General features: G+C 52.9%; 87 protein-coding genes, 1 tRNA gene and 1 pseudogene. 57 read left to right on the top strand and 32 right to left on the bottom strand.

The window, feature by feature from the left end; all coding sequences use genetic code 11:
• Positions 1–66: 66 nt before the first annotated feature.
• The 5 genes from B3P58_RS18910 to B3P58_RS18895 form a co-directional block, all read right to left on the bottom strand.
• Positions 67–579 carry a recombinase family protein gene (locus B3P58_RS18910; RefSeq protein WP_286719750.1) on the bottom strand — a complete coding sequence of 171 codons (513 nt, stop codon included), beginning with the start codon at positions 577–579 and terminating at the stop codon, positions 67–69.
• A 324-nt stretch (positions 580–903) separates the two neighbouring features.
• Positions 904–2,286 (bottom strand): primase-helicase family protein, encoded by a 1,383-nt coding sequence (locus tag B3P58_RS18905; RefSeq protein ID WP_260977042.1) that lies wholly within the window; start codon positions 2,284–2,286, stop codon positions 904–906.
• Positions 2,287–2,420: 134 nt separating this feature from the next.
• The gene (locus B3P58_RS20820) at positions 2,421–2,567 is read right to left on the bottom strand and encodes a helix-turn-helix domain-containing protein (protein ID WP_414716589.1); all 147 of its coding nucleotides are present in this window, start codon (positions 2,565–2,567) and stop codon (positions 2,421–2,423) included.
• Between the two features lie 144 nt (positions 2,568–2,711).
• Entirely contained in the window at positions 2,712–3,383 is a 672-nt protein-coding gene (locus B3P58_RS18900; protein WP_260977041.1) for a hypothetical protein, read from the bottom strand.
• Positions 3,384–3,385: 2 nt separating this feature from the next.
• On the bottom strand, positions 3,386–4,357 hold the full coding sequence (locus tag B3P58_RS18895) for a tetratricopeptide repeat protein (RefSeq protein ID WP_286719747.1): 972 nt from the start codon (positions 4,355–4,357) through the stop codon (positions 3,386–3,388).
• Positions 4,358–4,470: 113 nt separating this feature from the next.
• Between B3P58_RS18895 and B3P58_RS20815 the strand changes: the two genes are divergently transcribed.
• Together B3P58_RS20815 and radC are read left to right on the top strand one after the other, a co-directional pair.
• Positions 4,471–4,731 (top strand): helix-turn-helix domain-containing protein, encoded by a 261-nt coding sequence (locus B3P58_RS20815; protein ID WP_414716588.1) that lies wholly within the window; start codon positions 4,471–4,473, stop codon positions 4,729–4,731.
• 49 nt (positions 4,732–4,780) lie between these two features.
• Entirely contained in the window at positions 4,781–5,242 is a 462-nt protein-coding gene (radC, locus tag B3P58_RS18890) for a RadC family protein (RefSeq protein ID WP_286719744.1), read from the top strand.
• Positions 5,243–6,336: 1,094 nt separating this feature from the next.
• On the opposite strand, the gene B3P58_RS18885 is transcribed toward radC, so the two are convergent.
• The 7 genes from B3P58_RS18885 to B3P58_RS18855 form a co-directional block, all read right to left on the bottom strand.
• A complete protein-coding gene (locus tag B3P58_RS18885) occupies positions 6,337–7,923 on the bottom strand; it encodes a site-specific integrase (protein ID WP_286719741.1) in 1,587 nt (528 codons plus the stop codon).
• Between the two features lie 76 nt (positions 7,924–7,999).
• Positions 8,000–8,075 (bottom strand) — tRNA-Phe (locus B3P58_RS18880).
• 82 nt (positions 8,076–8,157) lie between these two features.
• Positions 8,158–8,436, bottom strand: coding sequence for an oxidative damage protection protein (locus B3P58_RS18875; RefSeq protein WP_230331207.1), 279 nt, complete (start codon positions 8,434–8,436; stop codon positions 8,158–8,160).
• The gene (gene mutY, locus B3P58_RS18870) at positions 8,433–9,536 is read right to left on the bottom strand and encodes an A/G-specific adenine glycosylase (protein WP_286719737.1); all 1,104 of its coding nucleotides are present in this window, start codon (positions 9,534–9,536) and stop codon (positions 8,433–8,435) included. The genes B3P58_RS18875 and mutY overlap by 4 nt, the downstream gene beginning before the upstream one ends.
• A 61-nt stretch (positions 9,537–9,597) precedes the next feature.
• Complete coding sequence (locus B3P58_RS18865; RefSeq protein WP_145470710.1) at positions 9,598–12,021, bottom strand: bifunctional diguanylate cyclase/phosphodiesterase; 2,424 nt, start codon at positions 12,019–12,021, stop codon at positions 9,598–9,600.
• Positions 12,022–12,446: 425 nt separating this feature from the next.
• Positions 12,447–13,091, bottom strand: a complete 645-nt coding sequence (locus tag B3P58_RS18860) for an MlaC/ttg2D family ABC transporter substrate-binding protein (protein WP_145470712.1) — start codon at positions 13,089–13,091, stop codon at positions 12,447–12,449.
• Between the two features lie 110 nt (positions 13,092–13,201).
• On the bottom strand, positions 13,202–13,612 hold the full coding sequence (locus tag B3P58_RS18855) for an acetyl-CoA sensor PanZ family protein (protein ID WP_225692394.1): 411 nt from the start codon (positions 13,610–13,612) through the stop codon (positions 13,202–13,204).
• Positions 13,613–13,757: 145 nt separating this feature from the next.
• On the opposite strand from B3P58_RS18855, the gene hisB reads away from it, so the two are divergent.
• The 6 genes from hisB to B3P58_RS18825 all read left to right on the top strand — a co-directional run bounded on the left by hisB (position 13,758) and on the right by B3P58_RS18825 (position 19,575).
• A complete protein-coding gene (hisB, locus tag B3P58_RS18850; RefSeq protein WP_145470716.1) occupies positions 13,758–14,348 on the top strand; it encodes an imidazoleglycerol-phosphate dehydratase HisB in 591 nt (196 codons plus the stop codon).
• Positions 14,349–14,365: 17 nt separating this feature from the next.
• Entirely contained in the window at positions 14,366–15,010 is a 645-nt protein-coding gene (gene hisH, locus B3P58_RS18845) for an imidazole glycerol phosphate synthase subunit HisH (protein ID WP_286719731.1), read from the top strand.
• 28 nt (positions 15,011–15,038) lie between these two features.
• Positions 15,039–15,779: a 1-(5-phosphoribosyl)-5-[(5-phosphoribosylamino)methylideneamino]imidazole-4-carboxamide isomerase gene (hisA, locus tag B3P58_RS18840; protein ID WP_145470719.1), complete on the top strand. Its 741-nt coding sequence runs from the start codon at positions 15,039–15,041 to the stop codon at positions 15,777–15,779.
• Between the two features lies 1 nt (position 15,780).
• Positions 15,781–16,545 carry an imidazole glycerol phosphate synthase subunit HisF gene (gene hisF / locus B3P58_RS18835; protein WP_145470721.1) on the top strand — a complete coding sequence of 255 codons (765 nt, stop codon included), beginning with the start codon at positions 15,781–15,783 and terminating at the stop codon, positions 16,543–16,545.
• 108 nt (positions 16,546–16,653) lie between these two features.
• Complete coding sequence (locus B3P58_RS18830) at positions 16,654–17,067, top strand: hypothetical protein (RefSeq protein ID WP_145470723.1); 414 nt, start codon at positions 16,654–16,656, stop codon at positions 17,065–17,067.
• A 342-nt stretch (positions 17,068–17,409) separates the two neighbouring features.
• On the top strand, positions 17,410–19,575 hold the full coding sequence (locus B3P58_RS18825) for a TonB-dependent receptor plug domain-containing protein (protein ID WP_286719727.1): 2,166 nt from the start codon (positions 17,410–17,412) through the stop codon (positions 19,573–19,575).
• Positions 19,576–19,673: 98 nt separating this feature from the next.
• On the opposite strand, the gene serA is transcribed toward B3P58_RS18825, so the two are convergent.
• Positions 19,674–20,903: a phosphoglycerate dehydrogenase gene (gene serA, locus B3P58_RS18820; protein ID WP_145470727.1), complete on the bottom strand. Its 1,230-nt coding sequence runs from the start codon at positions 20,901–20,903 to the stop codon at positions 19,674–19,676.
• A 232-nt stretch (positions 20,904–21,135) separates the two neighbouring features.
• Between serA and B3P58_RS18815 the strand changes: the two genes are divergently transcribed.
• Positions 21,136–22,539, top strand: coding sequence for an FAD-binding oxidoreductase (locus B3P58_RS18815; protein ID WP_145470729.1), 1,404 nt, complete (start codon positions 21,136–21,138; stop codon positions 22,537–22,539).
• A gap of 87 nt (positions 22,540–22,626) precedes the next feature.
• Here the strand turns inward: B3P58_RS18815 and B3P58_RS18810 are convergent, their stop codons facing one another.
• Positions 22,627–25,095: a penicillin-binding protein 1A gene (locus B3P58_RS18810; RefSeq protein WP_286719722.1), complete on the bottom strand. Its 2,469-nt coding sequence runs from the start codon at positions 25,093–25,095 to the stop codon at positions 22,627–22,629.
• Between the two features lie 205 nt (positions 25,096–25,300).
• Here B3P58_RS18810 and B3P58_RS18805 point away from each other — a divergent pair, with 205 nt between their 5' ends.
• From B3P58_RS18805 to B3P58_RS18715, 19 genes are all read left to right on the top strand, one after another.
• Positions 25,301–26,398 carry a pilus assembly protein PilM gene (locus B3P58_RS18805; protein WP_342453571.1) on the top strand — a complete coding sequence of 366 codons (1,098 nt, stop codon included), beginning with the start codon at positions 25,301–25,303 and terminating at the stop codon, positions 26,396–26,398.
• On the top strand, positions 26,398–26,946 hold the full coding sequence (locus B3P58_RS18800) for a PilN domain-containing protein (RefSeq protein WP_225692398.1): 549 nt from the start codon (positions 26,398–26,400) through the stop codon (positions 26,944–26,946). Before B3P58_RS18805 ends, B3P58_RS18800 begins: the two co-directional genes overlap by 1 nt.
• A gap of 4 nt (positions 26,947–26,950) precedes the next feature.
• Positions 26,951–27,595: a type 4a pilus biogenesis protein PilO gene (locus B3P58_RS18795; protein WP_225692399.1), complete on the top strand. Its 645-nt coding sequence runs from the start codon at positions 26,951–26,953 to the stop codon at positions 27,593–27,595.
• Between the two features lies 1 nt (position 27,596).
• Positions 27,597–28,139 carry a pilus assembly protein PilP gene (locus B3P58_RS18790; RefSeq protein ID WP_225692400.1) on the top strand — a complete coding sequence of 181 codons (543 nt, stop codon included), beginning with the start codon at positions 27,597–27,599 and terminating at the stop codon, positions 28,137–28,139.
• A 55-nt stretch (positions 28,140–28,194) separates the two neighbouring features.
• Positions 28,195–30,243, top strand: a complete 2,049-nt coding sequence (gene pilQ / locus B3P58_RS18785; RefSeq protein WP_286719712.1) for a type IV pilus secretin PilQ — start codon at positions 28,195–28,197, stop codon at positions 30,241–30,243.
• Between the two features lie 3 nt (positions 30,244–30,246).
• On the top strand, positions 30,247–30,762 hold the full coding sequence (gene aroK / locus B3P58_RS18780; RefSeq protein ID WP_145470740.1) for a shikimate kinase AroK: 516 nt from the start codon (positions 30,247–30,249) through the stop codon (positions 30,760–30,762).
• Between the two features lie 5 nt (positions 30,763–30,767).
• Complete coding sequence (aroB, locus tag B3P58_RS18775) at positions 30,768–31,859, top strand: 3-dehydroquinate synthase (RefSeq protein ID WP_286719707.1); 1,092 nt, start codon at positions 30,768–30,770, stop codon at positions 31,857–31,859.
• A gap of 22 nt (positions 31,860–31,881) precedes the next feature.
• Positions 31,882–33,426, top strand: a complete 1,545-nt coding sequence (locus B3P58_RS18770) for an AAA family ATPase (RefSeq protein WP_286719705.1) — start codon at positions 31,882–31,884, stop codon at positions 33,424–33,426.
• A gap of 204 nt (positions 33,427–33,630) precedes the next feature.
• Entirely contained in the window at positions 33,631–38,082 is a 4,452-nt protein-coding gene (gene gltB, locus B3P58_RS18765) for a glutamate synthase large subunit (protein WP_225692404.1), read from the top strand.
• A gap of 30 nt (positions 38,083–38,112) precedes the next feature.
• Positions 38,113–39,531: an FAD-dependent oxidoreductase gene (locus B3P58_RS18760; protein ID WP_286719701.1), complete on the top strand. Its 1,419-nt coding sequence runs from the start codon at positions 38,113–38,115 to the stop codon at positions 39,529–39,531.
• A gap of 162 nt (positions 39,532–39,693) precedes the next feature.
• Positions 39,694–41,562, top strand: a complete 1,869-nt coding sequence (locus B3P58_RS18755; RefSeq protein ID WP_286719698.1) for a hypothetical protein — start codon at positions 39,694–39,696, stop codon at positions 41,560–41,562.
• A 155-nt stretch (positions 41,563–41,717) separates the two neighbouring features.
• Entirely contained in the window at positions 41,718–42,785 is a 1,068-nt protein-coding gene (gene hemE, locus B3P58_RS18750) for a uroporphyrinogen decarboxylase (RefSeq protein ID WP_225692406.1), read from the top strand.
• Between the two features lie 231 nt (positions 42,786–43,016).
• A complete protein-coding gene (locus B3P58_RS18745; RefSeq protein WP_286719694.1) occupies positions 43,017–45,812 on the top strand; it encodes a monovalent cation/H+ antiporter subunit A in 2,796 nt (931 codons plus the stop codon).
• Positions 45,812–46,135, top strand: a complete 324-nt coding sequence (locus B3P58_RS18740) for a Na+/H+ antiporter subunit C (RefSeq protein WP_145470755.1) — start codon at positions 45,812–45,814, stop codon at positions 46,133–46,135. Before B3P58_RS18745 ends, B3P58_RS18740 begins: the two co-directional genes overlap by 1 nt.
• A 2-nt stretch (positions 46,136–46,137) precedes the next feature.
• Positions 46,138–47,658 carry a monovalent cation/H+ antiporter subunit D gene (locus tag B3P58_RS18735; protein ID WP_286719690.1) on the top strand — a complete coding sequence of 507 codons (1,521 nt, stop codon included), beginning with the start codon at positions 46,138–46,140 and terminating at the stop codon, positions 47,656–47,658.
• Positions 47,655–48,140, top strand: a complete 486-nt coding sequence (locus tag B3P58_RS18730; RefSeq protein WP_225692409.1) for a Na+/H+ antiporter subunit E — start codon at positions 47,655–47,657, stop codon at positions 48,138–48,140. The genes B3P58_RS18735 and B3P58_RS18730 overlap by 4 nt, the downstream gene beginning before the upstream one ends.
• Positions 48,134–48,418 (top strand): K+/H+ antiporter subunit F, encoded by a 285-nt coding sequence (locus tag B3P58_RS18725; protein WP_145470761.1) that lies wholly within the window; start codon positions 48,134–48,136, stop codon positions 48,416–48,418. The genes B3P58_RS18730 and B3P58_RS18725 overlap by 7 nt, the downstream gene beginning before the upstream one ends.
• A 5-nt stretch (positions 48,419–48,423) precedes the next feature.
• Positions 48,424–48,783, top strand: coding sequence for a Na+/H+ antiporter subunit G (locus tag B3P58_RS18720; RefSeq protein ID WP_145470763.1), 360 nt, complete (start codon positions 48,424–48,426; stop codon positions 48,781–48,783).
• A gap of 93 nt (positions 48,784–48,876) precedes the next feature.
• Positions 48,877–49,812 (top strand): chemotaxis protein, encoded by a 936-nt coding sequence (locus B3P58_RS18715; RefSeq protein WP_286719684.1) that lies wholly within the window; start codon positions 48,877–48,879, stop codon positions 49,810–49,812.
• Positions 49,813–49,858: 46 nt separating this feature from the next.
• On the opposite strand, the gene radA is transcribed toward B3P58_RS18715, so the two are convergent.
• Entirely contained in the window at positions 49,859–51,229 is a 1,371-nt protein-coding gene (radA, locus tag B3P58_RS18710) for a DNA repair protein RadA (protein WP_286719682.1), read from the bottom strand.
• Between the two features lie 179 nt (positions 51,230–51,408).
• Here radA and B3P58_RS18705 point away from each other — a divergent pair, with 179 nt between their 5' ends.
• From B3P58_RS18705 to B3P58_RS18685, 5 genes are all read left to right on the top strand, one after another.
• A complete protein-coding gene (locus tag B3P58_RS18705; protein ID WP_225692412.1) occupies positions 51,409–52,680 on the top strand; it encodes a bifunctional O-acetylhomoserine aminocarboxypropyltransferase/cysteine synthase in 1,272 nt (423 codons plus the stop codon).
• A 61-nt stretch (positions 52,681–52,741) separates the two neighbouring features.
• Positions 52,742–53,395 carry a hypothetical protein gene (locus B3P58_RS18700; RefSeq protein ID WP_145470771.1) on the top strand — a complete coding sequence of 218 codons (654 nt, stop codon included), beginning with the start codon at positions 52,742–52,744 and terminating at the stop codon, positions 53,393–53,395.
• A gap of 36 nt (positions 53,396–53,431) precedes the next feature.
• Positions 53,432–54,166 (top strand): hypothetical protein, encoded by a 735-nt coding sequence (locus B3P58_RS18695; RefSeq protein WP_145470773.1) that lies wholly within the window; start codon positions 53,432–53,434, stop codon positions 54,164–54,166.
• Complete coding sequence (locus B3P58_RS18690; protein ID WP_145470775.1) at positions 54,163–54,831, top strand: hypothetical protein; 669 nt, start codon at positions 54,163–54,165, stop codon at positions 54,829–54,831. Before B3P58_RS18695 ends, B3P58_RS18690 begins: the two co-directional genes overlap by 4 nt.
• A gap of 101 nt (positions 54,832–54,932) precedes the next feature.
• On the top strand, positions 54,933–55,166 hold the full coding sequence (locus tag B3P58_RS18685) for a TIGR02647 family protein (RefSeq protein WP_145470777.1): 234 nt from the start codon (positions 54,933–54,935) through the stop codon (positions 55,164–55,166).
• 27 nt (positions 55,167–55,193) lie between these two features.
• On the opposite strand, the gene B3P58_RS18680 is transcribed toward B3P58_RS18685, so the two are convergent.
• From B3P58_RS18680 to pomA, 4 genes are all read right to left on the bottom strand, one after another.
• A complete protein-coding gene (locus tag B3P58_RS18680; protein WP_286719674.1) occupies positions 55,194–55,922 on the bottom strand; it encodes a 16S rRNA (uracil(1498)-N(3))-methyltransferase in 729 nt (242 codons plus the stop codon).
• A gap of 110 nt (positions 55,923–56,032) precedes the next feature.
• Complete coding sequence (locus tag B3P58_RS18675) at positions 56,033–56,590, bottom strand: PilZ domain-containing protein (protein WP_145470781.1); 558 nt, start codon at positions 56,588–56,590, stop codon at positions 56,033–56,035.
• A gap of 17 nt (positions 56,591–56,607) precedes the next feature.
• Entirely contained in the window at positions 56,608–57,588 is a 981-nt protein-coding gene (locus B3P58_RS18670) for a flagellar motor protein MotB (RefSeq protein ID WP_145470783.1), read from the bottom strand.
• A 5-nt stretch (positions 57,589–57,593) separates the two neighbouring features.
• Positions 57,594–58,352, bottom strand: a complete 759-nt coding sequence (pomA, locus tag B3P58_RS18665; RefSeq protein ID WP_145470785.1) for a flagellar motor protein PomA — start codon at positions 58,350–58,352, stop codon at positions 57,594–57,596.
• Between the two features lie 195 nt (positions 58,353–58,547).
• Between pomA and B3P58_RS18660 the strand changes: the two genes are divergently transcribed.
• The 5 genes from B3P58_RS18660 (at position 58,548) to B3P58_RS18640 (ending at position 64,868) form a co-directional block, all read left to right on the top strand.
• Complete coding sequence (locus B3P58_RS18660) at positions 58,548–58,790, top strand: exodeoxyribonuclease VII small subunit (protein ID WP_145470787.1); 243 nt, start codon at positions 58,548–58,550, stop codon at positions 58,788–58,790.
• Positions 58,790–59,692: a (2E,6E)-farnesyl diphosphate synthase gene (gene ispA / locus B3P58_RS18655; RefSeq protein WP_286719669.1), complete on the top strand. Its 903-nt coding sequence runs from the start codon at positions 58,790–58,792 to the stop codon at positions 59,690–59,692. Before B3P58_RS18660 ends, ispA begins: the two co-directional genes overlap by 1 nt.
• Positions 59,693–59,901: 209 nt before the next feature.
• A complete protein-coding gene (dxs, locus tag B3P58_RS18650; protein WP_286719667.1) occupies positions 59,902–61,782 on the top strand; it encodes a 1-deoxy-D-xylulose-5-phosphate synthase in 1,881 nt (626 codons plus the stop codon).
• 79 nt (positions 61,783–61,861) lie between these two features.
• Complete coding sequence (locus B3P58_RS18645; protein ID WP_286719664.1) at positions 61,862–63,538, top strand: sensor histidine kinase; 1,677 nt, start codon at positions 61,862–61,864, stop codon at positions 63,536–63,538.
• Positions 63,528–64,868 carry an HD domain-containing phosphohydrolase gene (locus B3P58_RS18640; RefSeq protein WP_145470795.1) on the top strand — a complete coding sequence of 447 codons (1,341 nt, stop codon included), beginning with the start codon at positions 63,528–63,530 and terminating at the stop codon, positions 64,866–64,868. Before B3P58_RS18645 ends, B3P58_RS18640 begins: the two co-directional genes overlap by 11 nt.
• Positions 64,869–64,883: 15 nt before the next feature.
• Here B3P58_RS18640 and ribA read toward each other — a convergent pair whose 3' ends face one another.
• Positions 64,884–65,540 carry a GTP cyclohydrolase II gene (gene ribA / locus B3P58_RS18635; protein ID WP_145470796.1) on the bottom strand — a complete coding sequence of 219 codons (657 nt, stop codon included), beginning with the start codon at positions 65,538–65,540 and terminating at the stop codon, positions 64,884–64,886.
• 247 nt (positions 65,541–65,787) lie between these two features.
• On the opposite strand from ribA, the gene B3P58_RS18630 reads away from it, so the two are divergent.
• From B3P58_RS18630 to nudC, 5 genes are all read left to right on the top strand, one after another.
• Positions 65,788–66,465, top strand: coding sequence for a zinc metallopeptidase (locus B3P58_RS18630; RefSeq protein ID WP_145470798.1), 678 nt, complete (start codon positions 65,788–65,790; stop codon positions 66,463–66,465).
• Between the two features lie 65 nt (positions 66,466–66,530).
• Positions 66,531–68,618 carry an ATP-binding protein gene (locus tag B3P58_RS18625; protein WP_286719662.1) on the top strand — a complete coding sequence of 696 codons (2,088 nt, stop codon included), beginning with the start codon at positions 66,531–66,533 and terminating at the stop codon, positions 68,616–68,618.
• On the top strand, positions 68,611–69,432 hold the full coding sequence (locus B3P58_RS18620) for a mechanosensitive ion channel family protein (RefSeq protein ID WP_286719659.1): 822 nt from the start codon (positions 68,611–68,613) through the stop codon (positions 69,430–69,432). Before B3P58_RS18625 ends, B3P58_RS18620 begins: the two co-directional genes overlap by 8 nt.
• Before the next feature lie 76 nt (positions 69,433–69,508).
• A complete protein-coding gene (locus B3P58_RS18615) occupies positions 69,509–70,276 on the top strand; it encodes a hypothetical protein (protein WP_286719656.1) in 768 nt (255 codons plus the stop codon).
• 27 nt (positions 70,277–70,303) lie between these two features.
• On the top strand, positions 70,304–71,140 hold the full coding sequence (gene nudC / locus B3P58_RS18610) for an NAD(+) diphosphatase (protein ID WP_286719653.1): 837 nt from the start codon (positions 70,304–70,306) through the stop codon (positions 71,138–71,140).
• 35 nt (positions 71,141–71,175) lie between these two features.
• Here the strand turns inward: nudC and B3P58_RS18605 are convergent, their stop codons facing one another.
• The 5 genes from B3P58_RS18605 to B3P58_RS18585 all read right to left on the bottom strand — a co-directional run bounded on the left by B3P58_RS18605 (position 71,176) and on the right by B3P58_RS18585 (position 76,299).
• Positions 71,176–71,751, bottom strand: coding sequence for a YdeI/OmpD-associated family protein (locus B3P58_RS18605; RefSeq protein WP_230331180.1), 576 nt, complete (start codon positions 71,749–71,751; stop codon positions 71,176–71,178).
• A gap of 59 nt (positions 71,752–71,810) precedes the next feature.
• Complete coding sequence (locus B3P58_RS18600) at positions 71,811–72,182, bottom strand: VOC family protein (protein WP_286719650.1); 372 nt, start codon at positions 72,180–72,182, stop codon at positions 71,811–71,813.
• 177 nt (positions 72,183–72,359) lie between these two features.
• Positions 72,360–72,872 carry a phosphatidylglycerophosphatase A family protein gene (locus B3P58_RS18595; protein WP_225692428.1) on the bottom strand — a complete coding sequence of 171 codons (513 nt, stop codon included), beginning with the start codon at positions 72,870–72,872 and terminating at the stop codon, positions 72,360–72,362.
• Between the two features lie 22 nt (positions 72,873–72,894).
• On the bottom strand, positions 72,895–73,710 hold the full coding sequence (locus tag B3P58_RS18590; protein WP_286719647.1) for a CZB domain-containing protein: 816 nt from the start codon (positions 73,708–73,710) through the stop codon (positions 72,895–72,897).
• A 378-nt stretch (positions 73,711–74,088) separates the two neighbouring features.
• On the bottom strand, positions 74,089–76,299 hold the full coding sequence (locus tag B3P58_RS18585) for a primosomal protein N' (protein ID WP_286719644.1): 2,211 nt from the start codon (positions 76,297–76,299) through the stop codon (positions 74,089–74,091).
• Positions 76,300–76,441: 142 nt separating this feature from the next.
• On the opposite strand from B3P58_RS18585, the gene rpmE reads away from it, so the two are divergent.
• On the top strand, positions 76,442–76,651 hold the full coding sequence (rpmE, locus tag B3P58_RS18580; RefSeq protein WP_145470828.1) for a 50S ribosomal protein L31: 210 nt from the start codon (positions 76,442–76,444) through the stop codon (positions 76,649–76,651).
• Between the two features lie 224 nt (positions 76,652–76,875).
• Here the strand turns inward: rpmE and B3P58_RS18575 are convergent, their stop codons facing one another.
• Positions 76,876–77,739, bottom strand: a complete 864-nt coding sequence (locus tag B3P58_RS18575) for a hypothetical protein (RefSeq protein WP_286719642.1) — start codon at positions 77,737–77,739, stop codon at positions 76,876–76,878.
• A gap of 272 nt (positions 77,740–78,011) precedes the next feature.
• On the opposite strand from B3P58_RS18575, the gene B3P58_RS18570 reads away from it, so the two are divergent.
• Positions 78,012–78,572, top strand: a complete 561-nt coding sequence (locus tag B3P58_RS18570; RefSeq protein WP_286719640.1) for a hypothetical protein — start codon at positions 78,012–78,014, stop codon at positions 78,570–78,572.
• Positions 78,573–78,658: 86 nt separating this feature from the next.
• Here B3P58_RS18570 and B3P58_RS18565 read toward each other — a convergent pair whose 3' ends face one another.
• From B3P58_RS18565 to B3P58_RS18555, 3 genes are all read right to left on the bottom strand, one after another.
• Entirely contained in the window at positions 78,659–79,306 is a 648-nt protein-coding gene (locus tag B3P58_RS18565; protein ID WP_286719638.1) for an MBL fold metallo-hydrolase, read from the bottom strand.
• A gap of 99 nt (positions 79,307–79,405) precedes the next feature.
• Positions 79,406–80,977, bottom strand: a complete 1,572-nt coding sequence (locus B3P58_RS18560) for a hypothetical protein (RefSeq protein ID WP_286719636.1) — start codon at positions 80,975–80,977, stop codon at positions 79,406–79,408.
• Positions 80,978–81,047: 70 nt separating this feature from the next.
• Complete coding sequence (locus B3P58_RS18555) at positions 81,048–81,626, bottom strand: LPP20 family lipoprotein (protein WP_225692434.1); 579 nt, start codon at positions 81,624–81,626, stop codon at positions 81,048–81,050.
• Between the two features lie 116 nt (positions 81,627–81,742).
• Here B3P58_RS18555 and B3P58_RS18550 point away from each other — a divergent pair, with 116 nt between their 5' ends.
• On the top strand, positions 81,743–82,141 hold the full coding sequence (locus tag B3P58_RS18550) for a hypothetical protein (RefSeq protein ID WP_286719611.1): 399 nt from the start codon (positions 81,743–81,745) through the stop codon (positions 82,139–82,141).
• Positions 82,142–82,244: 103 nt separating this feature from the next.
• Here B3P58_RS18550 and B3P58_RS18545 read toward each other — a convergent pair whose 3' ends face one another.
• Complete coding sequence (locus tag B3P58_RS18545; RefSeq protein ID WP_286719609.1) at positions 82,245–82,736, bottom strand: FKBP-type peptidyl-prolyl cis-trans isomerase; 492 nt, start codon at positions 82,734–82,736, stop codon at positions 82,245–82,247.
• A 158-nt stretch (positions 82,737–82,894) separates the two neighbouring features.
• On the opposite strand from B3P58_RS18545, the gene hslV reads away from it, so the two are divergent.
• Both hslV and hslU read left to right on the top strand, forming a co-directional pair.
• Positions 82,895–83,425, top strand: a complete 531-nt coding sequence (gene hslV / locus B3P58_RS18540; RefSeq protein ID WP_145470843.1) for an ATP-dependent protease subunit HslV — start codon at positions 82,895–82,897, stop codon at positions 83,423–83,425.
• Positions 83,426–83,428: 3 nt separating this feature from the next.
• Positions 83,429–84,772, top strand: coding sequence for an ATP-dependent protease ATPase subunit HslU (gene hslU / locus B3P58_RS18535; protein ID WP_145470844.1), 1,344 nt, complete (start codon positions 83,429–83,431; stop codon positions 84,770–84,772).
• A gap of 68 nt (positions 84,773–84,840) precedes the next feature.
• Here hslU and B3P58_RS18530 read toward each other — a convergent pair whose 3' ends face one another.
• Positions 84,841–86,475 (bottom strand): methyl-accepting chemotaxis protein, encoded by a 1,635-nt coding sequence (locus tag B3P58_RS18530; RefSeq protein WP_286719605.1) that lies wholly within the window; start codon positions 86,473–86,475, stop codon positions 84,841–84,843.
• 144 nt (positions 86,476–86,619) lie between these two features.
• On the opposite strand from B3P58_RS18530, the gene B3P58_RS18525 reads away from it, so the two are divergent.
• The 8 genes from B3P58_RS18525 (at position 86,620) to B3P58_RS18490 (ending at position 96,418) form a co-directional block, all read left to right on the top strand.
• Positions 86,620–86,991 carry a gamma-butyrobetaine hydroxylase-like domain-containing protein gene (locus B3P58_RS18525; RefSeq protein ID WP_225692438.1) on the top strand — a complete coding sequence of 124 codons (372 nt, stop codon included), beginning with the start codon at positions 86,620–86,622 and terminating at the stop codon, positions 86,989–86,991.
• Between the two features lie 51 nt (positions 86,992–87,042).
• Positions 87,043–89,703, top strand: a complete 2,661-nt coding sequence (gene rnr / locus B3P58_RS18520; RefSeq protein WP_286719602.1) for a ribonuclease R — start codon at positions 87,043–87,045, stop codon at positions 89,701–89,703.
• 7 nt (positions 89,704–89,710) lie between these two features.
• Positions 89,711–90,454, top strand: a complete 744-nt coding sequence (gene rlmB / locus B3P58_RS18515) for a 23S rRNA (guanosine(2251)-2'-O)-methyltransferase RlmB (protein ID WP_225692440.1) — start codon at positions 89,711–89,713, stop codon at positions 90,452–90,454.
• 75 nt (positions 90,455–90,529) lie between these two features.
• Positions 90,530–91,612, top strand: coding sequence for a mechanosensitive ion channel family protein (locus B3P58_RS18510; protein ID WP_286719599.1), 1,083 nt, complete (start codon positions 90,530–90,532; stop codon positions 91,610–91,612).
• Between the two features lie 173 nt (positions 91,613–91,785).
• Positions 91,786–92,343 (top strand): alkyl hydroperoxide reductase subunit C, encoded by a 558-nt coding sequence (gene ahpC, locus B3P58_RS18505; protein WP_145470856.1) that lies wholly within the window; start codon positions 91,786–91,788, stop codon positions 92,341–92,343.
• Positions 92,344–92,578: 235 nt separating this feature from the next.
• Positions 92,579–94,132: an alkyl hydroperoxide reductase subunit F gene (gene ahpF / locus B3P58_RS18500; RefSeq protein WP_286719597.1), complete on the top strand. Its 1,554-nt coding sequence runs from the start codon at positions 92,579–92,581 to the stop codon at positions 94,130–94,132.
• A gap of 166 nt (positions 94,133–94,298) precedes the next feature.
• Complete coding sequence (locus tag B3P58_RS18495; protein ID WP_286719596.1) at positions 94,299–94,835, top strand: DUF1697 domain-containing protein; 537 nt, start codon at positions 94,299–94,301, stop codon at positions 94,833–94,835.
• A gap of 107 nt (positions 94,836–94,942) precedes the next feature.
• A complete protein-coding gene (locus B3P58_RS18490; protein WP_286719594.1) occupies positions 94,943–96,418 on the top strand; it encodes a phage tail sheath family protein in 1,476 nt (491 codons plus the stop codon).
• Between the two features lie 88 nt (positions 96,419–96,506).
• On the opposite strand, the gene B3P58_RS18485 is transcribed toward B3P58_RS18490, so the two are convergent.
• Positions 96,507–97,049, bottom strand: a complete 543-nt coding sequence (locus B3P58_RS18485; RefSeq protein ID WP_286719592.1) for a thioesterase family protein — start codon at positions 97,047–97,049, stop codon at positions 96,507–96,509.
• Between the two features lie 158 nt (positions 97,050–97,207).
• Between B3P58_RS18485 and B3P58_RS18480 the strand changes: the two are divergent.
• Positions 97,208–97,470 (top strand): annotated as a pseudogene (locus tag B3P58_RS18480) (hypothetical protein); the annotation flags it as partial.

The raw sequence follows: 97,470 nt of genomic DNA, 5'->3' as shown, positions 1-97,470 counted from the left end.
TGAGATATTGATTCGACCCCATTATCAAAACGGGAAACTCTCTTCTTTTCAATCAGAAGGGTCAGATCAGGTCTGAACTAATTCATCTAAGGCGGCTTGGCGCTTGCTCATGCCGCCTGCAATCAGTTCCAATAGTTCAGTCTTCTTTGCCTGAGCTGTCGGCTTTCTTCCTTTATATAGTCCCTTCGCTTTGGCCTGAGCGATACCTTCAGCCTGACGTTCCAGCATCATTTCCCGCTCGAAGGTGGCGATGGCTCCGATCATGGTGAGCATCAGCTTGCCGGTTGGTGTACCGGTATCAATGCCGATATTCAGGATCTTCAGGGTGATACCCTTCGCATTCAGTTTATCGACGATCTCCAGCAGGTGACTGGTGTTGCGCGCCAGTCGATCCAGCTTAGTGACGATGAACTCGTCTCCGTCCCTCATATAGTCCAGTGCCGCGACCAGCTCAGGCCGGTCTGTCTTACTGCCGCTGACCTTCTCCTGAAATACCTTGTCGCAGGATGACAGTGCTTCGAGCTGAGCGGTGAGTGATTGTCCGGTGGTTGATACGCGGGCGTAACCGATGATTGCCATAATGGCCTCCCAATAGACTCTAGGCCCAGTGGGAGATGTCTCTCAAAAGCCTGGAATGGACTCTATTGGGAGATAATTTCAGGTCGGGAGAAGTCTCCCACTAGGGCATGGTTCAAAGAATGACGGTAGGCAGGGTGCTTACCGTTGTACTTATAACGCGGCCCTAAGAGGAAAGTGATACCCCTTGATATGGGTTTGATCCAGTGAGTGATAGGTGTTGCCCACGATCCTCAGTCATTTTTCCAAAGGCCGGATTGGCAATATCTCCGGCCCTTTTCTGTGATAGGGGTGATCGGGGTTGCGGCCTCCCTTCCTAATAGATGGTTACACCGTGTAGATCTGACTTTCTGGTAGCGCATCCTCGGGAATGGCTTCCTCACTTTCCCTCAGGATGCGGGAGTCCTCTCGTTCAATCAGGTCATATTCGCTGGGCTGTCCGTGACTAGTCAGAATCCACGCCTTCTTCCGCCGCTGGCGGCCATTAATCCTTTTTGACGCATTCTTTTCTCTGAAGCCAACATCCTCCAGTTTTCGCCGGAAGGATAGCTCCCTGTTGAGATGCAGCTTCGTCCACCGGTAATTCTCACTTTCTTCATATGAGAAGCCTTGTGTATTGATGAAGCTGTTCCAGCTATGTTCAGTAATTGTCATGCGTTGGGTGTCGGCCTGATATTTAGCAATCAGGTTCTCCAATTGGTCTGTACACATATCCAAGTAGTCACGCTTGGCTGGCGTCATTGGGCAATCAAAAGGGTTCCACGCTGAGATGTCGTACTGTTTAAGATAACAGTACACATCTGCCCATCCGTGTGGCCACCACGCGAGGAAGTCGCGGATGAATTCCTGAGTCTCCTGCTTGTCCAGTTCATGAATTACATACTCCATAACGTAGATGCGGCGGTCATCCTGCTCGATAGTGAAGGCTCGCCCCTCAGTGTTATCCGCGAACATGAAGCGTGCGTATATCTGCTGTTGATACTCTCTGACGTACTTCGGACTGATTGTGGCGAACTTCGATGCCAGAATGCTTTTCAGCTGTAGATAGACATTCAGCCCTTTTGCCTTGCTCTCATCGACGAATACCAGCAGGTTGTTCGCCACACTCTCACTGTGCTCGCTGTTGATCTGACGTAGGCTGTTGGTGCTGGTATGGCCTGCCAGCAGCCGGTTCAGGACATGCTCCACGAGCACGTTCTTGCCTATGCCGTGCTGGCTTCGAAACAGAGGGTGCACACTCGGCCTTTCCTGTGGCTTCTGGATCATGTGGGCCATCCAGCACAGCAGCCACTCTCTATCGTGATCATTCATGGTTAGGCGATTAATGAATTCCATGAATGGTTCGACTTCGATTTCCTCAACTTCTCCATATATATCAGATACGGCGTCCTCCATGCTTCGGAAGGTATTCAGGAATACGCAGCCATTTTCTTCTAAAAATTGTGGCATTCCCGGAGCGAAACGGACGCCATCGACAGTTTGTAGTTCTCGGCGGAGAGCGTCATACGCCTTCGTTTTTTCTATACCCAGTTGGTGTGCCTTCAGCAACATTGCCTCAACGGTATTCCGGGTGCCGGTTCTGGGGTTCCAGAGATACGGGGCTATGCGCTCTTCTCCGGTGTACCAGCACCAGCCGTTTGCGTGTTCTTGGTCAGCCCATTCGTTGGCTCTGGCCGTCATGGCCAGCTCGTTCAATTCGTGCAGTTCCATCAGTACATCCTTGTTGGATTAATTTTATTTCTAGTAAGCGGTTGATATATGCGGCCAACGACATTCCGTGTGCATTGGCTTCTGTGAGCAGGGACGTATATGTCCCTCCCTTCAATTTCAGGTACATGCTGTCCTCATTTAATTCTCGCGTCTCTGAGTACCGTGCCGACGGTGTTGCGATGACATCCGACCTTCTCGGCAATGTATTGGTGGGTGTATCCCTCATCTCTGAGGGCGATAATTTGAGCCTTCCTGACTCGTGTAATACGGTTGGTTTTCAATGTGTTTATTCCTTAATAGCTTCCTGTAATTATTTTAAGGTGAGCGCACAGAACTGAACTGAAAAAAACAAAAAAGAATTAAAATGAATAGGTCGATAGGGAGTATGAGCATAGCGGGCAGAGAGCGCCCGCTTAGAGGGAGGATCAGGCGGTGGCTTCAGTCGGCTTCTTCAGCCAGTGAATAAGCCAGGCTATGCCAAGGGACGCAGGGAAGAGCACAACGCCAATGGCAAACAGGCTATTGCCTTTGAACATGAGCGAGCTTCCCAAGGCTACCAGAGCCAGATAGGGCAGAACGCTGCCCCACGAGCGATACGAAGTGAAGAGAGGAGCGGTCATCATGAATACGAATATCCAATGATGCTCCAGAGCCAGCAGAGCCAATGCAACGATAGTGGCGATCAGTATCAGCTTGTTCTGCAGTGTGGCCTTCACATCTTCTCGGAACACCAGCAGTACAATGACGGTCACGATAATAGCGACCCAGCCCAGATTACTTAGGAAAGTATTGAAGAACTGCATTCCCTCTGCTTTGGCTAGGCCTTGCATCCATTGTGGGCCGGTCTTCATGGCAATCAGTCGGGAGTTCACGGCAACGGAAAGCGGCAGGGTAGCCATCGCCCATGCGATAGCGAAGGCTGGCGAGCGGCTGATGAGCCATGCCGCTCCACCAGCCATTAGGACTGGAATGAGAATGGCCAGTGATGACATCGGTAAATGTGGCAGGGTGCCGTTCGTCAGGGACAGGCCATATTTTCCCAGTGTCAGAATAACAGGCATAAGAATCAGCATTGCGGTATTGAGCTTCAGGTTCATAGTTACGTCCTTGGTAAGAGTCCTGACACGTATTCGCTAATAATCGGGCACTTGATATAGCCATCGGCGCAGTGCTTATTCATGTATTTAATGAAGTTGGTGTTGATGCTAACGAAGGTATCTCGTCTGGCTTCAGAGGGCTCATCGCCCATAGGAGGGTTGTTCTTCATTTCGTACATGAAGAACACCGCAATTTGTCTCAGGGTGCGGACATCTTTGCCTGTGCCTAGGAATCGACTGACGGGAATGTCATTGGATGCCTTGATATAGGCCATCTCATGAATCAGGCTGGATCGGAAGTCCCCCTTCTGAGCGAATTCAGCGAAACGCTTGAATTGTGGAATCTCATACTCTGTACCGGCTTGGGTTATGAATAGCTGGTCGTCTCTGAAGCTGAACTTCACCTCGTCGCTCTGTAGAAGCTGTCCCACTGCATAAAATGCGGTCAGGCGCATAGCGGAATCGCCCGTCTCATACAGGTGGAGGAAGGACGTGAATACTTCTGAAGGCGTCAGGTCATAGGGTATATCCAGCGATAGCCAGAGCAGATGGAGGCCTTCTTCTGGATTGTTCCCCTCGTTCATATAGAACAGGCCCAGCTCATTCTGAGCGAATGTATTGCCGGCATACGCTGACTTATCCAGCCACATGATGTACTCATCATGCTTATTCGCAGCCTTAGCTTGTTGAGCCATCGTGTATGTACTGCGTCTGTTGCCGTGTTCAGCACTCTTGGCTAGCCAGAGTGCAGAGTCCTCGTCGTTGGCGGTAATCAGCCCCCTAGTCTTTAAGTTGAACAGTACGTTGTAAGCAGGCAGGTAGTCCTGTTCGGTTGCCTCCCTGAGAAGCTGTTCTGCCTTCTGATACTGCTCAGAATCGACAGCAGTAAGAGCTAGGTGAACCAGAGTGTTGGGGTCTTCCTTCAGGCAGCCAGTCAGGCAGAGGCTCATTAAGAGAGCAGTTAGGTACTTCATAGCGCTTCCTTTTTACTAAGAATAGAACATTATTCACTTATAAGTGAATAATACTCACTCATGGCCTGTGGAGGAAGATGGGATAGGCCGGGAACATTGCACAACTGCACGCAATGGTCCGAACAATGACAGACAGAGAGCTACTACTCGCAATAGGAAGGAATGTCCGCAGACAACGCTTATTGTTGGATATTACTCAGGAAGAGCTATCTGCCCGCTCAGGGCTGCATCCGACATATATATCCGAGGTCGAGAGGGGGAAACGGAATCTGACAGTTGTCAGCCTGTTCAGACTGGCAGGAGCGCTGGAAACGGAGCCATCCAGAATTCTGGAATTGGTGAGTAGTTCCCCAGTCATAGCAGACGATCAATAAGGCTGATCATCGTTGTTATAAGCACTCTGGATACACATGAGGAGTGCTTATGGACTATGTAACAACCCAACCAATGACCGCCCGCGAAGTTCTGGAGGTAGCTGCTCGGCTGCTGGCAGAACGCTACAAGCGGGGTGACTCGTTCACTTCCCCTCATACAAGCCGTCGCTATTTGACAGACCGATTAGCTCACTATGAGCATGAGGTCTTCGCCGTGCTGTTCCTAGATAGTCAGCATCGCCTGATCGAGTATAGGGAGATGTTCAGAGGGACTATTGACTCTGCGGCTGTATACCCACGAGAGGTTCTGAAGGAGGCACTGAGGCTCAATGCAGCGGCTGTGATTCTGGCTCATAACCATCCTTCAGGTGTAGCTGAACCCTCGCAGGCTGACCGGGCGATTACGGATCGTCTGGTTCAGGCTCTGGGGCTGGTGGACATCCGGGTACTGGATCATCTGGTAATAGGTGATCAGTGCTCAGTGTCCTTTGCTGAACGTGGATACCTATGAGGAACTGAAATGAACATAGCAATGCGGATTGCCAGCGTTGTGCTGGTGGCACTGGCTGCTTACTTGGCTGAACGAGCGATGGAGGAGGGCAAAGATTTGTCAGACATGAATTAAAGTCTGTGTGGAGCGTCTAAATTGGGCGCTCTTCTTAGATTTATTATTGATTACAGAAAGGTCTATTATGACTTTTTTGTCTGTAAACAATGTTTAGGGGTTGAGTGAGTAGTTATACGCAGTTTATCCACAGCTTATCTACTTAACCCACTATATCTTGGGGTTGAATTCAGTAGATGACCGCATTATCTTGTGTTCAGCGCTTAAGGCTCTTGAATCTAAAGACTTTTTTATCTGTTTTAGATAAAGCAAGCCTCTCGCCAACATATTGAATGTCAGCTTTGCATGTAATATACTGCCGATTTGGTAGGGACAATAAAGCCCCTACCCCAAATGAATAGGGAGGGGCATCCTACAGGATCTATCTAGAATATACAACAAAATTGCAGCTTAATCCGCCGCAGCTGTAAAACAAGAGAGACCTAAAGGGTATTCGCACACTCACTTTAGCATCTCTTCTTGGGAGCGCAATACTGTAATTGTATCAGGATTGATACTTATTGTTTCGCTCACCCCCCAGAGTCGGCGGTTCCTTCTTATTAGGAGTTTCCTATGTCTGTACATAAGGAAGCGCCGAAAGGTTTTCGTTGGGTATTTTGCCGGTATCGCCGTGTCAAAAACTCAGACCGTTACCTCGACGCGCACGCGTATGGCCGCGAAGCATGGTGCTTTTTAGTACGGTGTAAGTGACCGGATGGGCCGTTAAGCTGTCGGCCCATCATTGATCTAATTTTAATTCTTAAAGTGAGTAATTCAATGACTTCGAAAAACAGAAAAACGGTTGACCGCTACAGAGATGCTGATAATGGTCATTTTATTAAGAAAGAAGAAGCCGACAAACGCCCTCCATCTACTTGGGTGAAGGAGCGCGTACCGAAGCCTGGGAATGGTATCGGTAGGTAAGGCTTTGTACTTGAGCCTAGAGGCGGGGATCGTCTCTAGGCTCTACCGTTGTCTGGTGCCCGTTTCAGTGAAAGCACTCAAGTATTGCTGCTTGTCACTGGTGCGTGCAGCTCGCGCCAGCTTTCCTTGATGTCAGTGATACTGAAGTCATCGTACCGGAATTTATCCATTTCAGTTTTTAGCTGTTGAATAGAGAAGCCGTCTGAATAGGTTGCGGTTTCGTTCAGGTATTTAGGCTCGTGCCCAACCATCTGTTGTAGCTTGTGAATATCCATGTCACAGCGCAGTGACTGACTGATGAAAGCGTGCCGGAATGAGTGAAATACTTTCTTATCCTCTTTGAATTGAGGGAAGCATCGCTCGCGGTAGCGCTCATTGAACCATTTAGATGCAACCTCGCCGGGTTTTTTCGTTCCCATTTTAATCTGAGGAAGAATCCGGTTAATTCCTGCTTTTTTCAAGCGCTCAACGTAGTCAAGGAACCCCAGCTCTACCAGTGCCGCATGTATAGGCAAAGTACGAATACCAGCATTAGTCTTTACTGACATATCCTCGCCGTCATCCGTGATTGTCAGCGTTGGGATGTCAGCGGTTTCGTTGATGTCTTGTGTACGGAGCTGTACCAGTTCACCAATCCGGGCGCCGGTAAATGCTGCCAGCACCATTAACCACCAATGAGACTGTGTACCTGTCCGGGTACTGCGTCTGTACTTCGGATCGCTGTAGATGGCTGAACTGAAAATGGTCTTCAGATCTGCACTGGTGAATGCTTCATAGCTGTTGGTTTCGGCTCTAAGCTGCAGCCCTGTAAATGGATTCTTAGATGCCGCATCTGTCTGAATCAGATAGTCGAACAGCGATGACAGGTTGGCCAGCTTGCCATTAATGGTCTTGGGTGAAGGCTTCTGGCTATCTGGCAGATTCAGGCTCTGTAGGTCGGCTATCGACATGCTTTTATATTGGCTTTTGGCCCTGTGCTGCTTGGGCAGTTCCTTCAGCGTATTTCGGAAGTGTTTGGCTGAGTCGTGAGTAACTTCAGATACCGTCTGAATCTCAGTGATTTCGCAGAAGTCTCGAACGGCTGCCCTGTATTCGTCCAGAGTCGCAGCCTTGACGTTAGGGTCTTTGGCTTGCTTCTCTTGCAGGAATTCTTCCAGAGCATCCCCTATCAGAATCACCTTGGCAGACGTGGCGGGAGCCGAGACGCTGGCAGTGTCGGACTCCAGTTGTAATCGTGGGTTGCGGTACTTCCGAACGTATGCACGCTTCATATCCACGTATAGCAGATCAGCCTTTGCGTCTCGCAGGGCTTCATTATCCAGTTTTCCGTCGTAGACAAGATCGCACAGGTCGGAATAGCCGCCATCGTCGCTCTGTAGCATCGAATCCAGATACGAGAGCCGCTCCCGTTCAGGTATATCTAGTGCCTCAAATTTCAGCAGCCAGTCCTCGTACAGTTCTTTAGCCAGCTTTTGAGCTTCTTTTTCTATTTGCTTTGGTTTCATTTTTTGCCGGACGCAACGATTCAGATGTATGTATATAAGGAGGGCGTGTTCTTGTGCCTGTTTTCTATCAGTTAGTTTCAGGGATAGGCGGATAAGATTACCGTGCAAGCGACGGTTGAAATAGTAGATAGAGCCACGCCGGATCAGATAGTGTGTCACAAATGTGTACCATATGTGTGACAGCCTGAAGGGTGGACATAAAAAAGCCCCGCATTAGCGAGGCTCTTAGAAAGTGTGGTGCCCAGAGGCGGAATCGAACCACCGACACGGGGATTTTCAATCCCCTGCTCTACCGACTGAGCTATCTGGGCGTCTTGTTGAACAACGTTGTGTTCGTCAAGTGGCGCGTATTAAACCCGTTGGCAGAGGGAGTGTCAACCCCTCGCAATCGGTTTATTTATCTTTATTTTCAGGAACATAGCCTTCGGCCTTGTCGAACTCGTCGCCGCTGAAGAATTTGTCCCGTTGTTCGGTCAGATATTTGCGCGCCTGCATGTCCATCATATTGAGGTGTTTCTCGTTAATCAGGCGGGTCTGGTGCACAGTCCACTCGTCCCAGGCTTTACGGGAAACATGCTGGAAGATCTCTTCGCCTTTCGGGCCGGGGAAGGGCTGGCTGCTCAGGCCTTCAAGTTCCTGTTGGTACTTTTTGCAGAAAACGGTGCGGGTCATAACAATTCCTCGGACGGTATGCCGGATTCAGCGCTGGTGCCGGCCATGCTTTGCAGCAGCATTTTTACCGGTGCTGCCAGGCCCAGCGTGCTGGGGTTGCAGGGATTGTACCAGTGTTGCTGCTGGTCGCCAGTTTCGCCTACGGCGAGATGGCTGTGCGGCAGACGGATGAGTATCGGCTGAATATGCAGGTGATAGTGGCTGAATGTGTGGCGGAAAGGCGTCAGCCACTGTTCTTCATCATCCCCGCTGTGATGATTGAGCTGTTCCTGCAGCAGCTGCCGGGCCTGCTGTATGTCCTGCGCCTCCGGAAAGCTCCATAAGCCACCCCAGATACCTTTCTGCGGGCGCTGCAGCAGCAGATATTCGCCAGCCGGGTTCTGAATCATCAGCAGCAGGCTGTGCTTTTCCGGTTTTTCTTTTTTCGGTTTGCTGTTCGGGAACTGTGTCGGCTTACCGGTTTGTAAGCCCTCACATTGTGGCTGCAGCGGGCAGATACCACAGGCGGGTTTGCTGCGTGTGCAGAGAGTGGCGCCCAGATCCATCATTGCCTGGGTGTATTCGCGTGAGCTGTGCTGCGGTGTCAGTTCTTCCGCCAGTGTCCACAGCTGATTCTGTACTTTGGTTTCGCCGGGCCAGCCTTCAATCGCGAAGAAGCGGGTCAGAACGCGTTTGACGTTGCCGTCGAGAATCGGCGCATTGATATTCATGCTGATGGAGGCGATGGCGGCAGCGGTGGAGCGGCCGATGCCCGGCAGTTCGCTTAAGGCTTCGACGCTGCGCGGAAACTCGCCGTTAAAGTCGCGCACCACGGCCTGAGCGCAGGCGTGCAGGTTGCGTCCGCGGGCGTAGTAACCGAGGCCGGTCCACAGGTGCAGAACTTCGTCCTGAGTCGCGGCGGCCAGCGCCTGCACATCGGGGAAACGCTGCATAAAGCGTTCAAAATAGGGAATCACTGTGCTGACCTGGGTTTGCTGCAGCATGATTTCGGAAACCCAGACCCGGTAAGGATTAATCTGTTGCTGCCAGGGCAGGTCTTTGCGGCCGTGTTTGTGATACCAGCCGAGCACGGCATCGGCGAAAGAAAATGAGCGCGTCATAAATACAGATGATTAAGATTTGGGCGCCAGTATAGGTATTTCAGCGTTGTGGAACGAGGGCTTATTGCAGCAGGCTGATATGGTTGCCCTGCTGACGCATGCGCTCATTTTCATTGAGGAACTGATGCAGCTGGCCAAGAGACAGTGGCCGGCTGAACAGATAGCCCTGGCCCTCATCGCAGTTGTTCTGCCGTAAAAAGTGCAGCTGCTCCTGGGTTTCAACGCCTTCAGCTACCACCGTCATACTCAGTTTATGCGCCATGGCGATTACCGCGGCGGTGATTGCCATATCGTTCTTGTCGTCCGGGATATCCATAACAAAGGAGCGGTCGACCTTCAGTACGTCAATCGGGAAGCGTTTGATATAGGCCAGAGATGAGTAGCCGGTACCGAAGTCATCGATGGCGATGGCAACACCGATTTTTTTGATTTCCTGCATGATCTGGATCGCGCTTTCTACGTCTTCCATCAGCGTGCTTTCGGTAATTTCCAGCTCCAGACAGTGGGGCGGGATCTGGCTGATTTCGATCACACTGTTAATACGGGCCAGCAGGCTCGGGTCGGTAAACTGACGGGCCGAGAGGTTAACCGCAACCTTGGCGGTATTGGGCAGTACATTGCTGCGGATCAGTGAGCTGATCTGACGGCAGCTTTGTTCCAGTACCCAGCTGCCGATTTCAATAATTTGTCCGGTTTCTTCGGCAACGGGAATAAAGCGGTCGGGAGTAATCATGCCTTTGTCCGGGTGCTGCCAGCGGATCAGGGTTTCGACACCGGTGACGCTGTAATCGAACAGGCTGATTTTAGGCTGGAATACCAGGCTGAATTGTTCGCGGTTAATGGCTTCGTTGATTTCTTTTTCCAGTGACAGGTGTTCGAGAATCGACTGGTTCATATCCTCGGAGAAAAACTGGAAGTTGTTGCGTCCAAGCTCTTTGGCGCGGTACATGGCCAGGTCGGCATTTTTCATCAGGGTGTTAACGTCAGTGGAATCGTCCGGCGTCAGGGTAATACCGATACTGACAGTGGTGACGATGTCCTGACCTTTGATGCGGATGGGCTTGGCCAGTGCCAGCAGCAGTTTTTCGGCGACCACCAATACGTCGGAGGTGTGATGAACATCGGTCAGCAGGATGGTGAATTCGTCACCGCCGATGCGCGATACGGTGTCATTTTCGCGCACGGTAGCGCTTAAGCGGTTGGAAACTTCTTTCAGCAGAATATCGCCGGCATCGTGACCCAGGGTGTCGTTGATGCGTTTGAACTGATCCATATCGAGGAACATCAGCGCCATCGAAGAGCCGGAACGCAGTACGCTTTTAACGGCTTTTTCCAGACGATTTTTAAACAGGCGGCGGTTTGCAAGGCCGGTCAGCGGGTCGTAAAAGGCGAGGTTTTCCATCTGAATCTGGGCGGCTTTCAGCTCGGAAATATCTGAAATAGCCCCTAAATAACCCAATAACTCGCCATGACGGTCGTGCAGCGCACTGGCCAGTAACTGAATCCAGGTATGGCTGTGATCGCGGCGTACCAGGCGCAATTCCAGCGCGATACTTTCCTGTTCGCAGATCAGCCGGTTCCAGGCTTGCTGGGTGGTGCTGAGATCATCCGGGTGAATACGGGCAAACCAGTCCTGCAGGCTGGGTAATTCATCGGGAATGCCATGAATATCGCGCCAGCGCTGATTCACATATTGCAAACGCTGCTTGCCATCGACCTGAAAAATACCAACGGGCGAGAGGGCGGTGAGTTTGCGGAAGCGTTCTTCGCTGGTTTTCAGCGAGGCGTTTTCGTCTTCAATAGTCAGCAGCAGACCGTTGAACAGATCGACCAGATCGCCCAGTTCATCGTTATTTTCTTTGGCTGCGCGGATGGAGTAGTCCTTGTTGAGCATAATATGGCGCAGGGTATTGCCCAGGTCTTTCATGGGCCTGGCGACGACGTCCTGCAGCTTGGTCGCCAGGAAAATTGCCAGCAAAACCGCTGCTGCGAGAATCAGCAGTGAAAAAATCAGAAACTGATTAATTCGTTGCAGCAGGTCTTTGTGGCTGATCTCTATATAGAGAGTACCTATGGGGTTGTTGTCCAGCAGAATGGGGAAAAACTGGGCGAAATTACTGTGCTGATTATTTTGCAGGCCCTGCAGGATTTCCGGGCACTGTGTTGCGCCGTCTTCCGGATGATAAGACGCTGCCAGCGCCTGGCTTTCGGCATAGATACAGCCACGCACAACACTGCTATCGGCGCGCAGGGTATTCAGATTGGTGCGCAGTAAGGCGAAGTCGCTGAAGGTCAGGGCGGCGGTAGCACGGTTGGCAATAACTTCACCCAGTACGGTCAGTTTTTTCTGGGTGTCCTGGCGGCTCAGATAGTATTCGAGAGAAATAAAGGCGAGGTTTGAAACCAGCAGGGTCAGGCCTGTGGTAATCAGAGCGATGATAACCAGCTTACGGCGCAGCGACTGTGCGCTGAGAGAGCGGATCACAGCTCACTCTCCTGCGCATGCCCGGGATAACCCTGTGTGCAAATCATCGGATGGATACGATTCTCCCGTTGAATAAAACTGCTCATGCGACCCTGCTGCACAACACTCTCCGATTCCCTGCTGCTGGCAATATGCCCCAGGCTGAATACCTGCCAACAATCCTGTTGAGTGGCCGCGACAGAGGCATCTGCATGATTCTGGCGGCCGGAGACAGACAATAAACTGCTGTGCCGGATTGCGGAAGAGATTCCTTCGCGGCGGAGGCGGGCTTTGCCGAGTATGTCCGCCTGCGTACGGCACCTTCTTCAGCTTAGGTAAGGAGTGTGAGGATTACCATTGTCTGGCGAAACGCAGGCATAAAAAAACTGGCCGCAAGGGCCAGTAATAGGGGAGGAAAAAAACAAGAAAGAGAGACTTGCTGTAACTTAGTTGGCGTCCTGTGCAGAAAGTTCCGCCAGCAGTTCATTCATGCTGATATTTTGCAGACGCTCGCTCAGTTGCTCGCGGTAGGTTTTCACCATACCCAGGCCAGCAATGACGGCATCGTAGATACGCCATTCCTGGCTGTCTTTATCGCGGTACAGGCGAAAGTCCACAGGAATCGTGTTGCCATTGTTCTGTTTCAGGGTGCCTTTAACCAGTGCTTTATCGCCGCTGTCATTAAAGCGTGCTTCATCAAATTCGAACTGTTCGCCATTAAAGGCTTTAAAGGCACCACTGTAGGTGCGGATCTGCAGCTCACGGAAGCGGTCAATAAAGGCCTGACGCTGCTCCGGGTTGGCGCGGCGCCAGTACTTGCCCAGTGCGCCCATGGCGATTTTTTCCTGATCAATAGCGGGCACGATATAGGTCTGCACCAGGCGGCGGACTTCCTCTTCGGTGCGCTGTTCCGGCTGCAGTTTGTTCAGCTCGTTAATGATGCCCAGCGTTGCTGAAGCAACTACATCGCGCGGTGCAACTTCAGCCGTAACGGCTGTCGTACCAGTCTCATTGGCTGCAACACCGGAGCAGGCAAGCAATGCGGCTAAAAAAACCGCAAAGGTTGATAATGTCTGGATGGCGATTCGCATATTGGTTATCCGTCAGGAGACTTACAGTTTGACCAGTATGGCTATCGGCGCCGGAGATGAAAAGGTGGCGGTTTATGAATTTTTTGTTGCATCCATGCAACGATGATGGGTTATTTGTCTGGATTGTATGTCCATAAGTTATCTTTCAGCGTGAATCCGCGGTGCTGCAGAGCAGCAGTAAGGTCGTCCGGGCAGGCTTCAACACGGAGTGTTTTACCTTCGCCGGTCGCCCACTGCTGAATAAAATGCAGTAACTGGTGCATCACGCCACGGCGCTGGGTGATGGTGCGTACCGCCGCCTGTTGCAGAAGTACTCCCTCGTTGCTTTCGTTTGCCAGAATCACGCCGATAATACGGTCGTTAAAACGTCCGGCCATAATCCAGCCACCACTCTGCAGGTGTTGCTCCAGTGCGGTGCGGTCAGAAAGCAGGCCGTTGGTTGCGGTTTCCTGATGAATTTTGTCGAGATCGTTCCAGTCGGCATCGGCCGGTGACTGGATATGTTCCAATTTAACGGGCACAGCATGGCTCCATAGGATGGCGGGATAGCAGGCCGGAGCGGAATATTGCCGGGAATTTGTCCCGCCGCCTTGTCCCGGCCTATTTTCTTAAGCGCTTTGCTTTATAATGCTTTCTTTTCCTTTTTGCGAGAGTTGGAGCAAGCCCATGGCCCGCAGCGCAACGGTCGAGCGTAATACGCTGGAGACCCAGATCAGCGTCACCATCAACCTGGACGGCACCGGTAAAGCCCGCTTTGATACCGGCGTACCTTTTCTGGAACATATGATGGATCAGATTGCCCGCCATGGTCTGATCGACCTCGATATCACCTGTAAAGGTGATAACCACATCGACGATCACCACAGCGTGGAAGACATCGGTATTACCCTCGGTCAGGCATTCGCCAAGGCCGTCGGTGATAAAAAAGGCATCGTCCGTTATGGCCATTCCTACGTGCCGCTGGATGAGGCGTTGTCGCGTGTGGTTGTCGACTTCTCCGGCCGTCCCGGTCTGGATATGAAGGTAGAATTCACCCGCGCCAGCATCGGCAAGCTGGATACTCAGCTGTTCTGGGAGTTCTTCCAGGGTTTTGTTAACCACGCCGGTGTGACTCTGCATATCGATAACCTGAAAGGCTTTAACGCCCACCATCAGGCCGAAACCATTTTCAAAGCCTTCGGCCGCGCACTGCGTATGGCGCTGGAGCTGGATCCACGCATGGCCGGTGTTATGCCGTCCACTAAAGGTTGCCTGTAAGCACAAGGGATAAATGAATGAGCAGTAAACTCTGTGCAGTGATCGATTACGGCATGGGCAATCTGCACTCCGCCCATGGCGCGCTGCAGACTGTGGCGCCGGATACCAAAGTGGTGGTCACCAGCGATGCCGACGTGATCCGCAAAGCCGATCACGTGGTATTGCCCGGTGTCGGTGCTATCCGTGACTGTATGGCAGAAATCCGCCGTCAGGGAATCGATCAGGTGGTTGCCGAAGTGCGTAAAAGCAAACCACTGCTGGGCATCTGTGTGGGCCTGCAGGCCATGATGGAACGCAGCGAAGAAAACGGAGGTGTCGATTGCATGGGATTATTTCCCGGCGAAGTAAAATTCTTCGGCAATGATCTGGTGGAAAACGGCGAACAACTGAAAGTCCCGCATATGGGCTGGAACCGTGTTGAGCAGGTTGCGCACCCGCTGTGGGCCGGTATCGCCGATAACAGCCGTTTCTACTTTGTGCATTCCTATTATGTGCAGGCGGCTAATGCTGCCCAGGTGAAAGGCCGTGGCCATTACGGCGTCGACTTTGCGGCAGCCATGGGCGAAGACAACGTCTTTGCGGTGCAGTTTCACCCGGAAAAAAGTCACAACGCCGGTCTGGCGTTACTGAAAAACTTCCTCGCCTGGGATGGTCAGGCCTGATTCCAAATTCAGAATGTAAGGTAAAACAATGCTGGTAATTCCTGCGATTGATTTAAAAGATGGTCAGTGTGTGCGTTTGCGTCAGGGCCGTATGGAAGATTCTACCGTCTTTGGTGATGATCCGGTTTCTATGGCCAAGCGCTGGGTCGATGCCGGCTGTCGCCGCCTGCACCTGGTGGATCTGAACGGTGCATTCGCCGGTACTCCGGTTAACGGTGAAGCGGTGACGGCAATCGCCAAAGCGTTTCCTGGCCTGCCGATTCAGATCGGTGGCGGTATCCGCACGCTGGAAACCATCGAGCATTACATTAAGGCTGGCGTCAGCTATGTGATTATCGGTACCAAGGCGGTTAAAGAACCGGAATTTGTTAAAGAAGCCTGTAAGGCATTCCCGGGCACCGTCATTGTCGGTCTGGATGCGCAGGATGGCTTTGTGGCGACGGATGGCTGGGCGGAAGTGTCTGATGTTAAAGCCGTCGATCTGGCCAAGCAGTTCAAAAACGACGGTGTAACCTCCATCGTTTATACCGATATTGCCCGTGACGGCATGATGCAGGGCGTTAACGTCGAAGCCACGCTGCAGCTGGCGGTTGAGGGTGGTATCCCGGTGATCGCCTCCGGTGGCGTCACCAATATCGAAGATATCCGTGCGCTGTCCAAAGTGGCCAGTCAGGGCATTCTGGGTGCCATTACCGGCCGTGCGATTTACGAAGGCACGCTGGACGTCGCCGAAGCTCAGACGCTGGCTGACGAGTTAACAGGAGCCTGATATGGCGCTCGCCAAACGTATTATTCCTTGTCTGGATGTTGATAAAGGACGTGTTGTTAAAGGCGTGAACTTTGTTGGTATCCGCGATGCCGGTGACCCGGTGGAAATCGCCAAGCGTTATAACGACCAGGGCGCCGACGAAATTACCTTCCTCGATATTACCGCCAGTCACGAAGGTCGTGACACCACGGTGCATATGGTAGAAGCCATCGCCGAACAGGTATTTATTCCGCTGACCGTTGGTGGTGGTATCCGCGAGCTGGACGATATCCGCCGTATGCTGAATGCTGGCGCTGATAAGGTGTCGATTAACTCTGCCGCGGTATACAACCCGGAGTTTGTTAAAGCGGCGTCAGATAAATTTGGTGCGCAGTGTATTGTCGTTGCGATTGACGCCAAGCAGGTCGGCGATAATCACTGGGAAATCTTTACCCACGGTGGCCGCAAGGCGACCGGTATTAATGCGGTAGAGTGGGCAGTAAAAATGGCGGAATTCGGTGCTGGTGAAATCCTGCTGACGTCTATGGACCGTGATGGCGTGAAATCGGGTTTCGACCTCGGTGTTACTCGTGCTATTGTTGATTCTGTTAATATACCGGTGATCGCCTCAGGTGGTGTGGGCAACCTCGACCATCTGGTGGATGGCGTGAAGATCGGACATGCCGATGCGGTGCTGGCCGCCAGTATTTTCCACTTTGGCGAATACACAGTGCAGCAAGCCAAGCAGCATATGGCTGCGGCGGGCATCGAAATGCGGCTTGATTAACGACCATCTGCAGAAACGGTGATGCTGGTTCTGCAGGTCAATGAAAAAGATTCGCTGGGAGGCGGATCTTTTTATGTTAATTAGCCTGTCAGAATTTAAGGAATGACAATGGGACTTAAGGAAAAAAAAGCAGCACGTGATTTCGAACAGGATCGTTTGGATTCATTGAAGGCTCAGATCTTCGAAGCTGCTAAGTTCGAGTTCGAAATTGAAATTAAGTGGGACACCATTACCATTGATGGTTACTCACACTTGTATGATCAAACCTGGCCTTTGATTTATTTTGAGCCAGTAATTATTGCACTTAAAGAATTGTGCGCCGATGATTTTTGCCAGGAAGCCGTCCAGGCCGATCTGAAAAAAATAGTTATTGAAAATGATGGCGATATTCATAACTCCGATAAATGTGCCTCATACAGCGATGGTGTGTTAACGATTAACCACTCGCCAATTATCAATGCAGAGAATCAGGTGCAGGATCGTGCGAAAACCATTCGGGAAGTTATCGAAAACGCACTTTAAGTAACGACGCTCTTCTTGTAATAAAAAAACAGACTGCATATTGGCGGTCTGTTTTTTTATAAGCTGCCGTAAAATATTATTCATCACGTAAAAATTGTCAGGTCTGTGATACCAGTCGGTAAGTTCAGTCGTCCTGAATCGCTGCTGCACAAGCATTCTGTATAGCTTCCGCCCTGTGTTTATGGGCTCTGGCTGATTTGTTGCGGTATTAACAGGCATGCCGTAATTGTGTACTATCTGGCCACTTATATGGGGCAGGGATGCATAATGAAATCGGGGAACAGGCGCGGGTATGCGGGCCGGATACTGCTTTGCTCATGCATGGTAATATCCGTCACCTCTGTGGCTGCAGAGATTGATGCCTTTGAATTCGAGCCCGATATCCCTCAGGTTTTAACCCCGGTTCGTCTGCAGCAACCGCTGGCTGAAGTTCCCGCCGCTGTCACCGTTATTACCGCCGAACAGATCCGTCTCTGGGGTGCGGCCGATATCCCCTCTTTATTCCGCTTTGTTCCCGGACTGTTTGTCGCCCGCGAACTGGATTCCAATCGCACCAGCGTGGTTTATCACTCGGGTGAGGTATCGCTGGCGCGGCGGCTGGAAGTGCTGGTGGATGGCCGCTCGGTTTATAAAGCCTCCTTTGCCAATGTCGACTGGGATCAGCTCGGCATTGCCCTGCAGGATATCGAACGCATCGAAATTACCCGTGGTCCGAGTGCGGCCAGTTACGGTATGAATGCCCTGCAGGGCGTTATTCACATTATTACCCGACACCCGGCTGACAGTGCGCGTCTGCGCCTGAATGGCAGCTTTGGCTCAGAGCAACGTCCGCAATTCTATGCCAGCATCAGCCAGCAGGGCGTGCAGCAACAAAGCCGCCTCAGTTTATTTGGCTGGCGGGAAGGTGAGCATGGTGGCTACCACGCCGATGCTGGCGATCAGGGTGGATTTCCGGATCTGCGTCAGGTGCGTGGGCTGAACTGGTCCGGAGCCTGGCAGGCGGATATGGATAACGAGCTGCGCTGGCAATTGGGGCGCCAGCAATTGCAGCGTGATTATCTCGCCGACAGTCATTTTCAGACCGACTCGCCACAGCAGACGGCACAGTCAGATCTGGGCTGGCTGCGCTGGCGCAGTCAGCGTTCGGCCGATCATGAGGTTCAGCTTCAGGCTTATTGGCAGGCCGATAACAGTGAAGTGGATTACCACGCCTGTGCGCCGTCCATGGCATTTGATGCACAACTGAGTGAGTTGTATCAGCAGCATCCGCAGCTGGCAGAAAAGCTCGGTTATGGCCTGATGCCGCTGCAGAATCCGGCGTTAAGCAGCAGCGAGCGCAGTGCGATTACTCAGCTTTATCAGGGGCTGGCAGCGGGTGTATTTGATGCCGTGCAATTGCAGCAGGGGCTGGGATTAACTGCGGCGGTAACGGCCGGTGAATACAGCTCGGCGCAGCAGATTGTGCAGCGTGCTGTGGCTGCCAATGCTCTGGATCAGATGTTATGCGGGCGTGGGGATCTGGATGTCTATGAGCAGCGCTTTGATATTGAACTGCAGGATACCCGGCGCTGGAGCGAGCAATTGCGTTCGGTGCAGGGGATTGGATTGCGGCGTGATCTGGTGAATTCAGCAACTTATCTGCAGGGTGAAGTCCGCAACGACCAGTGGCTGGCCTTTGTCAGTGCGGAATATCGCCCGGCACCACACTGGCTGCTGTCAGCCGGACTGATGGCACAGTATCAGAGCGAAGAGGAGGTCAGCTACCTGCCACGACTGGCGCTGAATTATCTGCCCGCCGCCGATCAGAGTATCCGCGTGCAGTATTCGCGCAGCCGCCGCACTCCGGATATTGCCGAGCGTTATCTGAATGGCCGTGCGGTACTCACGGATGTAAGCAGTAACTATCTCAATCTGGATCAGGGGGGCTTGTTTATTAATGCCAACGCCGATGGCTGGCGTGATGGTTTGCGCGATGAACGTATTCAGGCCTGGGAGTTGGGCTACTTTTTACATTTACCGCAGGCGGCATTGCAGCTGGATATCAAGCTTTTCCGCGAACAGCTGGATGATCTGATTGGCAGTAATGTGACCCTGAACAGTGCCTCGCTTGCCAATGAAGGTCAGATGACCCTGAAGGGTGTTGAGTCACAGCTGCAGTGGCAGCCTTCGGGGAATCACAGTATCTGGCTGACATTGTTGCGCCAGCAGCGTGACAGCAGCCGTGCCGGCGAGCTGCTACTGGGGGCAGAGAGCAGTGCGCGACTGGTCTGGACCCACAGTGCTGAGCAGCAGGAGCAAATGCTCGGTATTCTCTGGGATGCAAACCGGCAGAATAATGATTCGGGGCAGGGGCGCTACCGGCAGCAGCGTTTGCTGGCACGCTGGAGCTGGCGTACCTGGCTTGGGGAGTGGTCGCTCAGCAGTCAGTATGATGCCTTGCCTGAGCAGGTACTGTATGAAACCACGCCGCGCTGGCTGAATCGCCTTGGCTGGCAGATGAGCTGGTGATAGCGGTACGAAGTAACAGATAAACAGCAGGCATAAAAAACGGCAGCCAGGGCTGCCGTTTTTTATTGCCGCAATCACAGGGATTACAGCGGAACCGATCAGTACAGTACGCGGGCGCGGATAGTGCCTTCGACAGTTTTGATCTTTTCCAGAGCCAGTTCAGAAGCGTCTGCAGCAACATCAATCACCACATAACCCACTTCTTCAACAGTCTGCAGGTACTGACCTGAGATATTGATACCGTTCTCGGCGAAAATGCTGTTGATCGCATTCATCACGCCAGGAACGTTCTGGTGAATGTGCAGGATACGGTGCACGTTTTTGTTGCCTGGCAAAGCCACTTCCGGGAAGTTAACAGAAGAGGTAGTGGTACCGTTATCACTGTACTGAGCCAGCTTCTCGCCCACTTCTTTACCGATGTTTTCCTGTGCTTCAAGGGTAGAACCACCCACGTGCGGAGTCAGGATGACGTTGTCGAATTCACGCAGCGGAGTAATGAACTCTTCGCCGTTAGCGCGTGGCTCAACCGGGAATACGTCGATCGCTGCACCCAGCAGTTTCTTGCTGCGGATGGCTTCGGCCAGAGCGTCGATATCAACCACGGTACCGCGCGAGGCGTTGAGCAGGATAGAACCCTGTTTCATCTGTGCGAACTGCTCAGGACCCATCATCCACTTGGTAGCTGCGGTTTCCGGTACGTGCAGGGAAACAACATCGGCCAGATTCAGCAGTTCGTTCAGGGAACCAACCTGCTTGGCGTTACCCAGTGGCAGTTTGGTAACCACGTCGTAGAAGTACACGTCCATACCCATGCTTTCAGCCATTACAGACAGCTGAGTACCGATGGAACCGTAACCGATGATGCCCAGTTTCTTACCGCGGATTTCGTAAGAGTTATCCGCAGACTTGTTCCAGCCGCCACGGTGACACTGGGCATTACGCTCAGGAATACCGCGCATCAGCATGATGATTTCAGCCAGAGACAGTTCGGCAACGGAGCGGGTGTTGGAATAAGGTGCGTTGAAAACCGCAACACCACGCTTGGTGGCCGCTTTCAGGTCAACCTGGTTGGTACCGATACAGAAGCAGCCTACGGCGATCAGTTTTTCGGCGGCTTCGAAGATTTCGTCGGTCAGCTGAGTGCGGGAGCGGATGCCGACAAAGTGTGCGTCTTTGATGCGGGCTTTCAGCTCGTCATCCGGCAGCGAGGTCTTCAGGTACTCGATGTTGGTGTAACCGGCGGCATTCAGGGTCTCGAGAGCCGACTGGTGTACGCCTTCCAACAAGAGAAATTTGATCTTGCTTTTATCGAGGGAGGTTTGAGCCATGATGGTACCTATATGCAGTATGTAGAACCGTTGCGGTGAATCCGGCCGGTGCTTGCACGGTACAGCACAGGTAACGACAGGCGCCGGACTCACTTCCGGAGCGAAAACCACTCCGAAAAATAAGGCGCGTATGCTAGCATACCCGGCCTGTTAACGTGAGCCTCAAACTCGCTTTTCATCGCGAAGAATACTCAATTTGAGGTGAATGACATTCATCTATGCGGAATCTCCCATGACTGCCCTGACTCAAGACGCCCTGATTGAACGGTTATCGGCCATTGTTGGTGCCGATAAGGTTCGTACCGATGCAGACTCTCTGGAAACCTTCGGTAAAGACTGGACCAAAATCTACGCGCCCAAGCCAACTGCGATCGTGTTCCCGAAAACCACCGAGCAGGTGCGCGATATTGTACTGCTGGCCAATGAGCATCAGCTGGCACTGGTGCCATCCGGTGGCCGTACCGGTCTGAGTGCCGGCGCGGTGGCAGCCAATGGCGAAATCGTTGTGGCCTTCGACTATATGAATCAGATCAGCGACTTTAATGCCGTTGACCGTACCGTTAAATGCGGTGCCGGGGTGATTACCGAACAGCTGCAGAATTATGCCGAAGAGCAGGGTCTGTTTTATCCGGTGGATTTCGCTTCTGCGGGCTCCAGTCAGATTGGCGGTAATATCAGCACCAATGCCGGCGGTATTAAAGTAATCCGCTGGGGTATGACCCGTGACTGGGTGGCTGGTCTGACCGTAGTAACCGGTCAGGGCGAAATTCTGCGTCTGAATAAGGACCTGCTGAAAAACAACACCGGCTACGATATGCGTCAGCTGTTCATCGGCGGTGAAGGCACGCTCGGCTTTATTACGGAAGCCACCATGCGCCTGACCCGTACACCGAAAAACCTGACTGTACTGGTGCTGGCGATTCCTGAACTGGACGACGTGATGAAGGTGCTGAACCAGTTCCAGGGCAGCATGGATCTGACTGCATTTGAGTTCTTCTCCGATAAAGCCATGCGTAAAGTGCTGGCGCGCGGCGATGTGCCTGCGCCGTTCGACAGCAGTGCCGATTTTTATGCGCTGATCGAATTTGAAGCCGTCACCGATGCCGATATGGATCTTTCCATGAGCCTGTTCGAGCAGTGTGTGGAAAACGGCTGGGTGGTTGATGGTGTGATCAGTCAGAGTGAAACCCAGGCGGCGAATCTGTGGCGTCTGCGTGAGGATATTTCTGAAACCATTTCCGAGTGGACGCCGTACAAGAACGACATTTCCGTGGTTGTTTCCAAAGTGCCGCCGTTCCTGAACGATATCGATGAAATCGTAACCCGTGAATATCCGGATTTTGAGATCATCTGGTTCGGCCATATCGGTGATGGCAACCTGCACCTGAATATTCTTAAGCCGGATGCGCTGGCGAAAGAAGAGTTCTTCGAGCGTTGTGCCAAGGTATCCAAATGGGTATTTGAAATCGTGCAGAAATACGACGGTTCTGTTTCCGCCGAACACGGCGTGGGTATGACCAAAAAGCCGTATCTGGAATATACCCGCTCAGCGGCTGAGCTGGCTTATATGAAAGCGGTGAAAGCGGTATTCGATCCGAATAACGTGATGAATCCGGGTAAGCTGGTGGATCTGTAAGCGCCGTTTTATCGTTTGAAATAAACACAAAAAAGGCCGGTTACCCCGGCCTTTTTTATGTCTGTATTTCGTCTTCAGCAGTGTTCGTTAGAACAGCTGCTCCGGCACCAGCTCAGTTTCACCACTGCCGTTGGTCGGTGTGATTTTAACCGGCTGGCTGGGCACATCTTCTTCTCTGAAGTATTCAAAAATGGCATTGTTTTGCCCCGGTGCTGCCAGTAAGCCGGTTTCCGGATCAATGCGTACGCTGACGATTCCTTCCGGTTGCTCGAATGGATGCTCAGGCACACCGTTCAGGGCGCTGCCCATATAATCGACCCAGACCGGCAAGGCGGTGTTGGAGCCAAATGCCCAGCGGCCGAGGGTTTTCGGCTGGTCAAAGCCAATCCATACGGTGGTTACCAGATCGGGGCTGAAACCGGAGAACCAGGCATCCTTCTGATCATTGGTGGTACCGGTTTTACCGGCCAGATCATCACGGTTCAGTGCCAGCGCGCGTTTACCGGTTCCCAGGCGCACCACGTCTTTCAGCATGCTGATCATCAGGAAGTGGGTGCGCGAGTCCATGACGCGTGGTGCGGTGGGCAGCGCTTCTTCCTGCTTTTCCGGCTGCGATTCTGTTTCCGGGTTCAGCTGTTGTTGCAGTTGCTGCTCCAGCAATTCGCTGGCGGCAAGTTGTGCCTGACCAGCTTCGGTCGCCTGCTGTTTCTCACACTCACGACACACAGTTCGGGGGTTGGCACTAAACAGGACGTTGCCGCTGCTGTCTTCGATACGGCTGATCAGATAAGGATCGACGGCATAGCCGCCGTTAGCCAGTACGCAGTAACCGGTGGCCAGCTCCATCGGAGTAACGGCTGATGCCCCCAGAGCCAGCGACAGGTCGGCATTCAGCTTGCTGCGCGGGAAGCCGAAGGGCTCAATATAATTGACGGCTTTGCCTGGTCCGACCTGCTTCAGAATACGGATAGACACCAGATTCTGCGACTTATAGAGCGCTTCACGCAGACGGGTCGGGCCGTAAAACTTGCCGCTGTTATTCTGCGGGCGCCAGGTGTTTTCCAGGCTGGCGTCTTCGAATACCACCGGCGCATCATTAATAATGCTGGCGGGTGTGAAACCGTTAGCCAGCGCAGAACTGTATATGAACGGCTTGAATGCAGAGCCTGGCTGGCGCTCGGCCTGGATTGCGCGGTTGAATTTGTTGCTGCCAAAAGAGAAGCCTCCAACCAGAGCCTGTATGGCGCCATCTTTTGGACGCAAGGAAACGATGGAGCCCTCGACCTCAGGAACCTGGGCGAGCAGCAGGCCGTCGCGGCTTTCTTCTACCCAGATGCGCTGACCAATACTGAGTACATCGGATGGTTGCTTGGGCTCGGCACCAATGATGTTGACGTCAACGTAGGGTTTGGCCCAGAGCATGCCGCTGAATGGCAGCCAGCGTTCGCTGTTGTTCTGGTAGATCCAGGCGCCATCGTGTTCAACGTTGCGGACAATTGCCGGAGAAATCAGCCCCATATCATCCTGATCGCGCAGAATGTCATTCCACTGGTCGAGGGTTTGTGGCCAGTCGGTATCATGAGCCTTGTCGGCCTTGCTGAGCCAGGGTTCCAGTTCGGGATTGTCAGCCACTTCAAGGGTCATGACCGGGGCCATCGGTTTGGGCTGGCGGTAACCGTGATCGCGGTCATATTTCAGCAATCCGGTCTGCAGTGCCCGGTTGGCTGCCAGCTGGCGGCTGGCATCAACGGTTGTGTAGACGTTGTAGCCTGCAGTGTAGGCATCATCACCATAGCGCTCGACCATTTCGCGGCGCACCATCTCGGCAACGTAGGGGGCAAGAACTTCGGAGGTTGCGCCATGATAGCGGGCGGTAACCGGAGCTCGCGCAGCCTGGTCAAACTCTTCGGCACTGATCATTTCAAGGGTGCGCATACGTGCCAGTACATAGTTGCGACGATCGAGGGCGCGGCGCGGGTTGTTAACCGGGTTGGCCGCTGAGGGTGCCTGGGGCAGGCCAGCGATCATGGCCAATTGCGCCAGATTCAGCTCCTTGATGGATTTGCCGTAGTAAACCTGCGCCGCCGCTTCGATACCGTAGGCGCGCTTGCCCAGATAGATTTTATTGATGTAGAGCTCGAGGATTTCCTGTTTGCTCAAACTTTGTTCAATTTTCAGAGCCAGCAGAATCTCGGTGAATTTACGCGCAAAGGTCTTCTCCGATGACAGGTAATAGTTCTTGGCCACCTGCATAGTGATGGTACTGCCACCGGATTTTTTCTTGCCGGTGCGAATCAGCTCGAACACCGCGCGGGCAAGGCCTTTCAGGTCGATCCCGAAGTGTTCAAAGAAGCCGTCATCTTCAGAGGCGAGCAGGGCATTGATGAATTGTGGCGGTGTTTCAGCAAAGGTCAGAGGTGTACGGCGCTTCTCGCCAAACTCACTGATCAGCTTGCCGTCAGCGGAGTACACCCGCAGTGGCGTCTGCAGTTCGATGTCCTTCAGTTCTTCGGTATCCGGCAGGGTCGGAGCGAGATAAAGGTAGATTGCCATCATCAGTATGCCGGCGCCGGCAAAAATGGACATTACGAGCCAAAAAAACAATTGCAGGAGCGGGTGTGACTTAGTCATAAAAAAAGATTGTCATCGCCTCGGGAAGCCAGTGAATATGCGGGTTGCGGCATTATAAGGGTTTTTTGTTCTTTTAATAGGAATGTGCTTATAATGACTTCGACTATATAGGATCTGAGTGAGCTTGTGCGTGCAAGTTCGCGAATTTGATGGGGATTTTGTCGTGCTGGCTAACTTGTTTAATAAGAAGAACAAGGCAATTCTCGGGGTGGATATCAGTTCCACCTCGGTAAAAGTCCTTGAGTTGAGTCGCAATAACGATCGCTATCAGGTTGAAGCTTATGCCGCTGAACCCCTGCCTGCCAACGCTGTGGTTGAACAAAGCATCAGCAATGACGAGGCGGTTGGCGAAGCAATACGTCGAGCTTTGAGTCGTTCCCGTGCCGGTGCCAAGCGTGCAGCTATTGCTGTTGCCGGTTCTGCGGTAATCACTAAAACAGTGCAGATGAACGGCAAGCTGAAAGATGATGAGATGGATTTTCAGATCCGCGCTGAAGCGGATCAGTATATTCCCTATCCTCTGGAAGAAGTTGCGCTGGATTGGGAAATCCAGGGCCCGTCCGACTCTGGTAATGACATGGTGGATGTTCTGCTGGCGGCCTGCCGTTCTGAAACCGTTGAGCGCCGTAAAGACGCGGTTGAATATGCCAATCTCGAAGCTGCGGTTGTGGATGTTGAAGCTTTCTGTACCGAACGCGCCTTCTCTTTATTGGCAGGTCAGCTGGATGGTGACGAGATTGAAACCGTCGCTATTCTGGATATCGGTGCGACTATGACCACGCTCAGCGTGTTGCATGAAGGCAAATCCATTTATACCCGTGAACAGTTATTCGGTGGTAAGCAGCTGAGTGAAGATATCATGCGCCGCTATGGCCTCAGCGAAGAAGAAGCGACACGGGCTAAGCTGGAAGGTGGTTTACCGGATGACTACGAAAGTGAGGTTCTGGAGCCTTTCCGCCGTGCGGTAGTTCAGCAGGTCAGCCGTTCGCTGCAGTTTTTTTACTCGTCCAGCCAGTTTAATGATGTTGATTACATCATTCTTGCCGGTGGTACTTCTTCTATCCCTCACTTGTCCGACCAGGTTCAGGACGCGATGGGTATCGCAACTGTGATTGCCAATCCCTTTGTGAATATGACGCTGTCGCAGAAGGTTAACGCGAATCTGCTGAATGGCGACGCGCCTTCGTTGATGATTGCGTGCGGGCTGGCGATGAGGAGCTTTGATTAATGGCCAATATTAACCTGCTGCCGTGGCGTCAGGCGCTGCGGAAAGAAAAACAGAATGAATTTTACGGCGTGATTGCTCTGGTTGCTTTTGCAGCGGCTGCGATTATTTATTTTATCAACGGTCATTATGAAAGCAGTATTGCAACGCAGAATAGCCGTAATGGATTTATCCAGAATGAAATGAAAGTGCTGGATGCCAAGATTGATGAGATCCGCCAGCTGCGGGATACACGCAAAAAGTTAATCGAGCGGATGGAGCTTATTCAGGCTTTGCAGGGAAACCGGCCAATTATCGTGCGTGTGTTCGATGAAATGGCCCGCTCGGTTCCTGAAGATCTGTATTTCACATCAGTGGAAATTAAAAATACCGATGTAACGGTTAAAGGGTTAGCGAAGTCGAATAACCGGGTGTCTGCGTTAATGCGTAACTTTGATCAGTCCGACTGGTTCTCTGACCCTATCCTTATCCGGGTGCAGGCAAAGTCTGAGGGTGTGAATGAGTTTGAGGTTACTATGAAGCGTGTTCAGCCAAAAGCGGCGGAGGAGTGACAGCATGGCTGACCTGAAAAAAATAGATTTGAAGGCACTGACTGAAAAACTGAATGAGTTTCAGCTGGATGATCTGAACAATATCGATTGGGAGAATATGGGCTCATGGCCTTTTCCCGGTAAAGTTGTATTTTGTGTTCTGATTTTCTTTGCGGTGCTGACTGGCGGGTATTTTGGTCTTATAGAAAGTAATCTGGATACTCTGAGCAGTGCTGTTCAGCGGGAGGAAACGCTGAAGAAAGATTTCGAAAATAAGGCATTCCGGGTCGCTAATCTGGCTGCATATAAAGCGCAGATGGTTGAGATGGAAGAAAGCTTTGGCTCGTTGCTTAAACAGTTACCCCGGGATACTGAAGTCCCAGGTCTGATTGATGATATCAGCTCGGCGGCATTGAGTGCTGGTCTTAAACTGAATGCTATTGATCCGCAGAAGATGACTAAGACAGAGTTTTACAATGAATTGCCAATCAATATTGAAGTGGTTGGTGGTTATCACGAGATGGGAGCTTTTGTTTCTTCGGTAGCTTCTCTGCCGCGTATCGTGACCTTGCATGATTTTTCGATTGGAAAGTCAGGCAATGACGGTGCTCTGAAAATGAATATTCTGGCTAAGACTTACCAATATAGTGGTGATGAGGAGGTTAAGTAATATGAATAAATTGCTGCCGTCTCTTATCGTCGCCGGTTTGTCTGTTTTTCTGGTGTCATGTTCAGGGTCTGAAGATACCTCTGACCTGAAACGTTTTGCCGAAGATACCCTGAATAAGCCCCGTGGACGAATTGAGCCTATACCTGTGTTTAAGCCTTATGAGTTTTTCAGCTATAGTGCCGCCGGCTTACGCTCTCCTTTCGAGTTACCAGTGATTGCTGATACGGAAATTAACGTGCAGCCCGGCAGTGACATTCGTCCGGATCTTGAACGCCCCCGGGAACATCTTGAGCAATACGCTCTGGGCTCTCTTTCTATGGTGGGAACGCTTGCGCGCGACGACGGAGTGCTCTGGGCTTTAATCAAGGATGGCGATAACAGCGTTGTCCGGGTAAAAGAAGGCAACTATATGGGCCAGAATCATGGTCGTATATTGTCCATTTCTGAATACAGAATAAATCTAATTGAAATTGTACCTAATGGTCTTGGTGGCTGGATTGAGCGGCCGAGAACCTTGGCTCTGGAAGGACTGGGTGGAGAGTAATTTTATGAATACGGTGAAAGGTTTTCACGCAATGATAAAGGCGCTACCAGTCCTGATGCTGGCTTTTATGGCCTCGCTTGCTTCTGCAACGACACTTAATGATCTCCGTTTTTCATCTTTACCCGGTGATGTGACCGAGATCCGGATGGAGTTTGATGGAACACCGCCACAAGTCAGTGGCTATACCATTGAACAGCCAGCCCGTATTGCGCTGGATTTGCCAGGTGTGGTCAGTACGCTGAAAACAAAGCGCCATCAGATTGGTTCCGGTAATGCACGCAGTGCCACGCTGGTATCTACCAAAGATCGTTCCCGCCTGGTTGTTAATCTGACCCGCCTGGTGGGTTATACCACTAAGGTTGAGGGTAATACTCTGCTGTTACGGATTGGACAGACGGAAGGCGACAAGGTATTTGCTGCTGATGTTAAATCCAGTTCCCCAGCAGGCATGCTTAATAATGACCTGAAAGTTGTTAACGTTGATTTCCGTCGTGGTGAGCTGGGAGAAGGTCAGGTTCAGATTATGCTGAATGACCCTCGTGCATCTGCCAATATCCGCCGTGAAGGTAATAAAATTATCGCCGATCTTAAAGGTGTGCGCCTGCCGGAAGCTTTGAGTCGTCGTCTGGATGTCACCGATTTTGCCACGCCGGTTCGTTATGTTGACACCAAGCGTGAAGATAACTCTACCCGTATTGTGATTGAGCCTGCGGGCGATGATTTCGAATATCTGGCCTATCAGACAGATAAACTTCTTTCTATTAATGTATCTGTCGTCCCGGAAGAGCAGAGAGAAGAACGTAAGAAACAATTCCCGTTTACCGGCGAGAAATTGTCGCTTAATTTCCAGAATATTGAAGTTCGTGCCGTGTTGCAGTTGATTGCCGACTTCACCGGTTTGAACCTGGTGGCATCAGATACCGTTCAGGGTAGTATTACATTACGTCTGCAAAATGTGCCATGGGATCAGGCGCTGGATCTGGTGCTGAAAACCAAAGGCTTGGGCAAGCGCCAGATGGGGTCTGTACTGCTGATCGCACCATCCGAGGAGATCGCAGCGCGTGAAAAAATCGAACTGGAAGCGGTTAAACAGGTAGAAGAGCTGGCTCCTCTGGTTACTGAGTACATGCAGTTAAAATACGCTAAAGCCAGCGAGTTGGCGAAGCTGCTGACTTCTGAGCAGGGCTTGTTATCTGAGCGTGGTTCGGCTGTCGTTGATGAGCGTACCAACACTCTGTTGATGAAAGACACTGCTGGTAATCTGGAAAAAGTCCGCGAAGCATTGAATATGCTGGATGTGCCGGTGCGCCAGGTTCTGATTGAAGCGCGTATCGTTGTGGCGACGACCAGTGTCGGTGAGGAAATGGGTGTTAAATGGGGCGGTGCTGGTTTTAAAAATAATGGCAGCAACTGGACTACTGTTGGCGGTAGTCAGCAGACCCTGACCGAAGGTAATCAGATTTTATTTGATCGTGCGACAGGTGCAGCTGCTACCAGTGATGGTATTGATCTTACCGGTGCTAATGTTGTTAACTTCGGTGTGACCAATGCCGCAGCAACGACTTTTGCCGTCGGTTACCAGACTGCTGACTATCTGCTGGATCTGGAGCTGGCAGCGATTGAAACCGATGGCCGTGCGGAAATCGTATCACAGCCACGGGTTATTACTGCCGATGGCCAGACCGCTTCTATCGAGTCCGGTACTGAAATTCCATACCAGCAGGCCAGTTCTAGCGGTGCAACCAACGTTGCCTTTAAATCTGCAGTTTTACGTCTGGAAGTGACCCCACAGATTACTCCGGATGACCGTATTATTATGGATCTGGTGATCAATCAGGATTCTGTTGGCGAGCTGACCTCGGCAGGCCCAAGCATCAATACCAATGCGGTAGAAACTCAGGTATTGGTTGATAACGGTGAGACGGTAGTGCTGGGCGGTATTTTCCGTTCTGAAGAAATCACATCCATCAGCAAGACCCCTTTCTTTGGTGATCTGCCATTAATCGGTGCGCTGTTCCGCTATACCAACCGCCAGGATGACAAGAGCGAATTACTGGTGTTTATCACCCCGCGTCTGGTTAAGGATTCGCTCAGCAACCGTTAATCCATGAAGCGATCACAATCAGTCTTTCTTATAGGGCCAATGGGTGCTGGAAAAAGCACCATTGGCCGTTTACTTTCCGCTGAACTCAAGCTGGAATTCTTTGACTCTGATAAGGTCATTGAAGAGCGCTGTGGTGCCAATATTCCCTGGATCTTTGATATGGAAGGGGAAAGTGGATTTCGTGAGCGTGAAGAGCAGGCCATTGATGAGCTGACTCAGATGGGCTCAATTGTCCTCGCGACAGGTGGTGGGGTGGTTATGCGTGAAGCGAACCGCCGCCATCTGAGCGCACGCGGCACGGTCGTTTATCTTTGCACCTCGGTCGAGCAACAGCTTGCGCGTACGGCCAAAGATAAAAACCGTCCGTTGCTGCAGGCAGAAAACCCGGAGCGTATTCTGCGCGACCTGTTCAGTGCCCGCGACCCGTTGTATCGGGAAATTGCAGACATCATTATTGAAACCGACCAGCGCAACCCGCGCTGGGTGGTGCAGGAACTTAAAAGGCTTATAAAAGGCTGACACACATGAATACCCTGACCGTCGATCTGGGCGACCGCAGCTACCCGATTTTTATCGGAGCCGGGCTGCTCGGCGATTCTGCGTTATACACCCCTTATATTAAAGGCCGCCAGGTTCTTATCGTCACCAATGAAACCGTCGCTCCTTTATACCTGCAGCAGGTCAAAGCGGCGCTGGCGGATTATCAGGTGGATGAAGTCATCCTGCCGGATGGCGAGGCCTACAAAGATCTCAGTACACTGAACCTGATCTATGATGCCCTGCTGCAGAAGCAGCATAACCGTACGACAACTCTGCTGGCCCTTGGTGGCGGCGTTGTTGGTGATATGTGCGGTTATGCTGCCGCTTCGTATCAGCGTGGGGTGAACTTTATTCAGGTACCGACCACGCTGTTATCTCAGGTAGATTCTTCTGTCGGCGGTAAGACCGGCGTGAACCACCCGCTGGGTAAAAACATGATCGGCGCCTTTCATCAGCCGCAGTGTGTGATCGCCGATACCACTACCCTGCACACCCTGCCTGAGCGTGAGCTGTCAGCCGGTCTGGCGGAGGTGATCAAATACGGTCTTATCTGTGACTCCGCTTTTTATCAGTGGATTAAAGACAATATTCAGGCTCTGATGGCGCGTGAACCGCAGGCTCTGGCGTATGCGATTGAACGATCCTGCCAGGATAAGGCCGAAGTGGTGGCACAGGATGAAACCGAATCCGGTATCCGCGCGATTCTGAATCTGGGCCATACCTTTGGCCATGCGATCGAAGCCCATCAGGGTTATGGTCAGTGGCTGCATGGTGAGGCTGTTGGTGCCGGTATGCTGATGGCAGCTGACCTTGGCTGGCGGATGGAGCATATCAGTGCTGATGAATTGCGTGAGCTGCGCTCATTACTGCAGGCGGCGCAATTGCCTGTGGTCGGGCCGGCCAATATGTCAGTGGAAGACTATCTGTCACGTATGCAGGTGGATAAAAAAGTGCTGGACGGTCGCATTCGCCTGGTACTGCTGCAGCGTATTGGCGAGGCTTATATGACCTCGGATGTACCAAAAGACCTGTTGACGCAAACCCTGCTGGCAGGGGATAAACTCGGTACGGCTTAACTCAGACCCTGAAGGAGGCACTATGGAAACCGATTTTAATCTGGATCTGGACGCGCATCGCAACAGCAGCACTGCAGATCCGGAAAACGGATACCATTTGCCTTTGCCGCAGTTACTGTCTGGTCAGCGCAAGCATCTCGAGTTGCTTGCGCATCTGGCGTCTTACAGCGAGCTTCTGGTTGCCGTAACCGGGCCTGAAGGCAGTGGTAAGACCGTTCTGTCCCAGGCTCTGGCTGCTCAACGTGAAGAACCGGAAGAAAGCCTGTTTATTACCGCAGATCTGATGCTGGGTATGCCGGCCATCCTCAATCAGATTGCCCGCTACTGGGATATGCCGCAGCTGGCCGATGATATTGTTCATGCCCGCGAAGCCATCAAAGATATTGCTCTGCTGCGCTACAACGATGGTATCAGTCTGCTGGTGATTATTGATCAGGCCGACCAGCTTGATGCTGATACTCTTAATGAAATAGCTCACTTTGCGCTGCTGGCCCCTCAAGCAATATCTTTTGCGTTATTTGGTCAGCCGGGTTTTGAGCTGGCATTCCGCGAAAGCCCGGCGCAGGCGCCTGTGCACGTACTGCATCTTGAGCCTCTGTCACTCGACGATTCCGCCGCGCTGATTCAGCAGGTGTTCAGCCCGGGTCAGCCATTGGCGCTGAGTCAGGATGAACTGCTGTTTATCTGGCAGCAATCGGGTGGCTGGCCGCAGTCGCTGTTGCATCAGGCTGAAGATTATCTGCTGTCACCCGGAATGGCTGAAGCGGTACCGGCAGCCAAAGCAACGGCTCAGGCCAACCGTTTTCCTTTATTGCATATGCTGGCGATTGCCGGTGTGGCTGCGGCACTGATTGTTTCCTTTCTGTACCGCGATGCTGATGAGCCGGCGACGCTTGTTCCCGCCACCTTGCCGGATAACTCACTGGCGGTTACGGATACACTCACTGACAGTGAGCAATCACCTTTTATCAGTACTCCCGCGAGCGGCAATGAGAGTATTGAATCTGAAAGTATTGAAACAACAGAAATCACTCCACCTGTTGTGAAAACCGACAGTACAGCCGGAGAGCCTGATTACAATTATTCCGCAGCAGAAACCTCTGCCGGAAGTACTGAAACACAGCCTGAAACTGTGGCCTCTGTGCCGACTCAGGTGCCGACTCAGGCACCGGTTGCAGAAACAACCGCTATCGCCGCGCCGGTGGCCAGACAGCCGGTCAGCACTCCTGCTGCAGCTGAAGTGACCGCGCCTGCCGTTGTCAAACCGCAGCGCAGCCCCGATGAGCGTGCCTTGCTGGCAGCGAACAGTGGTTTTGTTGTGCAACTGTTTGGTAGCTATCAGGCGGAGAATGCCAAAGGTTTCCGCCAGCAGTGGCAATCGCAGGTTGCAGGTTCGCTGTACCAGTACCGTACCGAGCATAATAACCGTCCGTGGTTTGTCGTGGTGGCGGGTGTTTATGGCAATCGCGCCGAAGCCAAAGCTGCGGTAAATGCGCTGCCGCGGGAACTGCGTACGCAGTCTCCCTGGATTCGTGAGGTTTCTGCGGTGCAGGATGTACTGCGCTGAGAAGGCTTTTCTGACTGCTATTTAACTCCTCAGGCAGCCTTCCGTTGCTGCCTTACAACAATACGCAAAAACGCTCATATTTGTGACAGGGCCCTCAGATGTGTAGAATGAGCGTCCTTTTGTCTCGATGCTGCTTAAATTTTGAGCATTAGGCTGTTGTAAGCCCTTGATTTTTCAATTGTTTTTACTGATGAGAGCTGTTCTATGAGAACTGGTCTGTATACTCCAGGCGACTTTAAGGACAACTGTGGATTCGGTTTGTTAGCCCATCTGGAAGGGCAGCCGAGTCACAAGCTGTTAACGACAGCAATCGAATCCTTAACCTGTATGACACACCGTGGCGGTATTGCTGCGGATGGCAAAACCGGTGACGGATGCGGTCTGTTGATCCAGAAGCCGGATTCTTTCCTGCGTGCTGTATCTGCACAAGCAGGTATTGAATTACCGGCTCAGTACGCTGTTGGTATGCTGTTTATGGATCTTGACGATGCCATTTTCAGCAAGCAGAAAACCGCCGTTGAGCAAGCTCTCAGCAGTCAGGGTCTGTCTGTATTGGGCTGGCGCACCGTGCCAACCAATAATGACTGCCTGGGACCGATGGCTATCGACTGCCTGCCGCGTTTTGAGCAGGTATTTATTGCTGCCGACTCTGAGCTGGACGAAACCACGTTCGCCGTGAAGCTGTTCTACGCGCGTCGCTACGCCGAGAAAGCACTGAGCGAATACCCGGATTTCTACATCGCCAGTCTGTCAGACCGCGTGCTGTCCTATAAAGGTCTGACCATGCCGGTCGATCTGCCGAACTTCTTCCTGGATCTCGGTGACGAGCGTATGGAAACCGCTATCTGCGTATTCCATCAGCGTTTCTCTACCAACACCATGCCGCGCTGGCAGCTGGCTCAGCCGTTCCGCATGCTGGCGCACAACGGTGAGATCAACACCATTCAGGGTAACCGCAGCTGGGCCAATGCCCGTACCGGTAAGTACCAGAGCGATCTGCTGCCTAACCTGAGTGATCTTGCTCCTATTGTTAACACCACAGGTTCTGACTCTTCCTCCATGGACAACATGCTGGAATTGCTGGTTACCGGTGGTATGAACCTGTTCCGTGCCATCCGTATGATGATTCCGCCTGCCTGGCAGAACGTCGAAACTATGGATGCCGATCTGCGTTCTTTCTATGAATACAACTCCATGCATATGGAGCCGTGGGACGGCCCGGCTGGTCTGGTTATTACTGATGGCCGTTACGCCGTGTGTGGCCTTGACCGTAACGGTCTGCGTCCATCGCGCTGGGTTATCACCAAAGACAACTTCATCACCGTTGCGTCTGAAGTCGGTGTTTACGGTTACAAGCCGGAAGATGTCGTGGCCAAAGGCCGTGTCGGCCCGGGTGAAATCCTCGCGATTGATACCAAAGAAGGTAAGTTGCTTAACGCCGCAGACATCGACAATGCGCTGAAGTCTGAGTTCCCGTACAAGAAATGGCTGAAAGAAAACGCCATCCGTATGGAAAGTCAGCTGTTGCTGCAAAAAGTTGATGATGCTGAAGCGCTGTCCGGCGATCAGCTCAATACCCATCAGAAGCTGCAACTGGTTACCAACGAAGAGCGTGATCAGGTGCTGCGCCCTATGGGCGAAGAAGGTCAGGAAGCGACTGGCTCTATGGGCGATGACACGCCAATGGCCGTGCTGTCTCAGCGCGTACGCCATATGGCCGATTACTTCCGCCAGCAGTTTGCGCAGGTTACCAACCCGCCGATCGATCCGCTGCGTGAAGCTATCGTGATGTCGCTGGAAACCTGCATCGGTGCCGAGAAAAACGTGTTCGAAACCGGTGCTGATCATGCCAACCGCATCATCCTGACCTCACCGGTACTGTCACCGCTGAAATTCCATGGCCTGAAAACCACCGGTCTGGAAGCGTTTTCTCATACCACCCTGTCGCTGGCATTTGACCCGGCAGTGGGTCTGCAGCAGGCGGTGATCAACCTGGCCGATCAGGCTGAACAGGCGATGCGTAACGGTACCGTTATGATCATCCTGTCGGACCGCGATGTGAACGACAGCCAATGGGTTATTCCTGCGGTTATGGCAACCGGTGCTGTGCATCACCGTCTGGTTAAACAGGGCCTGCGCACCAACGGTAATATCATCGTTGAAACCGGTTCTGCCCGTGACGCGCATCAGTTTGCTGTGCTGTTGGGCTTCGGCGCGACCGCGGTTTATCCGTGGCTGGCTTATGACGTACTGACCGATCTGCACCGCACCAACGAATTACTGGGCGATCCGCTGAAGTCTCAGCAGAACTTCCGCAAAGCCATCCGTAAGGGCCTGCTGAAAGTGATGTCCAAAATGGGTATCTCGACCGTGGCCTCTTACCGTGGTTCGCAGCTGTTTGAAGCTGTGGGTCTGAGCAGAGAAGTTGTGGACCTGTGCTTCTGTGGTGTGACCAGCCGTATTCAGGGCGCAACCTTTGCCGATTTCGAAGAAGATCTCGAGCTGGTGCGTAAAAACGCCTGGAAGACCCGTAAGAAAATCGACCAGGGCGGTCTGATCAAATACGTGCACGGCGGTGAGTACCACGCCTATAACCCGGATGTTGTGAAAAACATTCAGGAAGCCGTACAGACCAACAGTCAGGCAGCCTATGACCGTTTCGCCGATCTGGTGAACAAGCGTCCGGTAGCGACTATCCGTGACCTGCTGAGCCTGCGTAAAGACATCACGCCAATCGATATCAGCGAAGTGGAACCGGCTGAGAAGCTGTTCCCGCGCTTTGATACTGCGGCGATGTCTCTGGGTGCGTTGTCGCCTGAAGCGCACGAAGCACTGGCTGAAGCCATGAACGAACTGGGTGGCCGTTCCAACTCCGGTGAGGGCGGTGAAGATCCGGCCCGTTACGGCACCAACAAAAACTCCAAGATCAAGCAGATTGCTTCCGGTCGTTTTGGTGTAACCCCGGCCTATCTGGCCAGCGCTGATGTGCTGCAGATTAAAGTCGCTCAGGGTGCCAAGCCGGGTGAAGGTGGTCAGCTGCCGGGTGGTAAGGTTAATGACCTGATCGCGACCCTGCGTTACTCCGTGCCTGGTGTAACCCTGATTTCGCCTCCACCGCACCACGACATCTACTCGATTGAAGATCTGGCACAGCTGATCTTTGACCTGAAGCAGGTGAATCCGAATGCTCTGGTATCGGTGAAGCTGGTATCTGAGCCGGGTGTGGGCACGATCGCAGCCGGTGTTGCCAAGGCTTACGCCGACCTGATCACCATCTCCGGTTATGACGGTGGTACAGCGGCTTCGCCGATCACCTCGATTAAATATGCCGGTTCGCCATGGGAGCTGGGTCTGTCCGAAGCTCACCAGGCGCTGCGTGCCAACGACCTGCGCGGTAAGGTCCGCGTACAGACCGACGGTGGTCTGAAGTCTGGTCTGGACGTGGTGAAAGCGGCGATTCTAGGTGCTGAATCTTTCGGTTTCGGTACGCTGCCAATGGTGGCTGTGGGTTGTAAGTACCTGCGTATCTGTCACCTGAACAACTGTGCGACCGGTGTTGCCACCCAGAACGATGGTCTGCGTGAAGAGCACTACATCGGTACCGCCGAGATGGTGAAAAACTACTTCCGCTTCCTCGCTGAAGAAGTACGCGGCTGGATGGCTCAGCTGGGTGTGCGCAGCATGGAAGAGCTGGTTGGTCGTACTGATCTGCTGGACATGCTGGAAGGTCTGACCAGCAAGCAGCGTAATCTGGATCTGATGCCGTTACTGGCTAACGACCATATTCCTGCTGATAAGCCGCATACGGTTAAGGTCGAACGCAACACTCCATACGATGAAGGCCTGTTGGCTGAGCGCATGGTGCAGGATGTTCTGCCAGCTATTGAAAATAAAGCTGGCGGTGAATTCAGTTTCCGCATCACCAACTGTGACCGCTCTATCGGTGCGCGTCTGTCCGGTGAGATTGCCAAGCGTTATGGCAACCAGGGCATGGCTGACAAGCCAGTACGCATGAATCTGACCGGGGTTGCCGGTCAGTCATTCGGCGTGTGGAACGCTGGTGGTCTGGAAATGGTGCTGGAAGGTGATGCCAACGATTACGTGGGTAAAGGTATGACCGGCGGTAAGCTGGTGATCTTCCCACCAAAAGGTTCGGCCTTTAATTCGAATGACACCTCTATCGTTGGTAACACCTGTCTGTATGGTGCAACTGGCGGTAAATTGCTGGCGGCCGGCCGTGCCGGTGAGCGTTTCGGTGTACGTAACTCCGGTGCGCATGCGGTTGTTGAAGGCGCAGGCGATCACTGCTGCGAATACATGACTGGCGGTATGGTCTGTGTGCTGGGCGCAACCGGCTATAACTTCGGTGCAGGTATGACCGGTGGTTTTGCTTATGTACTCGACCTCGATAACAGCTTTGTCGACAAGTACAACCACGAGCTGGTGGATATCCATCGTATCTCCAACGAACTGACCGAAGCACACCGCAGCCATCTGCGCGGCGTGCTGCGTGAATTCGTCGGCGAGACCGGCAGCGCCTGGGGGCAGACCATTCTGGATGACTTCGATGGCTTCATCGGTAAATTCTGGCTGGTGAAACCAAAAGCGGCCGACTTACAACAATTGCTGAATAACACCCGTGCTCGTCCTGAGTAATCGGTACAGGACGAGAGAGAGAGGTTCGAGATGGCGCAACGTCTGAACAATAATTTCCAGTTTGTCGAAGTGGGTCGTCAGGACCCGGCAAAAAAATCCATCGATCTGCGCAAAGCGCAGTTCGTGGAGATTTATGAGCCTTTCAAACAGGAACAGGTTAATGACCAGGCACACCGCTGCCTGGCGTGTGGTAACCCATACTGCGAGTGGAAGTGCCCGGTACACAACTACATTCCTAACTGGCTGAAGCTGGCCAGCGAAGGCAACATTCTGGAAGCGGTAGAGCTGAGCCATCAGACCAATACCCTGCCGGAAGTCTGTGGCCGCGTGTGTCCGCAGGACCGTCTGTGTGAAGGGGCCTGTACCCTGAACGACGGCTTTGGCGCAGTGACCATTGGTAATGTTGAGAAATACATTACCGATACAGCCTTCGCTATGGGCTGGAAGCCGGATATGTCGAAAGTGGTGCCAACCGGTAAGCGTGTGGCAATTATCGGTGCCGGCCCTGCAGGCCTTGGTGCGGCCGACGTACTGGTACGTAATGGTGTTACTCCGGTTGTGTTCGATAAGTACCCGGAAATCGGCGGTCTGCTGACCTTCGGTATTCCTGAGTTCAAACTGGAGAAGAGTGTGATGGTTAACCGTCGTAACGTCTTTGAAGGTATGGGTGTGGAATTCCGCCTGAACACTGAAGTGGGTAAAGATATCGATTTCCAGAGCATTGTTGATGAATTCGACGCCGTGTTCCTGGGAATGGGCACCTACAACTACATGAAGGGCGGCTTCCCGGGTGAAGATCTGCCGGGCGTTCATGACGCACTGGATTTCCTCATCTCCAACGTCAACCGTAACCTCGGCTTTGAGAAAGACGCCGCGGATTTTGTCAGCGTTAAAGGCAAGAAAGTTGTGGTTCTTGGTGGTGGTGATACGGCGATGGACTGTAACCGTACCTCCATCCGTCAGGGCGCAGCCAAAGTAACCTGTGCTTACCGTCGTGATGAAGACAACATGCCGGGTTCCAAGCGCGAAGTGGTTAACGCCCGTGAAGAAGGTGTGAACTTCCTGTTCAACCGTCAGCCGGTTGCCATTGTTGGCGATGGCAAAGTGGAAGGCGTAAAAGTCGTGACCACGCAGATGGGTGAGCCTGATGAAAACGGCCGTCGCCGTCCGGAAGTGGTGGAAGGTTCTGAAGAGATCCTGCCAGCAGACGCGGTACTGGTGGCTTTCGGTTTCCGTCCAAGCCCGGCGCCATGGTTTAAGGATTTCGGTATCGAACTGAACAGCTGGGATGGTGTGGTTGCACCGGAAGAGCAGGAGTTCAAGTTCCAGACCACCAATCCGAAAGTGTTTGCCGGTGGCGATATGGTGCGTGGCTCTGACCTGGTGGTTACTGCCATCTGGGAAGGCCGTAACGCTGCTGAAGGTATTCTCGACTACCTCGACGTATAAGCCATTTTCTGCCGGTATCGGGCAGAATGTGACAAACGGCATAAAACGCGGCTTACCCGGTGGGTAGCCGCGTTTTTGTTTATGGCCTCTTTAACCGCAGCAATGCTATCCTAACCGGCAATAAGAATACTGTTGGGACAATTACAAATGGAGCGCGCGCGCATGTTCAAGCCCACTGCATTAATCAGTCTTCTGCTGACCCTTCTTCTGACCGCCTGTGGTGGTGATAGTGGTGGTTCGGTGGTTGGTGGAACCAATACGGATTCCGGTAGTGATGGTACAACGGATACTGTCGATAACGGTGATGGTACAACCAGTGATGTAACGACTGGTACCAATATTACCAATCCTCGCTTAGGTAATGGAACGGGTGCAAGCTTTGCTGTCGGCGTGCTTGATATCAGTGATACAGCGCTGAGTGCTGGTGGTACAACCAATATTTCCGCAACTATTGTTGATGCTGATCGCAGTAACGCCAAGATTGTTTCTCAGCAATATGGCGTTGAATTCTCTTCAACCTGTTCTGAGGCAGATCCGGCTAAAGCTTCTTTTAGCCGCGATGAAAGTGTGACCTCCAGTGGCGAAGTTTCTGTAACTTACGAAGCAAAAGGTTGTTCAGGTACAGATATTATCTCGTTTAAGTTGTACGCCTCTACGGATGGTACTGTTGATAAAACAAAGGTACTTCATAGTGCAACCGGCACTATTACGGTACAGCCTCCGGAAGTTGGTGCTATTACTTATGTAGGAACTTCAGCACCAGCGATTTCTATTTCAACGATTGGTGATCCTGTTTTACCAAAGCTTTCTTCGGTCACCTTCCGTGTTCTTGATCGCACCAATAATCCAATTGGTGGCAAGTCGGTATCTTTTGAACTCACCAATTCAACAGGCGGCGTTAACCTGGCTCTCAGTTCCGGGATTACTGATGAGAATGGTGATGTAAAAGCCATTGTGCGTGCCGGTACAACCCACACAGTAACTTCTGTGCGTGCGGTAACTCTGGCTAACGATGGTGTCACTAACATTATCACCAGTTCGCAGCCGATTTCCGTGACAACTGGTATTGCTGACCAAGACAGCTTTGCTATTGCTGCCGATATTCTTAACCCTGGTGCCTTTAATGTATCCGGTGTTGAAGTAAATGTGACCGCTTATGCTGCGGACCAGTTCCAGAACCCGGTGCCCGACGGCACTATCATTAATTTTACGGCCGAGAGCGGCATCATCGGTTCCAGTTGCCCCACGACCAAAGGCTCCTGTTCAGTAAAATGGTCCAGTTCAGGTGTGCGTCCTGGCCAGCATGATGCGGCTTTACAGCGGGTTAATGAAATTGATCAGCAGTTGGCTACAACCGTATTAGGTATGACAACCATTCTGGCTTATACCCAGGGCGAAAGTGGTTTTACGGATAGTAATAACAACGGTTTATTCGATGCGGATGAGCCTTTTGTTACCTTCCCGGAGGCCTTCCGTGATGATAACTGGAGCAGCGTTGTTGATATGGGAACGAATGCCCGTCCGGTTGAGTTTTTCTCCGACTTCAATAACAACGGTACATACGATGCAGCCCCTACAACCTATCAGGGAGTTATGTGCACTGACGCAGCCAAAGGTGTTGGCCACTGCGGTAGTCTGATGAATGTCCGCAGCAGTTTGCGATTAATGCAGTCAGTGGCAGATTCAGTTCGCATCCGTTACTTTAATGCTACTGGACCAAATACTTTTACCGAGATTGCTGGCGGACCTGCCATTGCTGCGAGTGGAACTTTTTATGTGGTTTTGCAGGATGGGAATGGCAACATTCCTGCCAATGGTGCAGCACTGGCGGTATCCGGCGACGGTTATAAGATTTTCTCTGATGCCGGGCCGGTTCGTAATTCCGTTGGTGAACTGGATCTGACGGGTGCTCTAGGGTTACCGAGCTATGGCGCCTTCTATCGGGTCAGTTATGTGGCGGAAGCAACGCCCGTTTCGATTGAAGTGTCGGCCACAAGCGGCAATCTCACGGTCAAAAATCTGTTAAATTGATTTTTTAACTCAAAACCCGGCTCCGGCCGGGTTTTTTGTGCCTGCAATCTGCTGACAGGCACTGTTCTGCCCTTTGCTGCGCAAAGTCAAAAATCGCCTAGGCGATTTTTTGGTATGATAGCGCGCAAATTCTCTGGTGCTGATTTAGGTATTCCATGTCTGAACTGAAAAATGATCGCTTTCTTAAGGCTTTGCTCCGTCAACCGGTTGACCGCACTCCGGTGTGGATGATGCGCCAGGCCGGGCGTTACCTGCCGGAATACCGCGCCAGCCGTGCTCAGGCCGGTGACTTTATGTCGCTGTGTAAGAACCCTGAACTGGCCTGTGAAGTCACCATTCAGCCACTGGACCGCTTTCCGCTGGATGCGGCGATCCTGTTCTCTGACATCCTGACCATTCCCGATGCGATGGGACTGGGTCTGTATTTTGAGACTGGCGAAGGCCCGCGCTTCAATAAAATCATCCGCACCGAAGCCGATGTGCAGAGTCTGAACGTGGTGAATACCGCCGCCGATCTGGATTATGTGCTGAAAGCGGTTTCCACCATTCGCCGCGAACTGAATGGCCGCGTACCACTGATCGGTTTCTCCGGTAGTCCGTGGACGCTGGCGACCTATATGGTTGAAGGTGGCTCGTCGAAAGATTTCCGCCACGTGAAGGCGATGATGTATGACACGCCGGAAGTGATGCACCAGCTGCTGGATGTACTGGCAAAATCTGTGATCGATTATCTGAATGCGCAGATCAAAGCCGGTGCCCAGGCGGTGCAGATCTTTGATACCTGGGGCGGCAGTCTGAGTGATGTGGCTTACCGTGAATTCTCGCTGAAGTATATGCAGCAGATTGTGGCTGGTCTGATCCGCGAACACGATGGCCAGAAAATTCCGGTTATTCTGTTCACCAAAGGCGGTGGTCAATGGCTGGAAGCCATGGCCGATACCGGTGCCGATGCGCTGGGCCTCGACTGGACAACGGATCTGGGTAACGCCCGTGGTCGCGTGGGTAACCGGGTGGCGCTGCAGGGTAATATGGATCCGTCTGTGCTGTACGCTTCACCGAAAACCATCCGTGCCGAGGTTAAACGCATCCTCGACAGCTACGGCAATGGCTCTGGCCATGTGTTTAACCTGGGTCATGGCATTCATCAGTTTGTCGATCCGGAACATGCCAAGGCCTTTGTTGAGGCTGTGGTTGAGTTAAGTCCTGAGTACCACCAGGGCTGAGCGCGACGATTATCCCTTAGCTATCCGGGCCGGAGTTTCGTAGGGAACTCCGGCTTTTTTATAACTGTATGATTTCTTTGTATTTATTCTGGTTATCTGGTTAGGCACGGCTGACAATTCTTTGCATCGCAATGTCGCCTTTTGTGTAGCGCGGGCGCTGATCATGCTATCTTTTGGCGGTTCAGGTCATGGTGGATGACCGTCACCTTCAGGTATGAGGCTTTCATTTTTATGAATCTGCTCTGGATTCCGTTGCTGCCATTGCTGGGAACTTTGGTGCCATTACTCAGCTATCGCTTTGGTCGTACGGCGACGGCCGCGCTGACCGCATTACTGCCGGCGATATCACTGATTCTGGTGGTACAGGCTATTCCGGCGGTTTTTGCCGGTGAGGCTTTAACCTGGCAGGCCAGCTGGATTCCGCAGATTGGCCTTAATCTGGCCTTTCATCTTGATGGTCTGGCTCTGCTGTTCAGTCTGCTGATTCTGGGGATTGGTCTGCTGGTTATTCTGTATGCGCGTTATTACCTGTCTGATAACGATCATATGGGGCGCTTTTATTCGTATCTGATTCTGTTTATGACCGCCATGCTCGGCGTGGTGCTGTCGAATAACCTGCTGCAGCTGTGGTTCTTCTGGGAGCTGACCAGTATCAGCTCCTTTCTGCTGATCAGTTTCTGGTCACATAAGACCGATGCCCGTAAGGGTGCCCGTATGGCACTGACCATCACCGGTGCCGGTGGTCTGGCTTTGCTGGGCGCGTTGATTCTTATTGGTCAGACGGTGGGCAGCTACGACTTACGAACCGTGTTGGCGAGTGGTGATGTACTGCGTGAGAGTACGGTGTATCCGGTCATTATTGTGCTGTTCCTGCTGGGAGCGTTTACTAAGTCAGCACAATTTCCGTTCCATTTCTGGCTGCCGCATGCCATGGCGGCACCGACGCCGGTTTCCGCCTACCTGCACTCGGCCACTATGGTGAAAGCCGGTGTATTTTTGCTGGCGCGTTTTTATCCGGTGCTGGCGGATACTGATCTGTGGTTTGTGATTGTCAGTATGGTGGGTCTGGCTACCTTGCTGCTGGGCGCTTATACCGCTTTGTTCAAACACGATTTAAAAGGACTGCTGGCGTATTCCACCATCAGTCATCTGGGTCTGATTACGCTGCTGTTTGGTCTGGATACCGAGCTGGCGGCCATTGCCGCGGTATTCCATATTATTAACCACGCAGTATTCAAAGCGTCATTATTTATGGCGGCGGGGATTATTGACCACGAGTCCGGTTCGCGTGATATGCGTCAGCTGAATGGTCTGTGGAAATATATGCCGTATACCGCAACGTTAGCGATGGTGGCTGCAGCATCCATGGCGGGCGTTCCTTTGCTGAATGGCTTCTTATCGAAAGAAATGCTGTTTGCCGAAACTCTGCATCAGGCCACGCTTGGGTCGTTATCCTGGTTGATTCCATTGCTGGCAACCATTGGTGGAGCACTGGCGGTGGCTTACTCGCTGCGTTTTATTCACGACGTATTTTTTAATGGCGAACCCATTAATCTGCCACGCACTCCACACGAGCCTCCGCGTTATATGCGTGTACCGGTAGAAATTCTCGTTGTGCTCTGTCTGCTGGTCGGTATCGTCCCTGACTTTGCCGTTGGTGATTTATTAAATGCGGCTGCCAGTGCTGTGCTGCATAAGCCGCTACCGGATTTCAGTCTGGCGGTATGGCATGGTTTTAACGGCCCTTTGCTGATGAGCCTGCTGGCGGTGGCTGGTGGCGCTACGCTGTATTATAACCGCCGCCATCTGTTTGCCTTTCAGGGGCAATTTGCCGACTTCGATGCAAAAATCGAATTTGAAAAAGGCATTCAGTGGACCACTGAGAAAGCCGCCGTTATTCACCGCTGGCTCGATAATGCCTCACTGCAGCGTTATGTTTTCCTGCTGATTATATTCTCGCTGTTTGTTACCGCCTGGCCGCTGCTGCAGCTGGAAAATGCTCAGGGCAGCCGGCCACAGTTACCGGTTAATGGCATAGTGCTGGTGGCTGCCGGATTGCTGATTATCGGCACACTGGCAACGGTAATTTTCAGTCATCTGCGCTTACTGGCGCTGATTATGATTTCTATTGTCGGCCTGATTGTGGCTATCGCCTTCGCTTACTTTTCTGCTCCCGATCTTGCCCTGACTCAGCTGTCGGTAGAGGTGGCGACCATTATCCTGTTTTTGCTGGCGCTGTATTTTCTGCCACAGAAAACGCCACTGCGTGACAGCTCACCACGGCGGATTGTGCGTGATCTGAGCATTGCCTCGCTGGTGGGTGCAGTGATTGGTACTCTGTGTTACGCCATGCTGACCCGGCCATTGCACAGTATTTCCGAGTTCTTTATTGCCAACAGTAAAACCGGCGGTGGCGGCACCAATGTGGTGAACGTGATTCTGGTGGACTTCCGTGGTTTTGATACGCTGGGTGAAATTACCGTTCTGGCGATTGCCGGTCTGGGTATTTATAAACTGCTGGCCGGAATGCGCTTATACGTTCCTGCTGCAGATTCTGAAGGCCGGCCATGGGCTAAAGATAAAAACCCGATGATGCTGGCGCTGATTTCACAGAGCCTGTTGCCACTCGCTTTGCTGGTGTCGGCTTATATTTTCCTGCGTGGCCATAACATGCCGGGCGGTGGTTTTATCGCGGGCCTGATTACCGCCATTGCTTTAATCCAGCAGTACATCGCTCATGGTGTGGCATGGATGAAAATCAGACTGAATTTCCCGTATCACTGGCTGATTGCTGCAGGTTTACTGTTGGCAACGTTCTCTGGTTTGGGTAGCTGGCTGTTTGGCCAACCCTTCTTAACCACCTGGTTTGATTATTTTTCGCTGCCCTGGATTGGTAAATTCGAACTGGCCAGTGCCATGGTATTTGATTTAGGGGTTTATTTTACGGTGATCGGTGCAACACTTCTGATTCTGGCAAACCTTGGTCAGCTAACCACCAGTGAGCGGCCACTGCCGGGAGGAAAATAATGGAAACAATTTATGCAATCTGTGTAGGGATAATGACTGCGGGTGGTGTGTTTCTGGTGCTGCGTGGTTATACCTTCGCGGTGGTGCTGGGGCTGACACTGCTGTCTTACGCGGTCAATCTGTTCTTATTTGCCAGTGGACGTCTGGTGATTAATGGCGCCGCAATTCTTGGGGAGTCGGAAGTGTATGCCGACCCCTTACCACAGGCGCTGGTATTAACTGCGATTGTAATTGGTTTCGCCATGACGGCCTTTGCACTGATTCTGGCACTGCGTGCCCGTGCTGATCTGGGTAATGATCAGGTTGATGGAGATAACGACTGAATATGCTGCAGCATCTGATCTTTTTCCCGGTTTTATTGCCTCTGCTGGCAGGTATCTTTTTATTGCTGCCACCACTGCATGGGCATGTTCAGCGTCAGCGTGTGACCGTATTTCTGGTCAATATTCTGCTGCTGGTCAGTGCCGTGCTGCTGTTGCAGCAAAGCCTGCAGCACGAACCGCAAATGTACATGATGGGTAACTGGCAGGCGCCGTTTGGTATCGCTCTGGTTAACGATAAGCTGGCGGCCATTATGTTGCTGCTCAGTGCAGTGTTGGGCTTTGCCGTACATTTATACGCCTGCGCCGGCGATGATCAGCGAGGACCTTTTTTCCATCCGTTGTTTATGTTTCAGCTGATGGGGATTAACGGTGCATTTTTAACCGGCGATGTATTTAACCTCTTCGTATTCTTCGAAATTCTGCTGATCGCTTCATACTCGTTGCTGATCCATGGCGGTGGTAAGCAGCGGACTCAGGCTGCCGTACATTATGTGTTTCTGAATCTGGTGGGCTCGGCCTTTTTCCTCTTTGGTCTGGGAATTATTTACGCCACTTTCGGCACGCTCAATCTGGCCGATATGGCGCATAAAGCTGCGCAGCTAAACAGTGAAGATGTCGCACTGGCAAAAGCGGGCGGGCTGTTATTACTGGTTGTATTTGGTCTTAAAGCCGCGTTATTACCTCTGCACTTCTGGCTGCCGCGCACTTACGCCCATACCTCCACACCGGTTGCCGCGTTGTTTGCCATTATGACCAAGGTGGGCATTTACAGTATCTGGCGCGTGCATACGGCGGTGTTCGGTGAATTTGGTGGTGAACTGGCAAATATTGCCATCAGCTGGTTGTGGCCGTTGGCACTGGCAACGTTGGTTGCCGGCATTATCGCTTTGCTGGCCAGCCAGACACTGAAAATGCTGGCGGCTAATCTGGTGGTGGTTTCTGCGGGTTCATTGCTGCTGACGATTGCGCTTAATACTCCGCAGGCAACCGCCGCGGGGTTGTATTATTTAATTCACAGCACGCTGATGGCCGCTGCTTTGTTCCTGATTGCGGGCCTTGTACATGAACAGCGCGGGCAGGCACAGGATCGTTTTGTGCGTTCGCGTCCGGTTAACCAGCCGGCACTGCTTGGCGGCTTATTTTTTATCGCAGCCTTGGCATTAATCGGTATGCCACCGCTGTCCGGTTTTGTTGGCAAAATCATGTTATTGCAGGCTGCGGGCGCGGGAGCAGACGCTGCCTGGATCTGGCCGCCACTGCTTATTTCCGGTCTGGCAGCGCTGATTATGTTTTCCCGTGCGGGTACCACTTTATTCTGGCGTGTGCAGGGAACGTCACAAAATCAGGTTATGGCACATCCGCTGCAGATTACAGCGATCGTTGTGTTATTGCTGACGTCGCCTTTGATGGTGATCTGGGGTGGTGCTCTGACAGATATGACGATGGCCGCTGCCAATGAATTACACCGGTTACCCCAGCCGTTGAGTCCGGCGGTAAGCACAGTGCAGGAGGTGCTGAAATGAAACGCTGGTTACCGATGCCACTGCACACTTTACTGCTATTGCTGGTCTGGCTGTTACTGAATGGTTTTTCTGCCGGGCACTTTGTTCTCGGTGGCTTTCTCGCCTGGCTTATTCCGCTATTAACCGCACCTTATTCGGATCATCAGAGCCGGGCCGGAAAGCCACTGGTGGTTATCCGTTATGTCCTGCGTCTGTTGCTGGATATTGTGTTGTCGAATATTGATGTCGCACGGCGGGTGCTGAAATCCAACCGGAGCCTGCAGCCGGGCTTTGTTGCTTTTCCCCTGGCACTGCAGGGGGATTTTCCGCTGACGGTTTTAGCCAGTACGATTTCCCTGACTCCCGGTACGGTGAGTGTGGATTTTTCCGAAGATAAACAGTGGCTGTATATTCATGCATTGCATATTACCGATGAGCAGGCACTGATTAACGATATTAAGCAGCATTACGAAAAACCCCTGCAGGAGATATTTTCATGCTGAGCCTGACAATATTGCAGGGTGCCGTTTTACTGACATCGACTCTGGTTGTGGTGGCGCTGATTTTAAATATCTGGCGTATGTTGCGTGGTCCGGATATCACTGACCGTATTCTGGCTCTGGATACGCTTTACATAAACAGCATTGCGCTGATTATCCTGCTTGGCCTGTATAACGGTTCGGCCCTGTACTTTGAAGGCGCACTGCTGATTGCCATGCTGGGTTTTGTCAGCACGGCGGCGTTGTGTAAATACCTGTTGCGTGGCGACATTATCGAGTAATGCTTATGGAATCTGTAGTACATATTATCGCTGCGGTGCTGTTGTTAACCGGTGGTTTCTTTGTTTTTGTCGGCTCTGTCGGCCTGTTGAAACTGCCTGACTTTTTTACCCGCCTGCATGCACCAACCAAAGCGACCACAATGGGTATTGGCGCGATTCTGCTGGCCTCTATGGTACTGACAACCATGCGCGATGGTCGTCTGAGCATTCATGAGCTGGTCATCAGCCTGTTTTTGTTTATTACCGCGCCGGTATCTGCGCATATGTTGGCCAAGGCGGCACTGCATCGCCGGGTGAAATTGCTTGATCACAGCAAAAATGCACAATTGGCACCGAAGGCGGCAGAGCAGAAAACACCGGAGTGATTTTCGCCGGGCAGATTACAGATCATTGCTATACTTATCAGTATATAGTCTGAGAAGATTCTGCCGTCTGGGCAAATCACCACCGGAATCAACATGCGTAATGGCAGTCAGTACCAGCAATCCCAGGGGTTGCTGCTGTTTAAAATCAACGAACGGCAGACCTTTGGCCTCGGCACTCTTAAAGTAAAAGAAATTGTGCCCTGGCAGCCATTAACTTCTATTCCACAATCCCATGCAGTTGTTGCCGGTACGGCTTATATCCGTGGTGTTACTATTTCGGTAATCGACCTGGCGGCTGCTATTGGTTATCGCCCGGTCAGTCCGGCAGAAATGAAAGACTGCTTTATTATTATTACCGACTGCCAACGGCAGAATGTTGGTTTTCTGGTGCGTAAAATTGACCGCATTATTGACTACAGCTGGCGCAATATCAGCCCGCCACCCAGTGCTGCCGGGCGGCATATTTATTCCACCGGTATTATTGAGTATGACAAGAAGCTGATTCAGCTGCTGGATATTGAAATGGTGCTGTCGACCATCTTTCCGGCCGACGAAGAAACATTGCATGCTGATATCAGCCGTGAAGAGCAGAGCCGCTTACGCATGCATCCTATTTTACTGGTGGATGATTCCAGCGTCGCACGCCGGCAGCTGGCGGAAGCACTGAATCATGTGGATGTGCCGTTTGAGGTTTGCTCCGATGGTAAGCAGGCGTTAACGCTGCTGACCGACGCTGCAGCACGCGGTACACCGTTCGATATTCTGGTCAGCGATATTGAGATGCCGGGGCTGGATGGTTATGAACTGGCTTTTGAAGTGCGTAATAACAGCACGACTCAGGGCATGTACATTATTCTGCACACCTCGCTTTCCAGCGAAATCAGCGTCGACCGTGCCCATCAGGTGGGTGCCAATGAAGCGCTGACGAAATTTGATGCCGCCGAACTGATTCATGCCATGCTGCGTGGTGCTGAGCAGGTTGAACGCGGTGATGTGATTCCCGGTGTGGAAAGCCGCCGCCAGAATTAAAACGGATTCCTGCGACGATTTCCCTGCCGGCTTATCAGCGCTGCTGTTAAACGGCGTTGATGGCTTCCTGTAATTTATCCACACCAATAATGGTCATGCCGGGTATTGCCTGACGCGGAACATTGGCTTTCGGCACGATAGCGCGGGTAAAGCCATGTTTTGCGGCTTCTTTAATGCGTTCCTGACCGGAGGGCACCGGCCGGATTTCTCCGGATAAACCCACCTCACCAAACACGATTAATTCCTGCGGCAATGGCTGATTACGGAAGCTGGATAACGCTGACAGTAACAAGGCCAGATCGGCAGCGGTTTCTCCGACTTTTACCCCACCCACCACGTTGATATACACATCCTGATCCCCCAGATGCACGCCACCGTGGCGATGCAGTGCTGCCAGTAATAAATTCATGCGGTTCTGGTCGAGGCCAACGGCCACCCGTTTCGGATGACCAAAGTGGCTGTCATCGACCAGCGCCTGAATTTCGACCAGCAACGGCCGCGTACCTTCCCAGATCACCATCACCACGCTGCCGGCGGCGGGCTCTTCGCTGCGGCTTAAAAAGATCGAACTGGGGTTTTTGACTTCTTTTAAGCCGCTGTCGAGCATGGCAAAGACGCCCAGCTCATTAATGGCACCAAAACGGTTTTTAATACCGCGCAGGGTACGGAAGCGGCTGTCGCCGGAGCCTTCGAGCATGATCGAGCAATCGATCATATGCTCCAGCACTTTCGGCCCGGCCAGGGTCCCGTCTTTGGTCACGTGGCCGACGAGAAATAAGACGGTGTTGGTTTGTTTGGCGTAGCGGGTCAGGGCCGCTGCGCTTTCACGTACCTGTGACACGCTGCCCGGTGCCGATTCCACGCCCTCAACGTGCATCACCTGAATGGAGTCGATCACCACAATTTTCGGCTGATGCTGCTGCAGGGTGTTAATTAAGCGCTCGACGCTGGTTTCGCTCAGCATATTCAGCTGGTCGGTTGGCAGGCCTAAACGTTTGGCACGCATGGCTACCTGTTGCAGGCTTTCTTCGCCGGTAACGTATAAAGCGGGCATATTCCCGGCCAGCATGCACATAGTCTGCAGCAGGAGTGTGGACTTACCAGCACCGGGATGGCCGCCGATTAAAATGGCCGAGCCCGGCACCAGACCGCCGCCCAGTACCCGGTCAAATTCCAGCATGCCACTGCTGATACGCGGTACTTCGGCCAGATCGACATCGGCCAGACGCTGAATTCCCTGACTGCCCGCGGCGCCGGCATAACCTGCGTAACTGGCATCACGGGACGGGGTTTTGGATGACGATACAACAAATTCCTGCAGCGTATTCCAGGCACCACAGTCGGTACATTGCCCCTGCCATTTGGCGTGTTCAGAGCCACAGTCGTTGCAGACGTAAGCGGTTTTTTTCTTGGCCATAGCGATTTCTGTGCAATAAGCGGAAGGGGAGAGTGTAAGGCATTGCGCGTTCAGCGTCAGGGCCGTTACGTGTTCATCGTCAGGCTCGGTAAAGAGGCTGCATTCTCCCTATGGCGGCGCGGTACAAATTGTTAAACTCCCTGCTTTCCGTCAAACCTGACAATAAGGATAAGATCAGCATGAAAATTGAAACTCAGGCGATTCACGCCGGCTTTGCGGATGATCCGACAACCCGTGCCGTTGCGGTGCCTATTTATCAGACCACTTCATACAGTTTTCGCGATACTCAGCACGGTGCTGACCTGTTTGACCTGAAAGAGCCGGGTAACATTTACACCCGCATCATGAACCCGACCAACGATGTGCTGGAACAGCGCGTTGCCGCGATGGAAGGCGGTATCGCCGCGCTGTGCATGGCATCCGGTATGGCCGCCATTACCGCCAGCATCCAGACCCTGGCCCGTGCCGGCGATAACATCGTCAGCGTCAGCCAGTTATACGGCGGCAGCTATAACCTGTTTGCCCACACTTTCCCGCAGCAGGGCATCGAAGTACGCATGGCCTCCGGTGATGACGTTGCTGCACTGGAAGCGTTAATTGACGATAAAACCCGCGCATTATTCTGTGAGTCGATCGGTAACCCGGCGGGTAACGTGGTGGACATTCAGGCGCTGGCCGATATGGCGCACAAACATGGCGTACCGGTCATCGTCGATAACACCGTTGCCACCCCTTACCTGTGCCGTCCGTTTGAATTCGGTGCCGATATTGTGGTGCATTCGCTGACCAAATACATCGGTGGTCACGGTACCACCGTTGGTGGCGCGATTGTCGATTCCGGTAAATTCCCATGGAAAGATAACCCACGCTTCCCGCACTTTAACCAGCCTGATCCGTCTTACCACGGCGTGGTGTATGCCGATGCCTTTGGTGACGCGGCCTTTATCGGTCGCGCCCGCGTGGTGCCGCTGCGCAATATGGGTGCAGCCCTGTCGCCGTTTAATGCCTTTATGATTCTGCAGGGGCTGGAAACTCTGGCTCTGCGTATGGATCGCCATGTGGAAAACGCGCAGAAAGTGGCTGAATATCTGGCCGCCCATGAGCAGGTTTCCTGGGTGAATTATGCCGGTCTTAAAACCAGCAAATACCACGAACTGGCACAGCGTATGCTGAATGGTAAGCCATCGGCGATTCTCAGCTTTGGTATCAAAGGCGGTGCCGAAGCCGGCGCTAAATTTATTGATGCCCTGCAGATGATCAAGCGTCTGGTAAATATCGGTGATGCCAAGAGTCTGGCCTGTCATCCGGCAACCACCACACACCGTCAGCTGAATGAAAAAGAACTGGCATCCGCCGGTGTCAGCACCGATCTGGTCCGTCTGTCGATTGGTATCGAGCACGTTGACGATATCATTGCCGACGTTGAGCAGGCGCTGAAAGCTGCTCTCTGAGCAGGTTGTATCTGAAAACGTCCGGCGCTGTGCGCCGGACATTCTCCGGAGTTTTTTGGTTATGTCTTTTGGTCAGTTTATTGCCCTGATCTGCACCGTACTATCACTCGGCACCATTGCCGTGACTTATGCCGTTGGCGTAAACGAAGGTACTGCTGTTGCCTGTAATCCTTTCTTTGATGGCTGTACTGACATTACCCATACCGGAATGAAAGGCGATGCCGGATTTATTTTCCGTGGTGGCATGATTGCCGGCTGTGCATTTTTTATTGTCTGGTGGCAGGTAATGCGTACCTGGCTGGCCGGACACAGTGGCCGTATGGCTTTAAATGCCATGCAGTTTTTTGGTGTGATCGCTGCTGTTGGTTTATTGGTCGGGACTGCGGTGCTGGTGCCGGAAAAAGACGCAACCCGCTGGGGTGTGCATGTGCGTGGCGCGAATCTGTTTTTTCAGGGCATGCTGATTGCACTGACAATTAACTATGTATTGATTTTCCGCGCCCGTAAGGCCGGACTGGAAGTGCCGTCGTTTATCGCCAAAAGCGTACTGATGGCGATTCTCTGGCTTATGTTTGTCGCCTTTGCCGGTGTGACTGTTGGCGTGGAAATGAGTAACGGCAAACGCATTATCGAGTGGTGGGCCACGCTCTTTATCGGCCTGTACTTTTTGACCTCTTATTGGGACTGGCAACGGGTTCGTCTCAGTCATTATTAAACCGCAACTGTAAAATAACGGAACAAGGATGTTGTTATGACCTTACCGCAACGAACGGCGCTGGTAGCTTGCCTGCTGCCAATAATTACTATTGCGCTGAGTTATTTTCTTACCGTGCAGGGCGGACATAAGCCCTGGTGTATTCCCTATTTTGAGGGGTGTACCACCATTACCGCGACCGGTATTTATTATCCGGCGGCCTATGTATTCCGCGCCGGGTTAATCAGTGCCGCCGTAGTGTTTATTCTCTGGTGGTATTGCGTGCGCGCCTGGCTGGAAAGTGTTGGCCGCCCTGAACATCATCCGTGGATTCACCGTATTGTTACTTTCGCCATTATTGCCAGTATGCTGCTGATCGCCTCCATTGCGGTGCTGGGAGAGCATATGCTGCCGCCTTCTGATCATCGTTTTTTATGGCGTTTTCACACGGTGACGGCGGGGTTGTTTTTTCTGGTAACGGCGTTGTGTCAGATCATGATGACGCTGCGTATGCGTCAGTTGCAGCGTGAGCTGAATATTAAATTCAGCCGTATTGCCAGCAAACAGATTCTGGCGGTTTTGCAGTTGTTATTACTGGCAGCCTTTGTACTGATTCTGCTGCTGGATTTAAAAACCGATGGCGTGGAAGAGATTTTTGAATGGTGGCTGGCAACCTTCAGTTGCTTATATTTTTACACTACCTTCCATGACTGGCGCGATTTCCGTCTGACCCGGCGGGAAAAAGAGCTGGCGTTGCAACAGGATGAAACTCTGCAGGAGGTGACCGCATGACTTTACCGCAACGCGTTGCCTTAGGCAGTTTCTGGTTATCACATCTCACCTTCTGGCTGACTCTGGCGCTGAGCATGGCCTGGGGGGTAACCGATATTTGTATTCCTTATCTGACCGGCTGTACCAGCATTACCGCTACAGGTATCCCCGATCCGCAGGCGTTTATTTTTCGCGGTGGTTTAATTGCTGCCTGCGTTCTGTTTATTGTCTGGTGGTACTGCATGCAGGCCTGGCTGATTGAAATTGCTCCTGAGCGGCCGATCTGGACGGTACGTTATATGGTAACCGCCGGCATTATCAGCTCGGTCTGCCTGATTATCGCAACAGCAGTATTAAGGCCCGATAAAGGCAATTTACCCTGGATATTGCATACCGTTGGTGCGGCTTTATTTTTCCTGATTTCACTGATGGTACAGACGCGTATCACCTATTGGCTGAAACATCTGGCCAAGCGTGGTGTGGATATTGGTTCCAGCCTGCCGCAGAAATTTATTCTGGTGTATGCCCAGTGGTTTTTCCTTGGGGTAATGATCGTGCTGCAGGTTGCCGATAGCGATGATCGCTGGAAAAACGTGGTTGAATGGTGGATGGCGTTGTTGATAGGGCTGTTTTACCTGACCAGCTATCGTGACTGGGCGGATTTTCGCCTGACAGATACAGAATAACTGACCGGAATCATAGCTCCGGCGGCGGCAGCGGTTTATGCTGTGTTTTCCTGGCGGGTGTATTGAAACCGCTCACTGACAAGAACAAGAGGACAGACCCTATGCCGATTTCTCAGGATTTACTGCAGGAGATGAATCTGCTGGCACAGTTTGATCTGCACAGCATGCAGCAGGGAATTAAAGTACATTCTGATGCCGCGCCGGAAATTGTCGCTGCTGCACGGCGGTTGTTTGATAAAGGCCTGATTGATCAGGCTGATGGTGGTTATCTCACCAGTCTGGGACTGGATGCCGCCGAGCATGTGCAGAACGTTTTACAGATATTGCGCGGCTGAGTTCTGAAATCTCAGCTGAGCGTCTGCTCAGCTGAAATCTCCCCACTGAAACTGAAACACGCTCAGCGCTGCAAGGGCTGCGGTTTCGGTACGCAGAATTCGCGGGCCCAGTGTCAGTCCGGCAAAGCCGCTGCTCATGGCCATTTCCACTTCCTGTTCACTGAATCCACCTTCCGGTCCGACCAGCAGGGCGACGCTTGCCGGCTGCGGATAGTCACGCAGTGGTTTCTGCCGGTGAGGATGCAGTAACAGACGCACATCGGCGTTATTGTTTTTTGCCCAGTCGGCAAAATATTGCGGCTGATGAATGGTTGGAATGCGGTTACGACCACTCTGCTCACAGGCAGAAATCGCCACTTTCTGCCAGTGCTCCATTTTTTTATCCAATCGTTCGCCTTTTAAACGGACTTCACAGCGCTCACTCCACAGCGGGGTAATATCGCTGATGCCCAGTTCGGTCGCTTTCTGAATGGTGAAATCCATGCGGTCACCCTTGGATACCACCTGCCCAAGTTGCAGCTTAAGTGGGGTATCTGCTTCACTGCGCAGAATGTCGCCAACCAGCACCGACGCACTTTTTTTCTGCACATCACACAGTTGTCCGGCGTATTCATGGCCGTCACCATTAAACAGGCGGACAGGATCGCCGTCGTTCATGCGCAGCACACGGATCAGGTGGGCAAAGGCCTGATCATCCAGTTCAGTGCGCATACCGCTGCTGAGAGCGGCGGCAGAATAAATACGGGGGCCGGACATAATGAACGGATTCCTGCAGAAGGTAGAGCTCTGCATGATAACAAAAAAGTGCAGAAATCAGAGAGTGGACAGAGAATCGGGCAGCGCCAGGCTGGCCCGGCGCTGGTATTTTATTCGTGATCGCGTTGCTGACGTAAGGTCCGGCTCTGCAGCTGGAACAGGTGCTGAATCAGCAGTTCCTGCTCGGTTTCTTTCAGGCCTTCAAAGTTAACCCGCACCATATAAGGAGCATCGCTTTCACCGCTGTCATCGATAGAAACAATATTACCCGCCAGTGACAGAATGGCATTGGACGGTTTCAGCTGCAGGTTAAACAGCAGGTGGCTGCTGCCGCGCAGGTCGGCGTCGGTGTTAAAGGCCATACCACAGGCGCTGAGGTTGACCCTTACCCGGGCTTCCGTCATCGACAGGTTGAGCTCCGGGTGAGTGGTACTGTTGCCGTTCAGCAGATTGAGTTTGCGGTTCAGTAATTCGAGCACCTGACCAATTGCCGGATGTACCGAACGCACCTGATGAATCAGATTGCCGATATCCTGTTCCAGTTGCTTCAGTTCGCTCTTCTGTTGGCTGTGATTCTCTTTCCAGTGGCTGAATTCATCCTGGGTGATGGCCTGAAAATCCATCACCACCTCATCATCAAGGCGAAAAAAGCGGCGTCTCTCTTCCATTATTTTTATTATCCCAATCAGAATATTTCGTCAGGGCTCAGCTCGAAGTCTTCGGGCCGGGCATTTACCGCATCTTTTACCTGTCCGTCTTCCGGTTGTATTTCCGGAACATCGTCATCGTCATTTTCGTGGGTACGCAGAATCACGATTTCCACCCGGCGGTTACGGGCGCGGGATTCAGCATCGGTATTCGGTACCAGTGGCTGAGTATCGGCATGGCCGACAATCTGAAAACGGCTGGAGTCGAGTTCCGGTGCGACAAACAACTCTTCGGCAAAGGCTGCAGCCCGGGCGGAAGACAGCGTCCAGTTGGAACGGTAGCGGCCACCGGCAACCGGAATATCATCAGTATGTCCCTCAACGGAAATCCGTCCCGGAAGCGTTACCAGTACTTCACGGATTTTATCGATAACCGGCAGGAATTTATCGTCGATATAATCCGAACCTGAGCGGAAAGCGCCGCGCTGCTCGATGCGGATAATAATTTTCTTACCCACGGTTTCGATTTCCAGCTGACCTTGCGCTATTTCGCTTTCCAGTTTGGCTGCCACTTCCATGGCTTCAGCTTCGGTCTTTTTATTTTCAATATCTTCTTTGGGAACCACGACCTCACGGGTTTGCTGCCCCTGATCGCCCTGGCGCTCTTCCTGCTGGGTAACTTCATCCTGACACAACACTTCCAGTGAGCTTTTGGTGATATCGCTGGTTTTTTGCCGCACTTCATTAATAGGCGTCGGCTCCGGAATCGACGGACTGAAATGACGGGCAATAATACTGGTTCCCTTTGGAGGATCACTGACGTTCACAACCGTTTGCACGCCAAAAGCCTCGCGCAGCTCACCGGCCAGGCGTTTAAACTTTAAGGCGTCCATTTCTGAAAATGACAGCAGCAGCACGAAAAAGCACATCAGCAGTGACATCAGATCGGCAAAGGTCATTACCCAACCGGGAATACCGGCCGGACAGGGTGGACATTCCTGCTCTTCTTCAGCGGCCATAATGCTCAATCACCTGATGTGTTGCGTTTGCCTTCCTGAATATAGGCCTGCAACATGGTTTCAATAACGCGTGGATTCTGGCCGCTCTGAATGGCAAGCAGCGCATCAATAATCATAGCTTTCAGCCGGTCTTCTTCGTTTTTACGCAGCGTCAGCTTGTCGGCAATTGGCAGCGACAGCATGGTCGCCATCATTGCGCCATAGAGAGTGGTCAGCAGTGCAACCGCCATGGCCGGGCCGATGGATTTCGGATCGTCCATATTGGCCAGCATGGCAACCAGACCAATCAGTGTACCGATCATGCCCATTGCCGGAGCCACATCACCCAGTGACTTAAAAATAGTGATCCCAATATCGTGGCGTTCGCTGGCCTGCTTCAGTTCTTTATTCATTAAAGTCCGGACAACGTCCGGATCGTGGCCGTCGACCAGCAGCTGAATACCTTTACTGAGAAAGTCATCACTGACTTCTTTGCCTTCCAGAGAGAGCAGACCGCCTTTGCGCGCCATACCGGCCATTTCCACCACTTCTTCAATAATGGCTTCGGGTTTACTGAGCTTGAATGAGAAAGCTTTGGCGGCGACTTTGATGGCACTGAGAAACTGGCCGAGTTCAAACTTCATCATAACGGCGAACATACTGCCAACGATCACAATCAGGATCGAAGGCACGTTCACAAACATACTGATATCGCCGCCCAGAACCATCGCCATAACGACGATGCCAAAGGCGCCGACTACCCCAACTAACGATGCGAGATCCACTGATGCTCCTTGCCACTAAACCATTCACTGCCTCTGAGTTTAGTCAAACATTCGTGATCTTCCTTCGCATTGACGAAATTGTTGGCAGGCTGATTTGTTTGCCGCCATAGGGCAGACAGGGGCCGCCATAAGCGCACAGGTTGACCCGCCGGAGCCTTGGGTTTAGTGTGGCCGCTCTCCGGGAGAGCGCGATATATGACTGGTAAAAATGCCCCTTTTGAATTTGAAGCAGCACTGACTGAGCTTGAGCAATTGGTCGTGCGTATGGAAAACGGCGACCTGTCGCTGGAAGACTCGTTACGTGCCTTTGAGCAGGGCATTGGCCTGACCCGTCAGTGTCAGCAGGCGCTGAGTGCTGCCGAACAACGGGTACAGCTGCTGCTTGAACAAAATGGTCAGAGCGTGGCACAGCCTTTTGCCGCAGGTGAGGAACCCTGATGGCACAGGATTTACAGCCATTGCAGCAACAGCTGCAGAGCGTCCAGCAGCGTCTGGAACAGCAACTGCATCAGCATCTTCAGGCTCTGCAGCTGGCGGATTCGCGCCTGGCGAAGGCCATGACTTATGGCGTGTTAAATGGCGGTAAACGCCTGCGGCCATTTCTTTGCTATGCCGCAGCGCAGGCGCTGGGTGGTAACTGGGAGCAGGCGGATGCTGCGGCTACCGCGCTGGAAATGGTGCACAGCTACAGTCTGGTGCACGACGATCTGCCGGCCATGGATGACGACGATCTGCGCCGTGGTAAGCCAACCTGTCATATTGCTTTTGATGAAGCCACCGCCATTCTGGCCGGTGATGGTCTGCTCACTGCAGCCTTCGAAGTACTGGCCAATGCGCCACAGCAAACGGCAGAGCAACGCCTGACCCTGATTCGTCTGCTGGCACAGGGTTCCGGTGGTGCGGGAATGGTGGCCGGACAAAGCATTGATCTGGGTCATGTCGGCAAGCCGATGACGCTGCCCGAGCTGGAACGCATGCATCGTCACAAAACCGGTGCGCTGATCCGCAGTGCGGTGTTAATGGGCGCTCATGCCGCCTGCGCCGAGGTGGATCAGGCAACCGATCAGGCGTTGGTCCGTTATGCCGATGCTGTCGGTCTGGCCTTTCAGGTACAGGACGATATTCTCGATATTGAAGGTGATACGGTCACTCTGGGCAAAACCCAGGGCGCTGACCTTGCACTGAACAAACCAACCTATCCGGCATTGCTGGGCCTTGATGGTGCGCGGGCCAAAGCCCGTGAGCTGGTGGCCGACGCCCATGCGGCACTGGCTGGTCTGGGTGGTGATACCTCGGTACTGGCGCAGCTGGCCGATTACATCATCAACCGCGATCACTGACCTGCGTTAAATCTTATTCGTGCAGTGCAGGGGAAAAGCGCAGTCTCTGAGCTGTCAGTCCGGGCCATATACGTCACAGTGCTACTCATTACCGTCAACAGCCGTTAGAATGGCAGCCCTTTTGCGGGGCTGCCTTACGGTTTACGGTTCTTATTGTTTCCTGAACATGCCCCTCCCGACGGATACCGCGACCGCGCTGATATAAGCTGATGACATTGACTGAAATTCCGGGCTCCCGCCCCAGTACACCGCTGCTGGACAGCATTGACTCTCCGGCCGACCTGCGTGCGCTGGATGCAGACCTGTTGCCACAGGTGTGTGCTGAGCTGCGTGAGTTTCTGCTCTACAGTGTTGGCCAGTCCGGTGGTCATTTTGCCGCAGGTCTGGGTGTGGTCGAGTTGACGGTTGCCCTGCATCACGCATTTAACACCCCGGAAGATCGTCTGGTCTGGGACGTGGGTCATCAGGCGTATCCGCATAAAATCCTGACCGGCCGCCGCGAGCAGATGCCAAGCATCCGCAGCGCTGAAGGGCCGGCGGCGTTCCCGCTGCGTGAAGAAAGCGAATACGACACCTTTGGCGTGGGCCACTCCAGCACCTCTATCGGTGCGGCCTTAGGTATGGCGCTGGCGTTGCGCGCGCAGCAGAAAGAACAGCAAACCGTGGCCATTATTGGCGATGGCGCCATGAGCGCCGGTATGGCCTTTGAAGCGCTGAATCACGCCGGCCACGTTAAAGCCGATATGCTGGTGATCCTGAACGACAACGATATGTCGATCTCCAACAATGTCGGTGCGCTGAACAAATACTTCACCCGCATCTGGTCGAGCCGTACCTATTCCGCTTTGCGTGAAGGCAGTAAACGGGTGCTGGAGAAGATTCCGGCGGCGTGGGAATTTGCCCGCCGAACCGAAGAGCACATGAAGGGCATGGTCGCGCCCGGCACCTTATTCGAGGAACTGGGCTTTAACTACTATGGCCCGATTGATGGCCATGACCTGGATGAGCTGCTGCTCACCCTGCAGAACCTGAAAAAGCTCAAAGGCCCGCGCTTCCTGCATGTGGTTACCCGTAAAGGCAAAGGTTTTCAGCCGGCCGAAGATGATCCGATCAAATACCATGCGCTGAAAGGCAGCAATGCCGGCGCTGGTGTGAAAATGCCGAGCTATTCCAATGTGTTCGGTAACTGGCTGTGCGATATGGCCGCTGCCGATGAGCGTCTGATGGGTATTACCCCGGCGATGCGTGAAGGTTCCGACCTGATCCGCTTCTCGCAGGAATTTCCTGAGCGTTACTTCGATGTAGCCATTGCCGAACAGCATGCGGTTACTCTGGCAGCCGGTCTGGCCTGTGAAGGGGCCAAGCCGGTGGTGGCGATTTATTCGACCTTCCTGCAGCGCGCTTATGATCAGCTGATTCACGACGTCGCATTGCAGAACCTCGATGTACTCTTTGCCATCGACCGTGCCGGTCTGGTCGGCGAAGACGGCCCGACGCATCACGGTGCCTACGATTTAAGTTACCTGCGCTGCATTCCGAACATGGTGGTGATGACCCCATCAGATGAAAACGAATGCCGCCAGATGCTCTATACCGGCTATCAGCACGAAGGCCCGGCCGCGGTGCGCTATCCGCGTGGCAGCGGCACCGGAGTTGAGCCAACCACAGAGATGCAGGCACTGGCACTGGGTAAGGGCATTATCCGTCGCGAAAGCTCTGCCGCCGCGGGGATGCGTGTTGCCATTCTCGCCTTTGGCGCGCCGTTACGCGAAGCTCAGCTGGTGGCCGCCACTCTGGATGCCAGCGTCGCCGATATGCGTTTTGTTAAACCACTGGATACCGAACTGGTATTACAGCTGGCGGCAGACCATGACCTGCTGGTCACACTGGAAGAAAACGCTGTGATGGGCGGGGCCGGCAGTGCTGTGCTGGAAGCGCTGGCAGCCGCCAATGTGCAGATTCCGGTACTGACTCTGGGCATCCCTGACCGCTATATTGAGCATGCTTCTCCTGCCCAGCAGCAGCGGGATATTGCGCTGGATACCGATAGTCTCCTCAGCAGCATCCGTTCGCGGTTGGCGCAAGGCTGATCTACCTTTAATAACCCCTCGTTTTTCTCCCAGACAGTGCTTTACTGATAGCTTAAGCAATGTCCAGGGAGAGGAACTCATGGCTAAACGTCATGTTCTGCTCAGTCTGCTGATTTCCACCATCATTGGATTTGGAGTCTACGAGCTCAGCGTCCGCGTAGAGCAGCAACGTACTGCCGCTGTTTCCCACGATTTACTGCAGCATGTATACATCCGTTCGCTGCGTGAGTATTACCAGCTGCTGGCAGATGCCGAACAACTGCTGAACGATCATCCGCCAGGTTATGTTGAGCTGCAGCAATACCGGCAGAATTCGCCGCTGGGGCCGTTCATGCTGATCAGTGAGGAAAGCAGTGAAAAGCTGGCCGTTACCGGCGACTGGTTGCTGCATATGTCGCTGCAGGATCTGAAAGCCGATATCACTATTCCCGGCCGTCTGGTCGAGCGTCCCGGTCTGGTGCTGACTCTCCATTCTGCGATGAAAGAGCGCAGCCTGATTGTCCGCCTTGAACTTTATGAATGGTTGCAGCAAATCACCTCCGATATGGGTTATGGCGATATTCCGATACTGGTGATGTACCATGCCCAGCCATTATCCGATCCGGCGCCGCAGCAGCGTCAGCAGATGATGGTATTCAATGATTTTCTGTTACCGGAATTCAGCCTTTATCTCGATCGCAGTCAGATCGAAGGACACTTTTTTCAGACCTATTTGCCATATTCGGCTGCCAGTGCTGCTATGGCGCTGAGCCTGCTGTTACTGATTATTCTGTTTTATCAGTATGGCCGCCGTATGCAGGTCAGCCGGGAGCTTGAAGGCCGTTCAGCCGAGCTGGCAGAAACCAGTCATATTCTGCGTACCCAGATGGCGCTGAATGCGCGCAGCCAGAAAGAACTGCTGAAAAGTAATTATCAGTTGCGCGGTCTGAACCGTGATCTGGAAAACGCCCAGACACGGCTGAAACTCTCGGAGCGGCTGGCCGGGTTGGGAGAGCTGTCGGCCGGTATTGCCCACGAAATTAATAACCCTGTGGCTTATATCAGCAGCAACCTGAAAGAACTGGGCAATGATCTGCAGGCGTTGCTCGATTTTGTCCAGTCCATCGATGAAGCCTCTGACCTTCTGGATATTAAGTCAGATTTCTATCAGGAGCTGCTGCTCGCCTACCAGCGTCTGGATATCCCGCATGTGTCCAGCGTGGCACCTTCTCGCCTGCAGGACTGCATTCGGGGTACCGAACGTGTTACCCAGATTATTGCCGATATGCGTAAGCTGAGCCGTACCCAGTCGCATATGCAATGGTGCCAGCTGAATGATGACGTCAGCAGCATTATCAATATCGCCCGTTCCCGACTGCCCGACAACGTAAACCTGACGGTAGAGCTGATTGATCTGCCGGAAGTGTTCTGTAATCCATCGCAGATTGGCCAGGTCGTACTGAATGTGCTGATCAATGCCATTCAGGCGCTGGAGGGCAGTGGCGGCAATATTTATATCAGTGAAGCACTGGATCAGAATGTGCTGAGTATCAGTATCCGCGATGATGGCCCCGGTATGGAGAACAATGTTGCATCCCGGGTGTTCGAACCCTTTTTTACCACTAAACTGGAAGGAGATGGCACCGGTCTAGGGCTGGCGCTGTGCTACAAACTGATGCAGGAACATCAGGGAGGGATTGAGCTTGAGACCGCTCCCGGTAAAGGCGCTTGTTTTACCCTGATTCTGCCGATCGGAGAAAAGAACCATGCTGAGTGACAACGTCCAGACTCTGGTACGGGAAAAACACGGCCGCTTACTGATCGTGGATGATGAAGAAGCCGTGCTGCAGGCACTGAAACGCTTATTTCATCGTCACTACGATGTCGTGCTGGTTACCAGCGGAGCCGCCGCTGTGGAGCTGCTGCAGCAGGAAGAGTTTGATCTGATCATTTCCGATATGCGCATGCCGGGCATGAGTGGGGCTGAACTGCTGAAGCATTGCTTTGAACAGTATCCGGAGATGATCCGTATTCTGCTGACGGGTTACTCCGACCTGGAGTCTGCTATCAAGGCGGTTAACGAAGGCAATATCTATCGTTATATCTCCAAACCCTGGGATAACGATCAGCTGCGCAATATTGTGGCTGAAGCGCTGGATACCCGTGAGCTCAAAGCCGCCAATATTAAGCTGAATGCGCATATTACCGAGCAGAATGCCGAACTGGCGCGCCTGAACCGTGAGCTGCAGGATAAATACCAGCAGAAATCCGATCAGGTCGGCGAGGCCGAGGCCAAGCTGAGTGACGCTTACCGCACGTTGCGGCAGGAGTTTAACAGCATGGTGCACATTCTGGTTGGCATCATGGAGGCACGTAATGGTGAAGAAAAAGGCAGCAGCGAGCGTCAGGCGCGGCTGGCCAAATTATTTGCTGAGTTTTCCGGTCTCGACGGGCAATCCATTCAGGACGTTTATTACGCCGCTCTGCTGAAGAATATCGGTAAGGTATCGCTGCCGGACAGTGTGCTGGGCAAGGCACTGACCCAGATGAGTGCCAACGAAAAATACGAATATGCCCACTTCACCATTAATGGCCAGACCAGCCTGATGCTGCTGGAACCTTTACAGAATGTCGCCAATATCATCCGCTCACATATGGAGCTGTATAACGGCAAAGGCTTTCCCGACAAGCTGAGTGGCAATGCCATCCCCAAAGAGGCGCGCATACTGCGTATCGTCAGCGACTATGTTGAGCTGCAGCGCGAACATAACTTTCTCGGCGAAACCCTGGATGAAGAAACCGCCAGAGCCTATCTGCTGAAAATGGCCGGGCAGCGTTACGACCGCGAGCTGGTGGATGTCTTTATGACGGTGCTGGATGACTTTGAAGAAGGTGTGGTGCCGAATCTGGAGCGTATCAACATCAAAGAGGCGCGCGTTGGTATGATTCTGGCCGGCAATCTGGTCAGTCCGGCGGGGGTGGTTCTGCTGTCAGAAGGAACACAGCTGACGGAGCGTCATGTGGCCAAACTGCAGGCCATGGAGCGGCAGTTCGAGGGCCATGAAATCAAACTGCACGTGCGGCGGGAATCCGCCGCGAAAAAGTAAGCAACAGGCCGTTACTTACTTCTCAGTGTCGTCGCTGCTGCCCGGAATATCATCATCCTGATGAGTGACAATACCGGCCGCCGATTGCGGCAGATAATGCCCCAGCTTGCTGGCTTTGGTGTTCAGATAGCCATCGTTATGCGGGTTGCGTCCCACCTGTAACGATACCCGCTCAACCACATCAACCCCGGCTTCGCTCAGTGCTTTTACCTTGCGGGGGTTATTGGTCATCAGACGGATAGCGTGAATTCCCAGGTGATCGAGCATTGGCCGGCACATGCTGTAGTCACGCATATCGGCGCCAAAGCCCAGCTGTTCGTTGGCCTCAACGGTGTCTGCTCCCTGATCCTGCAGGTTATAGGCACGGATCTTATTCAGCAGGCCAATGCCACGGCCTTCCTGACGCAGGTACAACACCACACCACGGCCGGCTTCGGCTACAGCGCGCAGCGCTTCTTCCAGCTGGTAGCCACAGTCACAGCGCATACTGAACAGCGCATCGCCGGTCAGACATTCAGAATGTGCCCGTGCCAGTACCGGCTCGCCATTGGCGATATCGCCCATGGACAGAGCTACGTGCTCTTTGCCGTTGCTGCTGTCTTCAAAGCCATGCATGGTGAAGACACCGAACGGTGTCGGTAATTTGGACGAAGCAATGAATGTGATACTCAATGGGAGTACTCCTGGGTAAAACAGGGCGCGTATTCTAACAGTCTGACACTGCCCTGCCTAATGCGATGTCGCCAAAGACCGGCGGCTTGTTATCCACTGTGGCTTTGTTGTTGCCGTGGCGATTGTGCATCAATGCCCCCGGGAGCAGGCGGAATACAGGGAAAAGTGCAGTAGAATTGCACCATCAGAACGTCACTGGCGGCGTTATTTTTCTCTCAGCGAACAATGAATACAGGAAACCGACCCAATGATCTGGCTGCTGTTGGCCTTGTTAGTACTCGCGATTCTTATTTTACCCGGCGTATGGGTGCAGCATGTGCTGAAAAAGCACAGTGCTCCGCGCAATGATTACCCGGGTAACGGTGGCGATATGGCGCGTCACCTGCTGGCCAAACTGGAGCTGAATGATGTGCAGGTGGAAGCCACCGATCAGGGGGATCACTATGATCCACGCAGCAAAACGGTACGTCTGACCAGCGATAAACTGGACGGCAAAAGTCTCACCGCGGTAGTGGTCGCAGCCCACGAAGTCGGCCATGCACTGCAGCATGCGCGTAAAGAAACCCTGTTTCAGAGCCGCACCGGCTTTGCCGTGCTGGCCTACTGGATGCAGCGTATCGCTCCATTGGCGCTGCTGCTGGCGCCGTTTCTGGCGGTGGTTGCCCCTGTTGCCTCGCGTTTTGCCCTGGTTGTGGCGGTTGGAGCCATGCTGATCGGCACTCTGGTGCATATTGTTACTTTACCGGTGGAGTGGGATGCCAGCTTCGGTAAAGCGCTGCCATTGCTGCGCGAAGGAGAGTATCTGGACGAGCGCGATATGAAAGCCGCGCACAGCATTCTGACGGCAGCGGCTTTAACCTATGTTGCCGCTTCGCTGGTCAGCCTGCTGAATATTGGTCGCTGGCTGCGCTTATTGCGGCGCTGATATTGTGCTGCCTTTTCGTTTAGGGCCTGTTAACGTGCACGCATGGACACCGTAGTGAGTGAAGGATGAACCTGTCTCAATATTCCAGCCGCCGTTATTTCCTGTTACTGCTGGCACCGTTTCTGGCAGTACTGTTGCTGGCGCCTGCCGTTCATGCGGCTTTGCCCGGAATCGACTGGCCCGGATTGGCAATGATGCTGCGTGCAGAATGGCAGCAATTGCACACCACCTTAAATAATGTTGTCAGCGCCTGGGACAGTCTGCTGCATGGCATTCCCGAAGGTCAGCGCACACAGGTAATTATGAACAGCGGTGCACCGCTGCTGCTGGTTTTTCCCCTGCGCTGGCTGGCCAAACTATTTGCCAGCTGGACTGCCAGTATTTTAGCGGCACTGCATAACCGTCTGATTGGTGGCGGTATTCATCATCAGGGACTGCGTGCGATTACCCGGTTTATCAGTGGTATTACACCACTGCTGCCCTGGGTGCTGCTGCTATGGCTCAGCACGTTGCTGCCGCCTATGCAGCAAGAAACCGCCGGAGTAGGAGGCGCACTGCCTCTGCTGATGCAGGTTTATATTCTGTATGTGTTGCTGAAACTGGCTTCGGAGTGGTTTCTGTTCAGTGTTTGTCAGGGCGCTGGCAGTTATTTAAATGCTGACAGCACCGCGCTGCTGGAGCAGCGTGCCCGTTCATCGACTTCCTGGTTGCTGTTGCCCTGGGCGCTGATTGCGCTGGCCGATTATCTGTTTCACCGTTCGATGATCAGTCAAATGGTGGGTGGTTTTGTCTGGCTGTTCAGCTGGGTGGTTATCAGCTACCTGCTGCATTTTTACCGCGAAGAATTAATACAGAATCTTAAGCGTCTGTTGCCCGAACAGATGGACCCTCTGATTGAAAAAGCCGGTCATGGGCGCTTTATGAATCTGATTCTGCCGCTGTGGATTCCTTTTAATCTGCTGCTGTTCCTGCAGGCATTTATTGCCCAGTTGCTGGTGGAATTTACCTGGTATCAGAAGCTGAATGCACGCTGGTTCCGTATGAAAAATACGGTGGCTGATAACGGCGAAGAAGATGATCAGGGTGAATGTACCGATGACAATTATCTGCGCTGGTTTAATGCCGGCAATGACTGGGATTATCCGATTATCGATACCGGTCTAAGTGCTGCTATCCGCAAGAATTTTGATGCCTGGGACGCCGAACGCAGCGACGATAACGTTATGCTGATTACCGGCGAGCCGGGTATCGGTAAAAAATCGGCGGCCAAACGTTTTGCCAATGCCCTGCAGAATGAAAACAGGGAGGTGCAGATCCGGCAGCTGGACGTGCCGGCAAAAACCACGAATGCCGCCGACATTTATCACCTGATAGGTGACGCGCTGGAAATAGATTTAAGTGCCGGCCCGGCAGCACTGGCAGCCCAGGATGAACAGCTGCAACCAACGCTGATTATTCTCAATAATGCTGAAAACTCATTCCTTGCCGACGTAGGTTGCCTGGATGGCTGGCGCACACTGCTCAGCCTGACCAATACCCGCGTACAGAATATTTACTGGCTGATTGTTATTAATAATCAGAGCTGGGCTTATCTGTGCAATGTGTTTGGCCGTGATTATCAGATGCGTAATGTGGTCCGGGTAAAACGCTGGACGCAGGCAGAAATCCGTTCGCTGATTTTGTCGCGCAACCAGAAGAGCGGTTATCGCCTGCAATACGATGATGTGCTGATTGATCCGCGCTCGCCGGTTGCCGGTGCGCTGCGCAATGCCGAGCAACGTTATTTCAGCCTGCTGTGGGATGCCTGTCACGGTATTCCGGTCACGGCGCTGATGCTATGGAAAGAGTCGGTCAGTACCCAGCGTGGTGTGGCTACAGCCAGCATTCCACGTTTGCCTGCCAGCATCGGCTTTGAAAAATCCGGGCCGCGCATGCTGTTTATTTTTGCGGCCATTGTAACCCACGGCAATCTGACTACGGCCGAACTGGTACGGGTAACCAATACCGCAGAAAACATTGTACGCTTTGCTCTTAAAACTGGGCTGGAAGCCGGTATGATTGAAAAAGGCAATGATGGTCGCTACGGCATTACCGCGCTTTGGTATCACACCGTGGTGAGCACTCTGAACAGGATGAATATGCTGAATGAATGAAACCAACGGTCTGGTCGATGGCCTGCTCAGCATCGCCGGTATTTTTAATCTATATGCGATTTTCTGGCTGATTATCGGTGGCTTTGCGCTGTGGGGTGGCGCTCAGGGATTAAATAACCTCAGCCAGCGGTTGATGGAAAAAATTCCCGCCCGGCGTTTTTTAATTCTGCAGATTTCCACGCTGCTGACGTTTGCGCTGTATATCTTCGGTACCGTTGGCTTATTTATTGCCGTGCTGCAACCGCCGAAAGAACTGCTTTTTGCCGCCGCCGGTTCCGTGGCTGTTGCACTGGGTTTTGCCTTAAAAGATATTGCTGCATCGCTGGTGGCCGGTATTCTGCTGCTGTTTGACCGCCCGTTCCGTGTTGGTGACCGCGTCAGCTTTGGCGATACCTATGGCGAGATTGTTTCTATTGGTCTGCGTACCGTGCGGCTGGTGACACTGGACGATAATCTGGTCACTATTCCCAACTCGCGTTTTATTACCGATGTTGTCGCCTCCGGTAATGCCGGTGAGCTGGACATGATGGTGGTGACTGATTTTCATCTGGCCCTCAATGCCGATCTGGCTGAAGCACAAAAGTTAATCGAAGAAGTGGTGGTGACCAGCCGTTACGCCTACCTGAAAAAACCTGTGGCTTTTACTCTGGAAGAAGTTGAAATAGCTCATGTGCTTGCCATCCGTCTGCGGGTAAAAGCCTACGTGCTTGATGTGCGTTACGAAAAAGCCTTTCAGTCGGATATCGTTCTGCGTGGCACAGCGCTGCTGGCACAACATGATATTGCGCGTCCTAAACCGCTGCAGGCTTTATAGTGGTTTAGTGTTTCTGGCCTGAGGTAACAATTGATATGATGCTGCCTTCAGGAATTCTCACCAGGGACATAAAAAAATGAACATTCTCTCTCTGCTTAAAATGCCGTTTATTGCCAGTGTTGTACTGCTCAGTGGTTGTATCGACGGCTTTGAAAAACATCTGCAGGACGCCATCAGCCTGTATGGCGAGCGCAAAGGGCAATACAGTGAACAAACTAATGGCGCCACCGATGCTTTGTTTGACCGCTTGATTCTGACAGAAACCCTGTTGCTGCCGGTTGCCAAAACTTATGATGCGCGCGCTTATCCGTTTACCGAACAGGGCATTGCGATTATTCAGAACGACTTTGTGGCGATGGATGATAACCGTGGCTTTGATTACCCGTTACCGCCCGCTGCAGAGCTGACCGCAGAACTGGAGCAACAGGCGCAGGATATTATTCAGTCATTATTTACCATCGACGGCCAGGATGCGTTCGCCGTCAGTGATACCGTCAACAGCGTATTGCGCAGCATTGCTGCGTTTGAACACCGGCATAATGTTTACCTGCCGATGAGTAAACATCTGATTGAATCGCTGGGCTATGGTGCGCTGCACAGTCTGTATTATCGCTGCGACAGCAACAATAAAACCTATCGGCTGGGACAGGATCTGATGGCGCTGCAACTGCTGGCGATTAAAATCGGTAACCCGCTGGATTACGATCGCGATGCTAATATATTTCATCAGCAGCGTGTCGGCGTACTGCTGAATGATTTGCCTCATATTCCTTTTTTGCAGGAATACGACCAATACATAATGAACGACAAAGACCGCCTGCAGCATTGCCTGCAAGCGTTTTAAGTCCGGATTGATCGACGGAAAACGGTTATGACCATCGAATTTATTTACCACCCCGCCATCGTGCCAGGCGAAGACAGCCCGAAAACTCTCAGCCTGTATTTTCTTGGCGAGCGCTTGCTGCTGAAGCCAGAGGTGATGAACAATGCAGAGCAAGTCATGCCGTGGACAACCGATTCCGTTGAACAGGACCCACGGCTGGAGTTATTGCTCGGCAGTGTTAATGGTGTGCCGCTGCGGGTGGTTGGTCTGGCCGATATTCCGCCGGGATTTGAAGAGGTGGCATTGCGCGATTATCTGCTCGCCGCCAGCGACGATATTTTCCGTGTGGTAAATGCTGCCGCACAGTTACGTTACTGGCGCAGCACGCAGAACTTCTGCAGCCGCTGCGGCACGCTGCTGAAGCCTATTGTGAATGACCGTGCACTGGTTTGCCCGGCATGCAGCTATCGTTCTTATCCGAAAATATCCCCGTGTGTCATTGGCGTTGTGCGCAAAGGACGGACATTATTGCTCGCTCACTCCAACCGCCACCGCACCGCCATGTATTCCTGTCTTGCCGGTTTTATTGAAGCCGGCGAAACCGCCGAGGAAGCACTGGCACGGGAAATATTTGAAGAAGCCGGAGTTCAGATTAAAAATCCGCGCTACCTCGTCTCGCAGGCATGGCCATTCCCGCACCAGTTAATGCTCGGTTATTTATGCGACTACGACAGTGGTGAACTGAATATCGACACCACTGAACTGGAAAGTGCCGACTGGTTTGATATCGACAACCTGCCGCAACTCCCGGCGCCACAGACCGTGGCGCGTAAATTAATTGAAGCGGCGGTGGAGCTGATTAAAGAAGACGAGGGAAGTTGCTGATTACTGCAGATAGGAGCAATGGTTGTTGCGGATAACTACTGTGGTTTTTCTCCGTTAATCAGCATCGTCAGGAATTTTTCAAATCTTGCCTGTCGGGTTTCGGGCTTTTTTGCCTCTGCCAGACGGAAAGCTATCAGGGTGCGGCTTGATTTGGGCAGCGTTGCAAAAAACTGCTTTGCCTCTGGTCTGCTTTCCAGCGCCTGCAGAAAGTCGGCGGGAACTTCCATATCGCTGACGCAATAGGCTTTTTCCCAACGGCCATCCGCTTTGGCTGCGTGTACGTGCATCAGGCCGGGTTCCTGCATCCGGCCTTCTGCTATTAAGCGTTCTATATGTTCAGTATTTTTCTTCGACCAGATACTGCGCGGGCCTCTTGGCGTAATCCGCTGCAGATAAGCCTGTTCATCAAGAGATTTGCGGATACCGTCAATCCAGCCCCAGCACAGAACTTCTGATACAACATCTTCCCAGACAACGCTGGGAATACCTGTGTTTTTCTTAAAAATCTTCACCCACAATTCACGCTCAACCGCGTGGTTCTGCCTGAGCCACAGGCCAAGTTCTTCAGCCGTGGCAAAGGCAATGATTTTCTGTGGATCGGGGACAGGCATAAGGCTGGAGCCTCCTCAGTCAGAACAGCGACTGGCGTTCTCAGTCATCGCCAGCGTGATTACATATTTTTTGCACCAAAGGCTATTTTGTTGTTATCCAGATCACGCACATAAGCCGAGAAACGCGGCCCTCTCTGGCCGGGTTTGCCTTCACAGCTTCCGCCTAATTCAATGGCTTTGTTATACAGACGGGTAACTTCATCCTCAGAATCAAGGCTGAAACCCAGCATTGTGCCATTGCCATTGGTCGCTGTGTTTTGATCAAAAGGAATTGCCACGGCAAAGGCTCCGTCGTCATCCTCACCCTGCCAGAATGTCATACGCTCGGTCGCAAAGGTCTGGCGCATTTCCGTATTTTCGAACAATGCATCATAGAACTTAACCGCTGCTTCCATATTGTTGGTGCCAAACACAAAGTAATTCATCTTCATTATGGTTCTCCTTCAGAAAGCAGCGAGGATAGCGGCGGCTGGTGACAGAAAGCGTCAGCAGTATTGATATCACAATACTTCGCCGACATGGCAACGAGCCGCAGGCATGGCCAGCTCCTGCGACATGTGTTGCTTCAACGGCTTTGCAGCATATTAATGTGCCAGCAGGCTGGCGAATTATCCCAGCGCCAGTACCGTTCCCTGCAATACCAGCAAGCCAAAAATTCCGGCAATCACATCGTCAATCATAATGCCGAAACCGCCATGGACTTTGGCATCCAGCCATTTAATCGGCCAGGGTTTGAGGATGTCGAAAAAGCGGAACAGTACAAAGCCGTACAGCAACCAGCCAAAGTCGGTGAGCACATCGCCGCTGTGCGGCAACCAGAGCAGTGTTATCCACACACCAATCCATTCGTCCCAGACAATGCCGCCGTGGTCATGCACGCCGAGGTCGCGCGAGGTGATTTCGCACAGTACGACGCCTAAAGCAAAACCGGCAATCAGAATGCCCAGATACGGCAGCGTTGGCATGCCCTGCAATAAAAAATACCAGACGGGTAATGCTGCCAGAGTACCAAAGGTGCCGGGTGCTTTTGGTGCCAGGCCGGAGCCTAAACCGAAAGCCAGCAGGTGAATGGGGTTTTTAAGATTGGGGCGTACAGCAGACTGGTTGACTGAGTTACTCACAGGGTTCTCCGGCTGACCTGTTTCAGGCCAGCAGCTGACCCTCTTTAATAGCGGTGGATGATAGCAGCCGGGCGGGATTAATTTCCATGATGGTCACTTCATTACCGGCGATGCGGATGCCTTTCAGCCAGCCACGGGCAAAGGGCGGCATATAGTCCTGCTGCTCTTTTTCCAGCTGTGCGGCGCTGCAACTGAACACTTCGCCGACGTCATCGACACGCAGACCGAGGGTTTGCTGTTCACTGCTCTGCAGCATGATTACGGTTGGGCGGATGCTGCTGCGTACCATGTTCGACGCCTCGGCAAACAGGTCGCGCAGGCGTTGCAGCGTACTGCTGCCCTGATGACTCAGAATGTTCAGGGCTTCTTCGGCCTGATCGTTATCACGCAGGGCGAGCAGCTGATCAGCGAGGGCGTGAATACGTTTATGCGGTTCGTCAAAGCTGCGCAGTACATGCTGCAACTGGCTGTCGTCGGTGCGGAAGTTGTCGTACCACTGGCCGAATTTGCATTGGTGCGGGTCGCGCGCCAGATCAAAGCTGCCGCCATGCTGCAGGCAGTCTTTTAAGGTGTTAAGCCAGAGTACATGGTCCTGCTCACGGGCCTGCAATAACTCAAGTAATTCACGGCTTTTGCTGCGTTCGGATGGCTGATTGAGCAGACGTGCCAGCGACAGAATAATGCAGGCCTGGCCTTCAAATTCCACCATATCGAATTGCTGGCCTTTACCGGTGGCAACCTGCGTGGGCGTCAGAGCACTTTCGGCGGCAATAAAACGCACGCTTTCAATGGGAACGGCAAAGTGCTGGCGGGCGTGACGGAAGCTGAGGTATTCCATGGCGGGTCCTTGCGCGGGCATTGGGTTAGGGCCTGTTAACACTAATTAAACAGGCCTGTTATTGGCTAAAAATTCCTCAGGTAAGGCGCTGAGAGTGTGGCCTAACGGGTTCAGCGAGCGAACAGCAACGCAGGATGAGGGATTTTTAGCCATAACCCTTCGGGCTGAGGCCCGTTTTCCCCACTAACATCGTCGTTCGTCATTCATTTAACCCGTTAATATCCCTCCTCACTCCTTGTTCTGAGAAAAACTGGCTCTCAGCAGGCCCGATTCAATTAGTGTTAACAGGCCCTGGCAATCTGAGGTGGTTATCCTGATAAGTAAGACCAAGTATAGATGGCGCTCGTTATCCTGCCGGACAGTCTGCTGTCTGCCTGTTCAGAGAGTGTCGATGGGGTCGATATCCAGATTCCAGCGCACCTTTGATAAGCCCTTGTGCTGCTCAAGAAAATGCACCAGTGCCGCTGCGGTACGGTGCAGCACACTGCGTTCGGCAGCGTAAAACTGTAACTGAAAACGGAAGCGGCCATTGCGCCGTTCCATGATGGCGGGGAAGGGGCCAAGCAGGGTAACCGGTGCCTGCCAGCTGGCGCCGCTGTGGGTTTGCAGCCATTGCTGCACAAAGGCACGCGCCTGTTGCAACAGTTGCTGCGCCTGCATACGGTCTTCGCATTCGCTGCGCAGTAATGCCATATGGCTGTACGGCGGCAGCTGCTGCTGTTGGCGTTCCTGCAGCAGCGACAGCGCCAGTGCGTGGTAGCCGCTGTCGAGCAGCAGGTTAAGCAGCGGATGCTCGGCGTACAGGGTCTGAATCCACACTTCGCCCGGCGCTTCTTCACGCCCGGCGCGGCCGGCCACCTGACAGATTAACTGCGCGCTGTGCTCCATACCGCGGAAGTCGGCGCTGAATAAACCGGCATCGGCGTCCAGCACTACCACCAGAGTGACATCGGGAAAGTGGTGGCCTTTGGCCAGCATCTGCGTGCCGACCAGAATGCAGGGGCCGCCGCTGTGAATATCGTCGAACAGATTATCGAACGCCTGCTTGCTGCGGATTGTGTCGCGGTCGACCCGGCGCACTGGCACCTGCGGGAACAGCACGGCAAGCTGATCCTGAATTTTCTCGGTGCCCTGACCAATACCCTCAACGTGCTGACTGCCACATTGCGGACACACCGCAGGAATACCCTGCTGGAAGTCGCAGTGGTGACAATGCAGATGCGGCGGATACTGATGCAGGGTCAGGCGTGCGTCGCAGCGCCGGCATTCGGCCATCCAGCCGCAGTCACGACAGGCCAGCAGTGGGGCAAAACCGCGGCGGTTAATAAACACCAGCACCTGTTTGCCGTCGCTTATATGTTTATGCATGGCGTTCAGCACCGGCTGGGCGAAACCGGCGGTCAGTGGCTGGTGCAGAATGCTGTGCAGCTTCATACCCGGTGCTTTGGCATCGCCGGCGCGCTGGCTCAGTTTCAGGTGCAGGTATTTACCGCTGAGCGCGTTGTGCAGGGTTTCCAGCGAGGGGGTGGCCGAACCGAGCACAATAGGTACACCGGCTTTATGCGCCCGTACCAGAGCAAAATCGCGCGCCGAATAGCGCAGGCCATCCTGCTGCTTAAATGAGGCATCGTGTTCTTCGTCGAGAATAATCAGGCCGAGGTCGGGCATCGGCGTGAATACCGCCGAACGGGTGCCGATGAGAATGCGTGCGCCGCCCTCACTCACCTGACGCCAGCCCTGCAGACGCTCGCGGTCGTTCAGGCCGGAATGCAGCATGGCGATGGGCACATTAAAACGCGCCTGGAAACGGCGTACGGTTTGTGGAGTCAGACCGATTTCCGGTACCAGTACCAGTGTCTGTTTGCCCGCCGCCAGTACCTGCTCGATCAGACGCAGATAGACCTCGGTTTTGCCCGAGCCGGTTACGCCTTCGAGCAGGCAGGCGCGAAAGTGATGCAGCTCCGGTTCAAGTGCCTTCAGTGCACTCTGCTGTTGCGGGTTCAGGCTGTGAAAACGCTGATTCTCCTGAATAACCGGCGGCAGTGGCAGCTGCTGGCGTTCTTCAATCAGTCCGGCGTCGGCCAGACTGCGCAGCTGCGCAAGGGTAAATCCCTGAGAGGTCAGCTCGCTGTGTGGCCATTGCGGGCTTTGCTGAAATAACTGCCACAGCGCCTGTTGTTTGCTGCCGCGCAGGGCTTTGGCCGGCTCGTCTGCGGTTTTCAGCCAGACCCGTTCGTCGGCCTCGCTCAGCTCACAGCCACGGCGCAGCATGGTTGGCAGCATATGCTCCAGCACTTCGCCCATGCTGTGGTGATAGTAATCGGCCAGCCAGCGGCACAGCGCCAGGCTGTGTTCATCAATAAGTGGGGTGTCGTCGAGGCGGGCCAGCAGTGGTTTGAGCTTATTGCTGGGAACATCCGACTGATCACGGCAGCTGAGCACGATGCCGAGCAGCAGCTGACGGCCAAATTCCACCCGTACGCGTTGGCCGGGCCGATAGTGATCCGGCGTTTCTCCGGGCAGCGGCAAGTAGTCAAAAGTGCGGCGTAGCGGGAGGGGAAGAGCAATTTCGACAACAAAAAAGGACATGAAAAGACTTGCTGCTTAGGTCGGCTCTGGTATTATGCGCGTCCTTATTGCCCATGCAAGGGCAAGTTTTTGTAATCCAGTAGCGCGGTACTTGTGGAGAGAAGATTCGCAAGTGGCGGCGTGAAGACCCAAGAGGTGTCCCATGAAAGAAGGTATTCATCCTGAGTACGCTGCTCTGGAAGCAACTTGCTCCTGCGGCAACGTGATCAAAACCAAATCCACTAAGCCTGGTACTATGTACCTGGACGTGTGTTCAGCTTGCCACCCGTTCTACACTGGTAAGCAGAAAGTTGTTGATACCGGTGGCCGTATCGACCGCTTCAACAAGCGTTTCGGTGCTTTCAAGAAGTAATAAAGCCCGAACCGAAAAAACCCGCCTTGTGCGGGTTTTTTTATGCCCGCCGTCCGTGGCGGGCACCCTGCGGGCCATTGCTGCGCAATGTTGATCAACGCTCCCTGCGTTGATGCTATGCCCGCCGTCCGTGGCGGGCCCCCTACGGGCCGCGCTGAAGCGCGTTAAGCTTCGCTTTGATGCCTGACGTCTGAGGTCAGTTGTCCGACATCCGACGTCAGCTCTCACTGCGCTGCAAGCTCCCAGCTTTGCTGGCAGCGCTGCATATATTGCGCATAGATCGTCAGGCCGACCGCGGGGCCAACGGCAGCACTGTCGGCGCACAGGTTGGCAATCAATTCTTCCGATACCCGGCTAAGACGGTTAATCCGCTGCTGCAGGGCATCGCCTTCACGTTGTTCCAGCGCCAGTGCTTTATCCACACTGGCCAGACGTTGCTGCCACTCCTGTTGTTGCGCACTCGCTTGTTGCTGCTGAGCCAGTAACTGCTGCTGTGCGGCAGTGATCTGGTGTTGGTATTCCTGCTGCGTATGCCGCCATTCGGCCCGTTCCTGCTGCTGTACGGTTAACTGCTGCGCCAGTTGTTGCTGACTGGATTGCAGACTTTGCTGCAGGCTCAGGAGTTGCTGTTGCAGGCTGTGGATATGTTGCTGCTGGCTGAATGTGAGGCTGGCAGCGGTGATACACAGTAACAGCAAGGCAAGCAGCATCATGCGTGGAGCAGTAATGGCAGACCAAAGGGAGGCGCTGGAGCCTGCAGAAGAATCCGTGCGTATCAGGGGAGACTGTTGCGGCGGCAGGTTTTCTGCACCTGTGATGTGGGCTGAGACCTCAACGGCAGCCTCGTCCGGGCTGGTTGCCACAGGTTCGTTAAGCAGACTCTGGCGGGCGGCAATCAGCTTATTCAGCGACAGGCAGAGTGCCTGCTGTTCGGCGGGCTGGTGCTGCTGCAGTAGCTGGGTGGCCGTCTGACGCAGTTGATGCTGATAGGCCGCCTCAATGTCCTGTGCCTGATTGCTAAGGGTTCCCAGCAGCTGTCTGGCTGCAGCCTGATCTGTCTCCGGTGGTGTATTGCTGGTCTGTGCCATCGTCTGCTCCTTCACGCGATGAATGTGGCGTACCATCCTCGGCTGCTCTGCGCATGGCGGCAATCAGGCGAAGCGACGAATCTGCGTTTGCTGAACGAAGAATGCGCCAATGTTGTCAGAGGTGGTCGGGTGGTAACGCAGACTGTGCCGCGCCGGGATGACTGTTGTATGACGCTGTCAGACCTGTCGTGTTGGTGTATCGGTTTGTTGATTGGCGCTACAGCCAATCCGTTACTAAACTTATCCTGCCATTTGTATACAGAGAGTTTTTTGTGACAAGACATGAAGAAGGCGAAGGTGAGCTGAGCGAAGCCCAGCGTCTGGCAATGCTGGAAGACACCGTATCCACTAACCGGGTTGTACTGATGATCATCGCTGTACTGGCGGTGGTGGCGATTTCTGTGGCGGTAACCATCGCGGTGGTTAAGCTGATGCAGCCGGATGTGGCTTATGTCGACAGTAAAAGTTTTGCCAAGCTGGAGCGTGATGTCGGCATTCTGAAAGAAGCGGCTATCGCTTATGAACAGAGCATGACTGACACCAAAAATATTCTCGACAGCAGTAATGCCACGGCGTTTAAGGCGTTGATGCTGGAGCAGGAAAAAAGCTATCAGCTGCACCTGAATGCGCTGAAGCAGGGGATGCGTGATCTGGCGCGTATGGTGCCCGGTTCGCGCACCTGGCTGGATATTTACGAGGAGCAGATGGATGAAGCACTGGCTGAGAGCCGGGCGCGGATGAACCGCTTATCGCGTCTGCAGACCTCGGCCCTGCCAAATGTCGAGGCGATTCCTCTGCCGGACAGAGACGAGCCGGTACCGGTGCTTAACTGAGGCTCTTGGTTCTGAAGGGCTTAGCCAACAAAAACGGCGTGCAGTGCACGCCGTTTTTTATGCCCGTCGTTTATCGGGCAGGATGATCAGCCGCGGTGATCGGAAACAAAGGGATTGGTACGGCGTTCGTGGCCAAAGGTGGATTCCGGGCCGTGACCGGGAATAAAGGTAATGTCATCACCCAGCGGAAACAATTTGTCGCGGATGGAAGACACCAGCTCGGCATGGTTGCCCTTGGGGAAATCGGTGCGGCCGATGGAGCCCTGAAAAATCACATCACCGACAATGGCCAGCTGGTCGGCAGCGCTGTAAAACACCACATGGCCGGGTGTGTGTCCGGGGCAGTGAATCACATCCAGCTCAACCTCGCCGACCTGTACTTTATCGCCATCGTTAAGCCAGCGGTCCGGGGTAAAGATCTCAGCCGGCGGAAAGCCAAACATCGCGGATTGCTGTGGCAGTCCCTGAATCCAGAACAGATCGCCTTCGTGCGGCCCTTCAATCGGCAGGCTCAGACGGCGTGCCAGCTCGGCGGTGCCGCCGGCATGATCGATATGGGCATGGGTCAGCAGAATTTTTTCGGCTCTGGCACCCATGGCATTTACCTGCTGCAGAATACGTTCAATATCGCCGCCCGGATCGACAATGGCTGCGGCCTTGGTGGCATTACACATCAGGATGGAGCAGTTCTGGGCGAAGGCGGTAACGGGAACAATAGCGACAGATAACGACATGAACAGGGGCTCTGGTTTGCAGTAAAGGCGCAAGGGTAGCCTAACAGGAAGGATGGGAGAAGCCCGCAGGCTTCTCCCGCTGGTGCAGTAACGGGCGGCTCAGAAGGCCATGATTTTCGGTTTGACCCCGGCAAACTGCGGCATGGTCATACCGGCGTCGGCATTCACATAGGTGGGGTCGGCGATGGTGTAGCGCTTGCCCTGCCAGCTCCAGTTATCGCCCTGCACGCCGCCGTTAAAGGCAACGGCGGTGGCAACGTGTCCCGGAAAGTCGAGAATCACGACATCCAGCCCCAAAAGCGATTCGGTCAGCCAGGCAAACAGCGCGGCGCGGTCTTCGCAATCGGAGTAGGGGTAGTGCAGGGTTTCCAGCGGGAACAGGTAATTTTCCTCGTGGAACTGCTCATCGTCGGTCTGGTAGGCGAATGCCGTCTGCACAAAGCGCAGCAGGTGATTCACCGCTTCCTGCTCACTTTTCCCGGCGACGACCGGGCGCAGCTGATTGAGCAGCGATTCGCTGGTCACCGCCGGTAAGCCGGCTTTGAAGTAGTTCGGCAACGACAGCTGTGGATAGCTGCTGAAGTAGCTGACGAAACGCTGCGGATACGCCACCTTAATGCTGTACGACTGATCGCGGTATTTAAATGTCAGCTGGCGCTGTTCTTCGCTGCCGCCAATGGCAAAACGGTTCGGCTGGCTGAAATCAAGGGCGCGTGAGCCTTCGTCATGCTGGCCTTCGTAGGTAAATACTTTGCCGGGCTTCAGTGCTTTTTCATTCAGATTGATGGCGTAATATTTTTTATTACCGAGGCGGAAAAAAGTAACACCAAACATTTCCTGTTCGGATGTCAGCAGCAGATGAACTTTGTCGTTATAGGCGACACGGGCATCGTAACCGGCTTTTACCAGCAGGAACCAGCTGGTCAGCTTACGGCTGGTACTGTCTTTATGCAGGGCGCGGGCAAACTGATCAAACAGCTGGGCGCTGCCCCAGTCGTTCAGACCCAGACGCTCTGCTTCAGCCTGCAGTGCCTGCACCGTTGGTTTGTGTTCAGCACTGGCCAGCTGCTGCCAGTATGAAGCAATTTTTTCGTTATTAATTTTACCGCTGAAATTGCGTTTGAATTTGGCGTTGTACGGAATTTCGATGGCATTTCCGTAGAAACCAAAACGCGCCACCGGACCGCTGATCGGTGGTTTTTTCGCGGGTTTTTCTGCTACTGGTTTATCCAGCGTTGGCTTTTCTGCATCTGGTTTGTCGTCAACCGGTGGCTTGGTCAGTGGTGGCTTGGCTAGTGGTGGCTTGATCAGCTCCGGAGCCGGTGGTTTGGGCGCAGGAACTTCTGCGACCGGCGGCAGCTTGGGAAGGACGACTTTAGGCGTGTCATCCACGGCCGGTTTGGCATCTGGCTTGGCAGAAGCCGGAATTTCCGGCAGGTCAACCGGTTTGGGTTTCGGATCACGTTGCTCGGCGGGTTTCACATCAACCGGTTGCCATTTCTGCTGCAGAAACTGAATAAAGGCTTTGTCATTTTCATCCAGATAGGTCTGAAAATCGCCACGGGTTTTCTTTAACCATTGTTCATATTCAGACTCGGCTGTTGCTGTAGCCGACAGACTGAGTACTGGTAACACACAAAGGTAAACAGAGAGCTTTGCTGGAAATTTCATCGGGATTCCTCGCATAAAAAAGCCGGCAGACGCCGGCTTCTTATTATGATCGTGCGTCAGCGTTAAACGCTTACTGCATGTTGGAAATTTCAGAAGCCAGTTCGTCAAAAGACTTCTCGGCCTGGAATTTCTGCCACAGGGCACGTTCATTGTTCATAGAGGTTTTGATTGCCTGTTCCGCCAGTTTATTAACGGTGTCAGCATCCAGACCAACCAGAACTACGATACCGCCGCTTGGGGTTGGCATCTGACGGAAGATTTTAGAACCTACCAGAGTTTCTTTGGTGATCTGTTTGGTTACAGAAGTATTAACGCGATCAACGGTTTCAGAATCACCGGTACCAGTGGTTTCGGCGTACTGTTTGATCATGTTCTGCACTTCCACTTTCATGGTTTGTGCCAGTTCAACACGGGCAGCGGTTGCAGCCATCTGCTTCATGAAGTTAGGGCCGGCAGCTGACTTGTCAGCGTAACCAACAGCAGACAGATCCAGACCATCAACCGGAGCGCCACACACCCACTCAGGAGCGGCCTGACCAGAACCATCGGCGAATACGCAGCTGGCTACCGGAGCTTGAGTTGGTTGGTTAGAAGCACAGGCGACCAGCAGAGTGGTCGTCGCTACAGCGAATAAAGCGCGAAGTTTCATCTTCCTCTCCTTGAATGAAGTGAGCGGTTTAATAAAAGTAAACTGCTATAAAAGGTGTGCCGAGAATAGCGGATGCTATGGCAAAATGCCACACGGGATTATGGCGGATGTGAGACGTGTCAAAGATGAAAAATACAGCGCTGGCAGCAGCATTATTGATCACAGTTTTATTACAGTATGGCTGTGCCGGAGCTAAGGTTCAGGATGGTGCCCCGGCGTGGATTATGAATCCGGGCAATGGCGTTGTGGCATCCTGCGGGTTTAATATTAGAGGCCGTTATGCTCAGGAAGAATGCGCATTGCAGCGTGCCCGCGAGCGTCTTGCCGCGCAGCAGGGCGTGGAAATCAGCAGCGTGTCTTATTTATCGGAACGGGTGCGCAACGACGCCAGCAGCGTCAGCCTGAATAAAGAAACGGTGGAAAAGGTCAGCGGCGTAACGGTAAAAGCGCGTATCCGTGACACCTGGTATGACGCCCAGCGGGACGAATATTACGTCTGGTTGGAAAGCCATTAACGATCAAAAAACAGGCTGAACGGCCGGTGGCGGAACAATAAATTCCGTTGCGGGCCGTTCAGTCTGGGTTCAGTCAGAGGCTGTTTTCTCTGATTAAACAGCCTTAGTGCTGGTGGCCACCGGCACCGTGGGCATGCTTATGCGCAATCTCTTCGGCGGTTGCAGCGCGTACAGCAACGACATCCACTTCGAACTTCAGTGTCTTGCCGGCCAGCGGGTGGTTGGTATCGACGTCAGCCATAAAACGGCCAACTTTAACGATGGTTACCTGACGGGTGCCCTGTTCGGTTTCGACCCAGGCAACCATGCCTTTCTTCCAGTTTTTCGCGCCCTGCAGGTGTTTTACCGGCACGCGTGCGACGGCATCGGCCTGACGCTCGCCATAGGCCTGATCCGGGGTCAGGGTGATGCTGATATGCTCACCGGCTTCTTTGCCGGCAACGGCCTGTTCAAATCCGGCAATCATATTGTTGTGGCCGTGCAGATAAGCGATGGCTTCGCCGCCGGCATCTTTATTGGTGCTTTCGATCAGCTGGTCCTGCTCGTCGAACAGGCTGTAGTGCAGCTGCACCACGGTATCCTTGGCGATGATCATGATGACTTCCCCATAAACATTAAAAGGCGCGAGTATCGTTTCCGGCCCGGTCTTTGGCAACACCTGTCGCGTTCTGGCGGTTACGCAGAGGAGTGACTTGATTTGTCTGCGGCGACCCCCATATCGGTTATTCGTGCATCAGAAAGCAGGAAATTTTCATGACAACTATTGTATCCGTACGCCGTGGTAATGATGTGGTGATTGGCGGTGACGGGCAGGTTTCTCTGGGTAATACCGTAATGAAAGGTAATGCCCGTAAGGTGCGGCGCTTGTACAACGATCAGGTGCTGGCCGGTTTTGCCGGGGGAACGGCCGATGCCTTTACCCTGTTTGAAAAATTTGAAGCGCAGCTGCAGAAGCACCATGGGCAACTGACCCGTGCTGCGGTTGAGCTGGCGAAAGAGTGGCGTTCTGACCGTGCGCTGCGCAAGCTGGAGGCAATTCTGGCGGTTGCCGACCATACGGCGTCGCTGATCATCACCGGTAATGGCGATGTGCTGCAGCCGGAAAACGATCTGATTGGCGTAGGCTCCGGTGGTAATTACGCGCTGGCATCGGCCCGTGCGCTGCTGGAAAACACCGAGTTAAGCGCCCGTGAAATCGTCGAAAAAAGTCTGAATATTGCCGCAGATATCTGCGTATTTACTAACAGCAACCTCACTATCGAAGAACTGAAGGCGGGAGAATAATCCATGAGCCAGATGACCCCGCGCGAAATCGTGCACGAACTCGACCGCCATATTATCGGACAGCACAATGCCAAGCGTTCGGTTGCCATTGCGCTGCGCAACCGCTGGCGCCGTATGCAGCTGCAGCCGGAACTGCGTGATGAAGTAACGCCAAAAAATATCCTCATGATCGGCCCGACCGGTGTTGGTAAAACCGAAATTGCCCGCCGTCTGGCGAAGCTGGCCAATGCACCTTTTATTAAGGTTGAAGCCACCAAATTCACCGAAGTCGGTTATGTCGGTAAAGATGTTGAATCCATTATCCGCGATCTGACCGAAACCGGTCTGAAACTGCTGCGTGAGCAGGAAATGGTCAAGGTTGCCAGCCGTGCCGAACTGGCCGCGGAAGAACGTATTCTGGATGTACTGTTACCGCCGGCGCGCAGCAGCACAACCAGCTGGGACACTACAGAAGAACCAAAAACAGAAGACAGCTCAACGCGCCAGGTTTTCCGTAAAAAGCTGCGCGAAGGGCAGCTGGATGACAAAGAGATTGAAATCGATCTGGCGCAGGTCAGCGTTGGTGTGGAAATTATGGCTCCTCCTGGCATGGAAGAAATGACCAGTCAGCTGCAGAGTATGTTTTCCAACCTCGGCGGCGAAAAGAAAAACAAACGTAAATTAAAAATCAAAGAAGCCTTCAAACAGCTGCGCGACGAAGAAGCCGCCAAAATGCTGAATATGGACGAGCTGAAAGCCCGTGCACTGGAGCTGGTGGAACAGAACGGCATCGTCTTTATTGATGAGATCGATAAAGTCGCCAAGCGTCATGAAAGTGGTTCCGGTGGCGACGTTTCGCGTGAAGGTGTACAGCGTGATCTGCTGCCATTAATCGAAGGCTGCACCGTCAGCACTAAATACGGCATGGTCAAAACCGATCATATTCTGTTTATTGCCTCCGGTGCATTCCATCTGTCCAAGCCTTCCGATCTGATTCCGGAATTACAGGGCCGCCTGCCAATCCGGGTGGAGCTGGAAGCGCTGACGCCGGATGACTTTAAGCGCATTCTGACCGAGCCAAAAGCATCGCTGACCGAACAGTATAAAGCGCTGCTGAAAACCGAAGGGCTGGATATTAACTTCACCGAGGATGCGATCAAGCGTCTGGCAGAAATTGCCTTTGAGGTGAACGAGAGCACAGAAAATATTGGTGCCCGCCGTCTGCATACCATTATGGAGCGACTGCTGGAACAGGTATCTTTTGATGCAACCGATATGACTCAGGCGGTTGAAATTGATGCTGCCTATGTTGAGAAGCAATTGGGCGATCTGGCCCGCGATCAGGATCTGAGTCAGTTTATTCTCTGACACAGATACGGATAAAAAAGGAGGCCTGCAGGCCTCCTTTTTTTATGTGCAACGTTATTTGGCGCAATTTAAATCCTGAAGCGCTCAATTAATCTGACCAGAGCTTCACTGCTGTCGGACAGCTTCTGTCCGTACTGATCGGTTTTTACCATATTGTCGGCAATATGCCCTGAAGATTCAGCAATCCGTACAACGTTGCCGCTGATCTCGTTGGCGGCGGCGCTTTGTTCCTCAACCGCACTGGCAATGCTCAGGTTCATTTCGGTAATAGTGCTGACTGCTGTGCTGATGGTTGATATCGCGTCCAGTGCCTGCTGTGAAGTGACAGAGGTGGATTCAGAATTCTTCACGTTTTCTTCCATCGAATGTACAGCGCTGGCGGCCTGATCCTGCAGGCGGGAAATCATTTTATTAATTTCTTCAGTCGATTCCTGGGTGCGCGAGGCGAGGGTGCGTACTTCGTCGGCGACCACGGCAAAACCGCGGCCCTGTTCACCGGCACGGGCGGCTTCGATGGCGGCGTTCAGTGCCAGCAGGTTGGTTTGTTCGGCGATACCACGGATAACATCCAGTACCGAACCGATAGCGTCGGTTTCACTCTGCAGACCCTGAATCACCTCGCAGGAACTCTGGATATCGGCGGCCAGGCTACCAATGCTTTGCTGCGTGGTTTGCATGGTTTTCATTCCACGGCGGGCGTTGTCATCGACTTCCCGGGCGGCGGCGGCGGCACGTTCGGCATTGCCAGCCACTTCGTGAATAGTCTGGCTCATTTCATTCGAGCCTGTGGCGGCAAGATCGGTCTGTTGCAGCTGATCGTCGGTGAGGCGGCGTGTTTCACTGCTGACGGTGGCAATCTCACGGGTCAGTTGCGCCAACAGTTCTGAGGCGGTTTTACTTTCGCTCACAACTTTGTGAATCTGACCAATAAAGGTATTAAAGGCCTGGGCAATATTGGTGATTTCGTCCTGACCTTTGGAAGGTAAACGCTGAGTCAGATCGCCTTCACCGCGGGCAATATCATCCATCGCCTGAGTGATAACCCGCAGCGGATGACGGATGCTGTTCGATACCAGCATGATGACGGCAATCAACAGAATAATAAAAATCAGACTGGTGGTAATAAGGCCGGTGGCACTTTGCCAGAAGGCGGTCATTACGTCGTCGGTATAAACACCGGTGCCGACAATCCAGTCCCAGGGTCTGAACTGTTTAACGTAGCTGACCTTGGATACCGGATCTGAGCTACCGGCCTTGGGCCAGTAATAGTTAACGTAATTGCCTTCGGGTTTACTTTTTGCCGCTTTTACAATTTCACGAAACAAATACAGGCCATTGGTGTCTTTAACGTCGTTAACGTTTTTTCCTTCCAGCTCTGCTTTGGCGCCATGCACGACGACAACAGGCGCGGAGTCGTTAACCCAGAAATATTCATTGCCGTTATAACGCAGCTCGCGGATGGCATCCTTTGCCCGTGTTTGTGCTTCTGCTACCGGCATTCCCTGCTGGCTGAGCTGGTAATAATGCTCAATCAGGCTGTATGCACTGTCGACCTGCTGTTTTACCGCCTGTTGTTTCGCCTTGCTTATGGTGTTGTAAATATGTTGCATGGCTTGCAGCTGGATCAGCAGAACACATATTACAGAAGCACTGAGAATTACCCATAAACGGGCACGGATACTGATATTGCGTAAAGAATTCATAGGCAGCTCAATCTCACCGATAGTAAACTACATCAGGTACAACCGGAGCCTGATATTGGGCGACACACCATGTATGCCTTACATAAAAGTGTAGCGCGCTTTATCTTATCCGCCCGTTATCCTTACTCCCGGAGTGGAATAACAGTGATTCCAAAAGCAATAAAAGTGAAGAAAGTCAGCCACTGTCTTGAGTTGACCTATGGTGAGCAGCCTTATGAGCTGTCTTATGAATTTCTTCGTGTGCACTCACCTTCGGCAGAAGTCCGTGGTCATGGTGTCGGCAATGAGGTGTTGCAGAGCGGTAAAAAAGATGTGGTATTGCTGCGTATTGAACCGGCCGGTAATTATGCCCTGAAACTGGTGTTTGACGACGGCCATGACTCAGGTCTGTATGACTGGAGTTATCTCTATCATTTGTGCACGCATCGTGATGAACTGTGGGCTGATTACCTGCAGCGCCTGCAACAGGCCGGAAAAAGCCGCGACAGCGCGCAAATCAACTTTAAAGCCCTGTAAATACGTGTGTAACCGTTATACTGGGCGCAAATTAATTATAGGAGCCGCACATTGACGGATTCCAACGCACCAAAAGCCCCGTTCCATGACCCAAATGCCGAGGCCGAAGCGCAAAAATATGAAAACCCGGTTGCCAGCCGTGATGCCCTGCTGGCATTGCTGGAGCAACTGGGCCACCCGGCTACCCACGCGGAAGTCTGCGAAGCACTGGGTGAAACCGATGAAGACCGTGTAGAAGCTCTGCGTCGCCGCCTGATTGCGATGTCGCGTGATGGCCAGCTGATCAGCAACCGTCGCAGCCAGTTTGCGCCGCTGCGCAAAGTCGATCTGGTTACCGGTGTGGTGATGGGCCATCGCGATGGTTACGGCTTTGTGCTGCGTGACGGTGCTGATGATGTGTACCTGTCTAACCGCCAGATGAGCAAAGTCTTTCACGGTGACCGCGTTGCGGTACAGATTCTTGGTCTCGATCGCCGTGGCCGCCCCGAAGGCAAAATTGTCGAAGTGCTGGAGCGTAATACCCAGCAGATTGTCGGCCGTTACTTCGATCAGTCCGGTGTTGGCGTCGTACAGCCGGATAACAAACGCGTGGCGCAGGAAATCCTGATTCCGCCGGTTGGCCGCAAAGGCGCTGAGCATGGTCAGTTTGTGGTGGTGCAGATTGTTGAGCAGCCCAAGCCCGGCGGCTTACCTATGGGTGAAGTGGTCGAAGTGCTGGGTGATCATCTGGCACCGGGGATGGAAATTGATGTTGCCATCCGCAGCCATAATATCCCGCACGAATGGCCGGACGCAGTGCTGGTAGAAGCTAAAAAACTGCCGGAACAGGTCAAAGATAAAGACAAACACAACCGCATCGACCTGCGTCAGCTGCCTTTTGTCACCATCGACGGTGAAGACGCCAAAGACTTCGACGATGCCGTCTATTGCGAACCTAACCGCAAAACCGGTGGCTGGCGTTTATACGTTGCCATTGCCGATGTATCCCATTACGTACAGGCAGGTTCGGCATTGGATGTTGAAGCTCACGGTCGTGGCAACTCGGTGTATTTCCCTGAGTTTGTGGTACCGATGCTGCCGGAAAAACTGTCCAACGGTTTATGCTCGCTGAACCCGGAAGTAGATCGTCTGGTGATGGTATGTGAAATGACCATCTCCAAAGCCGGTAATATTTCCGGTTATCAGTTTATGGAAGGTGTTATCCACTCCCATGCGCGCCTGACCTATAACAAGGTCTGGAAAATGCTGCAGCCGGAACGTGGTGACGACGGCGATGCCTGGCGTGAACATTACAAAGACGTTGTGCCGCATCTGGAAAATCTCTACGCCCTGTATAAAACCCTGCGCGCCAAACGTGAAGAGCGTGGTGCGATGGATTTCGACTCGGTCGAAACCCGTATCGTGTTCGATGCTGAGCGTAAAATTCAGGAAATCGTACCGACCGAACGTAACGCGGCCCATATGCTGATTGAAGAATGCATGCTGGCGGCCAACGTTTGTGCTGCCGATTTCTTCCAGCGTTATGATGTGCCGGCACTGTATCGTGTGCATAACGGCCCGAGCGCGGAAAAACTCGAGAACCTGAAATCTTTCCTCGCCGAAGTCGGTTTATCCATGCCACATGGTCAGGACCCGTCGCCGAAAGATTATCAGGCATTGCTGAGCCAGATTGGCGACCGTCCGGATTCACATTTAATCCAGACCGTGCTGCTGCGCTCGCTCAGTCAGGCCGTTTACAAGCCGGATAACGAAGGCCACTTTGGTCTGGCTTATAAAGCCTATACCCACTTTACTTCGCCAATCCGCCGTTACCCCGATCTGCTGGTGCACCGTGGTCTGCGCAGCGTGATCCGCAGCGAACGCGAATGCAAACACGTAAAACGTGCCGACGGTGCTAAGCCACTGGCCCAGAAAACCATCTATCCATACGACACCGCAGCGATGGTGGTGATGGGTGAGCATTGCTCGATGACCGAGCGCCGTGCCGATGATGCTACCCGTGATGTGGTGGATTTCCTCAAGTGCGAATTTATCAGCGACCGTATCGGTGAAGAATTCGAAGGGGTTATTACCGCGGTTACCGGCTTTGGCTTATTTGTTGAATTAAAAGACGTCTATGTCGAAGGCCTGGTGCATATCAGTGGTCTGGCAAACGATTACTACCACTTTGACGCGGTTAAACACCGTCTGGTGGGTGAGCGCACGCGCCGCAGTTTCCGCCTTGGCGATAAGCTCTGGGTAAGGGTCATGAACGTGAACCTCGACGAGCGTAAAGTCGATTTCGAACTGACCACTGCACCGGTGAACGCCAGACGCAGCAAAGCCAGCGATCTGCCAACGCCTGCGCGTTTACCGCGCCGCCGTAATAAACAGGCCGATGGCAAAGTAACCGAAGAAATGCTGGAGCCAAGCCGCCAAAAAAAAGCACGGGCACCCTCGACAGAATCTGGAGATGGTGCCAGAAGTGGCGGTAATAAAAGCGGCGCTAATAAAAGCGGCGTTAAAAATGCCGGTGTTAAGCGTACGGCTGACAAGGGCGCTAAAACCTTTGCTGCTGACGATTCTGACGGCACTAAAAGCAAAAAGAAAAAGCCCAAGCCGAGTAAACGGCAAAAGCTGAACGCCAAAAAGAAAACCGAAAGCAAAAAAGCGGTAAAGAAAAAGACCGCAAAGAAAAAACCGGCCAAAAAGGCCGGAAAGAAAACAGGTTAATTAATCAATGAAGTTAGAAGCCGTTTACGGTTTGCATGCCGTTACCACCTTATTGCAGCGCAGTCCGGATCAGGTGGTGGAGCTGTGGGTGATGAAAGGCCGTCAGGACCAGCGTATGCAGCGCGTGCTGGAACTGGCTGCCGAACAGGGGCTGGATATCCGTGAGGCCGACAAAGGCCTGATGAATCAGAAGGCCGATGAAGGTAATCACCAGGGCATTATTGCCTGGCGTAAGCCGGTGCAGAATAAAAACGAGAAACACCTGCCGGATATTCTCGACGGTATCAGTGGCAATGCGCTGATTCTGATTCTGGACGGCGTTACCGATCCGCATAATCTGGGTGCCTGTCTGCGTACGGCAGACGCCGCCGGTGTACAGGTGGTGATTGCGCCGAAAGATAAATCCGCCCCGTTAAATGCAACAGCCGCCAAGGTGGCCTGTGGTGCAGCCGAAGCCGTGCCTTATATTCAGGTCACCAATCTGGCGCGCACCATGAAAGAACTGCAGGAACGCGGTATCTGGATTGTCGGCACCGCCGGTGAAGCAACGCACAGCATTTATCAGCAGGATTTTACCGGGCCAACGGCTCTGGTTATGGGCGCTGAAGGTGCGGGTATGCGTCGTCTGACCCGTGAACATTGCGATTATCTGGTGAATATTCCGATGGCCGGCGAAGTCAGCTCGGTTAACGTGTCGGTGGCTACCGGCATTTGTCTGTTTGAAGCGGTGCGTCAGCGTCAGTTGAGCTGAGTACCTGTTTGCGGGCAGGTAACCGCTGTTGCCTGTCTGCGCAAAATTCCCTTCTGAATAAATGGAGTCTTCTGCGTGGAGTGGTGGAACGAATTAATTTCACAGAATTATGACTGGTTCTGGGATGTCAGCATTGCCCTGAGTATCACGCTGATTGCCGGTGCGGCATGGCGCTTTACCCGCAAGCGTCTGGTTAAGCTGGCGCTGGCGACCAAGAACCGCTGGGACGATATTGTGCTGGAGGCCATTGGCGTCCCCATCAGCTGGATTATTTTTGCCATTGGTGCGACCTGGATTGCCGACATCACCGCCGGTCATTTTTCTTCTGAAATTATTTCCAGTATTCCGGTGGTGCGTCAGCTGGCGCTGATTATTCTCACCGCCTGGGCGCTGTGGCGTCTGATTAACCGCGTGGAAGAACGGCAGATTGTGAATGGCATCGATCCGACCACGGTACAGCTGGTGGGTAAAGTGGCCAAACTCAGCGTTACCATTCTGATTATTCTGCCGATTTTTCAGCTGTTGGGCATATCCATTTCCGGCATCCTCGCCTTTGGTGGTGTCGGTGGTCTGATCGTCGGTATGGCCGCCAAAGATCTGCTGGCCAATTTCTTCGGCTCGCTGATTATTTATCTCGACCGCCCGTTCAAAGTCGGTGACTGGGTGCGTTCGCCGGACCGCAGCATCGAAGGAACGGTAGAGCATATCGGCTTTCGCGTAACCCGTATCCGCACCTTTGATAAGCGTCCGCTGTATGTACCGAACTCGGTGTTCACCAATATCTCGGTGGAAAACCCATCGCGCATGACCAACCGCCGTATCTACGAAACCATTGGTATCCGCTATCAGGATTCGCGTCATCTGCCGGCAATTATGGAAGGCGTTCGTGCCATGCTGCGCGAACATGCGGAAATTGATAATAACCAGACCATGATCGTGAACTTCAACAGCTTTGGTGAATCCAGTCTGGATTTCTTTATCTACACCTTCACCAAAACCACCGACTGGGTAAGGTTCCACGAGATCAAGCAGGATGTACTGCTGAAAGTACTGAATATCATCCACGAGAAAGGTGGCGACTGCGCCTTCCCGACCCGCACGCTGCATGTCGATTCTTTACCGCCGCAACTGGCGGGTACGGCTCCGGCCCAGCGCTGACAAGGCTCAGGCTCTGCCCTGTAACCCAGGGTGGAGCCGCATTCCCGGGCTGCCGCTCTGGCAGTTCAATAGCTATACCTAATAGCCTTCTTTGAAAAGATCAATTTAACTAATCAGAAGCATGTCCCTACTATAGGTCCTGTTCCCAACACAAACCTATGGAGCAAGACCACATGATCAACACTGAAATCAAACCATTTGCAGCAACCGCTTTTAAACAGGGCGAGTTCGTAGAAATCACTGAAGCTGATGTTAAAGGCAAGTGGGCAGTATTCTTCTTCTACCCAGCCGACTTCACTTTCGTGTGCCCGACCGAACTGGGCGACCTGGCTGACAAATACGAAGAACTGCAGAAGCTGGGCGTAGAAGTGTTCTCTGTGTCTACCGACACTCACTTCTGCCACAAAGCATGGCACGACAGCTCTGAAACCATCGGTAAGATCAACTACTACATGGTTGGCGACCAGACCGGCACCATCACCAACAACTTCGGTGTAATGCGTGAAGGTCAGGGCCTGGCAGACCGCGCTACTTTCCTGGTTGATCCACAGGGCGTTATTCAGGCCATGGAAATCACCGCTGAAGGTATCGGCCGTGATGCAGACGACCTGATGCGTAAAGTGAAAGCTGCTCAGTACGTTGCTGCTCACCCAGGTGAAGTGTGCCCGGCTAAGTGGAAAGAAGGTGAAGCGACGCTGGCTCCATCCCTGGATCTGGTCGGCAAGATCTGATCGAAGCTGGCTGCGTTGACATCGCGTTGTTAAAAGCCGATTCAGAATGCTCACTTAGCGCACTAAGCTCCGCTTCTTCATCGGCTTTTGCCTAGCGCTGTCGGCCTCGCCAACGCTTCGGGCCGGCATTTGCCAAATGCTGTCGGCTTCGGGACGCGGGCCGACACTGTAATTGCAATACCCGGCTCCGGTTTTCCGGAGCCGCTTTAAAAATCTTCAATCGGACGGTATTTCCATGCTTGATGCAAATATGAAACAACAATTAGGCACCTACCTGAACAATCTGCGTAATCCGATTGAACTGCAGGTGTCTGTTAATGATTCGCCAAAATCCAAAGAACTGGAAACTCTGGCGCGTGAAATCGCAGAACTGAATGATCAGATTTCCCTGACGGTGACCAACGAAAAAATCGGTGGCCGTTCTCCGGTAATGACCGTTGCCAAAGCGGGCAGCGAAGCCCGTGTGGCCTTTGCCGGTGTGCCAATGGGCCACGAGTTTACCTCGCTGGTGCTGGCTTTATTACAGGCGGGCAGTCACCCGTCGAAAGAAGATCAGGCATTGCAGGATCAGGCAAAATCCCTGACGCGCACCCTGAATTTTGAAGTCTATGTATCGTTGTCGTGCCACAACTGTCCTGATGTTGTACAGGCGGTGAATTTAATGGCGGCGCTGAATCCGAACGTTACCGCCACCATGATCGACGGCGGCGTATTTCCGGACGAAGTGAAAGAACGCAATATTATGGCGGTTCCTTCGCTGTACCTGAATGGTGAAGTGCTGGCCAACGGTAAAATGACGCTGGCGGAAATCCTCAATAAAGTGGATGACGACGCCGATGCCAAAGCTGCGGCGGCGCTGGCCGATAAAGATCCGTTTGATGTGCTGGTGGTTGGCGGTGGCCCGGCGGGAGCTTCAGCGGCAATTTACGCCGCGCGTAAAGGCATCCGTACCGGTCTGCTGGCTGAGCGCTTTGGTGGCCAGGTTGCTGACACGGTCGGCATCGAAAACTTTATTTCCGTGCCATACACCGAAGGACCAAAGCTGGTCGCTCATCTGGAAGAACACGTTAAAGAATACGACGTGGATGTAATGAAAACTCAGAAAGCCGTGGCGGTGCGCAAAACCGATTCCGGTTTAACCGAAGTTGAACTGGAAAACGGTGCGGTACTGGCGGGTAAATCCGTTATTCTCGCCACCGGTGCACGCTGGAGAGAAATGAACGTACCCGGCGAGCAGGAATACAAAGCCAAAGGCGTATGCTTCTGCCCACACTGCGATGGCCCGTTATTTAAAGGTAAGCGTGTTGCGGTGATCGGTGGTGGTAACTCCGGTATTGAAGCCGCTATTGATCTGGCGGGACTTGTTGAGCACGTCACCGTACTGGAATTTTCTGATGTACTGCGTGCCGATGCGGTGCTGGTGAAAAAAGCCGAAGCCACTGCCAATATCGACATTATTAAAATGGCGATGACCACTGAAGTGATTGGCGATGGTGAGCGGGTAACGGCGATTAAATACCAGGACCGTAATACCGGCGAAAGCCATGTGATCGAACTGGCGGGTATTTTCGTACAGATTGGTCTGGTACCGAATACCGAATTCCTGAAAGGAACGGTCAACCTGACTGAGCGTGGCGAGATTATTATCGACGGTCATGGCCAGACGAATGTACCGGGCGTATTCGCCGCCGGTGACTGCACCAACGTGGCGTACAAGCAGATTATTATTTCGATGGGCGCAGGTGCAACCGCTGCACTGGGTTCCTTCGATTACTTAATCCGCAACTGAGCGACCGCATAATTTAAAAATTCAGCACCCTGAATGCTTGTTGGGAACAGACAAGCAGCCCGCGGCCCGGTAGCAATGATTGCTTCCGGGCCGTTTTTGTTTTTAATCGCATCAAAGTCCGCTATTGTCAGGCGGAGTGTTGGATTATTAACAGGAATGGATGCAGATGATCTCTTGTATTGCGTTATTACGCGGCATTAATGTCGGCGGTAAAAATATTCTGCCGATGAAAGATCTGATCACCGTGTTTGAACAGGCCGGCTATCAGCAGGTTAAAGCCTATATTCAGAGCGGTAATGTTGTTTTTCAGAGCGCTGCACAACCTGTGGCTGCAGACAGTACGCGGCTGCGTAGTCTGATTGCTGCTCAGCATGGATTTGAGGTGGACATTCTGTTGCTGAGCGCGGCTGAGTTACAAGCAGTTATCGCTGCCAACCCTTACCCGGTGGATGATGGCAAAGTGCTGCACTTCTTCTTTCTGGCTGCACAGCCAAAGACCGTAGACTCAGAACGCCTTCAGGCTCTGAGTAAGGCATCGGAATCTTTTCAGTTGGCTGACGGCGTATTTTATCTGTATGCGCCAGAAGGTATTGGCCGTTCAAAACTGGCGGCAGGTGTGGAAAAAGTTCTTGGGGTTCCTGTAACCGCCAGAAACTGGAACACCGTCAGCAAGTTAGAAAGCCTGCTGAACGCTGTGGATTAACTCCGTTAACATTCAGGTATGCCAGAGCGTGGGAACTTTCCTTGACCCTCTGGCTGGTTCAGGCATGCTCAGTCATTCACGGACAGACAGCAGCGCACGGAGCCACTATGACCACAACAGTCAAAACCCCGGGTGTTTATATCAATGAGATAAACACCTTTCCTGATTCGGTTGTGCCCAGTGCAACCGCTATTCCTGCGTTTATCGGTTATACGCCTGCGGCACAATTAAACGGTCAGTCACTGCTGAATAAAGCGGTGCTTGTACAATCTTACGAAGAATTTTTCTCGCGCTTTATGCATGCGGACGAGCTCCAGCCGGTACAGTATTACCCACAGGGCGGAGATGATAATTACGAACTTCTGCCCGACCCGGCAACGGTGTATTACCTGTGTAACAGTATGCGGCTGTTTTTTGAAAACGGGGGTGGCAGTGCTTATGTTGTATCGGTCGGAAATTACGGTAAGCCGAGCGGAAACCCCTTAAGCAGTGCGCAGGCAGCGATTATTAATCCGAATATTCTGTTGGCTGATCTGCTGCGTGGACTGCAGGTTCTGGCAGAAGAATCAGAGCCGACGCTGTACCTGTGTCCGGACGCAACACTGTTGTCTGTGGCAGAAAATGCAACACTGATGCAGGCCATGCTGTTGCAGGCTGAACAGCTGGAGTATCCGTTCTGTCTGTTCGATGTCATTGGCGGGCGCAATCCTGACCCGCTGTTATACAGCGAAGATATCCGGAATTTTCGCGAAAACACGGGCAGCAACGGGCTGAAAAATGCTGCCTGCTATTATCCGTTTATCGGCACCACGATGGTGGGAAGTAACGAGCTGAATTACACCAATCTGTTTGGCGGTAATCTGCATCAACTGGCGGCGTTTCTTCATGCAGAGTCTGATGGTACGTCGGCAGTCAGCCGCATTCTGGCGGATATCGCAGCCTTATCAGAGCCATCAGCAGCGCAGATTCGTCAGCACGATATGGCATTACGGAATGCCAGTAAGCGTTATAACAGCTTGCAGCAAAGACTGAATACCGAGGTCAATATTTTGCCGGTCAGTGCGGCGATGGCTGGCATTTATGTGCTTAACGATAGTAACGAGGGCGTATGGCGTGCACCAGCTAATGTCAGCATCGTTGGCGCAGCTGCGTTACCTATCCGCTTATCAGATCATCAACAGGCTGAGCTGAATATTGATGAAGCTTCCGGCAGATCCATTAACGCCATCCGTTTTTTTAATGGCCAGGGCATTCTTGTCTGGGGCGCCCGCACGCTGGATGGTAACAGTCAGGACTGGCGTTATATTCCGGTGCGGCGCACGGCGATTTTTCTTGAGCGTTCAATTCAGGAGGGCATGAAGCGTTATATTTTTGCAGCCAACGATGCCAACACCTGGAATGCTGTAAAAGCCATGATTGAGAGTTTTCTCACCAGTATCTGGAAAGAAGGGGGTCTGCAGGGCTCGTCTGCCAGTGATGCGTTTAATGTTGCGGTCGGGCTGGGGAGTAGCATGACCAGTGACGATATTCTGAATGGCTGGCTGCGGGTTAATGTAAAAGTAGCGACTGGTTCGTCCTGCTGAATTTATTGTGCTGAACTTCGAGCAGCAGCAGGCAGATTCCTGATGCTGCCGGAAACGCTGACTGCCCGGTAATCCCGGCCAGTTTTTTTCAGCAGAGCTCTTCGTCGCGCAGCTGGGAGCTCATGCCGTCGCAACTTTCTGACCAGGCGCTGAGCCAGTCTGGCAGCGGTGGTGATTGCGGAGCAAGATTCATTTCGGCGATAAACTCCTGCGGATCGGCCAACCCTTTTGCCGAACGGAACAGGCCACGCATCATCACCACACCAATAACCCGTTCTTTGCGCATAAAACGATGTTCAACAAAGACCCATTTATCATCCCAGCCGAGCATACGGCTGTGAATTTCAAAGGCTTCAAACAGCCGCAGCTCACGGCGGAATTTCCCCCAGACATCACCCACAACCGGAAACGCTTTATGGCGCAGAGCCACTTTGTAGGCGCCGCTGCGTAACACGTAATCCATACGCCCGACATCGGCCATGGTGAAGTAACGGCCATTGGTTACATGGCGGTTAAAATCCAGATCCAGTGGCCATACGCGCATTTTCACCACTGTGGTGTCCAGGCCGCCGACCGGCTTGCGCCACGGGCGGCGCAGCAGCATAAGTAACAATCGAAACCAGAGATTCATCTTTATTTTCCTGACTGCTTAAACAGGCGGCCACTCTAAGGCTTGCGGGGGCGTCGTTGTATATGCATAAATGACTTGTTTCACGCGAAATCTGCAATCGAGGCATTATGCACGTTACTTTGCTGTTGGCTGATCAATGCTCTGCGGCCAGTGCGACTATGGCGCAGGAGATCTTTTATGCCGCCAACTTATTTTCCGGTCAGGAGAAGCCGCTGTTTGAGCTGAGCCAGGTGTCGCTTGATGGCTTGCCGGTTACGACCTCCGCCGGTCAGCAGCTGATGGCGGACTGCGGGATTGCCGATATCCGCCAGACCGATCTGATTGTGATTCCGGGCTTTCTCTTCAGTCTGCAGCAGGCGATGCCGGAGTTTGGCCGCTACCGGGCGTGGCTGACGGAGCGCTACCGGCAAGGCGCGACGAT

This window comes from Thalassolituus sp. UBA2009, from assembly GCF_002335285.1.
In the GTDB taxonomy this organism is placed as follows: domain Bacteria; phylum Pseudomonadota; class Gammaproteobacteria; order Pseudomonadales; family Oceanobacteraceae; genus Venatoribacter; species Venatoribacter alkanivorans.
This window is presented reverse-complemented; position numbering and strand designations above follow the sequence as displayed.

Excerpts from the sequence above, each read along its gene's own strand:
- B3P58_RS18910 (WP_286719750.1), bottom strand. The coding sequence starts at position 579 with ATGGCAATCATCGGTTACGCCCGCGTATCAACCACCGGACAATCACTC.
- B3P58_RS18905 (WP_260977042.1), bottom strand. The coding sequence starts at position 2,286 with ATGGAACTGCACGAATTGAACGAGCTGGCCATGACGGCCAGAGCCAAC.
- B3P58_RS18900 (WP_260977041.1), bottom strand. The coding sequence starts at position 3,383 with ATGAACCTGAAGCTCAATACCGCAATGCTGATTCTTATGCCTGTTATT.
- B3P58_RS18895 (WP_286719747.1), bottom strand. The coding sequence starts at position 4,357 with ATGAAGTACCTAACTGCTCTCTTAATGAGCCTCTGCCTGACTGGCTGC.
- B3P58_RS20815 (WP_414716588.1), top strand. The coding sequence starts at position 4,471 with ATGGTCCGAACAATGACAGACAGAGAGCTACTACTCGCAATAGGAAGG.
- radC (WP_286719744.1), top strand. The coding sequence starts at position 4,781 with ATGGACTATGTAACAACCCAACCAATGACCGCCCGCGAAGTTCTGGAG.
- B3P58_RS18875 (WP_230331207.1), bottom strand. The coding sequence starts at position 8,436 with ATGACCCGCACCGTTTTCTGCAAAAAGTACCAACAGGAACTTGAAGGC.
- mutY (WP_286719737.1), bottom strand. The coding sequence starts at position 9,536 with ATGACGCGCTCATTTTCTTTCGCCGATGCCGTGCTCGGCTGGTATCAC.
- B3P58_RS18860 (WP_145470712.1), bottom strand. The coding sequence starts at position 13,091 with ATGCGAATCGCCATCCAGACATTATCAACCTTTGCGGTTTTTTTAGCC.
- hisB (WP_145470716.1), top strand. The coding sequence starts at position 13,758 with ATGGCCCGCAGCGCAACGGTCGAGCGTAATACGCTGGAGACCCAGATC.
- hisH (WP_286719731.1), top strand. The coding sequence starts at position 14,366 with ATGAGCAGTAAACTCTGTGCAGTGATCGATTACGGCATGGGCAATCTG.
- hisA (WP_145470719.1), top strand. The coding sequence starts at position 15,039 with ATGCTGGTAATTCCTGCGATTGATTTAAAAGATGGTCAGTGTGTGCGT.
- hisF (WP_145470721.1), top strand. The coding sequence starts at position 15,781 with ATGGCGCTCGCCAAACGTATTATTCCTTGTCTGGATGTTGATAAAGGA.
- B3P58_RS18830 (WP_145470723.1), top strand. The coding sequence starts at position 16,654 with ATGGGACTTAAGGAAAAAAAAGCAGCACGTGATTTCGAACAGGATCGT.
- serA (WP_145470727.1), bottom strand. The coding sequence starts at position 20,903 with ATGGCTCAAACCTCCCTCGATAAAAGCAAGATCAAATTTCTCTTGTTG.
- B3P58_RS18815 (WP_145470729.1), top strand. The coding sequence starts at position 21,136 with ATGACTGCCCTGACTCAAGACGCCCTGATTGAACGGTTATCGGCCATT.
- B3P58_RS18810 (WP_286719722.1), bottom strand. The coding sequence starts at position 25,095 with ATGATGGCAATCTACCTTTATCTCGCTCCGACCCTGCCGGATACCGAA.
- B3P58_RS18800 (WP_225692398.1), top strand. The coding sequence starts at position 26,398 with ATGGCCAATATTAACCTGCTGCCGTGGCGTCAGGCGCTGCGGAAAGAA.
- B3P58_RS18795 (WP_225692399.1), top strand. The coding sequence starts at position 26,951 with ATGGCTGACCTGAAAAAAATAGATTTGAAGGCACTGACTGAAAAACTG.
- B3P58_RS18790 (WP_225692400.1), top strand. The coding sequence starts at position 27,597 with ATGAATAAATTGCTGCCGTCTCTTATCGTCGCCGGTTTGTCTGTTTTT.
- pilQ (WP_286719712.1), top strand. The coding sequence starts at position 28,195 with ATGCTGGCTTTTATGGCCTCGCTTGCTTCTGCAACGACACTTAATGAT.
- aroK (WP_145470740.1), top strand. The coding sequence starts at position 30,247 with ATGAAGCGATCACAATCAGTCTTTCTTATAGGGCCAATGGGTGCTGGA.
- aroB (WP_286719707.1), top strand. The coding sequence starts at position 30,768 with ATGAATACCCTGACCGTCGATCTGGGCGACCGCAGCTACCCGATTTTT.
- B3P58_RS18770 (WP_286719705.1), top strand. The coding sequence starts at position 31,882 with ATGGAAACCGATTTTAATCTGGATCTGGACGCGCATCGCAACAGCAGC.
- gltB (WP_225692404.1), top strand. The coding sequence starts at position 33,631 with ATGAGAACTGGTCTGTATACTCCAGGCGACTTTAAGGACAACTGTGGA.
- B3P58_RS18760 (WP_286719701.1), top strand. The coding sequence starts at position 38,113 with ATGGCGCAACGTCTGAACAATAATTTCCAGTTTGTCGAAGTGGGTCGT.
- B3P58_RS18755 (WP_286719698.1), top strand. The coding sequence starts at position 39,694 with ATGTTCAAGCCCACTGCATTAATCAGTCTTCTGCTGACCCTTCTTCTG.
- hemE (WP_225692406.1), top strand. The coding sequence starts at position 41,718 with ATGTCTGAACTGAAAAATGATCGCTTTCTTAAGGCTTTGCTCCGTCAA.
- B3P58_RS18745 (WP_286719694.1), top strand. The coding sequence starts at position 43,017 with ATGAATCTGCTCTGGATTCCGTTGCTGCCATTGCTGGGAACTTTGGTG.
- B3P58_RS18740 (WP_145470755.1), top strand. The coding sequence starts at position 45,812 with ATGGAAACAATTTATGCAATCTGTGTAGGGATAATGACTGCGGGTGGT.
- B3P58_RS18735 (WP_286719690.1), top strand. The coding sequence starts at position 46,138 with ATGCTGCAGCATCTGATCTTTTTCCCGGTTTTATTGCCTCTGCTGGCA.
- B3P58_RS18730 (WP_225692409.1), top strand. The coding sequence starts at position 47,655 with ATGAAACGCTGGTTACCGATGCCACTGCACACTTTACTGCTATTGCTG.
- B3P58_RS18725 (WP_145470761.1), top strand. The coding sequence starts at position 48,134 with ATGCTGAGCCTGACAATATTGCAGGGTGCCGTTTTACTGACATCGACT.
- B3P58_RS18720 (WP_145470763.1), top strand. The coding sequence starts at position 48,424 with ATGGAATCTGTAGTACATATTATCGCTGCGGTGCTGTTGTTAACCGGT.
- B3P58_RS18715 (WP_286719684.1), top strand. The coding sequence starts at position 48,877 with ATGCGTAATGGCAGTCAGTACCAGCAATCCCAGGGGTTGCTGCTGTTT.
- radA (WP_286719682.1), bottom strand. The coding sequence starts at position 51,229 with ATGGCCAAGAAAAAAACCGCTTACGTCTGCAACGACTGTGGCTCTGAA.
- B3P58_RS18705 (WP_225692412.1), top strand. The coding sequence starts at position 51,409 with ATGAAAATTGAAACTCAGGCGATTCACGCCGGCTTTGCGGATGATCCG.
- B3P58_RS18700 (WP_145470771.1), top strand. The coding sequence starts at position 52,742 with ATGTCTTTTGGTCAGTTTATTGCCCTGATCTGCACCGTACTATCACTC.
- B3P58_RS18695 (WP_145470773.1), top strand. The coding sequence starts at position 53,432 with ATGACCTTACCGCAACGAACGGCGCTGGTAGCTTGCCTGCTGCCAATA.
- B3P58_RS18690 (WP_145470775.1), top strand. The coding sequence starts at position 54,163 with ATGACTTTACCGCAACGCGTTGCCTTAGGCAGTTTCTGGTTATCACAT.
- B3P58_RS18685 (WP_145470777.1), top strand. The coding sequence starts at position 54,933 with ATGCCGATTTCTCAGGATTTACTGCAGGAGATGAATCTGCTGGCACAG.
- B3P58_RS18680 (WP_286719674.1), bottom strand. The coding sequence starts at position 55,922 with ATGTCCGGCCCCCGTATTTATTCTGCCGCCGCTCTCAGCAGCGGTATG.
- B3P58_RS18675 (WP_145470781.1), bottom strand. The coding sequence starts at position 56,590 with ATGGAAGAGAGACGCCGCTTTTTTCGCCTTGATGATGAGGTGGTGATG.
- B3P58_RS18670 (WP_145470783.1), bottom strand. The coding sequence starts at position 57,588 with ATGGCCGCTGAAGAAGAGCAGGAATGTCCACCCTGTCCGGCCGGTATT.
- B3P58_RS18660 (WP_145470787.1), top strand. The coding sequence starts at position 58,548 with ATGACTGGTAAAAATGCCCCTTTTGAATTTGAAGCAGCACTGACTGAG.
- ispA (WP_286719669.1), top strand. The coding sequence starts at position 58,790 with ATGGCACAGGATTTACAGCCATTGCAGCAACAGCTGCAGAGCGTCCAG.
- dxs (WP_286719667.1), top strand. The coding sequence starts at position 59,902 with ATGACATTGACTGAAATTCCGGGCTCCCGCCCCAGTACACCGCTGCTG.
- B3P58_RS18645 (WP_286719664.1), top strand. The coding sequence starts at position 61,862 with ATGGCTAAACGTCATGTTCTGCTCAGTCTGCTGATTTCCACCATCATT.
- B3P58_RS18640 (WP_145470795.1), top strand. The coding sequence starts at position 63,528 with ATGCTGAGTGACAACGTCCAGACTCTGGTACGGGAAAAACACGGCCGC.
- B3P58_RS18630 (WP_145470798.1), top strand. The coding sequence starts at position 65,788 with ATGATCTGGCTGCTGTTGGCCTTGTTAGTACTCGCGATTCTTATTTTA.
- B3P58_RS18625 (WP_286719662.1), top strand. The coding sequence starts at position 66,531 with ATGAACCTGTCTCAATATTCCAGCCGCCGTTATTTCCTGTTACTGCTG.
- B3P58_RS18620 (WP_286719659.1), top strand. The coding sequence starts at position 68,611 with ATGAATGAAACCAACGGTCTGGTCGATGGCCTGCTCAGCATCGCCGGT.
- B3P58_RS18615 (WP_286719656.1), top strand. The coding sequence starts at position 69,509 with ATGAACATTCTCTCTCTGCTTAAAATGCCGTTTATTGCCAGTGTTGTA.
- nudC (WP_286719653.1), top strand. The coding sequence starts at position 70,304 with ATGACCATCGAATTTATTTACCACCCCGCCATCGTGCCAGGCGAAGAC.
- B3P58_RS18605 (WP_230331180.1), bottom strand. The coding sequence starts at position 71,751 with ATGCCTGTCCCCGATCCACAGAAAATCATTGCCTTTGCCACGGCTGAA.
- B3P58_RS18600 (WP_286719650.1), bottom strand. The coding sequence starts at position 72,182 with ATGAAGATGAATTACTTTGTGTTTGGCACCAACAATATGGAAGCAGCG.
- B3P58_RS18590 (WP_286719647.1), bottom strand. The coding sequence starts at position 73,710 with ATGGAATACCTCAGCTTCCGTCACGCCCGCCAGCACTTTGCCGTTCCC.
- B3P58_RS18585 (WP_286719644.1), bottom strand. The coding sequence starts at position 76,299 with ATGTCCTTTTTTGTTGTCGAAATTGCTCTTCCCCTCCCGCTACGCCGC.
- rpmE (WP_145470828.1), top strand. The coding sequence starts at position 76,442 with ATGAAAGAAGGTATTCATCCTGAGTACGCTGCTCTGGAAGCAACTTGC.
- B3P58_RS18575 (WP_286719642.1), bottom strand. The coding sequence starts at position 77,739 with ATGGCACAGACCAGCAATACACCACCGGAGACAGATCAGGCTGCAGCC.
- B3P58_RS18565 (WP_286719638.1), bottom strand. The coding sequence starts at position 79,306 with ATGTCGTTATCTGTCGCTATTGTTCCCGTTACCGCCTTCGCCCAGAAC.
- B3P58_RS18560 (WP_286719636.1), bottom strand. The coding sequence starts at position 80,977 with ATGAAATTTCCAGCAAAGCTCTCTGTTTACCTTTGTGTGTTACCAGTA.
- B3P58_RS18555 (WP_225692434.1), bottom strand. The coding sequence starts at position 81,626 with ATGAAACTTCGCGCTTTATTCGCTGTAGCGACGACCACTCTGCTGGTC.
- B3P58_RS18545 (WP_286719609.1), bottom strand. The coding sequence starts at position 82,736 with ATGATCATCGCCAAGGATACCGTGGTGCAGCTGCACTACAGCCTGTTC.
- hslV (WP_145470843.1), top strand. The coding sequence starts at position 82,895 with ATGACAACTATTGTATCCGTACGCCGTGGTAATGATGTGGTGATTGGC.
- hslU (WP_145470844.1), top strand. The coding sequence starts at position 83,429 with ATGAGCCAGATGACCCCGCGCGAAATCGTGCACGAACTCGACCGCCAT.
- B3P58_RS18530 (WP_286719605.1), bottom strand. The coding sequence starts at position 86,475 with ATGAATTCTTTACGCAATATCAGTATCCGTGCCCGTTTATGGGTAATT.
- rlmB (WP_225692440.1), top strand. The coding sequence starts at position 89,711 with ATGAAGTTAGAAGCCGTTTACGGTTTGCATGCCGTTACCACCTTATTG.
- ahpC (WP_145470856.1), top strand. The coding sequence starts at position 91,786 with ATGATCAACACTGAAATCAAACCATTTGCAGCAACCGCTTTTAAACAG.
- ahpF (WP_286719597.1), top strand. The coding sequence starts at position 92,579 with ATGCTTGATGCAAATATGAAACAACAATTAGGCACCTACCTGAACAAT.
- B3P58_RS18495 (WP_286719596.1), top strand. The coding sequence starts at position 94,299 with ATGATCTCTTGTATTGCGTTATTACGCGGCATTAATGTCGGCGGTAAA.
- B3P58_RS18490 (WP_286719594.1), top strand. The coding sequence starts at position 94,943 with ATGACCACAACAGTCAAAACCCCGGGTGTTTATATCAATGAGATAAAC.
- B3P58_RS18485 (WP_286719592.1), bottom strand. The coding sequence starts at position 97,049 with ATGAATCTCTGGTTTCGATTGTTACTTATGCTGCTGCGCCGCCCGTGG.